Annotated in this window: 112 protein-coding genes, 7 tRNA genes and 1 pseudogene; 42 read left to right on the forward strand and 78 right to left on the reverse strand. The window is 38.8% G+C overall.

Annotation, left to right across the window (positions count from 1 at the left end):
- Positions 1 to 122: 122 nt before the first annotated feature.
- The 18 genes and pseudogenes from F3G70_RS05610 to F3G70_RS05690 form a co-directional block, all read right to left on the reverse strand.
- On the reverse strand, positions 123 to 605 hold the full coding sequence (locus tag F3G70_RS05610; protein ID WP_149730882.1) for a helix-turn-helix domain-containing protein: 483 nt from the start codon (positions 603 to 605) through the stop codon (positions 123 to 125).
- Positions 606 to 715: 110 nt separating this feature from the next.
- On the reverse strand, positions 716 to 1,147 hold the full coding sequence (pfdA, locus tag F3G70_RS05615; protein WP_149731726.1) for a prefoldin subunit alpha: 432 nt from the start codon (positions 1,145 to 1,147) through the stop codon (positions 716 to 718).
- Positions 1,148 to 1,169: 22 nt separating this feature from the next.
- Positions 1,170 to 1,394: a 50S ribosomal protein L18Ae gene (gene rpl18a, locus F3G70_RS05620; RefSeq protein ID WP_149731727.1), complete on the reverse strand. Its 225-nt coding sequence runs from the start codon at positions 1,392 to 1,394 to the stop codon at positions 1,170 to 1,172.
- A 19-nt stretch (positions 1,395 to 1,413) separates the two neighbouring features.
- Positions 1,414 to 2,085 carry a translation initiation factor IF-6 gene (locus tag F3G70_RS05625; protein ID WP_149731728.1) on the reverse strand — a complete coding sequence of 224 codons (672 nt, stop codon included), beginning with the start codon at positions 2,083 to 2,085 and terminating at the stop codon, positions 1,414 to 1,416.
- Between the two features lie 43 nt (positions 2,086 to 2,128).
- Entirely contained in the window at positions 2,129 to 2,374 is a 246-nt protein-coding gene (locus F3G70_RS05630; protein WP_149731729.1) for a 50S ribosomal protein L31e, read from the reverse strand.
- Between the two features lie 12 nt (positions 2,375 to 2,386).
- Complete coding sequence (locus tag F3G70_RS05635; RefSeq protein ID WP_149731730.1) at positions 2,387 to 2,542, reverse strand: 50S ribosomal protein L39e; 156 nt, start codon at positions 2,540 to 2,542, stop codon at positions 2,387 to 2,389.
- A 28-nt stretch (positions 2,543 to 2,570) separates the two neighbouring features.
- A complete protein-coding gene (locus F3G70_RS05640; protein WP_149731731.1) occupies positions 2,571 to 3,155 on the reverse strand; it encodes a DUF7411 family protein in 585 nt (194 codons plus the stop codon).
- 4 nt (positions 3,156 to 3,159) lie between these two features.
- Positions 3,160 to 3,516 carry a DNA-binding protein gene (locus tag F3G70_RS05645; protein ID WP_149731732.1) on the reverse strand — a complete coding sequence of 119 codons (357 nt, stop codon included), beginning with the start codon at positions 3,514 to 3,516 and terminating at the stop codon, positions 3,160 to 3,162.
- 322 nt (positions 3,517 to 3,838) lie between these two features.
- A pseudogene (locus tag F3G70_RS05650) lies at positions 3,839 to 4,273 on the reverse strand (30S ribosomal protein S19e); the annotation flags it as partial.
- Between the two features lie 99 nt (positions 4,274 to 4,372).
- Entirely contained in the window at positions 4,373 to 4,630 is a 258-nt protein-coding gene (locus tag F3G70_RS05655) for a YhbY family RNA-binding protein (RefSeq protein WP_149731733.1), read from the reverse strand.
- Entirely contained in the window at positions 4,599 to 4,964 is a 366-nt protein-coding gene (locus F3G70_RS05660) for a ribonuclease P protein component 4 (protein WP_149731734.1), read from the reverse strand. The genes F3G70_RS05655 and F3G70_RS05660 overlap by 32 nt, the downstream gene beginning before the upstream one ends.
- Before the next feature lie 179 nt (positions 4,965 to 5,143).
- Entirely contained in the window at positions 5,144 to 5,674 is a 531-nt protein-coding gene (locus F3G70_RS05665) for an adenylate kinase family protein (RefSeq protein WP_149731735.1), read from the reverse strand.
- 5 nt (positions 5,675 to 5,679) lie between these two features.
- Positions 5,680 to 6,774, reverse strand: coding sequence for an OBG GTPase family GTP-binding protein (locus F3G70_RS05670; protein WP_149731736.1), 1,095 nt, complete (start codon positions 6,772 to 6,774; stop codon positions 5,680 to 5,682).
- A gap of 49 nt (positions 6,775 to 6,823) precedes the next feature.
- Positions 6,824 to 9,562 carry an STT3 domain-containing protein gene (locus F3G70_RS05675; protein ID WP_149731737.1) on the reverse strand — a complete coding sequence of 913 codons (2,739 nt, stop codon included), beginning with the start codon at positions 9,560 to 9,562 and terminating at the stop codon, positions 6,824 to 6,826.
- Positions 9,563 to 9,863: 301 nt separating this feature from the next.
- Positions 9,864 to 12,023: a DNA topoisomerase I gene (gene topA, locus F3G70_RS05680; RefSeq protein WP_149731738.1), complete on the reverse strand. Its 2,160-nt coding sequence runs from the start codon at positions 12,021 to 12,023 to the stop codon at positions 9,864 to 9,866.
- An 85-nt stretch (positions 12,024 to 12,108) separates the two neighbouring features.
- Complete coding sequence (locus tag F3G70_RS12040; protein ID WP_188118093.1) at positions 12,109 to 12,255, reverse strand: hypothetical protein; 147 nt, start codon at positions 12,253 to 12,255, stop codon at positions 12,109 to 12,111.
- Between the two features lie 47 nt (positions 12,256 to 12,302).
- Positions 12,303 to 14,096: a phosphoserine phosphatase SerB gene (gene serB, locus F3G70_RS05685; RefSeq protein WP_149731739.1), complete on the reverse strand. Its 1,794-nt coding sequence runs from the start codon at positions 14,094 to 14,096 to the stop codon at positions 12,303 to 12,305.
- Positions 14,097 to 14,109: 13 nt separating this feature from the next.
- On the reverse strand, positions 14,110 to 14,655 hold the full coding sequence (locus tag F3G70_RS05690; RefSeq protein WP_149731740.1) for a TATA-box-binding protein: 546 nt from the start codon (positions 14,653 to 14,655) through the stop codon (positions 14,110 to 14,112).
- 180 nt (positions 14,656 to 14,835) lie between these two features.
- Here F3G70_RS05690 and cyaB point away from each other — a divergent pair, with 180 nt between their 5' ends.
- Genes cyaB through fen form a run of 5 tightly spaced genes read left to right on the forward strand, consistent with a single transcriptional unit; the run spans position 14,836 to position 19,415 of the window.
- Entirely contained in the window at positions 14,836 to 15,378 is a 543-nt protein-coding gene (gene cyaB / locus F3G70_RS05695) for a class IV adenylate cyclase (protein WP_149731741.1), read from the forward strand.
- A gap of 48 nt (positions 15,379 to 15,426) precedes the next feature.
- A complete protein-coding gene (locus F3G70_RS05700) occupies positions 15,427 to 16,590 on the forward strand; it encodes a homocitrate synthase family protein (protein WP_149731742.1) in 1,164 nt (387 codons plus the stop codon).
- A gap of 5 nt (positions 16,591 to 16,595) precedes the next feature.
- Positions 16,596 to 17,852, forward strand: a complete 1,257-nt coding sequence (hacA, locus tag F3G70_RS05705; protein WP_149731743.1) for a homoaconitase large subunit — start codon at positions 16,596 to 16,598, stop codon at positions 17,850 to 17,852.
- 6 nt (positions 17,853 to 17,858) lie between these two features.
- Complete coding sequence (locus tag F3G70_RS05710; protein ID WP_149731744.1) at positions 17,859 to 18,422, forward strand: chorismate--pyruvate lyase family protein; 564 nt, start codon at positions 17,859 to 17,861, stop codon at positions 18,420 to 18,422.
- A 9-nt stretch (positions 18,423 to 18,431) separates the two neighbouring features.
- Positions 18,432 to 19,415: a flap endonuclease-1 gene (fen, locus tag F3G70_RS05715; protein ID WP_149731745.1), complete on the forward strand. Its 984-nt coding sequence runs from the start codon at positions 18,432 to 18,434 to the stop codon at positions 19,413 to 19,415.
- Positions 19,416 to 19,755: 340 nt separating this feature from the next.
- On the opposite strand, the gene F3G70_RS05720 is transcribed toward fen, so the two are convergent.
- Positions 19,756 to 20,406: a DUF2119 domain-containing protein gene (locus tag F3G70_RS05720; protein ID WP_149731746.1), complete on the reverse strand. Its 651-nt coding sequence runs from the start codon at positions 20,404 to 20,406 to the stop codon at positions 19,756 to 19,758.
- Positions 20,407 to 20,427: 21 nt separating this feature from the next.
- Positions 20,428 to 21,678 carry an adenosylhomocysteinase gene (locus F3G70_RS05725; protein ID WP_149731747.1) on the reverse strand — a complete coding sequence of 417 codons (1,251 nt, stop codon included), beginning with the start codon at positions 21,676 to 21,678 and terminating at the stop codon, positions 20,428 to 20,430.
- Between the two features lie 159 nt (positions 21,679 to 21,837).
- On the opposite strand from F3G70_RS05725, the gene F3G70_RS05730 reads away from it, so the two are divergent.
- From F3G70_RS05730 to F3G70_RS05750, 5 genes are all read left to right on the forward strand, one after another.
- Positions 21,838 to 21,947 (forward strand) — tRNA-Met (locus F3G70_RS05730).
- A 106-nt stretch (positions 21,948 to 22,053) separates the two neighbouring features.
- Positions 22,054 to 23,220, forward strand: coding sequence for an aldo/keto reductase (locus tag F3G70_RS05735; RefSeq protein ID WP_149731748.1), 1,167 nt, complete (start codon positions 22,054 to 22,056; stop codon positions 23,218 to 23,220).
- Positions 23,221 to 23,229: 9 nt separating this feature from the next.
- Positions 23,230 to 23,985, forward strand: a complete 756-nt coding sequence (locus F3G70_RS05740) for a HesA/MoeB/ThiF family protein (protein WP_149731749.1) — start codon at positions 23,230 to 23,232, stop codon at positions 23,983 to 23,985.
- Between the two features lie 227 nt (positions 23,986 to 24,212).
- Positions 24,213 to 25,568, forward strand: a complete 1,356-nt coding sequence (gene glnA / locus F3G70_RS05745; RefSeq protein ID WP_149731750.1) for a type I glutamate--ammonia ligase — start codon at positions 24,213 to 24,215, stop codon at positions 25,566 to 25,568.
- Positions 25,569 to 25,603: 35 nt separating this feature from the next.
- On the forward strand, positions 25,604 to 27,286 hold the full coding sequence (locus tag F3G70_RS05750) for a DUF128 domain-containing protein (RefSeq protein WP_149731751.1): 1,683 nt from the start codon (positions 25,604 to 25,606) through the stop codon (positions 27,284 to 27,286).
- A 1-nt stretch (position 27,287) separates the two neighbouring features.
- On the opposite strand, the gene F3G70_RS05755 is transcribed toward F3G70_RS05750, so the two are convergent.
- From F3G70_RS05755 to F3G70_RS05795, 9 genes are all read right to left on the reverse strand, one after another.
- The gene (locus F3G70_RS05755; RefSeq protein ID WP_149731752.1) at positions 27,288 to 27,581 is read right to left on the reverse strand and encodes a DUF2097 family protein; all 294 of its coding nucleotides are present in this window, start codon (positions 27,579 to 27,581) and stop codon (positions 27,288 to 27,290) included.
- 97 nt (positions 27,582 to 27,678) lie between these two features.
- Positions 27,679 to 27,972 (reverse strand): DUF2097 domain-containing protein, encoded by a 294-nt coding sequence (locus F3G70_RS05760; RefSeq protein WP_149731753.1) that lies wholly within the window; start codon positions 27,970 to 27,972, stop codon positions 27,679 to 27,681.
- A gap of 37 nt (positions 27,973 to 28,009) precedes the next feature.
- Entirely contained in the window at positions 28,010 to 28,885 is an 876-nt protein-coding gene (locus F3G70_RS05765; RefSeq protein ID WP_149731754.1) for a formylmethanofuran dehydrogenase subunit C, read from the reverse strand.
- Positions 28,886 to 28,890: 5 nt separating this feature from the next.
- Positions 28,891 to 30,600 carry a formylmethanofuran dehydrogenase subunit A gene (locus F3G70_RS05770; RefSeq protein WP_149731755.1) on the reverse strand — a complete coding sequence of 570 codons (1,710 nt, stop codon included), beginning with the start codon at positions 30,598 to 30,600 and terminating at the stop codon, positions 28,891 to 28,893.
- A 7-nt stretch (positions 30,601 to 30,607) separates the two neighbouring features.
- Complete coding sequence (locus tag F3G70_RS05775) at positions 30,608 to 31,993, reverse strand: formylmethanofuran dehydrogenase subunit B (RefSeq protein ID WP_149731756.1); 1,386 nt, start codon at positions 31,991 to 31,993, stop codon at positions 30,608 to 30,610.
- Positions 31,983 to 32,552 (reverse strand): molybdopterin dinucleotide binding domain-containing protein, encoded by a 570-nt coding sequence (locus F3G70_RS05780; RefSeq protein ID WP_149731757.1) that lies wholly within the window; start codon positions 32,550 to 32,552, stop codon positions 31,983 to 31,985. The genes F3G70_RS05775 and F3G70_RS05780 overlap by 11 nt, the downstream gene beginning before the upstream one ends.
- Before the next feature lie 12 nt (positions 32,553 to 32,564).
- Entirely contained in the window at positions 32,565 to 32,795 is a 231-nt protein-coding gene (locus F3G70_RS05785) for an ATP-binding protein (RefSeq protein ID WP_149731758.1), read from the reverse strand.
- An 8-nt stretch (positions 32,796 to 32,803) separates the two neighbouring features.
- Positions 32,804 to 33,901, reverse strand: a complete 1,098-nt coding sequence (fwdF, locus tag F3G70_RS05790) for a tungsten-dependent formylmethanofuran dehydrogenase subunit FwdF (RefSeq protein ID WP_149731759.1) — start codon at positions 33,899 to 33,901, stop codon at positions 32,804 to 32,806.
- A gap of 2 nt (positions 33,902 to 33,903) precedes the next feature.
- The gene (locus F3G70_RS05795) at positions 33,904 to 34,365 is read right to left on the reverse strand and encodes a 4Fe-4S binding protein (RefSeq protein ID WP_149731760.1); all 462 of its coding nucleotides are present in this window, start codon (positions 34,363 to 34,365) and stop codon (positions 33,904 to 33,906) included.
- Positions 34,366 to 34,765: 400 nt separating this feature from the next.
- Here F3G70_RS05795 and mobB point away from each other — a divergent pair, with 400 nt between their 5' ends.
- On the forward strand, positions 34,766 to 35,800 hold the full coding sequence (gene mobB, locus F3G70_RS05800) for a molybdopterin-guanine dinucleotide biosynthesis protein B (protein ID WP_149731761.1): 1,035 nt from the start codon (positions 34,766 to 34,768) through the stop codon (positions 35,798 to 35,800).
- Positions 35,801 to 35,802: 2 nt separating this feature from the next.
- Positions 35,803 to 36,735 (forward strand): GTP 3',8-cyclase MoaA, encoded by a 933-nt coding sequence (gene moaA, locus F3G70_RS05805; protein ID WP_149731762.1) that lies wholly within the window; start codon positions 35,803 to 35,805, stop codon positions 36,733 to 36,735.
- A gap of 134 nt (positions 36,736 to 36,869) precedes the next feature.
- On the opposite strand, the gene F3G70_RS05810 is transcribed toward moaA, so the two are convergent.
- The 4 genes from F3G70_RS05810 to F3G70_RS05825 form a co-directional block, all read right to left on the reverse strand.
- Positions 36,870 to 38,069, reverse strand: coding sequence for a Coenzyme F420 hydrogenase/dehydrogenase, beta subunit C-terminal domain (locus F3G70_RS05810; RefSeq protein ID WP_149731763.1), 1,200 nt, complete (start codon positions 38,067 to 38,069; stop codon positions 36,870 to 36,872).
- Between the two features lie 17 nt (positions 38,070 to 38,086).
- Positions 38,087 to 40,252 (reverse strand): formate dehydrogenase subunit alpha, encoded by a 2,166-nt coding sequence (fdhF, locus tag F3G70_RS05815; RefSeq protein WP_149731764.1) that lies wholly within the window; start codon positions 40,250 to 40,252, stop codon positions 38,087 to 38,089.
- An 86-nt stretch (positions 40,253 to 40,338) separates the two neighbouring features.
- Positions 40,339 to 41,130, reverse strand: a complete 792-nt coding sequence (locus F3G70_RS05820; RefSeq protein ID WP_149731765.1) for a formate/nitrite transporter family protein — start codon at positions 41,128 to 41,130, stop codon at positions 40,339 to 40,341.
- Between the two features lie 457 nt (positions 41,131 to 41,587).
- On the reverse strand, positions 41,588 to 42,160 hold the full coding sequence (locus F3G70_RS05825) for an FmdE family protein (RefSeq protein ID WP_149731766.1): 573 nt from the start codon (positions 42,158 to 42,160) through the stop codon (positions 41,588 to 41,590).
- Positions 42,161 to 42,284: 124 nt separating this feature from the next.
- On the opposite strand from F3G70_RS05825, the gene fdhD reads away from it, so the two are divergent.
- The gene (gene fdhD, locus F3G70_RS05830; RefSeq protein WP_149731767.1) at positions 42,285 to 43,034 is read left to right on the forward strand and encodes a formate dehydrogenase accessory sulfurtransferase FdhD; all 750 of its coding nucleotides are present in this window, start codon (positions 42,285 to 42,287) and stop codon (positions 43,032 to 43,034) included.
- A 1-nt stretch (position 43,035) separates the two neighbouring features.
- On the opposite strand, the gene hxlB is transcribed toward fdhD, so the two are convergent.
- Positions 43,036 to 43,626 (reverse strand): 6-phospho-3-hexuloisomerase, encoded by a 591-nt coding sequence (gene hxlB, locus F3G70_RS05835; protein ID WP_149731768.1) that lies wholly within the window; start codon positions 43,624 to 43,626, stop codon positions 43,036 to 43,038.
- A 59-nt stretch (positions 43,627 to 43,685) separates the two neighbouring features.
- Between hxlB and F3G70_RS05840 the strand changes: the two genes are divergently transcribed.
- The 4 genes from F3G70_RS05840 to thiC all read left to right on the forward strand — a co-directional run bounded on the left by F3G70_RS05840 (position 43,686) and on the right by thiC (position 47,953).
- Entirely contained in the window at positions 43,686 to 44,555 is an 870-nt protein-coding gene (locus F3G70_RS05840; protein ID WP_149731769.1) for a LysR family transcriptional regulator, read from the forward strand.
- Between the two features lie 145 nt (positions 44,556 to 44,700).
- The gene (locus F3G70_RS05845; RefSeq protein ID WP_149731770.1) at positions 44,701 to 45,615 is read left to right on the forward strand and encodes a carbohydrate kinase family protein; all 915 of its coding nucleotides are present in this window, start codon (positions 44,701 to 44,703) and stop codon (positions 45,613 to 45,615) included.
- 28 nt (positions 45,616 to 45,643) lie between these two features.
- Positions 45,644 to 46,513 (forward strand): SPL family radical SAM protein, encoded by an 870-nt coding sequence (locus F3G70_RS05850; RefSeq protein WP_149731771.1) that lies wholly within the window; start codon positions 45,644 to 45,646, stop codon positions 46,511 to 46,513.
- A 141-nt stretch (positions 46,514 to 46,654) separates the two neighbouring features.
- Complete coding sequence (thiC, locus tag F3G70_RS05855) at positions 46,655 to 47,953, forward strand: phosphomethylpyrimidine synthase (RefSeq protein WP_149731772.1); 1,299 nt, start codon at positions 46,655 to 46,657, stop codon at positions 47,951 to 47,953.
- Between the two features lie 306 nt (positions 47,954 to 48,259).
- Here thiC and F3G70_RS05860 read toward each other — a convergent pair whose 3' ends face one another.
- The 6 genes from F3G70_RS05860 to F3G70_RS05885 all read right to left on the reverse strand — a co-directional run bounded on the left by F3G70_RS05860 (position 48,260) and on the right by F3G70_RS05885 (position 50,840).
- Positions 48,260 to 49,462 (reverse strand): RNA ligase family protein, encoded by a 1,203-nt coding sequence (locus F3G70_RS05860; RefSeq protein WP_188118094.1) that lies wholly within the window; start codon positions 49,460 to 49,462, stop codon positions 48,260 to 48,262.
- Positions 49,463 to 49,567: 105 nt separating this feature from the next.
- Positions 49,568 to 49,640 (reverse strand) — tRNA-Ala (locus tag F3G70_RS05865).
- 95 nt (positions 49,641 to 49,735) lie between these two features.
- Positions 49,736 to 49,820 (reverse strand) — tRNA-Ser (locus tag F3G70_RS05870).
- 485 nt (positions 49,821 to 50,305) lie between these two features.
- Positions 50,306 to 50,377: transfer RNA gene (locus F3G70_RS05875), tRNA-Ser, on the reverse strand.
- A 226-nt stretch (positions 50,378 to 50,603) separates the two neighbouring features.
- Positions 50,604 to 50,677: transfer RNA gene (locus F3G70_RS05880), tRNA-Val, on the reverse strand.
- An 89-nt stretch (positions 50,678 to 50,766) separates the two neighbouring features.
- A tRNA-Lys gene (locus tag F3G70_RS05885) sits at positions 50,767 to 50,840 on the reverse strand.
- 908 nt (positions 50,841 to 51,748) lie between these two features.
- Here F3G70_RS05885 and F3G70_RS05890 point away from each other — a divergent pair.
- The gene (locus F3G70_RS05890) at positions 51,749 to 52,939 is read left to right on the forward strand and encodes a proteasome-activating nucleotidase (RefSeq protein ID WP_149731774.1); all 1,191 of its coding nucleotides are present in this window, start codon (positions 51,749 to 51,751) and stop codon (positions 52,937 to 52,939) included.
- A gap of 79 nt (positions 52,940 to 53,018) precedes the next feature.
- On the forward strand, positions 53,019 to 54,602 hold the full coding sequence (lysS, locus tag F3G70_RS05895; RefSeq protein WP_149731775.1) for a lysine--tRNA ligase: 1,584 nt from the start codon (positions 53,019 to 53,021) through the stop codon (positions 54,600 to 54,602).
- Here lysS and F3G70_RS05900 read toward each other — a convergent pair.
- The 3 genes from F3G70_RS05900 to F3G70_RS05910 are packed head-to-tail and all read right to left on the reverse strand — an operon-like array spanning position 54,599 to position 56,576.
- The gene (locus F3G70_RS05900) at positions 54,599 to 54,982 is read right to left on the reverse strand and encodes a GNAT family N-acetyltransferase (RefSeq protein WP_149731776.1); all 384 of its coding nucleotides are present in this window, start codon (positions 54,980 to 54,982) and stop codon (positions 54,599 to 54,601) included. The two genes, lysS and F3G70_RS05900, sit on opposite strands and share 4 nt — an antisense overlap.
- Positions 54,983 to 55,453, reverse strand: a complete 471-nt coding sequence (locus F3G70_RS05905) for a nucleoside deaminase (protein ID WP_149731777.1) — start codon at positions 55,451 to 55,453, stop codon at positions 54,983 to 54,985.
- Positions 55,454 to 55,484: 31 nt separating this feature from the next.
- The gene (locus F3G70_RS05910) at positions 55,485 to 56,576 is read right to left on the reverse strand and encodes a hypothetical protein (RefSeq protein WP_223166020.1); all 1,092 of its coding nucleotides are present in this window, start codon (positions 56,574 to 56,576) and stop codon (positions 55,485 to 55,487) included.
- Positions 56,577 to 56,774: 198 nt separating this feature from the next.
- On the opposite strand from F3G70_RS05910, the gene polC reads away from it, so the two are divergent.
- The 8 genes from polC to F3G70_RS12045 all read left to right on the forward strand — a co-directional run bounded on the left by polC (position 56,775) and on the right by F3G70_RS12045 (position 65,911).
- Positions 56,775 to 60,071, forward strand: coding sequence for a DNA polymerase II large subunit (gene polC, locus F3G70_RS05915; RefSeq protein WP_149731778.1), 3,297 nt, complete (start codon positions 56,775 to 56,777; stop codon positions 60,069 to 60,071).
- 251 nt (positions 60,072 to 60,322) lie between these two features.
- The gene (nrdD, locus tag F3G70_RS05920; RefSeq protein ID WP_149731779.1) at positions 60,323 to 62,638 is read left to right on the forward strand and encodes an anaerobic ribonucleoside-triphosphate reductase; all 2,316 of its coding nucleotides are present in this window, start codon (positions 60,323 to 60,325) and stop codon (positions 62,636 to 62,638) included.
- Between the two features lie 247 nt (positions 62,639 to 62,885).
- Entirely contained in the window at positions 62,886 to 63,176 is a 291-nt protein-coding gene (locus F3G70_RS05925; RefSeq protein WP_149731780.1) for a 50S ribosomal protein L21e, read from the forward strand.
- Positions 63,177 to 63,181: 5 nt separating this feature from the next.
- Positions 63,182 to 63,526 (forward strand): RNA polymerase Rpb4 family protein, encoded by a 345-nt coding sequence (locus F3G70_RS05930; RefSeq protein WP_149731781.1) that lies wholly within the window; start codon positions 63,182 to 63,184, stop codon positions 63,524 to 63,526.
- A 110-nt stretch (positions 63,527 to 63,636) separates the two neighbouring features.
- On the forward strand, positions 63,637 to 64,275 hold the full coding sequence (locus F3G70_RS05935; RefSeq protein WP_149731782.1) for a DUF655 domain-containing protein: 639 nt from the start codon (positions 63,637 to 63,639) through the stop codon (positions 64,273 to 64,275).
- Positions 64,276 to 64,283: 8 nt separating this feature from the next.
- Positions 64,284 to 65,156 carry a 16S rRNA (adenine(1518)-N(6)/adenine(1519)-N(6))-dimethyltransferase RsmA gene (gene rsmA / locus F3G70_RS05940; RefSeq protein ID WP_149731783.1) on the forward strand — a complete coding sequence of 291 codons (873 nt, stop codon included), beginning with the start codon at positions 64,284 to 64,286 and terminating at the stop codon, positions 65,154 to 65,156.
- Between the two features lies 1 nt (position 65,157).
- Positions 65,158 to 65,739: a HemK2/MTQ2 family protein methyltransferase gene (locus F3G70_RS05945; protein ID WP_149731784.1), complete on the forward strand. Its 582-nt coding sequence runs from the start codon at positions 65,158 to 65,160 to the stop codon at positions 65,737 to 65,739.
- A 13-nt stretch (positions 65,740 to 65,752) separates the two neighbouring features.
- Positions 65,753 to 65,911, forward strand: coding sequence for a hypothetical protein (locus F3G70_RS12045; protein WP_188118095.1), 159 nt, complete (start codon positions 65,753 to 65,755; stop codon positions 65,909 to 65,911).
- A gap of 12 nt (positions 65,912 to 65,923) precedes the next feature.
- Here the strand turns inward: F3G70_RS12045 and dapF are convergent, their stop codons facing one another.
- Positions 65,924 to 66,784 (reverse strand): diaminopimelate epimerase, encoded by an 861-nt coding sequence (gene dapF / locus F3G70_RS05950; RefSeq protein WP_149731785.1) that lies wholly within the window; start codon positions 66,782 to 66,784, stop codon positions 65,924 to 65,926.
- A gap of 10 nt (positions 66,785 to 66,794) precedes the next feature.
- Positions 66,795 to 68,078, reverse strand: coding sequence for a diaminopimelate decarboxylase (lysA, locus tag F3G70_RS05955; RefSeq protein ID WP_149731786.1), 1,284 nt, complete (start codon positions 68,076 to 68,078; stop codon positions 66,795 to 66,797).
- A 132-nt stretch (positions 68,079 to 68,210) separates the two neighbouring features.
- Here lysA and F3G70_RS05960 point away from each other — a divergent pair, with 132 nt between their 5' ends.
- Positions 68,211 to 68,615, forward strand: a complete 405-nt coding sequence (locus F3G70_RS05960) for an NUDIX hydrolase (protein WP_149731787.1) — start codon at positions 68,211 to 68,213, stop codon at positions 68,613 to 68,615.
- 42 nt (positions 68,616 to 68,657) lie between these two features.
- On the opposite strand, the gene F3G70_RS05965 is transcribed toward F3G70_RS05960, so the two are convergent.
- The 3 genes from F3G70_RS05965 to F3G70_RS05975 all read right to left on the reverse strand — a co-directional run bounded on the left by F3G70_RS05965 (position 68,658) and on the right by F3G70_RS05975 (position 71,230).
- Positions 68,658 to 69,560 (reverse strand): SPFH domain-containing protein, encoded by a 903-nt coding sequence (locus tag F3G70_RS05965; RefSeq protein ID WP_149731788.1) that lies wholly within the window; start codon positions 69,558 to 69,560, stop codon positions 68,658 to 68,660.
- A 4-nt stretch (positions 69,561 to 69,564) separates the two neighbouring features.
- Positions 69,565 to 69,981: an NfeD family protein gene (locus tag F3G70_RS05970; protein WP_149731789.1), complete on the reverse strand. Its 417-nt coding sequence runs from the start codon at positions 69,979 to 69,981 to the stop codon at positions 69,565 to 69,567.
- A gap of 88 nt (positions 69,982 to 70,069) precedes the next feature.
- Positions 70,070 to 71,230: an acetylornithine transaminase gene (locus F3G70_RS05975; RefSeq protein ID WP_149731790.1), complete on the reverse strand. Its 1,161-nt coding sequence runs from the start codon at positions 71,228 to 71,230 to the stop codon at positions 70,070 to 70,072.
- A gap of 61 nt (positions 71,231 to 71,291) precedes the next feature.
- On the opposite strand from F3G70_RS05975, the gene F3G70_RS05980 reads away from it, so the two are divergent.
- Entirely contained in the window at positions 71,292 to 71,723 is a 432-nt protein-coding gene (locus F3G70_RS05980) for a peptidylprolyl isomerase (RefSeq protein WP_149731791.1), read from the forward strand.
- Positions 71,724 to 71,798: 75 nt separating this feature from the next.
- On the opposite strand, the gene F3G70_RS05985 is transcribed toward F3G70_RS05980, so the two are convergent.
- From F3G70_RS05985 to F3G70_RS06000, 4 genes are read right to left on the reverse strand one after another with little or no spacing between them, the layout of a single operon-like run.
- On the reverse strand, positions 71,799 to 73,157 hold the full coding sequence (locus tag F3G70_RS05985; protein ID WP_149731792.1) for an MFS transporter: 1,359 nt from the start codon (positions 73,155 to 73,157) through the stop codon (positions 71,799 to 71,801).
- A gap of 23 nt (positions 73,158 to 73,180) precedes the next feature.
- Complete coding sequence (locus tag F3G70_RS05990; RefSeq protein WP_149731793.1) at positions 73,181 to 74,083, reverse strand: DNA glycosylase; 903 nt, start codon at positions 74,081 to 74,083, stop codon at positions 73,181 to 73,183.
- Entirely contained in the window at positions 74,080 to 74,904 is an 825-nt protein-coding gene (hisF, locus tag F3G70_RS05995; protein ID WP_149731794.1) for an imidazole glycerol phosphate synthase subunit HisF, read from the reverse strand. Before hisF ends, F3G70_RS05990 begins: the two co-directional genes overlap by 4 nt.
- A gap of 48 nt (positions 74,905 to 74,952) precedes the next feature.
- Positions 74,953 to 75,114 (reverse strand): preprotein translocase subunit Sec61beta, encoded by a 162-nt coding sequence (locus F3G70_RS06000; RefSeq protein ID WP_149731795.1) that lies wholly within the window; start codon positions 75,112 to 75,114, stop codon positions 74,953 to 74,955.
- A 274-nt stretch (positions 75,115 to 75,388) separates the two neighbouring features.
- On the opposite strand from F3G70_RS06000, the gene F3G70_RS06005 reads away from it, so the two are divergent.
- Positions 75,389 to 75,886, forward strand: coding sequence for a hypothetical protein (locus F3G70_RS06005; protein ID WP_149731796.1), 498 nt, complete (start codon positions 75,389 to 75,391; stop codon positions 75,884 to 75,886).
- Entirely contained in the window at positions 75,883 to 76,956 is a 1,074-nt protein-coding gene (gene cobT / locus F3G70_RS06010) for a nicotinate mononucleotide-dependent phosphoribosyltransferase CobT (protein ID WP_149731797.1), read from the forward strand. The genes F3G70_RS06005 and cobT overlap by 4 nt, the downstream gene beginning before the upstream one ends.
- A 24-nt stretch (positions 76,957 to 76,980) precedes the next feature.
- On the opposite strand, the gene uppP is transcribed toward cobT, so the two are convergent.
- Positions 76,981 to 77,814: an undecaprenyl-diphosphatase UppP gene (gene uppP, locus F3G70_RS06015; RefSeq protein ID WP_149731798.1), complete on the reverse strand. Its 834-nt coding sequence runs from the start codon at positions 77,812 to 77,814 to the stop codon at positions 76,981 to 76,983.
- Positions 77,815 to 77,823: 9 nt separating this feature from the next.
- Positions 77,824 to 78,747, reverse strand: coding sequence for a branched-chain-amino-acid transaminase (ilvE, locus tag F3G70_RS06020; protein ID WP_149731799.1), 924 nt, complete (start codon positions 78,745 to 78,747; stop codon positions 77,824 to 77,826).
- Between the two features lie 109 nt (positions 78,748 to 78,856).
- On the opposite strand from ilvE, the gene F3G70_RS06025 reads away from it, so the two are divergent.
- Together F3G70_RS06025 and F3G70_RS06030 are read left to right on the forward strand one after the other, a co-directional pair.
- Positions 78,857 to 78,928 (forward strand) — tRNA-Val (locus tag F3G70_RS06025).
- A gap of 223 nt (positions 78,929 to 79,151) precedes the next feature.
- Complete coding sequence (locus tag F3G70_RS06030) at positions 79,152 to 79,982, forward strand: F420-dependent methylenetetrahydromethanopterin dehydrogenase (protein WP_149731800.1); 831 nt, start codon at positions 79,152 to 79,154, stop codon at positions 79,980 to 79,982.
- 77 nt (positions 79,983 to 80,059) lie between these two features.
- On the opposite strand, the gene hisB is transcribed toward F3G70_RS06030, so the two are convergent.
- The 6 genes from hisB to F3G70_RS06060 form a co-directional block, all read right to left on the reverse strand.
- On the reverse strand, positions 80,060 to 80,638 hold the full coding sequence (gene hisB / locus F3G70_RS06035) for an imidazoleglycerol-phosphate dehydratase HisB (protein WP_149731801.1): 579 nt from the start codon (positions 80,636 to 80,638) through the stop codon (positions 80,060 to 80,062).
- Between the two features lie 38 nt (positions 80,639 to 80,676).
- Positions 80,677 to 80,877: a 4Fe-4S dicluster domain-containing protein gene (locus F3G70_RS06040; RefSeq protein ID WP_149731802.1), complete on the reverse strand. Its 201-nt coding sequence runs from the start codon at positions 80,875 to 80,877 to the stop codon at positions 80,677 to 80,679.
- Between the two features lie 19 nt (positions 80,878 to 80,896).
- Positions 80,897 to 81,589: a TOBE domain-containing protein gene (locus tag F3G70_RS06045; protein WP_149731803.1), complete on the reverse strand. Its 693-nt coding sequence runs from the start codon at positions 81,587 to 81,589 to the stop codon at positions 80,897 to 80,899.
- Between the two features lie 66 nt (positions 81,590 to 81,655).
- Complete coding sequence (locus F3G70_RS06050; protein ID WP_149731804.1) at positions 81,656 to 83,218, reverse strand: flippase; 1,563 nt, start codon at positions 83,216 to 83,218, stop codon at positions 81,656 to 81,658.
- Positions 83,219 to 83,305: 87 nt separating this feature from the next.
- Positions 83,306 to 83,812 (reverse strand): hypothetical protein, encoded by a 507-nt coding sequence (locus F3G70_RS06055; protein WP_149731805.1) that lies wholly within the window; start codon positions 83,810 to 83,812, stop codon positions 83,306 to 83,308.
- Positions 83,813 to 83,874: 62 nt separating this feature from the next.
- Positions 83,875 to 86,766, reverse strand: a complete 2,892-nt coding sequence (locus tag F3G70_RS06060) for an FmdE family protein (RefSeq protein WP_149731806.1) — start codon at positions 86,764 to 86,766, stop codon at positions 83,875 to 83,877.
- Between the two features lie 553 nt (positions 86,767 to 87,319).
- On the opposite strand from F3G70_RS06060, the gene F3G70_RS06065 reads away from it, so the two are divergent.
- Positions 87,320 to 87,943: an energy-coupling factor ABC transporter permease gene (locus tag F3G70_RS06065; protein ID WP_149731807.1), complete on the forward strand. Its 624-nt coding sequence runs from the start codon at positions 87,320 to 87,322 to the stop codon at positions 87,941 to 87,943.
- 9 nt (positions 87,944 to 87,952) lie between these two features.
- Positions 87,953 to 88,447 carry a hypothetical protein gene (locus tag F3G70_RS06070; RefSeq protein ID WP_149731808.1) on the forward strand — a complete coding sequence of 165 codons (495 nt, stop codon included), beginning with the start codon at positions 87,953 to 87,955 and terminating at the stop codon, positions 88,445 to 88,447.
- Positions 88,448 to 88,462: 15 nt separating this feature from the next.
- On the opposite strand, the gene F3G70_RS06075 is transcribed toward F3G70_RS06070, so the two are convergent.
- On the reverse strand, positions 88,463 to 89,047 hold the full coding sequence (locus F3G70_RS06075; protein WP_149731809.1) for a flavodoxin family protein: 585 nt from the start codon (positions 89,045 to 89,047) through the stop codon (positions 88,463 to 88,465).
- 157 nt (positions 89,048 to 89,204) lie between these two features.
- Here F3G70_RS06075 and F3G70_RS06080 point away from each other — a divergent pair, with 157 nt between their 5' ends.
- On the forward strand, positions 89,205 to 90,050 hold the full coding sequence (locus tag F3G70_RS06080) for a phosphoserine phosphatase (RefSeq protein WP_149731810.1): 846 nt from the start codon (positions 89,205 to 89,207) through the stop codon (positions 90,048 to 90,050).
- Here F3G70_RS06080 and F3G70_RS06085 read toward each other — a convergent pair.
- From F3G70_RS06085 to F3G70_RS06095, 3 genes are all read right to left on the reverse strand, one after another.
- Entirely contained in the window at positions 90,047 to 90,325 is a 279-nt protein-coding gene (locus F3G70_RS06085; protein WP_149731811.1) for a zinc ribbon domain-containing protein, read from the reverse strand. The two genes, F3G70_RS06080 and F3G70_RS06085, sit on opposite strands and share 4 nt — an antisense overlap.
- Before the next feature lie 50 nt (positions 90,326 to 90,375).
- Positions 90,376 to 91,602 carry a bifunctional 5,6,7,8-tetrahydromethanopterin hydro-lyase/3-hexulose-6-phosphate synthase gene (locus F3G70_RS06090; RefSeq protein WP_149731833.1) on the reverse strand — a complete coding sequence of 409 codons (1,227 nt, stop codon included), beginning with the start codon at positions 91,600 to 91,602 and terminating at the stop codon, positions 90,376 to 90,378.
- 66 nt (positions 91,603 to 91,668) lie between these two features.
- On the reverse strand, positions 91,669 to 93,492 hold the full coding sequence (locus F3G70_RS06095; protein WP_149731812.1) for a threonine--tRNA ligase: 1,824 nt from the start codon (positions 93,490 to 93,492) through the stop codon (positions 91,669 to 91,671).
- Between the two features lie 119 nt (positions 93,493 to 93,611).
- Between F3G70_RS06095 and cfbB the strand changes: the two genes are divergently transcribed.
- On the forward strand, positions 93,612 to 94,955 hold the full coding sequence (gene cfbB, locus F3G70_RS06100; protein WP_149731813.1) for a Ni-sirohydrochlorin a,c-diamide synthase: 1,344 nt from the start codon (positions 93,612 to 93,614) through the stop codon (positions 94,953 to 94,955).
- Positions 94,931 to 95,983: an oligosaccharide repeat unit polymerase family protein gene (locus F3G70_RS06105; RefSeq protein WP_149731814.1), complete on the forward strand. Its 1,053-nt coding sequence runs from the start codon at positions 94,931 to 94,933 to the stop codon at positions 95,981 to 95,983. Before cfbB ends, F3G70_RS06105 begins: the two co-directional genes overlap by 25 nt.
- 24 nt (positions 95,984 to 96,007) lie before the next feature.
- On the opposite strand, the gene F3G70_RS06110 is transcribed toward F3G70_RS06105, so the two are convergent.
- The 4 genes from F3G70_RS06110 to F3G70_RS06125 form a co-directional block, all read right to left on the reverse strand.
- Positions 96,008 to 96,919 carry a restriction endonuclease gene (locus tag F3G70_RS06110; RefSeq protein ID WP_149731815.1) on the reverse strand — a complete coding sequence of 304 codons (912 nt, stop codon included), beginning with the start codon at positions 96,917 to 96,919 and terminating at the stop codon, positions 96,008 to 96,010.
- 97 nt (positions 96,920 to 97,016) lie between these two features.
- Positions 97,017 to 97,484: a hypothetical protein gene (locus F3G70_RS12050; RefSeq protein WP_188118096.1), complete on the reverse strand. Its 468-nt coding sequence runs from the start codon at positions 97,482 to 97,484 to the stop codon at positions 97,017 to 97,019.
- Positions 97,485 to 97,526: 42 nt separating this feature from the next.
- The gene (locus F3G70_RS06120) at positions 97,527 to 103,499 is read right to left on the reverse strand and encodes a DUF3344 domain-containing protein (RefSeq protein ID WP_188118097.1); all 5,973 of its coding nucleotides are present in this window, start codon (positions 103,497 to 103,499) and stop codon (positions 97,527 to 97,529) included.
- 284 nt (positions 103,500 to 103,783) lie between these two features.
- Positions 103,784 to 105,253 (reverse strand): Ig-like domain-containing protein, encoded by a 1,470-nt coding sequence (locus tag F3G70_RS06125; RefSeq protein ID WP_149731818.1) that lies wholly within the window; start codon positions 105,251 to 105,253, stop codon positions 103,784 to 103,786.
- Between the two features lie 216 nt (positions 105,254 to 105,469).
- On the opposite strand from F3G70_RS06125, the gene surE reads away from it, so the two are divergent.
- Complete coding sequence (surE, locus tag F3G70_RS06130) at positions 105,470 to 106,249, forward strand: 5'/3'-nucleotidase SurE (RefSeq protein WP_149731819.1); 780 nt, start codon at positions 105,470 to 105,472, stop codon at positions 106,247 to 106,249.
- Here surE and F3G70_RS12055 read toward each other — a convergent pair.
- A complete protein-coding gene (locus F3G70_RS12055; RefSeq protein ID WP_188118098.1) occupies positions 106,238 to 106,381 on the reverse strand; it encodes a hypothetical protein in 144 nt (47 codons plus the stop codon). The two genes, surE and F3G70_RS12055, sit on opposite strands and share 12 nt — an antisense overlap.
- 74 nt (positions 106,382 to 106,455) lie before the next feature.
- Here F3G70_RS12055 and F3G70_RS06135 point away from each other — a divergent pair, with 74 nt between their 5' ends.
- Positions 106,456 to 106,653, forward strand: a complete 198-nt coding sequence (locus tag F3G70_RS06135) for an LSM domain-containing protein (RefSeq protein ID WP_149731820.1) — start codon at positions 106,456 to 106,458, stop codon at positions 106,651 to 106,653.
- Positions 106,654 to 106,671: 18 nt separating this feature from the next.
- Here the strand turns inward: F3G70_RS06135 and F3G70_RS06140 are convergent, their stop codons facing one another.
- The 6 genes from F3G70_RS06140 to F3G70_RS06165 all read right to left on the reverse strand — a co-directional run bounded on the left by F3G70_RS06140 (position 106,672) and on the right by F3G70_RS06165 (position 111,902).
- Positions 106,672 to 107,679: a methanogenesis marker 12 protein gene (locus F3G70_RS06140; RefSeq protein ID WP_149731821.1), complete on the reverse strand. Its 1,008-nt coding sequence runs from the start codon at positions 107,677 to 107,679 to the stop codon at positions 106,672 to 106,674.
- 64 nt (positions 107,680 to 107,743) lie between these two features.
- A complete protein-coding gene (ilvC, locus tag F3G70_RS06145) occupies positions 107,744 to 108,736 on the reverse strand; it encodes a ketol-acid reductoisomerase (RefSeq protein WP_149731822.1) in 993 nt (330 codons plus the stop codon).
- A 101-nt stretch (positions 108,737 to 108,837) separates the two neighbouring features.
- Entirely contained in the window at positions 108,838 to 109,365 is a 528-nt protein-coding gene (locus F3G70_RS06150) for a beta-class carbonic anhydrase (RefSeq protein WP_149731823.1), read from the reverse strand.
- A gap of 2 nt (positions 109,366 to 109,367) precedes the next feature.
- On the reverse strand, positions 109,368 to 109,853 hold the full coding sequence (ilvN, locus tag F3G70_RS06155; RefSeq protein ID WP_149731824.1) for an acetolactate synthase small subunit: 486 nt from the start codon (positions 109,851 to 109,853) through the stop codon (positions 109,368 to 109,370).
- Entirely contained in the window at positions 109,854 to 111,548 is a 1,695-nt protein-coding gene (locus F3G70_RS06160; RefSeq protein ID WP_149731825.1) for an acetolactate synthase large subunit, read from the reverse strand.
- A 159-nt stretch (positions 111,549 to 111,707) separates the two neighbouring features.
- Positions 111,708 to 111,902: an isoprenylcysteine carboxylmethyltransferase family protein gene (locus F3G70_RS06165; protein WP_316502677.1), complete on the reverse strand. Its 195-nt coding sequence runs from the start codon at positions 111,900 to 111,902 to the stop codon at positions 111,708 to 111,710.
- Positions 111,903 to 112,184: 282 nt separating this feature from the next.
- On the opposite strand from F3G70_RS06165, the gene F3G70_RS06170 reads away from it, so the two are divergent.
- Positions 112,185 to 112,529, forward strand: a complete 345-nt coding sequence (locus F3G70_RS06170) for a DUF2085 domain-containing protein (protein ID WP_149731827.1) — start codon at positions 112,185 to 112,187, stop codon at positions 112,527 to 112,529.
- Positions 112,526 to 112,810, forward strand: coding sequence for a zinc-ribbon domain-containing protein (locus F3G70_RS06175; RefSeq protein WP_149731828.1), 285 nt, complete (start codon positions 112,526 to 112,528; stop codon positions 112,808 to 112,810). The genes F3G70_RS06170 and F3G70_RS06175 overlap by 4 nt, the downstream gene beginning before the upstream one ends.
- Here the strand turns inward: F3G70_RS06175 and argF are convergent.
- The 3 genes from argF to F3G70_RS06190 all read right to left on the reverse strand — a co-directional run.
- Positions 112,807 to 113,715, reverse strand: a complete 909-nt coding sequence (gene argF, locus F3G70_RS06180) for an ornithine carbamoyltransferase (protein WP_149731829.1) — start codon at positions 113,713 to 113,715, stop codon at positions 112,807 to 112,809. The genes F3G70_RS06175 and argF overlap by 4 nt on opposite strands.
- A gap of 51 nt (positions 113,716 to 113,766) precedes the next feature.
- Complete coding sequence (locus tag F3G70_RS06185; protein ID WP_149731830.1) at positions 113,767 to 114,375, reverse strand: TMEM175 family protein; 609 nt, start codon at positions 114,373 to 114,375, stop codon at positions 113,767 to 113,769.
- A gap of 61 nt (positions 114,376 to 114,436) precedes the next feature.
- The coding region (locus F3G70_RS06190; RefSeq protein ID WP_149731831.1) for a zinc ribbon domain-containing protein at positions 114,437 to 114,675 on the reverse strand (239 nt) is incomplete at its 5' end.

A 114,675-nucleotide genomic window follows, 5' to 3' on the forward strand; every position in this document is an offset into this window, starting at 1 on the left:
ATTTACAGTTTGTGTGTGTTTTGTTCCTTTTTTATATAATGATTTTTGAGTGTAGGGTTCATTTTGGAAGGATGCTTCATCAAATAAGACAATAATATCTTTTGAAGATAAATTGTGTTCTTCTAAGTTTTTTTTAGCTGTTCTTCTGCATCTTCAGGAGATTTCGAAAATTTAGGATATGCTTTACTGTAATTGTATCCTAATTTCCTCACAATTTTTCCTATTTGCTTTAAACTATAATCTACATTAAATTTTTCATTAACAAGAAGATGTACATCTTTCATTGACATATTTGGTGTTTCTTCAATGATTTTATCTAATTCAATCAATTGATCATAATTTAATTTTGATGGCCTCCCTCCACCAAATGATGGTTTTAATCCTTCTAATCCTTCAGATTCGCAAATTTTTATCCATCTGTGGACTGTTTGATAGGATTTTCCCAATATATTTGCAGCATCTGCAATTGTATTTCCTTCACTAACTATTTTAACTGCAATTAACCTCTGATAGTACCTATGATAAGCCACATAAGCACTTATTTCTTCATCTAAAGCAGTTTTTGTCATTTTGTTAAAAACATTAATTTTAGATTTGCCTGACATAATTTATTATTTGTCAGTCATCTATAATAAAAGTTTGGTTAGTAACTATAATGAAAATAAAAATAGCTTCAATTTAGTTTAATAAAAAAAGAAAAAAAGGTTATAAGTAATTAATAACCGGTTACGCCGCCCTGAGCTGCTGACTGGATTTGCTGGGCCTGACCCTGGAGATTAGCCAAGATATCGGAAATTTGCTGTAAACTTGCAAGCATCTTATCCAAGCTGTCTTCCAAATCCTTTTTCTGCCCGGAGATAATCTCCTTGGCGCCTTCAGCATCCTTTTTGATGGCGTATCCTGCACCAATACTTATAATGATTTCGTCTGTGTCCTTGAGCTCACCCTTAATGAAAGAACCTGCACCTACAGGAACGAAAGCTTCAACGGCCTTTTCACCGTTCAAGTCGTCCAGGGTGGTTGTCAATGCATCGACTTCAGCAATGGAAGACTGAATCAGTTCGATTTGCTGGCGAACCAAATCTGCCTGCTGGTTGTATGCATTGATTTCATTGATGATCTCATTTAGTTTTTGCTGATCTTGCATAATAACACCCCGTCAAGTGTTTTTATAAGATCTCTTTTACAATTGGGTCTAAGACTTCTTCAGGAGCAATTTCGGAGATTTCAGAAATCTTAATCTGGTTTCTGGTAATGCCGTGTTTGCTTCCGAAACGTTCATAAATCTTTTGCTCTACATCAGCTTCGCAAGTAGCTTTGTACTCTTTTACAAATTTATGAAATTCATCGCCCATTACAAAAGTACCTTTTACTCTGTAAATTTTAGTTATCATATTGATCCCTCGATAATAATTATAAATCATCTAAAAAGCCTAACGCTTCTTCAACTCTAGCCATTTCAGGACCAGTACTGTTTTTTGCTACGATTGCTCCATTTGAATTTGCAATGGAACATGCGCCGACCAAAGGAATTCCCTTGCCCACAGTACCGACGTTGCCCTCAACACCAAATACCTCTTGAGAGAAGTTAACTTCACTTTCAACAGCGTTTCCGCTAATCAGAAAGCCCTTATTGGTAACGGATATCAGTGATCCTATGATGTCGCTTCCGACCATTGAACTGGACTCGACATTGACGTCCAATGTGCTTTCGATAGTGTTAATGGCATCTTCGGATAGGAATGGACTTGCAATAGCCCCGTTATCGTTTGCGGCCACGATGTTTCCAACAGCAGTATACCTGTCGGGAAGGGCGGCCACTTCAAGACCCATTTCTTCAAACTGCTTAACTTCTCTGTCTAGAACATGTGGGGAAACAACAATACCGCGTGAATTGGCCACAGATAAAGATCCAATAAGGCTACTTCCGGAGATAGATGATTTGATTGCAGGGACTTCCATTATTTCCTCAACAACCTTGACCTTCTCATCAATCAGATTGTACGGAACGATGACGAAATCGTCGGTTGCCTGAATGAAAACACCTATGTTAGGGTTTCCTACAATATCAATTCTTCTCAACATATTGTTACCTCACTTGTTTAAGTATTTGAAAAAAGTACAATAGCTATTCTGCTAAAGTAGCTTCTACAACACCATCTTCATCTTTAACTGCTTTTACAGTAATTTTAGAAGGTATTTTTTGAATACCCCTTGCCCAAATTACATGATTGATAGATTCATCAAGTTTGACTTCTTCAGCTTTCATGTGTTTGGTTAAGAAATTTCTAACTTCCCTTATTGCTCTAGGAGCTCTGATAGTCCTTTTGACATTTTTTACATTTCTGAGTGGAATTGTGTAAACTCTTTCCATGATAAATCCCCCTTATAATTTAAGGCTGTTTCTTCTCCAATGTCTAGGTTTAGGTCTGTATCTAAGTTTACGGTTAGTCTTAGCATAAGCCCAGATTGGAATTCTCCTGTTTTGTTTGTTTGCTTTAGCCATTCTTAATTTTCTTGCTAATGGTTTATTTCTACTCATTTTCTCACCTGTGAATAAAGTATAATAATCATTTCTTATATCCTATAACCCGAGTCTGATAGTGTTCCGGAAATATATCCAGGGAATTTCCCCCTTTCTCGTCAATCAGCGTCCTTATTTCAACCTCATAGTCGGAGCTGTTGTCCTTATTACTCTTTTCATGTGATATTTCAAAGAGATTTGAGGTAATCAGCCTTATTGACTTGTGACCGAAGCTGTCCAGATTGATGTATTGCACATCCTTTCTGTCCTCAAGGCTTCTTATCTGGTTGACGTTAAGTTTTGGAGTCCTGTCGTCCCTTCTTGTACCGTCGGCTATAATGTCGTATCTTTCAGCGACTTCATCGATGACAGCCTCATGAATGAACTTTATTCCGTCGTTGGGAAAGCCGTCCCTCATGATCATGTCGCAGGTTTTATCCAGAATCCCGAAATCCAATTCCAAGACCTTGTGATTAAAACCCAATGCCTCCGCTGATTTTCCGGCAGGAACGTATGAATCGTAAACGCCGAAGTTTGCAGTGCACAATTCAACGTCAAGACCCAGCCTTTTAAGCATAACAGCCATAAAAGATGAATCCTTGCCGCCACTATATAATACAGCCGCTTTCATGGAACTATTTCCTTGTAATTTTAATCTCCCTTTTCTGACCGGCAATCTGCCTTAAAAGGACTTTCAATTGCTCGTCAGTGACTTTTCCCCTTAAGCTTCCTGCCTGTGCAGACTGAATCAACTGAAGTTCAATCTGATTGACAAGTTCGGGTTTGGTCAGTTTGAGATTGGCCAGCCTGTTTCTTGCTTCAGAAGTCAGTATTTGACCTAAAATCTGTTTTTTCTGAGCTTCGAATTTTGCCTGTGCCTCTTGCTGTTGCAGTTGCGCTGCCTGCTGCTGTTGCATCTGCTGTTGCGCAGCAGCCTGTTGAGCCTGCAGTTCAGCCATTCTTTTTTGACGGATTTCATCAAGATCGCTCATATCAAACTCTCCGGTAATTTAGTTCAGAATATAATATCTATTTTCTCCTTAAAGATGAAAGTAATGACTCTACAGCATTGCCCAGGTCTTCTTTGTTTATTGAAGAGACTGATTCAAATACAGGTTTGGAATGTCTTTCCTTTATGTCATCACTGAATTCTTTGATTGCTTTTGCAATGTGTTCATGTCTTTCGTCGATTTTTGAAATCTTTTCAATGAACTCATCCTTGTCTGCATCTTCAATTTCAGGATTTTCTTTAATAGCTGAACTTAAGTTTCTAAGAAAATCAGAATGAACATTTCCAAATTCGGACTGGTTGTTGTATTTGGCGAGTTCCGGAATGTCTCTGATGATTTCACCGGAGGTTTTGTCCAAAAAGGATCTTCCTTTAGGTGAAACGACTCTTCCGCCTTCAACCTTTTCAACGAAACCTGCGTCTTCCAATTGGTGAAGAGCGTTTCTAATGATAGCTCCGCTACCTTTTCTAAATACTTCAGGAGTTACACCACGGTCTTTTTTACCACCGTAGAAAGTTCTTAAACTCATTACTCCAACAGGTCCGTCAATGTAAACTCTTCTGATGATAGATGCGCATCTTACATACCACCAATCAGCGTTTTCCGGTTTTCTTTCTTTGTGAACACCGGTTTTGACGTAATTGGACCATGCAGGGGAATTGATTTTATCATTATCTTTAAATTCTTCTGCGACTTTTTCAATTAATAAATCTGCAGGTACATCAAATACAGTAGTCATATTAATTCTCCAATATTTTATTAAATAATTGTCCTCTTAATCCACTGTAAATTTAAGACCTAAAAAAATAGGGCCTGTAACTCTAAATTTAAGTAATTCTTAAGGCTTCTTTTTGTAAATTACAGCAACATGTCCTCGAACGTCGATGAGCTTGCATCTGGTTCTTTCGACAATTTCTGCAATATAAGTATCTTTATCTCTAGCGATATTTTTTGCAAATTTAAGTTTGACAATCTCATTGGCCTTTAACTGGCGCTTGATTTCTTCGATAACATTATCGTTGACGCCGCTTTTGCCGATGTTAATTGTCATCGCGGAAAGAGCTCTATTCATCATTTCTTTTTTTGATTGACTCATATTTAGCTCTCCTCTTATTTTTCTTTTCCTTATTGTAAGGAATTCTCATGACATGGCCACATTCTCCACAAAAAATGCTGACTTTCTCGTCAACGAGCCGGACGGATGAATTATGACCATAGTAAAGGAACTTACCGCATTTCCTACAATATCTTCGAGACCATTTTTCAGGAATCTTGGTATTGTATTTGGTAGATAATTTTCTAGCCAGTTCAACATACCTGTGTGATCGTTCTGGATGGGTGATGAATTCCATCTCTGCACGCTCAAAAAGAATGTTCATTCTTTCAACAGCTATATCAATCATCCACTTTGGTCTTTTTCCTCTACTCAAAAATATCCTCCTTAATTGTCGGATATAATATTCAAAATTGAATTAAAATGATTTGCGCAAATTAAAACAAAAACCATAGTTAATGATAACCTTAGGTTAAAATGAATATTAAGAATAATTATGAATTTCAATACATATAAATGTTTGCAAAAATCGAGATTTTGAATGAAAAAAATAAGTCAGTGATTTGTAATTAACCAGTCCATAAAGTCTATTTCACCAAATGACAATTCCTTATCGCCATTGATGACATCAGTGATTGCTGAAACTGCTTCGCCAACGCTTAAATCGCTGACATCCAATTCATAAACTTTATCTTCATAAATATCAAGGCTTTCAGCAGAACAGACTCCCAGAGCTTCGGCTTCCAGGTTTTCACGTATTTTAGCTTCGGAATACTCCCTTAAAGCCAGCCTTTTTTCAAGAATTTCGGGCCTGCACCTTAAAATAATCATCTTATCCGCACCATGGCAGAGATGGCTTAAATGGCCTTCAACGATTAAATCATCGGAAATAACTTCTAAAAGCAAATCGTCTAAAGCATCAATATCAATTATCTTATAGCCTTTTTCATCATCTATTCCCAAAACAAGATCGTTTTCAATGGCCAAATCATTGATTTTAATCAAATCATAATTTAATGTGGAAGATAATGCTTCGCTGATAGTGGTCTTTCCGCTGCATGGAGTGCCGCTTATAAAAATAATCATGATATCTATTTCTTTAAAATAATCCTTAAAACGTCCTCGTCATCAAGAACGTGGTCAGGTCCGACCTTTTGACCAGGGAATTTGACTGATGTTCCCCAAATCTTTGCGTGACGGAAGTTCTTAACAAATTCTCTGTGAAGCTTTCCGCAGACATCAATTACCGTAGAGCCCTTTTTGATAACCAGAGGATCTTCCATGTCCGCCTTTCTTCCCTGCGGCTTGAGATAAACCCTTATTAAATCAAGATTATCAAAGATTAAATCTTTCAGTTCATCGATATTTGTTTTCTTATCGGCTGAAATAGGAATGAATTCCGGAATGTACTTTTTAAGCTCTTCAATGTAATCATCGTCAACAAGGTCCACTTTATTCAATAATATTAACATTGGAACGTAGGATTTGTTTCCATCAAGCACGTCAATGAACTGATCGATTGTAACGTCGTCCCTAAATAAAACGTCTGCATTGTGCATTCCGTACTCGTTGATGATTGACCTGATTGTCTTTTCATCCAGATGTGTTAAAGGACACGTTGATGAAACCTTGACACCGCCTATTCTTTTACGGTTGACTGTAACGTCAGGAGGGTGTTCATTAGGCCTGATACCGATATTTCTTAATTCAGTTAAAATAACGTTTAAATGCTGTGGATTGAAAGTGTCCAATACAATTAAAATCAAATCTGCAGTTCTTGCAACTGAGAGAATCTCTTTTCCTCTTCCCTTACCACTGCTTGCTCCGGTAATGATTCCCGGAATATCGAATACCTGTATTTTAGCGTTTTTATATTCCATGACGCCGGGAACGATATCCAATGTGGTGAACTGATAAGCTCCGACCTTACTTTCGGCATTGGTGATTTCATTTAATAAAGTAGATTTACCGACAGAAGGAAATCCTACAAGAACAACTGTAGCGTCCCCGGTCTTTTTCATATGGAAACCCTGTCCCTTATGACCGGAACTGCTTCTCTGCAAGGACTCTTCCTTTAATCTTGAAAGCTTGGCTTTCAGTTTACCGATATGGTGTGAAGTAGCCTTATTATAAGGAGTTCTTTGAATTTCTTCTTCAATATCTTTAATCTTATCTTCAATGCCCATTAAAATCACTAAAATAATAAAAAAAAGAGATTAGGAGTTAAATCCCAATCTATTTGCTTGTCTGGTTTGTACTGTTAGAACCAGTGCCTCCACCGGCAACAGTATTTTCAAAGTGTATTTTCCACAATGATACACCGTTTTCCATATGAACCATTTCATATACGTTCTGGTTTGCACCACCAAGGAGGTACAGTTGAGTGAACATGGAATTGGCTAGCTTGTTGTGAATCAGAATTGGAGTGTAAGTGTTGTTCTCACCCATCAGGAAGAGGGTGTAGTTAGCGTCCTTTACGTCGCCGACTGATTCGTTTTTAACCAGATATCCATTCTCAATTACCATAATGTTGGAAATGTTCAATGGGTTGTATGCTGAACCATTAAGGATAATTTCACTGTTGTTGTATGCTGATAACGCTTCAGTGTATCCGGTAGTTGAATTGTTACCTGTTCCTCTTTGGACAACCGTATTTACAATCAATCCTGATTGGTTGAGGACATTCAATCTGCCGGTTTCACCAGGTGCAACTTCCAGTTGAGATCTAGGAACGTAGTAGTTGTAGTTTTCAGAACTCTGGTCTGTAAAGTTCCATGCACCGAAGTAACTCCACCAGCCTGCTTTTTGAAGCATATCTGAACTTGCAACGAATATTACAGGACGTGGATTGTCAGGGTGAGTGTAATTTACAACGTGAGCTGCCTGTTCAGCGTTCAGATGATACTTGTTGACCAGAGTGTTTGTAGCGTTACTTTCACTCATAGGTAAAATGTCGATTAATATGTCGGTTGATTTACCATAATCCTGGGTGTAGTTATACAATGCCTCCTGGGCTCTTGTACCCGTTGAATCCAGCATTCTGAAAATGCCCGCAGACAGTTCCAGATCGCTGGTCGTCATCGCCTGACCCAGCCAGAATGCGCGGTCTCCTGACTGAGAACCTCCGTCGAATGTTACTTGTCTGTCAGCAGCAATCTCAAAGAGGTAACCGAAGTCCCACCAAGATGTGATTACGGTATTGTTTTCACTGTTTTCGTTAATCCAGGTCATTGCGTTCCACATAGGGTCACTTGTACCCGGAACAACCTGATTTGCAGTAATGTAAGCACCGCAAACTGTAGGGGATACAAGCGCAAGAACAATGAGAAGAACGGCCACATATTTCTTGACAGGGACGCTTTTATTGTCAGCGGATTTGCTTTGCTTGATAAGATAAACTGAAGCGAGTCCGACAGCCAATAATAGGACTAATAAAAGTAAACCCCATACAAGGCTAATCTGAGTTAGCGGATAAGCTGCAAGAGCTGCACATAAAATGATTATGGCGACCAGCCAGTTGTCGTTGTTCAGCTTGTGTTTAATGTAATCGCTTGCATATCCGATGAATACACCTGTCATTAAACCGAAAGGTAAAACAATGGTTGTAATAAACCTTGAACCTCTGGTTACAGCTAAAATAGTAAGCAAAGTCCATACCAGGAATAAAGAAGCGTATAAAACAGTTAAACGTTTAGTTTTTGAAATTTCATCTTGAGTATCACCAAAGCTGCCTAATTCACCCAGCGATAACTTGAATCTGCGTTGATCATCAATCTTTTTAGAAGCGGAAACCCTATCGGCTTTGCTTGGTTTGCCTTTAAGCTGAGTTTTAGGAGCAGTGATTTTTCTGAGCCTGAATACTCTTCTTACCAATATGTACAATACGATTAAACCGGCAAACATTACGAAAATACCACCGATACCGTTTACAACACCATTGGAGTTAGCCAAGAATGCTGAACCCATTCCCGCACCAAGCATGTTAGGCATTTGCATCTCTGCAACGGAAATAAGTACGTTAGGGAAACCACCTACAACCCTAGCAGTGGATTGCAGTGAAAGCAGTGAAAGCAAGCTGTTGAACATACCAAATACGGTGTCAACACCTCTGAAAACAGCGATACATACTGCACCCAATACAACAAGGATAAGTATTGAAAGAATCTCTTTCTGGTGCAGGAACCACACAATCTTATTTGAATATTCGTTCTGATTGTCTTCACCGACATTGAATATATAACATGCGATTAAATATACAACTGCGAATATTCCCATCAAACCTACGTAAAAGATATAACCAGTCCATGAAATTGAAAACAGACCGATTGAAACCATTGATAAAAATGCGTAGACAATCTTTAAAATTATATTGTCCGTCCGTATCGATTCGACAAAGAAGAATATAAAGAAGAGCGAGAATATGTAATAAAACATATCCGTATCGAAAAATCCAGGGAATGTGTGCGCAAAGTAGTTCGGAGCCAATACAATAATCAGGGTAGCTGCAATCGCCCCATAATCATTTGTCAGTCTTCTGGCAAATATGAATGCCGGAATTACAGCAAGGGACGCAACAACTGCACCTGTCCAGAATGCGACTTCCCTTACGGTATGACCGCCAATGAACTGATTCACCATATCATTGAAGAACGACGTCACATACACAATACCCAGTTCGTAATTAATTATATTACCGTCAGGGGCATACCTATGCAAATCCTTCTGTGTACCATCATCTAAATTCTCATCTCCTACAAAACCATGATCTACATAATCCTCGGTCAGCCTCAAGTTATAATATGAATCCATTTCACTGAAATAAGGAAGACCGGAAGAATCTACATAATCCCCTTTGATTTCATTCGGGAGAATGTTGAGATCAGCTGCAGGAGCTCTTAATGCAAAAACAACTGCTAATAAAATTAATATAATGATTAATGATTTAGCAACTGTTAATATTGTATCTCTATTCATCTAAATCCTCTGTTTAGTTTGTTCATTATTAAAGTTTAAAATTGATTTGTAATTCTTATAATGCACCGTTAAGTGCATATCATTAAGTCAACGCTCTAATGAGAATTAACTTAATCAATTAAATTTATTTATGAAAATGCGAATGTTACACATCGCAAAAATTTTTATAAAAATATTGCATAATCAAGCAAAATATTTTTATTAATTTATATATATTATTTTTAACACTATTAAATATTTTGCATTTAAGGTAATATTATTAAAAATAAGAGTAATTTGAAAAAAATTAAATTTTTCAAAATCACTTTTTAAGTTTATATTTCAGCTCGTCAAGTGCGCATGTGAAGCGGCATTTCGGAAAGCCCTTGCATCCTACAAAGTCACCGTAGCGTCCATGACGCTTAATTAAGTCCTTTCCACAGTCAGGACACTTGCCTAAAACCTCGATTTGTTCAGGTTCAAGATGTTCCTTTCCGCAGTTGGAATCGAGACATGCGTGCTTAGGAGGCTTGCTTCCAAATGAAATCATAGGAAGACCGCACTTTTCACATTTTTTCTTAAGGAAACGTGCGCCTTTAGGGATTGAATAGGTATTGCTGCAGTCAGGATAATTAGAACATCCGACGAAATAGCTTTTGTTTCTAGGAGAATACCTTTTAATCAGGTTTCCTCCGCATTTGCATGTTCCGACAATGTTGCTTTCCTGATATGCATCATAAAGCTTGGAGCCTATCTCATCAGTGTTTTTAGCAATATCGACTAAAATCTCCTTGACGTCATTTTCACCTTCATCAATTACACTTTTACGGGTAGTAACCTCTTTATTAATGCCCTCAAGCTTTTCTTCAAGATCCCTGGTCAGCTCTTCACTGGTCAGGTTGTTACAGTAAGTGCTCAGGGTATCGATCAGGTTCTTTCCAAGCTGATTGACAGAAATCTTGTTTCCGTCTATATATTTTCTATCATACAGTTTATCGATGATATCGGCACGTGTAGCCTTGGTTCCCAATTCCCTTTTTTCAAGCTCCTTAATTAATGAAGCCTGATTGTAACGGGCAGGAGGCTTGGTTTCCTTTTCATCAGAAATGAGCTCCTTAACGCTCATTTTGTCGCCTTCCTTAATGTCAGGGAAGGTTTCATCATCGATTTTCCTGAACGGATAATGCTCCATCCAGCCCTTGTGGGTAACCCTTCTGCGCCTGAAGCGGAACTCTTCGCCTTCAATGTCCAAAGAAGTAGCCATTGTTTCGAATTTGGCCGCTTCAAAGAAAACGGCAATGAATCTGTAAACAATCAAGTCATAAATCTTCTGTTCGTCTTTGGATAAACCGGACGGTAATATTCCGGTAGGGTGAATGGCAGGGTGAGCCTCATCATCCTTTCTACCGTTATTAGGTTTTAGCTTGGCCGGAAGCTGGGAAATGTGCTTTCTGTATTCCTCGTTTTTGGCCAGCTGCTTGAATATGGATGAAAAGCCTAAACTTTCAGGTAATTTTTGAGAAGATGTACGTGGATAAGAAGTATAACCTGAACTGTAAAGGTTCTGGGCAATGACCTGAGTCCTTTTTGGAGTAAAACCAAATACGTTATAGGCCTCGGACTGCAATCCTCCCAGATTGAACGGTACTGGAGGCCTGGTTTTTGAATGGCCGATTTCTATTGAATCTACGGTTGCGTCCTTTCCCTTGCACTTGTTGAAGATTTCCTCTGCCCTTTCACGGTCAAAGATGCTTCCTTCAACGTGCTTGATTTCAATGTCTTCAAAGTCAAGAATTGCCCTGATGACCCAGTAAGGTTCCGGAACGAATTCTTCGATTTCCTTTTCACGGTCAACCAGAATTGATAGCGTAGGGGTCTGAACACGACCTACAGACAGTTTCAAGAATCTCTTTTTGGATTTACGAACTGCATTTGAAAGCGCAATTGAAATGTTCATTCCGAAATAATAATCAATGATGTGGCGGGCAATACCGTTGTCCACCTGATGCATGTCTATCTTGATTTTGTTTTCATAAGCTTCAACGATGTCCTTTTTGGTCAATGTGGAGAACTTCATACGGGAAGCCTTGGATAGAGAATCCTCGCCGCAGCCGTATTTAAGGGCGTTGTATCCTATTAACGTTCCTTCAACGTCGTAATCGCATGCGTGAACATAAGAATCCGCACCTTTTCCGAACTTCTGAATGGCCCTTACATAATCACGGGTGTATCCGCTTGTTTTCTTGTTGACTTCATAAGCGGGAGCCCAATGCAGATTGAATGAAATGCTGCTTTTTGAGGTATCAGGTATTAATGAGTATAAATGACCAACGCCGGATAAAACTGTTATGTCCTTTGAATCCCTGTTCAATGTCCAGTATTTAATCTTTTTGTTGTATAAATTTTTTTTAGCCTTTGGAGATAAAGCTTTTGCAATTTTTTCAGCAGAACTAGGCTTTTCACAAATAATTACTTCTTGCATTCTAACAACTACTCTCCTCAAATTTTTTAATTAGATAAAATATAAAATAAATTATCATATATAAAAATTTCTATTGAGAAAAAAATTACAGATCTTCCCTGTAGAAAGAATAAAATTCAGCGCAATAATCGCATATAGGATATTTACCATTACGATAATAAGCCAATTCGGATTTATTCATGTCGAATTTCTTGCCGCATAAAAAGCAGGTTTCTATTTTTTCATCAGACATGTAAAACCTCATTAAAAAAAGTAAAAAAATATAAATTAAAAATGTATTTAATTTATATTGTATTTTTGTAAAAGCAAGAGCTCTTCAGTAGATAGTTTTCCACCTTGTTTGAATTTTTCAAAGATTTCTTCAGCTCTTTCTTTTTCTTCACGGTTTTTATTAGCACCGGATGAAGATTTTTTATCGGATCTTCTTTTTCTAGGTTTACCGGAACCTAATTTTTTGTTAATTACGTGAATATCGCTTAATACTGCTTTGAACTCTTCATGTTTTGCTGAAGCGTTGTTACGTGCTTCGATGAATTTCTTGTGAGCGTCGTCAGCAGCGGTTCTGATGTCATCAGTTTTTCTGAAGTAAGTCAGCATTTCCTCGTGGGCAGCCTGTGCCTGTTCGGAAAGGGTGATAACTTTTTCGTGCTCTTCTTCGGATAATTTCCTTAATTCCTGAGCTTCTTCTTTAACTGATTCATCTTCCTGGATGTCCATCAGTTGTTTTCTGAGATCGTTTGCGTTTTTAACAAGCTGGTTTTCTTTCTTGATATCTAAAACGCGAGTTTCGATAATTTTATCAATCTTTTTGATTTCATTTTCGATTTTAACTTTATCACGTTTACCAGAAGACCATTCTAAGCTTTTAATCTTGTTATTTGCATCGTTACGAGCTTTTTTAGCTTCTTCAACGGATTTGTTGATCTCGTTACGTTCGTTCCTGTATTCAATAGCTTTGTTTAAGTTTTCTTTCAGTGATGCGTTTAATTCATCACGGATTTTACGTTGTTCTTTAGCTATTCTGTTATACTCTTCTCTTTCTTCAGCAATTTGAGCGATTTCAGCTTCTTTTTCATCTTTTTGTTTTCTTACGCCTTCCATAGTGTCAGCGAGAACAAATTCAGATTTTGGAAGATCTTTTTTAGACTTTTTAGCTTCAGCTTCATCTTCTTGAGGTTCTTCAGCTTCTACTTCTTTAACTTCTTCGGTAGCTTCGGTTTCTGCTTCTTCTGCTTCTTCTTCAGCAGCTTCTTCAGGAGTTTCTTCTACTTCTTCTTCGGTAGCTTCAGCTTCAACTTCTTCTTCAGGAGCTTCTTCGTCAGCATCTTCGGTAGCTTCAACTTCTTCTACTGCTTCTTCTTCAGCAGCAGCTTCTTCAGGAGCTTCTTCTACTTCTTCAGCTTCTTCGTTTTCAACAGCGTCGTTTTCAGTATCTTCAGTGGTTAATTGATTAAGAATTTCGTCTAAGACTTTTGTTAAGTCTTTTTCTTCTACTACAATATCAGCTATTTCCTTTACGGAATCTTTTGCATTGAATGCAATACCGCAGCCAGCTGATTCAATCATGGAAATGTCGTTTGCGCCATCTCCAACAGCAACTACTTCTTCTAAAGAAATACCTGCCTTTTCGACGTGGTCATTTAAGACATCAAGTTTGGAACAGGATACTAAAGGACCAGTCACTTCACCAGTTAATTTACCATCTTCGACTGTGAAACTATTGGTATATACTGTGTCTACACCAAGCTTATCTTTAACCTTCTCAGCCACTACATCAAAACTACCGCTAATGATAGCTACATCAACATCTTTATTCTTCAAACATGTGATAGTGTCACAAGCTCCAGGCATTAATGGAAGTTCGTCAGCGACTTTTTCGATTTCTTCGATAGAGGTTCCTTCTAGAAGTTGGACTCTGTCTTTAATAGAAGTTTCAAAGTCTATTTCACCTTGCATAGCTTTTTCAGTAATTTCAGCTATCTCATCTTCAACATTTGCTAATTTTCCTATCTCATCTATTGCTTCACCATCAATAATAACGTTATCTAAGTCAAATACTACAAGTTTAATCAATAATACCACCAAATTATATTAAATCTAGCTCACTTAATCTGTCGTAAGCTCTTTCGACACCTAATTTAGCGTCGCTTTTTGTTTTTGCTCCAGTACAAACAACTTTACCGGATCCAAACAATAACAGCACAACTTTAGGGTCAGATAATCTGTATACTAAACCAGGGAATTGTTCCGGTTCGTATTCAGTGTCTTCAAGTTCTAAAGCTACTGCTTCTAAGTTTAATGTGGATTGCAAGTTTGCAGATGCCACAATGTTTTGAATTTTAATTTCGAATTCATGAGGAATTTCTGTATCGACTTCCCTCATCAAGTCGACAGTTTTTTTGATTGCCAATTTTGAATCGTCTATGGATTTTGCGCCCGTACAAACAAGTTTACCTGAGCTGAAAATCAAGGCCGCCGTTTTGGGATCCTTGAGTTTAAAAACTAATCCTGGAAACTGTTCACGATTAAAATTAACACCTTCCAAAGCCTCGGAAACTTCAATAAGGTCTATATCTTTTCCAATGCTCGCAGAAGCTACAATGTTTTCTATTTTAATGTCAACATCGGTCAAATTAAAACCTCCAATTAAGTTTTTAAAAGAAGTAAGTAAAAATTAAGAAAACAAGAATTAAATTTTTACTAATAAAATATTTTATTTAAATAGTATATAAACTTATGTTTATTTATATATGAAAAATGAAAAAATTAAAATTTCAAAAATTTTAAATATTAATCGTAAGGGGAAAATACCATGATAGAAGTTGAAGTTAAAGCAAAAATTGAAAATTTTCAGGATATGGAAAAAAAGTTAGAAAAACTTGGGGCTATAAAAAGTAAAAAAGAATTCCAAGAAGATATTTATTTCAACAGTCCGATTGTCGATTTCGCAAAAACAGATGAAGCCTTAAGAATCAGAACAACGAAAGAGGACGAAAACACCAAGATATTCATTACCTACAAGGGTCCCAAAATCGATTCAAAAAGCAAAACACGTGAAGAAATTGAAATCAGTATTGAAGACAGCGTGAAATGCTCAAAGATTTTCGAAAACCTCGGATTTAAAAAAGTAAGGGCGGTCAAGAAAAACAGGCAGTACTACAAATACGAAAACTTCGAGATTAGCCTTGATGACGTTGAAGGCCTAAGCCCATATATGGAAATAGAAATCGCTTTGGATGACGGTGCAGACTACAGTGAAGCCCAGGACAAGATATTTGAACTCTTTTCACAATTGGGAATAAATGACGGATTTGAGAGAACTTCATATCTGGAACTATTAGAAAAATTATATTAACGTTGAAGAAAAATACTTAATCTATATAATTATAAAGATGTGAGATAATTGCAGTATTATGTTAGTCATTACAACAAAGAATGTGAAATAACCTTCCCGGAAGATTTCCTGATATATGACACCACCTTAAGGGACGGTGAGCAGACTCCGGGCGTCTGTTTCAGTTTAGACGAAAAACTGGAAATTGCACGAAAGCTTGACCAGCTGAAAATCAACCAGATTGAAGCGGGCTTTCCTATAGTATCCGAAAAGGAAAGGGAAAGCGTGAAAACAATTGCAAATGAAGGCCTCAACGCTGAAATCCTTGCATTAACCAGGACGAAGCCTGAAGACATTGACGCAGCGCTTGACTGCGATGTCGATGGGATAATCACCTTTGTGGGAACCTCAGACATCCACCTGGACCACAAGATGCACATCACCCGCCAGGACGCAATCAACCTGTGTGAAACAGCGGTTGACTACGCAAAGGATCATGGTTTATATGTGGCATTTTCAGCCGAAGACGCAACCAGAACAGACATTGACTTTTTAAAGAGAATCTATTCAAAAGCAGAGGAATGCGGTGCTGACAGGGTTCACATTGCAGACACCACAGGCGCAATAACTCCTCAGGGCATCGACTATCTCGTAAGGGAGCTTGTAAAGGACTTGAACATTAATCTTGCACTTCACTGCCACAACGACTTCGGCCTTGCAGTAATCAATTCAATTACCGGAGTTCTTGCAGGTGCAAAGGGAATCTCAACAACAGTTAACGGTCTTGGTGAAAGGGCAGGAAACGCTTCCTTAGAAGAACTTATCATGGCTTTAAAAATATTATACGGAAAGGATTTGGGATTCAAGACCAAATACCTTAAGGAACTGTCCGATCTTGTTGCAGAAGCAAGCCAATTGCCGGTTCCATACAACAAACCTATTGTGGGAAACAACGTATTCAGGCACGAATCCGGAATTCACGTTGATGCAGTTATCGAAGAGCCTTTATGTTATGAACCCTATGTTCCTGAACTTGTAGGCCAAAAAAGACAATTAGTTTTGGGAAAGCATTCAGGATGCAGAGCCGTAAGGGCAAAACTGAACGAATGCGAACTGGACGTCAGCGACGACGAGCTCATCGAAATCGTAAGAAAAGTAAAGAAGTCCAGAGAGGAAGGCAAATACATCAACGATAAGGTGTTTAAGGAAATCGTCAAAAGCACGAAAAGGTAGATAGCGTGAACATTACTGAAAAAATCTTATCTTCAAAGGCAGGCCATGAAGTGAGTCCCGGTGAAATTATAGAGATTCCGGTAGACCTTGCAATGTCTCACGACGGAACTTCACCACCTGCAATAAAGACCTTTGAAAAGGTAACGGATAAAGTCTGGGACCCGGAAAAGATTGTTATAGTATTCGACCATAACGTTCCGGCAAATACAATCGGATCTGCTGAGTTTCAGAAAGTTTGCCGTGAATTCATAACCAAACAGGGCATCAAAAACAATTACATTCATGGAGAAGGAATCTGCCACCAGGTGCTTCCCGAAATGGGACTGGTGGAGCCAGGAAAGGTAATTGTAGGTGCCGATTCACATACCTGTACATACGGAGCTTTCGGAGCCTTTTCAACAGGAATGGGAGCAACCGATTTGGCGATGGTTTACGCAACCGGAAAGACATGGTTCATGGTTCCCCATACGATTAAAATGGAAGTTACAGGCGAGCTAAATCCCTACATCGCCCCCAAAGACGTTATTTTAAATATCATCGGGGAAGTAGGCATTGCCGGTGCAACCTACAAGACCGCTGAATTCTGCGGCGAAACCATAGAAAATATGGGCGTTGAAGGAAGAGCCACCATGTGCAACATGGCAATCGAAATGGGTGCAAAAAACGGAATAATGGAACCCAATAAAGAAGTAATCGACTACATCTGCAAAAGGACTTCCAAAAAGGAAAATGAATTAAAGATATACAAATCGGATGAAGACGCAGTCTATGAAAGGGAGATGCACTTTGACATAACGGACATGGAGCCTCAAATAGCTTGCCCGAACGACGTAGACAACGTAAAGGACATCTCAAAGGTTGAAGGAACCGCAATTGACCAGTGTTTAATCGGTTCATGCACAAACGGAAGACTGTCCGATTTAAAAGATGCCTATGAAATCCTCAAAGGCAAGGAAATTAACGATAATATAAGATTATTAATATTGCCTGCATCCCGTGAAATATACAAGCAGGCAATGAATTTAGGATACATTGAAGCTTTCATTGATGCGGGAGCCATAATATGCAATCCGGGATGCGGACCGTGTCTCGGAGGACATATGGGAGTGCTGTCCGAAGGCGAAGTTTGTATTTCAACAACTAACAGGAATTTTAAAGGCAGAATGGGAGATCCGAAATCCTCAGTCTATCTTTCAAATTCAAAGGTTGTAGCCGCCTCAGCAATTGAAGGCGTTATAACAAATCCAAAAGACTTGAAGTGAATAAAAATGCCAATGAATAAAAATGAAGCCAACAAAAGGCTTATTGAGAAAATTAATGCTGTAGAAGATTCATATCCCAAAAACTTTTCAAATACACAAAAGATACTGTTGACAACCGACGGTTCAATTACAGCAATTTTAGACGTACTATACGGAAAAATTACATTATCAACACTTGAACAGCATTTTGAAGATGCAACGGAAGAAAGCGCAAAGCTTGTGAACTGCGAAGTGGGCGATCAGGTCAATTTCAGGGAAATCGTAATGCACAAGGGTGACGAAAACCTCATCTATGCCATTTCATACATCCCGATTAAAAGGCTGACCGATGAGATATGCTGCGATTTGGTAAGGGCAGACATTCCTATCGGAAGAATTTTAAAGAATTACCAAATCGAATCCAGAAGGGAAGTCAACAACATTTTCATTGAAAAACCGAATGAAACGCTTCAGAAGCTATTCAATACTGACGAGGACATGCTTGCAAGGGATTATGCCATCATACACAAGGGCGAAATACTCATGTGGATTAAGGAAGTATTCCCGGTAAGCAAATTTACAGACATTTAGGTGGTATTAATGGGAGTTAAGCTAAAGGACATTGTCGAGCCCGAAAAGATAAGCTTTAAGGACCTGGAAGGAAGAGCCGTTTCCATTGATGCATTCAATACGCTTTATCAGTTCCTCTCAACCATAAGGCAGAGGGACGGCCAGCCGTTATGTGATGAAAACGGAAATATCACATCACATTTAAGCGGAATACTTTACAGGAATTCATCAATGGTTGAAAAGGGAATAAAGCCAATCTATGTCTTTGACGGTAAAGCTCCGGAGCTTAAAAGCGACACTCAGGCAAAAAGAAGGGAAGTTCGCGATGAAGCCGAAAAGATATATAAGGAAGCATTGAAAAGCGGAGACACCGAAAAGGCCCGCAAATATGCAATGAGATCATCAAAGCTGTCTCCCGAAATAATAGAATCATCAAAAAAGCTCCTTACATTAATGGGAATACCTTACGTTGAAGCCAAAGGCGAGGGAGAAGCCCAGGCAGCCTATCTGGTTGAAAAGGGTGACGCATACGCCGTTGCTTCACAGGATTATGACTGTTTGCTCTTCGGAGCCAAAAGGGTTGTAAGAAACCTTGCAGTCAATTCCAATTTAGGAAACCTTGAATACTATGAATTAAGGCACGTCCTGCATGAACTGGGCATTACACGTGAAGAGCTCATTGATATGGGCATATTAATCGGAACTGATTTCTGCGACGGCCTGAAAGGAATTGGTGCTAAAACCGCTTTAAAGCTTGCTAAAAAAGGACAGCTTGAAGAAAAAATGGCTGAACTTCAAAAGGAAAGTGACCATGACCTCAATGAAGTCAGAGACATTTTCCTAAACCACAACGTTAATGAAGATTACGAAATTAAATGGAAAAAACCGGACAAGGAAGGGCTTGTTGAGTTTTTATGCTACGAACATGGATTTTCAGAAAGCCGTGTCTCAAAAGCCTCAGATAAGCTCAAGAACCTAAGCTCATCACAGGGAAGCCTTGACGCCTGGTTTTAATATGGCGGGAAATCCTCGCCGAATACTTTTTTTTGCATAATCCATTGCCATGTAGACCTGAAGTTCGTATTTTTTAATGATGATTTTTTCAATGAATTCATGAAAATCGTTGAAAATAAGTCGGTGAAAATAATCTGTGAAGATTAAAGAACCCATAAAGCACCTAATTCGCCGCTCATCACGACGAGACTAAATGGGAGTACTTTTATCTTTAAATCTTACAGTTAATACTTGAGTTGACATACTATTTAAAGAGTATGTTTTTCATTTTTAACTGAAATCTGTTTGTGGTGTGATTTTATGAAAAAAAATTCAAACTGATAATTAGAAGCCATATACATTAATATGGAGGGAAATCCTCGCCGAATACTTTTTTTGCATAATCCATGGCCATGTAGACCTGAGACGGATATTTTTTCAGTATGGCCTTTTCAAAATCAGGTCTGCTTTCGGATTTGGTGATTAGACGAAGCAAATCCTTATATCTATCAATTGACTTGTTTTTATCAAAATTAAATTCATTACATATCTCAGGAGTCAGTTTCTCGATGCATGGGAATTCAAGGGTTTTGCATACCGTTTCGGTTGAAAAATAGGTCATTCTTATTAATGGTGAAACGGATGAAACCAGAATGTGGTCTCCTGCCGGAATCAGCGGAGGAACTCCAGTTTTTCTGTAACGCTCCATTGAGGTTAACTTTTCATAATTCTTTAAATCATAGCAGTGCAGCTCGGTGTAGAAATCCGGCTCAAAGTAATTAATCAGCCCTAAAATCTTCTGGCCCAGTTCGGACTCATAATATTGCTGATTAAGCGTTGAAATATAGTCTGTTCTGTCAAAATTGTAAAAATAGAATTGGCCGTCAGATAAATCTTCATTTTTAATGGATTTAATAAAGCGGATGGAAGTTTTACCTTCATTTCCGTGAACTCCACCTAAAAAGAGTTTAACCGGGCCTTTGCCGTTGTCAATATATTGAAAATAGGACATAAAAAATAAAAGTTGAAGGAATTATGTTCCTTCCTGCCAGTTAGCCATATAAGCTTTTTGCTTATCGGTTAATGAGTCGATTTCAATGCCCATTGCTTTCAGTTTCATGGTTGCAACATTGTAGTCGATTTCATCAGGAGCCTTGGTTACTCCAACAGGCAAATCGTTTTCCAAGATGTGCTTTGCGGACAATGCCTGTACGGCAAAACTCATGTCCATGATTTCAGCAGGGTGCCCCTGTCCACGTGCAGCTGACAAGTTAACTAAACGTCCGTCAGCGAGTAAATAGAGTTTGCGTCCGTCTTTGGTGGTGAACTCTTCGATACTTTCCCTTACCTCTTTAACTTCGGTTGAAATAGCCTCTAAGTCTGGACGATTAATCTCAACGTTGAAGTGTCCGGAGTTTGCAAGCATACAGCCGTCTTTCATGTACTTGAAGTCATCACCGCAGATAATGTCTGCGTTTCCGGTTACAGTAATGATTAAATCAGCCTGTTTAACGGCTTCTCTGATAGTCATTACCCTGTATCCGTCCATTCTTGCTTCCAAAGCACGGATTGGATCGACTTCGGTAACGATGACATCGGCACCCAGACCTGCTGCCCTTAACGCAAGTCCACGTCCGCACCAGCCGTATCCGCAGACAACAACTGTTTTTCCTGCGATTACCATGTTGGTTGTACCCATAATGGCGTCGAAACTGGACTGTCCGGTACCGTATCTGTTATCGAATAAGTATTTTGTGTAAGCGTCATTAACGGCAATAACCGGGAACTTTAATGCTCCGTCAGCGTGCATTGCCTGAAGACGGTGAACACCGGTTGTGGTTTCCTCACATGCGCCTTTGATGTGGCTTAATAATTCTGTCCTTTCGTTGTGGAGAACCATAATCATGTCGGCTCCGTCATCGATGATAATGTCAGGCTTGTGGTCAAGCACCATGTTAATGGTCTGGTAGTATTCCTCATCGTCCTGTTCTCTCCATCCGTAAACGTTCAATCCCAAATCGGCAGCTCCTGCTACCGCATCATCATGAGTTGACAATGGGTTGCATCCGGTCATTGCGACTTCTGCTCCACCGGCCATTAATGTAAGACCTAAGTTGATTGTTTTAGGTTCCAAGTGTAAGCATGATCCGATTGTAATTCCCTTAAAAGGCTGGGTTTCCAAATATTCTTCCTTAATGTGTTCCAAAACAGGCATGTGTTTTTGAACCCATTCGATTTTTCTGACACCTTCAGGTGCAAGAGACATATCCTTAACTTTACTCATAAAAATATCTCCTTATAATTACTAACATTAAATTATTTATAAATCATTTTTAATAAAACTTACCTAAAAAAATATGATTTTATCAAAAAAATTATCAAAAAGCCCGAAAAAAGCAAACCTTTAAATGTAATAATGAATTAATATATGTATGTTATATATGCCGGGGTGGCTCAGCTGGTTAGAGCGCACGGCTCATAGGGTATAAAAGCAGTGCTCTGACTAATACCTGGGATACCGTGAGGCCACGGGTTCGAATCCCGTTCCCGGCATACTTAAATCCCAGGTATTCACTTTTTAAACTATTTTTCTATTATTTCAGCAAATCATAACAATTTTATACTTTTTTTAACAAAAATACCTGTAAGAGGGTATTAAATGTTATATAACAAACTGGGAAAAAGCGGTCTGGAAGTTTCAAGACTCGGTTTTGGAGCCATGAGATTACCTACAATCGGTTCCAACGATAATATCGATGAAACAGAAGCTTCCAAAATGTTTACATACGGAATAGAGCATGGAATTAATCTGATTGATACCGCCTATCCATATCACAGCAAGGAGCTTGACGGAAACGGAAACAGCGAAAGGTTCATCGGCAAATTTCTTAAAGAAAATAGCTATCGCGATGAAATAATACTTTCCACCAAATCCCCGTCATGGCTGATGGAAGAAAAGGGCGATTTTGAGCGTTATCTCGACATACAGCTCGATAAACTGCAGACCGACTACATTGACGTTTACATGCTTCACGCACTGACCGTTCCCGACTGGAACAGGGTCAATAATCTGGATGTATTGGACTTTTTAGATGATTGTTTGGCCAGCGGAAAGGTTAAACACGTCGGATTCTCGTCACATATCGAAGTGGATTACTTTATCGAAATTCTGGATGAATATCCAAAGTGGGAAGTCGTCCTCACCCAGATGAACTATCTTGACGAGTATTACCAGTCCGGAATCATGGGACTCAATTACCTTAAGGAAATTAACGTCGGAAGCATGATAATGGAGCCATTGAGAGGAGGAAGACTGGTCAACAACATTCCCGAAGAAGTTCAAAGGCTATGGAACACGTCAGAAGTCAAAAGAACTCCGGTCGAGTGGGCGCTGCAGTATCTATGGAACAGGGATGACGTCGACTGCGTACTGAGCGGAATGACCTCATTGGAGCAGGTCAAGGAAAACGTTAAAATAGCTTCAACGGAAGACATAATAAGCGAAAGCGACCAGGAACTAATCAGAGAGGTTGCAAGAACGTACAGGAGCTTTCTTGGAAACAGATGCACCAGATGCGGCTACTGCATGCCATGTCCGGAGGGCGTTGACATCATCAACTGCTTTACCGAATACAACATTGCCCACATGATGGGCGATCCCAAGGCAAGCGCAATGCAGTACTTTACGCTGATTGATGACGATTCAAGGGCAGACAGCTGCATCGACTGCGGAGAGTGCATACCATACTGTACCCAGATGATAAACATTCCAGAAGAACTTCAGAAGGTTTATGAATATTTCGGTAGTGAATTCGATCATTTTTAAGGTGAAATAATGCCAACAAGATATATAGGAGACGGATATTGGGAAATAGTATCCCGGCAAATGAGTATTGTAACCAGAAGTGAACAGCAAAGGTTCAAGGATGCCAAAATTGCCGTTATAGGCTGCGGCGGCATCGGAGGCGAAACGATAGAGATGCTTGCAAGAATGGGCGTCGGAAGTCTCGCCGTCGTTGACGAGGACGCATTTGACATGTCCAACCTCAACAGACAGACATTGGCGTCAATGGCTGATTTAGGAATTGAAAAAAGCATAGTTGCAAAAGATAAAGTCAGACTGATCAATCCTTACGTTAACATAACCAGCTACAGCGAACACGTTGACGAAACAAACATTGATAAAATCATCGGCGATGCCGATATCGTCATAGACGCTTTGGATAACGTGCTGACGAGAGTGATTCTTTCAAGAAAAGCAAAGGAAAAAGGAATTCCATTCATACACGGCGCAATCCACGGAACCTTAGGCCAGGTTACAGTATTTTTACCTGACGGTGAAAGAAGCTACGAAGAGATGTTTAACCTTCCGTCAAAGGGCAAGGAACTGAACAATGACACCATCGAAGCTTTAAGAAATGTCACTTCAGGAGTTCCGCCAGTAATAGGGCCTACCCCGAATCTGGTGGCGTGCCTTCAGGCCATGGAAGCCTTCAAGATAATCACCGGCACGGGAAAAATTACCGCTGCGCCTGAAATATTGACTTTCGATTTGTTGGATTTCTCCTCATTTTCTATAGAGGAAATCTAAACATCAATTATTTTATATTAATTTGAACAAATAAATATTAATTTAAATAATATAGCTATTTTGTTTACTTAAAAGAAATAATATTATACATTAATATTAGATAACAGGCATTTATAATAATTTTTTTTCAAAATCTTTATATACTAATAAAATGATAGTATTAACTATTAAAGGAAGCATATTTCCGACTATTTAATAAATTTTAAAAGAACTGGAGCTTGATTTTAATGAGCGATATTCCTGAAGAAAAAATAGAAAGAATTAAAGAGATAATGAAAGAGGATAATATCAAATTTATCCGTTTACAATTTGTTGACATTAACGGTACCGTAAAAAACATCGTAATTCCATTCAACGGCGAAGACATGTCTGAACTGTTCAATGAAGGAATGCTCTTTGACGGATCATCCATCGCAGGATTCGTTGGAGTAAACGACAGTGATTTGGTCCTTAAACCGGACATTGACACATATTCAAGGCTTTCATGGAGACCTGAAGAATCCGCAACCTGCAGATTCATATGTGACATATGGACACCTGAAAAGAAGCCTTTCGCCGGAGACCCTAGGGGAGTGCTCAAGAAATCCCTTTCACACATCGCCGAAATGGGACTGCAGTACAACATCGGTCCGGAACCGGAATTCTTTATTGTGGACATCGATGAAAACGGATATCCGATGCCTTACGACCAGGCAGGATACTTTGACGTTGAGCCTCTTGACAAGGGACCTGATTTCAGAAGGGAACTTACCTTGAACCTTGAAGATCTGGACTTTGAGGTTGAAGCCTCTCACCACGAAGTGGCACCGGGCCAGAACGAAATCGCATTCAAATTCAAGGACGCATTAAAGACAGCGGATGCGGTAATCACCTTCAAACAGGCCATCAAGGCCATTGTAGACAATATGGCTACCTTCGACCAGATGGACTACAGGGTAACCTTCATGCCTAAGCCGTTCTTCGGAGTGAGCGGAAGCGGAATGCACTGTCACCAGTCAGTATTCAAGGGGGACAGGAACCTCTTTTCAGACCCTGATTCAGAAACCGGCCTTTCACAGGATGCGCTTTACTTCATGGGAGGACTGCTCAAGCACGCTCCGGCGGTTACTGCAATCACCAACCCTATCGTTAACTCATACAAGCGTCTTGTTCCAGGCTTTGAAGCTCCTGTATACAGGGCATACGGCCTTAAAAACAGGTCAGCATTAATCAGGGTTCCTGCAGCCAGAGGAAAAGCAACTCGTATCGAATACAGGTCACCTGACCCAGCATGTAACCCTTACCTCGCATTTACCGTAATGCTTGAAGCCGGTATTGACGGTATCGTAAACAAGATTGACCCAGGCGAACCAATCGAGCTGGACATTTACAAGATGACCGAAGAGGAAAGGGAAGCAATGGGCATCAAGGTACTTCCTACAAGTTTATGGGAAGCCTATCACGCACTTGAAGAGGATCCTCTCATACTGGACGCATTAGGAAGCCACATTAGCCAGAAATTCCTCGAACTCAAATATCAGGAATGGGATGAGTATAGGGTTCAGGTATTCGGATACGAGCAAAGAAAATATTTGGATATCTAAATCCGAATATTATTTTTTAAAATCAGGAGTATTCCATGTCTGAATCAGAACGCAGAATGATTGAAATATTAAGAATCCTGAACAAGCAGGAACAGCCAACCGGTTCCAAGCTGATAGCTGACGAACTGAGGGAAAAGGGCTTTAATTTAGGTGAGCGTGCCGTAAGATACCATATGCAGATACTGGATGAGAAGGGATATACCGAGAAGATGGGCTATTCCGGAAGGCGGATTACAGAACTGGGACGTGAAAAGCTGGAAAAGGGACTCATCTATGATCAGGTCGATTTCATATATTCAAAATTTGAAGAATTGATATATCTGACTGACTTCAACTATATGGACAAAACAGGAAATGTTGTTGTAAATACCTCGACCATTTATAATGAAGATAGCTATAATATAATTAAAGATGTTTTTCAAAATGGCCTTTCTGTGAGCCCTTACGTTAATTTAAATAGGGTCGGAAGTGGCAGCAATCTGGAGATAAAAACCATATGCGGCACGACCATCGACGGGATTCTTCTCAAGGAAGGCATAGCATCACAGCCTACATACGGAGGACTGCTTAAAATCGAGGATTACCATCCGGTATCCTTCAAGGAAATAATATCCTACAAAAAGACCTCCATTACGCCACTTGACGCATTTATAGCTCCTGGAATGACTTCAGTGCTTGACGTCATCGATGAGGGTACGGGATACATTCCGGCAAACTTCAGGATGATACCGAGCCTTGCGTATGACAGGACCATGAAAATCATCGATGACCTTAAAAAGATTGGCGTCAACGGAACGATAGCCGTGTCAAACGACGGGGAAGATATTTTGGGACTGCCGATAAGCAAGGGAATGATCGGTGTTGCAATAATCGGCGGAATAACTCCGTTCTGCGCAGCCCAGGAACTTGGATACGACATTGACATCAAGATAGGTGAGGAACTGGAAAACTTCGAAAGATTAACCCCTATCGTCAAGGACATAAAGTATAACCTGAAGGAAAGCAAGGGAAAAAGCGATACAAGAATACCGTTCATTCTTTCCAAATCATGGAATCTGATTCATCAGGTCGATTTTGACGTTGAAAGGGAATGCGGAAACATCATAGCAAACATCTCATACGTCAAAAGGGACGACCTCGATGAAACCGTTAAAATAATGAAGGAAAGCTACGATGCAAACAGCAAATACATCAATCCACACTATCAAATCGTAAAGCTTCCGGCTGATGACGAAAAGGTGGGAATAGCTACAATCTGCAGCCTGAGCGTGGACGGAATGTTAATCAAAAACGGAATAAAGTCCACTCCAATCTACGGAGGATTGCTGGAATTGACCGAGCCGCCGCTTTTCATTGATTTGATTTCATATACAGGCTCATCAATCGATCCCCACAAGATATTCATCGCCAAAAACATGACTGCAATAACAAAGGACTCAGGACCTAAACGATTGCTTGCAAGTATCAAGGAAGCGCCACTAATTTCAAGGGATTACGGCGTTTACCTGCTGGATAAACTCTCAAAAATAGGATTTTCAGTTTATAAGGTAGGAAAGGCACGTGAACTGACCTACAATGCAAAAGCCGAAAACTACAACTTCGGAATCGTAACCGGAAGCGGGCTTAACAGCATTGCAGCCATTAAAGAAAAAGGAATAGATATTGAAGTAAAGGCTGACACCCAGCTCTTGCCTTACGAAAATATGGATACACTGTAGATTACACTACAGTAACATCCACCACTTCACCATCATCCTGAGGATAATGTGTAAATTCAATCAGATCCTCCTGGATTTCATAAATGTCGATTTCTATGGTCGGATTCAAATGCGTTTCATCCAGAGACATCAGCATCTTAAAACCAGGTTTTCCGAAATATTTGGAAAAATCAACGTTTAAAACTTCACCTTCGGCAAAAATCCTATTGTAAGCTATTTCTAAGTTATCATGGATTTTTACGTTTTCTTTCAAGTAATTAACAGCTTCATCTACAGACAATTCTAATTTTTTCATAGACGTCACCTCTACTAATTACTTATATGATGTCATATATAAATGTTTGTTCGTATGTATACAAACAAAATTAAAAATCAATAAAAAAAAGAATTGTTTAGAAATCAATTTCTATAACGGTTTCCTTGTCTTCTGTAATGTGAACCATTTCAAGCAAATCGTCGTAAATTTCCTTAAAGTCAATTTCTACAGCCTGATTTAGGATTTCACCATTTAACTGCATGTTAACCCTAAGGCCTTCTCCAGTTTCTTCATCCTCTTCGGTAATTCCTAAAACTTCACCCGGAGCGAAAATACGATTGTAGGAAATTTCCAAAGTGTCACCGACTTTTACGTTGTTTCTTACATATTCAATAGCTTCGTCAGTGGTTAACAAGATTTCTTCTGCCATAAAATCACCTTAAAAAAAATAAAAAAAGAGAGAGGAATTATAAATTCCTGTATTCTCTGATTGAAGTATAGTCGTCGTCTAATTCTCCGTAAGTGGATAGTTTTTCTTTGTTTGCTTCAGCATCTAAGTATAAACTACCTTTACCGTTAAGACCGATATCTCCAGTATATTTAATGTATTTACCAGGGAAAACAACACCACTGTCTTCAGGGTCTTCTACGATACCTTCAAGGACAAATCCTTCAAGTAATCTTCCTAAGAATCCGTGAATAACGATAGTACCGTTTTTCATTTGTCCGCCAGGCCAACGGTTAACGTCACCGTCGATTTCAATGATACCTTTGGTCATGTGAATACCGGCTAAAATATCACAGTTTCCTTTTACGTGGATTTTACCACCAGTTAAACATTCACCACATTGTTTACCTGCGTTACCGCCGACAACAATTTCTCCTCCAGTCATACCTCTCCAGTCACCGATGTAGGAAGCACCAGTGAATTCTTTGGTATTTCCGGTAATTTCAAGGTATCCTCCGGACATTTCCCTTCCTGCGTGAGCTGCTGCATCACCGTTAACGAGAATGGATCCACCGCTCATTTCAGCACCGACGTGGAGGTCGACACTGCTGTTACAGATGATTTCACCAGCGCTCATTTTGCAGCCGATGTATTTGACTCTGTTTAAATCCCCGTTGAAAATCATTTTAACGTCAGCAGGGCCTTCAGCTTCACCTTCAACAGTAATATCAAAGAAGTCAGTAATTGGGAATCTGGAGTTTCCAATAGGCACTTCATATTTAGCGAAGTCAGCTTCGGTCCAGGAATAAATTTCATCAGGAATTACTTCATCCATTTCTAATGCGATTGAAGAAGTTTTTATTTGATCAAATGTAATTGTTTTCAAACTAAACACCCCATTTATTTTTCAACATCTACTCTGATTGGGTTAGATACGTAGTGGTCGTGTACTGGGTAATTTTCCCATTTAACTGAGTAGTACTGATTGAAGAATGGCATAAGGTTGTCGAGAACTTTCTGTTCTTGTTTTTCCCATCCTTTTACGTTAACCCAAATGTTTTGACTTTCTTTAACTTGTACGATTTCTTTATCTTTAACTAAGATTTGACCATCTTTGATTGTGTAGTCAGCTACAGTGAAACCTTTTTCGATTTCTAAAGCTTGTCTGGATGGGTCAATATCATTAGGATTTATGTCATAAACTGCAATGTCAGCTCTGCATCCAGGGGTAAGAGAACCTCTGTCTTCAAATCCGTAGATTTTAGCAGCAGCAGCCCTTGTAATGGTTGCAATTTCGTAGAAATCGTATTCCCTTTCGATACTTGGGAGAGTAGTTCTTTTGTAAATCCATTTGTGGACTTCGTTTTCGCACATGTCTTGTCTTTTCTCGTTACTCATTAACCAGGAAATGATTCTAGGATATCTCATGAAAGGACCAGCGTTAGGGTGGTCAGTTGTTAAACAGAGTTTCCATGGGTCGTTTATGAGTAAGAACAATTCAAGACCGATACCCCATTGTAATGTGCTGACAGGACTTTTCTTGGAGTAAATACAAGGAATGATACCTGCAGCGGTTTCACATTCAATGTCTTTGTTGGTCCATTTTAAACCTGATAATTTGAATAAGTCGTATTCCATAGGAGCATCTGCAGTCATGGTTGTGGTTTCATCAAAGGTAACCTGACCGATATCACAAGTAATGTGGTCATGTTTGTTGATGTAGTCTGCAACTTCTACAGCACCGGATCCTGCGTCTTTCCAGCTGTTTCCGGTGTAGGAGTGGAACTGCAAGTGAGTTACGTGCATAACCTGGTTCCTGATGTCAGCTTTGGAACTTTTCTTGATGTCTTTGACTGAGTCTAAGGTTGCAAGAGTGGTTGGGACGTTACCAGGATGTCCTAAATCGTTAGGGTGAATGTGAATAGAGTGAGGAAGTCCTAACATTTCGTTTGCTTTAGCTAAAGCTCTTACAACTTCCCTTGAGGTTACGTCGAAATATGGTGCTTTGTCATCATATCCGTGTACGTTCATACCCCAACCCCATGCTTCACTTCCACATGGGTTTACGATTTTTACACCGTATCCTTTTGAGATTTTTAACCATGAAGCGATAAATGCTGCTAAGTCTTCAATGTTGTTGTCTCTTGCGTATTCCATTACAAACCAGTTGTTACCGAATAATGGTAAAGCTGGAATATCGATGTTAGGAATAGTTGCAATTTCTTCGTGAGTGTGTTTTGCTTCAAGAGGAGGCATAGCTGCTTCTACAACAGTACCGTAACCCATTCTTGAGTATCTGTAACCGGTTGCTGGACAACTTGGAATTGAGAAACCTGATTCAGATCTTAACACTTTAGTTTTTTGGGAAACACCCATTCTTGAATCTTCTGGTCTGTATAATCTTCCTACAACTAATTTTGGACCTGCTACGTGAGCGTGTGGGTCGACACCTGCTGGCATGACGATTTTATCAGTTACGTCAATAACTTTAGCGTCAGCAGAAACTTCATCGACAATAATGCCGTCTTTGAACATTACGTCTTTTTTCTCCCCATTAATTTCGTTAATAGGATCATAAACAATACCGTTTTTAAGTATATATTCCATCATATCACCATTACATTGCTAAATCTAAGTTTGAATTTGGTACATACTTAGGAGCTACATTTGGCTCTTCTCTGAGTTTCATTACTCTTTCTTTCAATTCACGGACAATCCATTCGTCGTCACGACAGGTTTCTGGTTTGTCGATTGCTTTTTTCATGTAAATAGGAACTCCATCCATACGATAACTGGTACCGGCACATTCTACACCGATGAATGATCCTGGCAATACAACGTCAGCAAGTTCGGTGGAAGGTCCCCAGTGAATATCGATTTGAATAACTGGAATATTAGCTAAGTGCTGGTTTGCTCCGTTAGGGAAGTGTGCACCAGGGTCAGCTGCAATAACCATGAAACAGTCAGGTTCTTTTCTGACCAGTAAATCGATAGTGTTGGTTTCTCCCATCATATATCTGGTTGTACCTCTACAGAAGTCAACACCGAATGCGAATCCGGTTTCGAATGCCATGAAAATGTTGAATCCGTTTACGTTAAAGTGTCCCCTCATTGGAGTGAGACCCCATTTACTGTATTTGTTCAGGTCCTGAACCATTTTAATAGCAATATCGATGTTTCTTTGTTTGGATAAAGTGTGAGTTAAACCGAGACCGAAGAAGAGAACACCGAATTCAGCGTTTTTCATTTCTTCAGCTAATTCATAAATGTCTTCTTTAGGAATTCCGGAAATTACATCTTGATATAATTCTTTTCCTCTTAATACAGCCCTAATTGCGTTGTAGAAACCGTAATCACCGTTTTGTTCGAATCCAATCCATTTGTCAGAACATTTTGCAGTGTCTGAGAATTTTGGGTCCATGGTAATAACGGTTCTGTCAAATCTTCCTCTTTGTCTGAAGTATCCACGGCAGAATACAGCGTATCTTGCCATGTGTCTAGGGTGAGAGTTCATTGCGTTACTTCCGGAGTAAGCAATAACATCTGCTCTGTTTTGTACTTCACCTAAAGTCTGGATAGGGTAACCTGCATTCTGTACAGCTTGCAGGGAAGGACCGTGACAGATAGTAGCTTGGTTATCCAGTACAGCACCGATATATTCACCTAATGCTAAACCTTCTTTCATACATTCGGTAGAGGTTTCAGACCATCCGTAAAATACAGGTCTGATGGAATTAGCAATATATTCAGCAGCTTTGTCTAAAGCAGTATCCCAATCTACTTCCATAAGTTCTCCGTTTTCATCCCTAATCATTGGAACAAGTAATCTTTGGTCCATATCTTCCATGATTTTACTTGCACCAAGTCTGCATGCGTGTCTTACAGCAACTACGTGACCGTTTTTAACTAAGTAGTCTAAATCGTCACAGTTACAACCACAAAATGCACAAGTACAATTTTCAACAATGTAATCGTAATCAGTTATAGGTGGCTCATAAGTCATGATCAATCAACTCCTCCCATTTACGTCCTTTGTAAACTGGTAATTCTCCTAATGATTCCATGTTTTCAACAGTGTCATCATCGGTTTCGTCTACGTATTTTTTGTATACCCATCTCATTAAGTCAGCCATGAGTAAAACTTTTCTGTCTGTTTTTTCGACGGTACATCTGATACCTTTGTAGGTTGGGTCAGAACAGCAGTAAGTGTCGTGACTTACGATAGTGTTAGCCCAAGGTCCTTTACAAATGAATACAGTACCTTCGTGAGGTGCGTCCCTTGATACTGCGCAGTTAACTACGACTTCACCGAAATCGGTTTTTACCAATACAGTATCCCAGTTGTTTACACCTAATTTTGCCATGTCTCTTGGATCCATGTAACAAGTTCCTGAAGCGTTTTTGTATTCTTCTTTTAAAGTGGAACCTCTTTTCTTACATGCACCTTGATAGATGTCAGATCCAGTGTTTAACATACATTTGAGGACATCTGTAGTTCCTTCACCAGTGATTTTTACGTCTGGTACTACAGGTTTTTCTAAATAAGTATTAGCATAATGCACTATAATTCCCCCTTATTCTAACCATATAGCATTTACTGGGCAAAACATTTGACAGGTACCACATAATTCACATTTATCTGGACTGAAAAGTTTAATAAACCCATTTTCTACCATGATAACTACTTCGTCAGTTTTTGCACCGCTACCACCGGCGTTTTCCGGACTGATAGCTGCGTTAACAGGACAAGCAATTACGCAAATTCCACATCCTAAACAATTATCTTGATTTACTTTAAGTTCCATCGAATCACCTAGTCTTTAATAGCGTTTAAAGCGTCTGTCCAAGTTGCTGAATTTGTTGGAGTGTGATCAATTTCAGTTCTTTTTACAGTTATTGCACCGTTAGGACATGCTTTAGCACATGCTTTACATTTTACACAGTACTCGGATAGTGCGACAATATGGTCTAATCTTGAACCCGGACCAGTTGAAACTGGGAATGCTAATGCATTACATTTACAGATGTCTACACAAGCACCGCATGCTTGACATTTTTCTTGGTCAACTTCAATTGTACCTTCAAATGGTTTTTTGACTTTTGCTGCATCGGTTGGGCAGACTCCTTCACACCATCCGCAGTAAACACAGAGTTCACTGTCGATGACGGAGTTACCGGTAACAACAGCTTTTGCAGGGTCAATGTCGTATTCACCGTAAGAACAGATTCTACATAAAGCCTTGATTGCGTTGGTAGGACATGCTTTTTTACATACTAAACAGTAAACACATTTGCTGGTATCGATTTCAATGGATTCCTTACCAGTTTCCTTGTCAACAACGATAGCTTCTGCAGGACATAATTCTTCACAGACACCACAGTAGATACAGTCATCATCGTTTACTTCGATTTCACCGGTTACTAAATCAGCACGGTCTGGTAATTTTCTGTCAATTGCGATTGCACCACGTGGACATGCAACTTCACATCTTTTACAATAGACACATTCGTCATCGTCGATTTCGGAAAATGCATTGTAGTGAGGATATGCTTCGATTTCACGAATTGGTATGCCGTCAATGGTTAATACCAGTGCGTCAACAGGACATAATCCGCTACACATACCACATAATACACATTTGTCTTCATTAATACTAATTCTTTGAACATCAAATTCGTCATGAATGTTTTGTGCGATTTTTTCATGACCACTGAAGTAGACGTTGTTGGCTACCTGAACACGAGAGTCAACAGCAATCTCATTCAATGTTATAGCACCAACAGGACAGGTGGACTCACAAATTCCACATCCAATACAGATGTGATCCTTGAAAGACAAATTCCTTACTTCCTCCGCTGGCCTTGTAATGTCAAAGTTATTGTCATTAACTTCTTTCAAATTTCTTATCATTATTAAATCTCCAAAATTTTAATCGAATCAGTTGGGCACTCATCTTTACATAGCTGACAACCACAACATAGTACGGAGTTTGTATGTGCTGTTAATGATTCTAATTTAATAGCCTTCATAGAACACACATTTACACATAAGCCGCAACCAATACAGGAATCTTCAATAATTGCTTCATAGTTTTTATCTCGGCAAATATTCACAATTTTTCGACTCTGTTCTGGTTCATCAAATACCGCATTGGTCATCATTAAAAAATCTCTGGGAGTTAATTGAGTGATAGTCCTTGCAACATTAATAGAATGCCAGGATAAGTTACTGCCATTCAGATAATGTGATACAGTAGATCTATCAATGCCTAACTCGTCAGCTATTGCCTGGTGACTTTCACCGGCTTCTTTTAACTTAACCGCAGCCAGATATTTTAAACCAGATGCAATATGCTTCGGCATTTGAACCACCATGTGTAATGATTACACATATGTTTTCTTATATAAATATACTTGCCTAATAAAATTAAATGAAAAGCCTTATATACTACTGTGTAGATACTACACAAAAAATTTTTTCAAAATTGATTAAAAACAATATTTTTATACAAATAGAGTATATCATTAATATTTCAATTAATTAACATCAAATAGCTTGAATTAATTAATTTAATTCCTTTAAAATCTTTTAACATTAAAAAAATGGTGATTTTCGCTAAAAATACGTAATACTTAACTCATGAAAAAGTATTACAAAAAGGCTGAAAATTCCAAATAAATTTTTGGTTGACCTAAAACGTGTAGTAACTACACATATTAAATTATTAATATTTTAAAAAATATAATTATAATTAATATATAGGGGATTATTAATATGAAAATTGTATCGATTGTAGGGAAGAAAAATACAGGAAAGACCTCATTAACTGTAAAAGTTATTGAAGAGCTTACAAATAGAGGGTATAAAGTCGCTTCAATAAAACATTCCCATCACACAATGGAGATGGACAGAGAAAATACGGACACCTGGAAGCATAAGGAAGCCGGATCACAAGTGGTTGTCGGCGTCGGGTCAACAACGTTTTTTAACATGAGACAGGACATGGATTTAAACAGACTGCTTTATTTAATCAAGCATATGGACAACGTTGATTTTGTTGTCATTGAAGGCTTTAAGACATACAACTACCCGAAAATTGCCACTTCAGACAATGTAGTTGACGAATACACCATAAAGCAGGTTGATTCATTCACGATTACTCCCGAAGGCGTAAGCGAACTGGTTGATTTGATAGAGGAAAGGGGTCACGATATCGTTGACACCCTCTTTGCAAACAACTGCGGATACAACGACGGAGAAATCATTGCAAAAGAAATCCGTGAAGGCAACCTTAAAACCGATGACTTGGATGACGTTTCAAGCTATTTATCCATTGACAATAATATTATAGGTCTGAACAGATTCGTAAGCGATTACTTCAGGCAGGTCGTCCTTGGAATAATCAGCACCCTTAACATTAAAGATTACGGCGTTGAGGATATCTCAAAAATCGAGCTTCTGATTAACAATGAAGATAATCCCTCTGAAAATGACTTGAATGGTGAAATATTCATCAACAAAAAGCCTTTAGACATTAACCGCTTCGTTAAAGACATAATCTCAAGTTCAGTTCTGGGAATCGTTAAATCACTCAAGACTGAAGGTGAAGTAAAAAAGATATCCGTAGAGATTACGGGTATTGAAAACTGTTCATTATACGATGCAGCTATCAGCCTTAAGGTAAACGATAAGGATTTGGCAATAAACAAATTCACATCAGGCATTCTAAAGGAAACGATCTTTTCAATGGTAAACACCCTAAAAATTGATGGAAAGATTAATGAAATCAAAATAGACGTGGAAGTATAATCATGACGCAAAAAGTAGTAAAGGACAAGTTCGACAGGCCGATACTTTCACTCAGGATTACCCTGACCAACAGGTGCAACGTTAACTGCATCTACTGCCATCATGACGGAATGAGATCCTCTAAAAATGAAATGACCCCTGACGAGATATACAGAATCTGTAAAGTGGCCAAAGAGATTGGCGTTAGAAAAATAAGGCTTTCCGGTGGAGAACCCCTAATCAGAAAAGACATTGTCGAAATCGTATCCAAAATAGCTAGCCTTGACTTCAAGGACATTTCAATGACATCAAACGGTATTTTACTTGAAAAATACGCCAAGGATTTAAAAGAAGCCGGCCTTGACAGAGTTAATGTCAGCCTGGATACGCTTAACCCTAAAACTTATGAATTCATAACCAAAAAGGATTACCTTAAAAAGGCCAAGGAAGGAATCCTTAAAAGCGTTGAAGTCGGGCTTTACCCCGTTAAAATCAACATGGTCATCATGAAGGACATCAACGAACATGAGATAAAGGAAATGTTCGAGTTCTGCAAAGACAACAACATGGTTCTGCAGCTGATTGAGCTTATCGAAAGCGAAAACTGTGATGACGATAAATTCTCAGCGGAATACCACTACAAGCTTGACATGGTCGAAGATAGGCTGGCTGATATAGCTGATGACGTAAGAGAACGTGAATTTATGCAGGGCCGTAAGAAATATTACATTAACGGTGGAGAAATCGAGGTAGTCAAGCCTGTTGATAACTCTAAATTCTGCGCAAATTGTACCAGATTGAGGGTAACTCCTGACGGTAAAATCAAGCCATGTCTTTTAAGAAACGATAATCTTGTAGACATAATCACCGAAATCAGAAATGATGCAAGTGATGAAAAATTAGAAGAGATCTTTTTAAAAGGTATTAATAAACGCGAACCGTTTAATATCGATTAAAAACTCTTTTTTTTCTCTTTTTTTTGATAAAATATTATAAAACTAGTTTTGAAAAAAAAATAAAAAAAAATAAAAAATGAAAGAAAGGTGCATTTTTTACAAAAAAATAAAATAAATAAAGCGAAACGCTTTATCTATAATTTTTCAGCTTTTGAGATGTGTTCAGTGAATGGGATTCTGTCGTCAGTGTCGAATCCAGGGATGTATCCGTAAACTTCTCTTACTTTGTTGTTTACAGTACTCCATACTTTGGATACAGGGATTTCACAAGGACATACATCACTACATTGACCACAGTTGGTACAAGCATCAACCATGTGTACCATACGAGTTAAGTGGAAGAATGGTGCTGCAGGAGTGTATCCACCAGGTACCCATTCAGGACCTTCAGCTTCAAGACAGCAGTCTTCACAGAAACATAATGGACATGCTTCACGACAGCCGTAACATTTCATACATTTGGAGAATTCTTCGTCGTACATGTGGAATACATCAATGATGTCTCCAGTAGTTCCAGCATAGTCAACTTCTTTCTTAGCGTTGGAAGCTTTGAGCATGAAGTTGTTAATGTTTTCTCTGATTTTGATACCTTTTTCGATAGGTTCGGTAACTTCGATTAAACCGTCGTTGATAACGTCAGCTAAGATTTCAGCACCTTTGTCGGTAAATACTTCTACGAAAGTAGCTTTACCAGCTAAGTCGCCGATAACTCCCCAGTTACCTAATGCAATATCAGCATTGGATGGGATTTTTAAGCTGCATCTTTGACAGTTTTCTCTTCTACCCATGCCGTCTTCTTCTAAGTCTTCGATACCGAAGCCTTTTTCTTCACCGTCAGCAGTTTCCATGATAAGTTTACCTTTAGAGATTTCTTCTTTGACAACTTCTTTAGGGTCTAATTCGTAGACATCTCTGATCATGTTCATGGTTGGTACAGGTGGTAATGTTCCACCACAGTTTACACCAATCATAATGATGTTGTCTCCGATGATTTTTCCTCTTTTGATTAATTCTCTAATGGTCATTGCGTCACATGGTTTACATGAGACAGCAACTTTCATGTCTCTGCATCCATCTAAGTATTTGTATACAAATTTAGCTAAGTTTAAAGTACCACAGTGAATTGAACCAGCGGTTTTAATAATGTCTTCAGGTTCGGTTACTAAACATGGTACACCATCGTATAAGTCGTGACCTTCTTCTACACCAACAACTGCATCAACTTTACCACTTTCTAATAAGTATTTCATGATAGTGGTTACAACTCCACCATATTCACCTTTAGCTTTGATGTCGTCATTAGCTGAGTAAGCATAATACATATTTTCGCTCATTTAAATCGACTCCTTGTTTATTTACCTACTTGAACAGTGGTAGTTGCTATATTTTCTGCTTTGATTTCAGTGTCAGTACCTTCTTTGTAGACTTCGCCTTTCATTTCTAATTTTTCAGGGAATTTTTCTACTTGGATAGCACATGCTTTCAATTCAACCATTTTGGATTTAGGGTCGAATGAGTCAGAGTTAGTTAATACGTTAGCAGCACATTCTACGAAGTGCATTGGGATGTTAACGATACCTTCTCTGATGTCGTCAGTTACACGAGCAGGAATAGCGATTTCTCCTCTTCTGGAGAATGCTCTTACAACTTCACCGTTAATAATTCCTCTTTCAGCAGCATCTTTACTGTTGATTTCGATGAATCCAGTTTTAACTTCGTTGTTTAATGTTTCACATCTTCTGGTCATAGCAGCGTGATAGTGGAACAAAATCCTAGTAGTAGTTAATAATAATGGATATTCATCATCTACAGTTTCAACTGGTCCTTTGTGTTCTAATGCCTGGAAGACTCCTAAACCATCAGGGTGTGCAAATTTCTCTTTGTGCATTAATGGTTGACATGGGTCGTCTTCAGATGGGCAAGGCCAGTGAAGTGCTTCAGGAGTGTCTAATCTTTCACGGTTCATACCAGCCATGATAGGAGCACATTCTCTGATTTCTTCGAAGATGTCTTGAGCAGATTCGTAGTGGAATAATTCTCTTGGAACTCCCATTCTAACTGCGATTTCTTCCATGATCTTCCAATCTAACCATGCGCCTTCAGGTGGTTCTTGAGCTTTGTGTAAGCATTGTACTCTTCTTTCACCACTGGTGAATGTACCTTCTTGTTCACCCCAACCTGCTGCAGGTAAAACAACGTCAGCACATTGTGCGGTGTCAGTTAAGAAACATTCTTGTACAACTAACATTTCTAAGTTTTCGAGTGCTTCTTTGGTGTGTTGTACATCAGCATCTGATAATACAGGGTCTTCACCGTGGATGTATAATACTTTTAAGTCTCCAGCGTGAGCTGCATTCATCATTTCAACTAAGGTTAAACCAGGAGTGGTTGGTAAGTTGACTTCGTAGCCGTATCCACTGTAGTAGTCATTGAACCATGCAGTAGTTTCTGGGTCTTTAACTTTTCTGTAACCTACGTAATCGGAAGGTAATGCACCCATATCACAAGCACCTTGTACGTTGTTTTGTCCTCTTAATGGGTTTACACCAGTACCTTGTTTACCGATGTTACCGGTTAACATTGCTAAGTTAGCAGTGGACATAACGTTGTCTGCACCGTGTGAGTGTTCTGTAATACCTAATGAGTATACGATAGCTGCTTTGTCAGCAGATGCGTAATCAATAGCTAATTTTTTAATTACTTCAGGTTTGATTCCGGTAATTTCAGAAGCCATTTCTAAAGTGTATTTTTGAACGGTTTCTTTCATTTCTTCGTAACCTTTGGTTCTGTTAGCAATGAATTCGTCATCTTGTAATCCTTCATCGATGATAACTTTAATCATTGCGTTCATTAAAGCTACGTCAGTACCGGTTTCAAATTGTACATATTCATCAGCGATTTTAGCAGTAGGAGTGAATCTTGGGTCTAAAACAACTAATTTAGCACCGTTTTGTTTAGCTTGAATCATTTTACGACCGAATAATGGGTGTGCTTCCATGTTGTTTGATCCAATACAGAAAATGTAGTCTGCTTCTTTGATACTGTCGAATCCGTTGGTCATAGCACCGGAACCGAAAGTGGTTGCGAGACCTGCTACAGTAGGACCGTGACAGATACGTGCACAGTGGTCTACGTTTTGGGTACCACAAGCTACTCTTGCTAATTTTTGAGTAATGTAAATGTTTTCGTTTGGTGAACGAGCACATGCGTAGAATCCAACTTTGTTTGGGTCTTCATCTGAAACTTCTTTGAGTTTGTTAGCAACTAAATCTAATGCTTCATCCCAGGAAGCTTCTCTGAATTCGCCATTTTCTTTTATTAATGGAGTAGTTAATCTATCTTCTCTGTTAATAAACTGATATCCAAAGTTACCTTTTGGACATACTTTACCCTCATTTACAGGGTGTCTTTTGTAAGGTTCAACCCCAATGATTTTACCGTCTTTGACTACAAAGTTGATTCCACAACCAGTACCACAGTACGGACAAATAGATGGGACATATTTAATCTCAACCATTTTATAATCTCCAAAATTTTTTTATTTATTTTTTTGATAAAAAATTTTATTAAGAAGCAATGAATGCTTCTTAAAAAGTTTTAACACTAGTCTTTAAGAAAAGTGTACCAATATATACAAGCTACAAATACAGCTCCACCAATAATGTTTCCTAAGGTTACAGGAATTAAGTTATTGATGATCATGGATCCCCAGTTTACACCTTCAGCTCCTAAGAACATACCTAAAGGTATAAAGAACATGTTAGCAACACTGTGCTCAAATCCGATACATACGAACGCCATGATTGGGAACCAAATACCGACGATTTTACCAATGATATCATCTGATGCATTAGCTAACCATACAGCCAGACAGACCAACCAGTTACAACCGATTCCTCTGATTAATGCTTTATCAAATGGTAAAGCTACTTTAGCAGCTGCTACAGAAGTAGCTTTTGTTGCAAATGCTGAATCTGCTGGGAAGAGACCTCCCATGTAAGCAAGTACGAATGCAACAAATAATGCACCGACAAAGTTGAAAATCCAACTTAATACCCAGTTTTTAGCGAGACCGCCAACAGATGCGGTACCGTCTAATACACCGAGGGTCATGAACATTACATTACCTGTGAATAATTCTGATCCTGCGATTACAACAATAATCAAACCTACAGGGAACACTGCACCGAATACGAATTTTTCTAATCCGACAGGTGCGCCTGCGGCTAACATTCCTGCGCTAGCAATTTCTGCTAGCAATCCACCGAATGCGATATAAGCTCCTGCTAAAAAGGAGAGTAAAATCACATTTACTATATTTGCTGAGTTTTTAGCTCCAGCTGTATTAGATATTGCTTTTGCAGTATCTACTGGACTTTTAAAAGATGAACTCATAATCTCAACCTCTTTTTTTATCCCCTTTATAAATTAATTTATAGAACATAATACAGATGAATCTGCCAAATTGTATAATCCATTGTATTATGATTATTATATTTAGTATTCATATAATAAAAAGGCTTTGTTATTAGAATCAAAAAGAAAATTTTAAATACTTTAAAGTGAATAAATAAAAAGTTAATGATAAATCATGATAGAAATTTATTCACATCGTTACTTTTTTGTACATTTTAGGCATACATAAAATAAAATTGTTCGAATACTATCAAACAAATTTTAAACAAATAAAAAAAGAAAATAAAAGATTAATATTAATTAAATTAAATAAATAAAGCATAATATCCAAAATTTTTTTAAGCATTTCTTCGACATGTGACAAAACGTAATATTGACCCATAACCGCCAAGATACATTATGAATTTTGAAGACAATTTTTGAATAATCAGTTCAATTATTCATCAATCACTTCGTAATATGCACCTTCAGCGCAAGGTCTGCAAACGGGTTTGCCATCAACAATAAGATGACGGCCATCAGTTACCCTATCACCACAGACAGAACATGTTTCACTGACATGTGGCTTGCCCGGCATCTGTACTTCATTCAAGTCAACTTTCACCTTTTGAACAGTGAATAATTCTTCGGGAGGAGTGGTCTTAAACCTTTCAATCATTTCATCACGGGTTTCCTTAACCTTATCCTTCCTGTTTGCATCAGCATCAACAATCCTTAAGGCTTCACCAGTATCCATATTATAGAAAGTGGCTGCAAATTTACCGTAATATGCCTGTTTCAGTGAACGCTTACCCATTGAGCATTTGGTTACGGCCTGAACAGCATCAGCCATACACCGGTCAATTTCCAAAATAACAATCAGGTTTTTATGGCGAGTATTCAATTCCATGCCCATCAATTCCAGTCCGTACATTGCCAATTTAGTTCCAATGGCTATTCCGCCACAGATTTCACCATGGAATTCACCGGCCATTTCCAATTGCTCTTCATAATCCTTTTGATCCATAATATCCCATCCAATTATTATTATATCTTAACGGAATTCGAACTTCCTATTAATATATATTATATTATTGAAACTTAAATACAACATTAAACAAAAATAACAATTGACATAATAGGAGATAATTCAAATGAGAATTGAAGAGATTGACGCAATATCATACAAAAACAATGAAGCAAAAGAAGTTAGGGAAAATGTCGTACAGGATGAAACGATTACATTAACAATTAACGGAGACATTTCCCGTAGTCTGTCAGCCATTGAGGACTCTCTTAAAGAGTTTGCGGTCGGATACATGTTCAATGAAAACATGGTCGATTCACTGGATTCAATAAAAGAAATCAAAATAGAAGGAAATCAGATTTTTGCCGAAATTGACGACAGACTGCTTAAGACTAACGAAACCGTTTTGTGTTCCGATTCCGCCGGAGGCTGGAGAAGCAAAATCAAGGACGTTAAGGAAGTCAAATCCGATTTTCAGGTTTCAGTCCATGAACTGATTGACAGAATTGAAGAGCTTAAGGACAATGCCGAAATTTGGCAGGCAACTGGAGGAACTCACGTGGCCGGAATTGTTTATGATGGTCAGTTTGTAGTAAAAGAAGATGTCAGCCGTCACGTTGCAGTCGACAAGGTAATCGGATACGGAATACTGAATGGCTTTGATTTGTCAAACTCTTATGTTATCTACAGCGGAAGGATGCCTGCGGACATGGTCATCAAAATGACTCGTGCCGGCGTTCCAATATTGGCCTCAAACGCCGCTCCGGCCAATTCAGGATACAACATTGCAAAAAAAGGAAATGTTACGCTGGTCGGTTTCCTGCGCGGTGAAAGGTGTAATATATATAATAATCAAAATAGAGTAATTTTTGACTAAATTACTCTAAAACAGTGTGTCTTGCTTTTAAATCACTTTCGGTCTGATGCATCTTCTCCATTAATTCAGATACGATTGCATCCAGAAATACCAAAGTGGTCAGTTCAAATGCAGTACCCAAAGGCGTCAATGAGGTATAGTTACCGTGAATTTGACGCTTCATATAATTTTCATCATCAACCTCTTTTTTTGTTCTACCCTTGACGAGAATGCATGCATCGGCCAGTTGACCCAAGGTTGAATCAGGATAGGAAGTAACTGTCAGGACCTTTGAACCCCTGCTTTTAGCAATTTTTGCTGCAGAAACTATGGTGTTCGTTTCACCGGATCCTGAAATGGCTATTATACAATCATCCGCATTGATGGCCGGGGAAATTGTTTCTCCGACAACATATGCGCTTACGCCCAAGTGCATCAGCCTCATGGCAAAAGCCTTTGCGGCAAGCCCTGATCTTCCGGCACCGGTTACAAAAACGTTGCTGGATTCAATAATAATGTCTTCAAATTCATCAATGGATTCCTCATCCAAAAATTCTTCGGCACTTACAATATTTCCTATAATCGCTTTAATAGAGCTTTTCATTAATTCCATTTTATCATCCTAATACCAGTAATTTAATTATATAGAAAAACTTTAATATATAATTAATTATGAAACTCCAAAGCAAAGGGTTGATTAGTTTAGAGATAAATGGTGAAATCTATGGTTACAAGTTATATCAAAGTCTGGAATCTCTAAACAGGACAAATTCCCAAAGAAAGTCCGCCAGAGAACTGAACATTTCACATACTGTTTTAAACCGAAGAATCCTTAAGGCCGAAAATACATTGGGATTCAAGCTGACAGAAAAAAGAGGTAACGGAAGCGTTCTTACGGAAAATGGCCTAAAACTTTTAGAGGAGTACAGAAAATACCTGATTCAGATTGCCGAGCCGGACAACATCAACATCGCCGGAGGCCATATCAGCTCCAGCCTTATAGAAAGCCTTGACCTGCCATTCAACATTAACGTTTACAGCAGCAATGACGAGGATGCATTTAAACTGGCCAAAAGAGGAGTTGTTGACCTATTGACGCTGGATGACCCATTAATAGCTTATGAAAGGGACATCAACTTCATCCCCATAGCATACGATTATCTCGTTCTGATTTCAAGCCCCGACTCCAAGGAAATCAAAAGCATAAAGGATTTGGACAATCTTGAATTTGTAAAAGTCAACGGCTCAGCCCAGAGGCTTGCATGGAATACGCTCGAACACTATGACCTGAATTACAGCATCAGGCATGAAGTCAATTCACAGTTTGATGCATTTAAACTCGTTAAAAATTCCGAAAACCTATACAGTTTCCTTAATGCGAGCTATTTTACCGGGAATGAGATATTGAAGTTTGATACAAGACATGTAATCAGCCTGATTAAAGTTAACGATGAAGACCCTAAAACTGATGAATTCATCAATTATTTGTTGACCAATGCACAAAAAGACATCGTTAAGCAAGGTTTCATTGCCATGGACTGAATAGTTCTCACACGCTCTCACCAACATTATTTATACTGTGAAAACATATTGTATATTACACCTCATTGCAATGTTGTGAAATCTTATTCATATAGGTTTTTGCAGCATATTAATTTATACTAAAAACGAAAATAAAGTGATAATTATGGTTAAAGACATAGATTTACTAGCAATTGGTCATTCAGCTCACGATTATATTATTAGAGTGCCTTCATTTCCAAAAGCAAACTTTTCTGCTCCAATAACAGATATGAAAACCTTCAATGGCGGAGCAGCTGCAAACGTTGCTTGCGTTGGAGCAAATCTCGGACTGAAAACCGCTTTGGTATCTGCAGTTGGTGGAGACTTCAAAAAAACCGAGTATTTCGAACACATGGAAACTCTGGGCGTTGACACCGAATCATTAATTGTTGTTCCTGGAGAAAAAACTCCAACAGCATTCGTTTTAACTGACGATAACGAAGACCAAATCAGTTACTTCTACTGGGGTGCCGCCAAGGAATTTGCAGAAAGCAAAGTGCCTGCAAATGTAATTAAAAACGCACAGGCAATTCATCTGGCAACAGGCGACCCTGACTTCAACTGGAAATGCTCAGAAGAGGCCAAAAATGAAGACATACTCGTTTCATTCGATCCGGGTCAGGATCTTGGAATGTACGACACCAAAAAGTTAAGGGATGTCATCGAAAACGCAACAATCCTTTTCGGAAATCATCATGAAATCGAAAGGATTTTGGAATCTCTTGAGACCGATTTGACCGGATTAAGGGAAATGGGTCCTAAAATAATCGTTAAAACCTGCGGAGCAAACGGAAGCGAAATCTACTCCAGTGAAGAAAAAATCACGATTGACGCAATTAAAGTTAATGTCGTCGATCCTACCGGAGCCGGAGATTCCTACAGGGCAGGATTCCTGTCAAGGTTCCTTAACGGAGAATCACTGGAAGAATCTGCAAAATTCGCATCTGCAGTTTCATCATTTATTATTGAGCACCAAGGCTGTCAAACCAACATGCCTAGCTTTGACGACGCCTTTGAACGTATGAATGAGTTTTATTAAACTCATTTTATTTATTTTTTTGATTTTTATGCACTATCGCCAGGTTAAAAGTATCCTATCACCAAATAACGGTATGAATCTTTATAGGGGATGTTCCCACGGCTGCATCTACTGCGACTCAAGAAGCGACATTTACCAGATAAATCATGATTTTGAGGATATTGAGGTAAAGGAGAACGCTTTGGAATTATTGAAAAAATCCCTAAAAAACAAGCGCCAGAAAGTCATGATAGGAACCGGTTCAATGTCAGACCCATACATGCCGATTGAAAAGAGACTTGAATACACAAGAAATGCCTTAAAATTAATATACAAGTATGGCCACGGCTTTACATGCATTACAAAGTCCGACTTGATTTTAAGGGATCTTGAATTAATCAAAAAGATTAATGAAAATACAAAGGCCGTTGTCCAGATGACACTGACCACCGCCGATGAGGATTTGTGCAAAATTTTAGAACCAAACGTCTGTACAACAAAAAGGCGCGTTGAAGTATTGGAAATTTTAAACGAAAATGACATACCGACCGTTGTCTGGCTGTGCCCGATTTTGCCCTTCATTAATGACAATGAGGACAATATTAACCAGATTCTTGACTACTGCATTGACACCAATGTCAAGGCAATACTGTGCTTTGAAATGGGCCTGACCCTAAGAGACGGAAACCGACAGTATTTCTACAAGAAGCTTGATGAAAGCTTTCCGGGCCTGAAGCAGAAATACATCAGGCACTTTAAAAGCAATTATCACATTCCAAGTCCGAATAACGCGAAATTAATGAAGATATTTAACCGGAAAACAACGGAAGCAGGAATCATGACCAATACAGACGAGATTTTTGCTTACCTGCACGAATTTCCAAAAAGGGAAACTACAAAACAATCAAAATTGTTTTAAAATAAACTTTAGTTAATTCAAGTTATATAGAGTTGCAATCAATTAATTTATATATTATAAAGTCAAAATAATTAATATCAAATAAAAATGATTTTGTTATCAAATCATGTTGATTTAATTAAATGTTAATTGAGTGATAATATGACACAGATTAGTGATGCGAAAAAAGGTATTTTAACCGATGAAATGAAACATGTGGCAGAAATAGAGAATGTTTCAGAAGACTTTATTCTTAAATCCGTTGCAAACGGAACCATTGTAATCCCAAGTAACGTTAACAGAGACATTGAAGCTGCAGGTATCGGTGCAGGACTCAGGACAAAAGTAAACGCAACAGTCGGAACATCCACAGATATCGTTAACTTTGATGAGGAAGTTCAAAAGGCACAGATAGCAATTGACCACGGTGCAGACTGTCTGATGGAGCTGAGTATCGGCGGAGACCTGGACGTTATCAGAAACAGGGTTTTGGACATGTCCCCATTACCTGTAGGATCCGTACCGGTTTATCAGGCAGCAATTGAAAGCATAAGAAGGGACGGTTCCGTCATTTACATGACTGAAGATGACTTGTTCAACACCATCGAAAAGCAGGCAAAAGACGGTATCGACTTTATGGCAGTCCACAGCAGTATCAACATTGAAACCTTAACCAGACTCAAAAGGCAAGGCCGTGTAACAGGACTTGTTTCAAGAGGAGGTTCATTCATGTCCGGATGGATTGTAGAAAACGAAAAGGAAAACCCTTTATACGAAAACTTCGATTATGTCTTGGAAATCGCCAAAGAGCATGACGTAGTGCTTTCACTTGCAAACGGTATGAGGGCAGGATCCATTGCTGACTCAACAGACAGGGCCCAGATACAAGAACTGATCATTTTAGGCGAATTGATTGACAGGTCACGTGAAGCAGGCGTTCAATGTATGATTGAAGGACCTGGACACATCCCAATCAATGAAATCCCAACAAACGTCATGATTCAAAAGAAAATGTGTTCAAACGCACCGTTTTATATGCTCGGACCTATTGTATGTGACGTGGCACCTGGTTACGACCACATCGTATCCGCAATCGGAGCCGCATCATCCGCAAAAGCTGGAGCAGACTTCATCTGTTACGTAACTCCTGCAGAGCATCTGGCTCTTCCTTCACCTGAAGACGTTAAAGAAGGAGTCATTGCAACTAAAATCGGAGCCTACGCAGGTGACCTTGCAAGCGGCCAAATTGACGGTTCACAAGACTTGGCAATGGCTGAAGCAAGAAAAAGATTGGACTGGGAAGCACAATACGAATGCGCAATGTTTCCGGAAGCTGCACGTGCAAAAAGAGATGAAAGACCTCCTGAAGAGGAAGACACATGTACCATGTGCGGTAACTACTGCGCAGTAAAAATCGTTAACGAATGGCTGGACCAATCCGATTCAGACTTAATTAAATAGATTCTTTAATCTATTTATTTTAATTTTTTATATTAACTATAGTATATAGAATTTTAATTAGTGTTCATTTAGATTCAACTCTAATTCTAGCACCATTTTAAAATTAGACAACAATAAAATCACCACATAACTTAATAAGATTATAATCCCATTAAAGAAAAAAAATTAGCTTACTAATTATAATAAAGATTTTATCATTAAATTAAATCCCAAACTGGGAAAGAAAAAAAATCTTTAATAACATGATATCTGCAAACACATTATATTTTAAAAAAAAATGTTTGAGGAAAAAATCCCCAAACACGACTATTCCCCTCTTTTAATTAGGTACTTGCAGGAAATATTTTTAAAACTGAACTTAGGATCAGTTGTTTTGTAGTATACCCAACCTTCCATAGCACATTTTTCATGACCTTCACATACATCGGAATCGTAGTATCCGTCAGCGCTTAGCTTGAACTCTTCGAAATCATCCGGAAGAACGTATTCCTCATCATCAATCGGAACACTTTCAATTCCGTATTCATCCCAGATCTTTTTAGCTTCGCGAATGTCGAACATTCCATTACTGTCGATCATGTGGAAACAGAAAAGATGATTTTGCGTTAACTTATGCGGATTTCCTTGAATTTTCGGACCGCAAATCTCGCCTTGCCAGCAGACATACTTGCAGCCTTTGTGCTTTTCCAGATAATCTCTGAGTTTTCTTTCAATGTCAAGCTTATCCGCCAGTTCCCAGTATGGATTGTCATTATCAACTAAAGGGTCATCTTCCCTGAATACGCGCAGATTGCGGGAGCAGACGTAGAATTCATAGTCCTTTTTTAATGGATGTGTATTGGTCACTTCCAGAATGTATGTGGCGGAAGATCCGTCACATTTCTGCGTACGGACAAACGGGGTCTTGTCCTGCAATACGTCCGGCATGTTTTCGCAGCGTTCCTGGTCAGTCTTGGAAATATGATCAAATTTATTTGGAAAACGCTTACTTTTATCTTTCCTGTCATCACCTAAAAGGAAAAATAACAGTTTTTTACCCCAATCTCTATTCATTAACCATTTCACCCAGGATTTTTCAAACAGTTCCTTGTTGCGCAGCGCCATGGCTTCGTACTTGTTTAGACCTTCGCCTTTGCGTTTAGCGTCCTTAGGGTTTGAGTATTTAATCTCAAGCAATTCGGTTACATCCGTGCCTTCCTTTTTTGGAATTTCGACATCGAAAATATCCAGAGGAAGTGCTATGCCCTGAGAGATAACATTGAACCTGGAAAGTCTCATGGTCTTGATTTTGAAGTGTTTGCGTCTTAAAAACTCAGACCACTCCTTTTCGGGAACCTTTGAATCTATTTCAATGTATACGCAAAAATCCCCTTTTTCAAATTCGCCGATTTTTGAGATACAATTCCATCCCAGAACCCCAATAAGTTCTATGTTATCCGCCCCTTCAATTTCTTTAACCCAGGATATTTTTTCAACGTGGGCAAGGGAACGCTTTCCATCAATTATCAAACATTTCACCTCCGTCATTTATTATTTAATAATTATGGCAAAACATGCTATTAACTAATACAATTTTAATGAAAACAAGCTGTTATTACAGAATGTCTTCAAGAATGGACCTGCCGGGATTTGAACCCGAAGCATCCTCCTTGCAAGAGAGGCATTCTACCAATTGAATTACAGGGCCATAAATGCTATAGCTGGGATTCGAACCCAGATTCCAACCTTGGAAGGGTCGTGTGTTACCGATTATCACTACTAAAGCATGGAAAAATTTTTAAACGGTGAAGGAGAGATTCGAACTCTCGTGTCCTAACGGACTCTGGATTAGCAGTCCAGTAGAATAGGCCATCTATCTGACTTCACCAATAGTTCTGGATTATAAACCTCATCTGCAGGGCCTAATTGACTCATGCAAGACAATCAGCCCATGATTTTTAGAGTATGGGGGTAGAAGGAATTGAACCTCCAGCCACTGATCTGGAGTCAGTGATGTTGCCATTACACCATACCCCCCCCAAAACGGGCAGGAAAATCCTGCCCATTTTAATTGCCGGGCCTAAGTGCTCTAGCAGGGACTTGAACCCTAATCTCAGCCTTGGCAAGACCGTATGTTACCAATTACACCACTAAAGCAAAAGCCGGAAAAACCGGCTAATTAGAGGAATAGGGATTTATGGAATATGTAATCCCAAAGGGGGAGACTCGACTTGAACGAGTATCACTTGAAAAACCAAGGGTTTTACCAGTTAAACCACTCCCTCAATTGATTATTAAGCGGTAATGGGGGGATAAACCCCCAATAAAAATACCCTGATGGAGAAATTAGCTTCCACCAAGATATTTTGCTTTTGGTGCGCCGTAGCGGACTCGAACCGCATCATCTTCCAAAAGGAGATGCTCTTCCATTTGAGCTAACGACGCATAATCATCTGACCTGGGCCTAATTGAAATATTTAATCAATTAGGCCCTTTAGAATTAATGGGAATAATGAAAATCAGATTAAATGGGCGGAATGATTCCCATATTCCCAATCACCATTGAATTACCAATTACATGCATTAAAAGGTTTCATAAGGGAGTTGAACCCTTGCCTCATGCGTCACAGACATGTATGTTGCCGTTACACCAATGAAACCATAGCCCAAATTGGCTTGGAGGGATTCGAACCCTCGGCATCCGCCTTGTAAGGGCGGCACTCTACCAGGCTGAGTCACAAGCCAGTATATTATTTGGAGTTTAAAATTAAACCCCAAATTTTGGAGATCAAAATATGAAAGCATATCTTTGAATGGCCAGATAATAAGGCCAATGAGTGCGAAGGGAATTGAACCCCCGATTTTCGGATTAAAAGTCCGACGTATTACCCTACTATACTACGCACCCGCTATGAATAATTATTCTGAAATTTGAATGGGAAAGCCAAGACTCGAACTTGATTCCCATGCTTCCAAAGCACAGATGCTAACCCGTACACCACTCTCCCAACATGAAATTCAAATTTTTCTTCAACTCATAATGCTAAGATTAGAATATTTTCTAAATCTGCTATACAAGTTAATCCATCGATCTAATTATTTAAAAGCCGTAAAAAATCAGTTTCATTAGATAACTCTAATGGAAGATAAACAAAATATAACGGGTAATGAAAAAAAGGTAATTGGCGGATAATTAATCATTAAGCCCAAAGTTGGACTTAACCAAATACCTACTGCATTGCCACGCAGAAATATTCTGTCTATTCATTGACTTTGTACAACTCGGGCATTTAATATTCATAACAATCTCTCATTAATTTATTGAAATCTAAATAATAATCTATTTCATTTTATATATAAATCAAATAAAGGAAACACTTTATATTAACCTACACATCCAATTGAAATCTAAATAATAATCTATTTCATCCCATATATAAATCAAATAAAGGAAACACTTTATATTAACCTAAAACACATATTATGATACTGCTAACATCAGGTTTTGTACTCTTTTTAATCCGGTTATTTGAATATTGTCATAGTTAAAACAACTAAACTTTTATCCGCATTAGAAATTAGAAAATATATACAGAGAGTCCATAGATTATCCGTTGACTATGAATCGAAGCTGAAGGATTAATTAATTTAAGTGATTCCACCTTACATTAACATTACATTGGATTCCAGAACCTATTTTTTGATGAATATTTTACCAAATGACAATCCTTTTTGCAGATAAGAATCATATATTATATTAATAATATAATTTTTATATAACCCACAGGATTATCTTAAAAAACAGGGGAAAATAAAATGGAATCTGTAGACGATTTTACAAAGGAAGAATTGCTTGAAACGATTGAACTTTTAAAAGATGAAAACGAAAAGACCGTTGACGAGCTGATGGAGAAATTAAGAAGCATTGAAGGCGAACAGTTCAAGACCAGCATCTCCAATCGCCAGATGGAAGGCAAAATCAGAGAGCTTAAAGGCGAAATCAACTCATTTAAAAAGACCCCTTTAATCCTTGCAACGGTAACCGAAGTCTTTGATGACAAGCAGGTGGGAATCCAGGGCGCAGTGGGACATGAATTCCTGGTTACCTATCCAGGTTCAATTAAAAAGGAATCATTGGTACCCGGTGCAAGAGTAGCATTAAACCAGAAGAATTTAGGCGTAGTCCGCGTATTTCCACCTAAAAAAGACAGGAACGTAGCAGCAATGGAAATTGATGAAAAGCCTGAAACGACCTATGATGACATTGGAGGCCTTGACCCCCAAATCACAGAAGTAAAGGAGACTGTAGAGCTTCCGATTAAAAATCCTGAAATATTTAAAGAAATCGGAATCGATCCGCCAAAGGGAATACTTCTTTACGGACCTCCGGGAACAGGAAAAACCCTGCTTGCAAAAGCCGTGGCAAATGAAACCAATGCAACCTTCATAAAGATTGTAGCTTCCGAATTCGTGAACAAATACCTTGGTGAAGGTTCAAGAATCGTGAGGGACGTATTTGAGCTTGCGAAGGAAAAATCCCCTGCAATAATATTCATTGATGAAATCGACGCAATCGGAACAAAAAGGGTTGGAAGCAGTGAAGGAGCAGACAGGGAAGTTCAAAGAACCCTAATGCAATTACTAGCAGAACTTGACGGATTCGAATCAAGGGGAGACGTCGGAATCGTTGCGGCCACCAACAGACCAGACATTCTGGATGAGGCTCTTTTAAGGCCGGGAAGATTCGACAGGGCAATTGCAGTGCCGAATCCGGTAAAGGAAAGCAGGCAGAAAATCCTTGAAATACACACCGCCAAAATGAAAATAGACGAAGACATTGATTTCGATGAAATAAGCGAAGTAACGGAAGGATTGTCCGGAGCAGACCTTAAGGCCGTTTGTACGGAAGCTGGAATGTTTGCAATCAGAGCCGAGAGAAAACAGGTAATCGCAAAGGATTTCCTTGACGCCATCGACAAAATCATGTCGGATATCAAAATAAGTTAATCTTTTTATATTAATACATACAAAGAATAAGAATATACTTATTTTTAAGATAATTTTTTTATTATTAACGGTGAATTAGATGACACATTGGATTGAAAACATAGCTGATGAATTAAGTAAAAAAGACGTAGAAGAACATATCATAGCAAGCGGAACCTCAATATCAGGTTCAATACACATTGGAAACTCTTGCGACATATTCATAGCTAACGCAGTTGGAAAGAAATTAAGAGAAAAAGGAAAGGAAGCCAAAACCATATGGATTGCAGACGACAACGATCCGCTCAGGAAAGTTCCATATCCGCTTCCTGAAGACTACGACCAGTATTTGGGAATGCCGTACTCAACAATTCCATGTCCTGACGGATGCTGCAGCAACTTCGTGGAGCACTTCGAAAAGCCATTGCTGAATGTCATTGAAGATTATGGCATTGAAATGGAAGCCAAATCAGGATACGAAATGTATAAAAGCGGAGTTTATGACGACTACATTAGGATTTCATTTGAAAATGTTAATGAGATAAGGGAAATCTTCAACGAATACAGAAGGGAGCCTTTAGCTGAAGACTGGCTGCCTTACAATCCTGTCTGTGAAGAGTGCGGACGTATCAATACCACTTACGCTTATGACTATGACGGAGACATCGTGAAATACAGATGTGAATGCGGCCATGAAGGCGAAATGGATATCAAATCCGGAAACGGAAAACTCACATGGAGAGTCGAATGGGCAGCAAGATGGAAAATATTCGGCATTACCTGCGAACCTTTCGGAAAAGACCACGCAGCAAGCGGAGGATCATACGACGTGAGCAGCGTCATTTCAGAAAAAATCTTTGATTATCCTGCACCTTATCCAGTTCCATACGAATGGATTACCTTGGACGGTGAAGCTATGAGTAAATCCCACGGCGTATTCTTCGCTCCGGACGAATGGCTTAAAATCGGTCCGGCCGAAAGCCTTAACTATTACTTATTCAGGTCAAAACCAATGAAAGCAAAGGATTTCTCACCTAAAATGCCTTACCTTGACTTTATAGACCAGTTTGACAAGGTTGAAAAAGTGTTCTATAACGAAGAGGAAGCTCCTTCCGAAAAAGAGGACAGGAAATTCAGGGAAATCTATGAAATAGCCCAAATCAATGCCGGCGAGCCTCTGCCTTTCAGGCCACCATTCAGATTTTTGGTTAACGCATACCAGATTGCAGGTGACGATTTGGAGAAAATCTTTGAAATACTTAAGAAAAACTCACAGCTGACCAAAAGCTTTGAGGATAAGGAATTTGATGACTTGACCGAACTGGAAATGTCCCAATACCGTGAAAGGGTCGATAACGTAATTTACTGGTTAGATACCTATGCACCAAAATTCGTTAAGTTCCAGGTACAAACCAAGAAAGTCCCTAACCTGCCGTTAACTGACGAACAAACCCAATTCCTTGATGCTTTGGCAGATTTAATTGAAGCGACAGAGTTCAGCGATGCCAAGGAATTGCACGATGCCATGTACGGAATTTTAGAAAACCTGGGCTTAAAGCCACAAAAAGGTTTCCAGGCAATCTATAAAATGATTCTTGGTCAAAAACAAGGCCCTAGAGCAGCATCATTCCTGTTAAGTTTAGACAAGGACTTTGTAGTTAAAAGATTAAGAAAAGAAGCTTAAATCAAGCTTCTAAACTCTTTTTTTATTAAAATTTCATCATCATTTTTGACAATTTCATAATCGAGTTTTTTAAAAATTTCAAGGGCAAGATCATCCTCGTCCAGATAGGCATAAGAGGCCTTAAAGCCCAAATCAATAGCTATCTTTTCAAGCTGCTTAATCAACTTATATGAAATCTTTTCACGGTTTTTAGATGATTTAATGAACAGGCTTACAATTTCAACGGATTGTGAATCAAATACCTTAAAGCTGGCGCATCCCAGGGTTGAATCGGGTCCGACCAAAAGCAGCACGACCTGTGGATCGTCCAATACGCATCCATATGATTTGCACAATTCAATGAACCTACCATCGCGCTCGTCGGTTACGATGACCTGCATCTATTTAACCTCCGTAGTGTTTCCGACCTTAGCCAGTTCCTCATCCCAGATTTCAGAACAGTTGCAGGTGAATTTCAAAAACAAGTCCCTGCATCGGATATCGTCAAGAACCACCACTTCGACATCGTTGCATTCAAGGAGATTTTCCGCACCCATCAATGTGGTGTTTTCGCCTATTACGACTCTTGGAATGTTGTAAAGTATTACGGCACCGGAACACATCGGACAGGGTGACAGGGTTGTATATAATGTGCATTTCCTGTAATCCCCATAATTCAAGCGGCCGGCTTTTTCTATTGCATCCATTTCGGCATGCAGAATTACAGAACTGTTTTGGATTAATCTGTTATGGCCTTTGGATATCACTTCACCGTCTTTAACCAGGACGGCTCCAATCGGAATCCCGCCTTCATTTAAAGACTTTTCAGCTTCCTTAATGGCCAGTTCCATAAAATAAGAATCGTTTTTCATGAAAAAAAGAATAGAGATGATTAATTGATAATCATCCTTTTAATCTGTTAAACAAACCGCCTTTGCTGGATTGTTTTTGATTGTCTTCTTTAAGTTTATCAACTTGTCCTCTCAAATCGGAAATGGTTCTTTGAGATTCGTTGGATAATTTGTCATAATTACTCTGTTTGATTTTTAATTCGGATTTGAGAGTAACTATTTCCTCTTTCAATTTGTCAATGGATTTTTGGGCTTGTTCATCAACTTCATCCTTGTAATCGCCCATTTCGATGAGTTTTTTCCTTAAATCATCAACTTCGCCTTGAAGTGTGGAAACTTCTTTTTTGGATTCTTCCAACTCATCATTGGAGGTTTTTAAATTATCCCTTAACTTTTGATTGGTTTTTTCCAATTCTTCAACATTTGAAGATTGCAAATCAGAAATTTTGGCTTTTAATGAGGCAATTTTTTCTTCATATCCATCTTTAATGCTGTCCAATTCAGATTGGAGTCTGTCAGTTCTTGCCTTATTGACTGCACTGTCTGCACCCAATTCGCCAATACGATTGCTTAAATCTTCATTGATGTCAAGCTGATTATAATATTTCCTGGAAGTTTTTTCTAGAGCGTCAGACAATTCTTTTTTAAGACGTTTGAGCTCACCGTTTTCCTTCTTTAAATCAGGAATGATTGTATTAGTCAGATAATTCAATTCATTTGATTGATTTTTTAATTTTGATTCTTTTTCCTTTAGCTCTTTTTTCAACTTAGCAACAGAAGAATCATCTTTTTTAGGCTGCTTTTTAGGTTCTTCTTTAGGTTTTTCAACAATCTTTTCAGGAACTTCCTCAACTACAGGTTCCTCAACAACCTCTTCAGGAGCTTCCTCTTCAACAGCTTCTTCAAGAGGAGCTTCCTCAACAACCTCTTCAGCTACTTCTTCAACAGCTTCTTCCTCAGTTACAACCTCTTCAGCTACTTCTTCTTTGATTTCTTCAACTTGAGGTTCAACTGGTTTTTCTTCAGTTTTTACAAGTTTATCTTCAGTTTCACTTGAAACTTCTTTTTTAGAGTTTTTACCTAATTTAGTAAAGTCTAATCTTACTTTATTTCCATACATTTTATTTGCTGGTTCATCAGCCATCTTTATCACCACTAAAAGCAATGAAAAATTTTTAAAAGTTCAACAGTCTATGTAAAGTAAACATTTCTTTTTTAAAATATTTAAATCTTTATAAATTTAATATATAAAGGGTTGCAAATTTCACACTTCCCTAAATTTAATATAGTTCGAAATATACATATAATAACTAACTGATTTTAAAAAAACCACGGCGATATTATGGATTATTTTGAAAGATTGGAAGCTGAAACACATGTATTATACGACATAGCTAATGAAGCACGTTCAAAAGGTTTGGATGTTGAAACGAAAACCGAAGTGCCATTGGCAAAGGATTTAGCTGAAAGGGTTGAAGGGCTTGTCGGTCCTGAAAACGTAGCTAAGCGTATAAAGAAATTAGAGGAAGATATGAGTAGGGAAGAAGTGGCCTTTGAAATAGCCGCCGAGATTGCCTCAGGCAAGTTCGAACTGATTGGCGAAAAGGCGGAATATGACGAGGAGCAAAGATGCGACCAAGGCCTAAGAACAGCTCTGGCCATCTTGACAGAAGGGGTTGTAGCCGCTCCTCTGGAAGGTATCTCCCAGGTTAAAATCAAGGACAATTTCGATTCAACAAAATATATCGCCGTTTACTTCGCAGGTCCTATCAGAAGCGCTGGAGGTACTGCTGCAGCACTTGCCGTTCTGTTGGGAGACAAGATTAGGCAAGCAATTAACATTGATGCATTCAAGCCGATTGAAGATGAGATTGAGCGTTACGTGGAGGAAGTTGAGCTTTACGAATCTGAAGTTACAAACCTCCAGTATTCACCGACACCGGAAGAGGTGAGGTTTGCGGCCAATCACATCCCCGTTGAGGTAACTGGCGAACAGACAGACCAGGTCGAGGTTTCACACAGGGATCTGGAACGTGTCGAGACGAACAACATCCGTGGAGGGGCGCTGCTCGCTATGGTTGAGGGAGTTATTCAGAAATCCAAAAAGATTCACAAGATTTCAAACAAGCTCGGTCTCAACTGGGAATGGCTTACGGAATATTCAAAGCCTAAAAAGGAGGAATCTTCAGAATCATCCGATGATTCAGACGTTGTAAGCGAACCAAAATACATTCAGGATATCATTGGCGGAAGACCCATTCTCGGATATCCTTCAGAAAAGGGTGGATTCAGGCTAAGATACGGCAGGTCAAGGAACACCGGGCTTGCCACAATGGGAGTCCATCCGGCAACAATGGCTCTTCTTGACTTCCTGGCCGTTGGAACGCAGCTTAAAATCGAATATCCTGGAAAAGGAAACTGCGTTGTTCCAGTCGATTCCATTGAAGGACCGACAGTCAAGCTTAAAAACGGCGATGTCGTAATCCTCAACAGCGTAAAGCAGGCCAGGGAACTTAAAAAGGACGTTGTGGAAATATTGTTCCTTGGAGACATGCTTGTCGCATTCGGGGAATTCTTAAGAAACAACCAGCCGCTTTATCCTTCAGGATGGTGTGAAGAATGGTGGATTGGGCTTTTAAAGGAAAGCGAGAACTACAGCGAAGATGACGATTTGGATTTGGGAAGGCTTGAATACGATTATCTATCAGCCAAGGAGGCCTTTGAGCTATCCAAGAAATACAACATTCCACTTCATCCCAAATACACTTACTGCTATGATGACGTGACGATTGAAGATTTGAATGCATTATATGACTTATTAATGGAATGCAAGGATACCTACAGCCTCAATGAAGGTATCAAATTGAAGATGTCCTACCCGAAAAGGACACTTGAAATCATAGGCGTTCCCCATATCGTGCGTGACAATCAAATAATAATTGATGCGGACAATTCATATGCGCTTCTTGCAACGCTGGTAGACAGGCTGCCTCAAAAAGAAACGACGATTGAAGCCTTAAACGAAATTTCCAATATCGAAATCAAGAACAAGGCTCCGGCATATATCGGCACCCGTGTAGGAAGACCTGAAAAATCAAAGGAAAGGCTGATGAAGCCTGCGCCACATGGACTATTTCCTATCGGACAGTACGGAGGAGCCCAAAGGCTTGTTGCAAACGCAGCCAAAAAGGGCACCATCAAAGTCGAGCTTTCAAGAAGGAAATGTACCAATCCGGACTGCAAGCTAATGTCTTTCAGCTCAATATGTCCAAACTGCGGTTCACCTACCGAAATGGGCAGGCCGGAACTTAAAAAGATCAATTTATCCTCAATGCTTAAGAAGGCATCAGATAACGTCGGCGTAAGAAAAGTCGACAAGGTAAAGTGCGTTGTAGGTATGATTTCAGAGTCAAAGCTTCCTGAACCACTTGAAAAGGGAATATTAAGGGCTAAAAATGAAGTATTTACATTTAAGGACGGAACAGTTCGCCATGACTCCACAGACTTGCCGCTGACCCATTTCATTCCTAAGGAAATCGGAGTAAGCGTTGAAAAGCTCCTGGAAATGGGCTATGAAAAGGACTGCTATGGAAATCCTATCGAAAATGAAAATCAAATTATAGAGCTTAGGGTACAGGACGTCGTCATTTCAGACAACTGTGCCGAATACCTCGTGAACACTTCACATTTCATTGACGATGAGCTGAGCAAATTCTACGGAATGGACACATTCTATAACGTAAAGACAAAAGAGGATTTGATTGGACATCTGATTGCGGGACTGGCTCCCCACACGTCTGCAGGAGTTCTGGGCCGCATAGTCGGATTCACAAAGGCGTTAGGATGTTACGCTCACCCGTACTTCCACTCCGCAAAGCGTAGAAACTGTGACAGTGACGAAGATGCCGTAATGCTGCTTCTGGACGCATTAATTAACTTCTCAAAAACTTACCTTCCGAATACGAGAGGGGGAAGTATGGATGCTCCGCTGGTTCTGTCCACAAGAATCGATCCAGAAGAGATAGATGACGAATCCCACAACCTTGATATCTATGACAGGTTCCCTGTTGAATTTTATGACAGGACAAAGGATCCTTTAAAGCCTGCAGAGGTTCTGGATTTGATTGACAACGTTGAAATGCATCTTGGAACGCCGCAGCAGTATGAGGGACTGATGTTTTCACACCACACCTCAAGCATTCACGCAGGGCCTACAGTATGCCTTTATAAAAGATTGCCGTCAATGAAGGAAAAGGTTGAGGCACAGATTGAGCTTGCAGAAAAGATTCGTGCCGTAGACCAAAGGGGAGTCGTTGAAAAGGTATTGTCTTCCCACTTTTTACCTGACATCATGGGAAATTCAAGGGCATTTTCCAAGCAGAAGGTAAGATGCACAAAATGCAATTCCAAGTACAGGAGAATACCGCTGACCGGAAAATGTACAAAATGCGGAGGAAACCTGATTCTTTCAGTTTCCAAGGGATCCGTTCAAAAGTATCTTGGAATATCTCAGGACCTTGTTAACAGGTATCCTGTGTCACCATATTTAAAACAGCGTTTGGAAATTCAGGAATTTGGTATAAATTCACTGTTTGAAAGTGATAAATCAAAACAAAGCTCTTTAGATTTATTCTTCTAAAGAGTTTTAACCGATTAGTTATCACGCGCTCTAGGAAAAATCTGATATTTATTAATAAGAATAATTAAGAGCAGATGACATTATAGTTCATGTTCACAGCCCAAGTATTTATATATAAAAATTTGTTCGTATGTATACGAACAAAATATATACAAGTACTGACTAATAGTATAATCAAGTGATTAGTAGTAGATAGCTTGCTCTATCAACTTTTTTTACTAATCTAAACTAAATGGAAAATGGTGTGTTAAATGGAAAAAAGTTCAGAAATTGCAAATAATTTAAATAAATCCGTTAAAATTAATGTAGAGAAGAATAACGGAATTAAAGAAAGATTTAGTTATGAAAAATTAATGAAGTCATTGGTAATGGTAGAAACCCCATTCTTTGAATCTGATAAAATCGTGGCAACTGTCGTATCCCAATTATACGATGGAATCACTACAAAGGAAATCAAAAAAATCGTTTACGAATGTTTAGAAGACATCGATAGTGAAATCGCAAACAAATACCTTGCAAGTACCCAATTGAAGGTACGTACTTCAAGAGACACTATTGAAGCATTCGACTTATCCAAAATTGCCAATACGTTAATTGAGGAAACCGGCGCAAGTCAGGAAACCGCATTCGAAATAGCTACAGAAACCTGGAAAGAGCTCAAGAAGTTAAACGTCGAATACCTGACCGCTCCAATGATCAGGGAAATAGTCAACACAAAACTGGTTGAATACGGACTTGAAGACTTAAGAAGCCGTTACACCCGTTTAGGTATCCCTGTTTACAACATTACCTCATTAATCGAAAACGGTAACAGGGACAACGCAAACATGATTCACAACCCGGAAAGTATCCACAAACATGTGGCAGATGAAGCATTAAAACAATACGCATTACTTAAAATGCTTCCGGCAAGCCTTGCTGACGCGCACATGTCCGGGGACATTCACATTCACGATTTGGAATTCTTCGCAGGAAGGCCTTTAAACTGTATGCAGCATGATATAAGGACATTCATCAAATACGGCCTTAAAGTGGACGGTACAGGTGACCACACCTCAATTGCAGGTGCTCCAAACCACATGGAAACATTAATGAACCATACCGGCGAAATCATGCTTGCAGCTCAACAGAACATGTCCGGAGGACAGGGAATGTCACTCTGGAACGTATTTGTAGCTCCGTTTGCAAGAGGAAGAAGCTACGATGAAATCAAGCAGTCCGTACAAATGCTCGTTTACAACCTCAACATGGCTTACGCAGCACGTGGATCACAGGTACCGTTTACAAGCATGGCACTTGAATTCGGAGTTCCAAACTTCCTTAAAGACGAAACCGCTTACGGACCAAAAGGAAAAGTAGTCGGAACCTACGGAGATTACGAAGAGGAAACCAGATTGATTCAAAGAGCATTCACCGAAACCCTGCTTGAAGGAGACAACGAAGGAAAACCTCACTTATTCCCTAATACCATTTACACATTACGTGAAGAAACAATGACCAGCGAATATGAAGAAGATATCCGCTTAGTCCACGAATTGTCTGCAAAATACGGTTCATCATACTTCGTAAACATGCTTGCAGGATACAGGGGAGAAATGGCCAACTACATGGGCTGCAGAACCTGTTTACAAGATAACTGGACCGGCGACTGGGACCAGGACTGTTTAAGAACCGGTAACCTCGCTTACGTAACCTTAAACCTTCCAAGAATCGGATACCAGTCCAAAGACGAAACCCAGGTATTCGAATACTTAGACGAATACATGGACCTTGCTACCGAAACATTAATGCTTAGAAGGGAACAGGGTTTAAAATGTCTAAACGACTTCCACATATTACCGTTCTTAAAGCAGAAAGTGGCTGAAGACTCCTACTACAGAATCCAAAACTCAACCTTATCATTCGGTTTTGTCGGACTTAACGAAATGTTACTGTCATTATTCGGCGAAGGAATCGAAAACCCAGACGCCAACAAGTTCGGTATCAAATGTCTTGAATACATAAATGAAAGGGCAAATCAATTGAAAGATGAAACCGGACTCAGGTGGTCAGTACTGCAAACACCTGCAGAATCCACAGCTTACAGATTTGCAACTCTCGATAAAAAACAGTTCGGAGACGAAGCTATCGTACAGGGAGACGGAAACGCAAACTACTACACAAACTCCTCCCACGTGCCTGTAGACACTTCCGCATCATTAATCGAAAAAATCAAGATAGAAGAGCAATACCATCCATTAACCCCTGGTGGACACATCTTCCACGCATTCATGGGTGAATCATACTCAGATCCTGATTCATTAATGAGCTTAACCAATAAAATCGCAAGAAAATCCGATATCGGTTTCTGGGCTTACAGTTCAGCATTAAGCTTCTGTTTAAAATGCAAAACCTTAATGAAAGGACTCAACCACGTTTGCCCAACCTGCGGTGAAAGCGAAGATGTGGAATGGTATGACAGAATTACCGGCTACGTACAGCAAGTCGGACGTGCAAAATCCGCATCCGGAGGCTGGAACCCTGGTAAACGTCAGGAACTTATTGACAGAAGAAGATTTGAACAATAGCTAACATTCGTTAGTTATTTTTCACACCATTTTTTTAACACACACGTTAATTATCACCACAAAAAACATCAAAAAACAAAAGTATATTAATATCTTTGAATATAAATTATACTATTATCATATCACTGATGATAAAATTATTTTCACACTCTATGTTACTAGTATCATATGGGCTTTTTCGATACTAGGTAGCTGATAACATAGATTTAATTAATACCCAGTGCATTAAATAAATCGAGGTAATAAAATGCAAAGATCAAGAGGATTTAAAAGCAGATCAAGAAAAAAATTAACTAAAGTTGAAAGAAAAGGAAGAACCAACCCTATTACAAACAGATTCCAAAGATTTGAAGAAGGGGATTTAGTTCACATTATCATTAATCCAAGTATTCAAAAAGGTCAACCACACTCAAGATTCCACGGTAAAACCGGTAAAATCGTTGGAACCAAAGGTAAAGCATACTTAGTAGCTTTAAAAGAAGGAAACAAAGCTAAAGAATTAATTATCAGACCTGACCACTTAAAATTACAAGCATGATTTAAATGATTGGTAAAAACGTCATTAAAAAAGAGGAAATTCCTGGAGTCACAGTCAAAGAGACTCTTGAAGAATTTTCCCAGGAATATGAACTAAACTACGAGCAAAACGTGACTCTAAACCATCTTGCAAGGTTTCCAAGATATTCTGCCGAAGATACAGAAAAAATCATTGCGGAACTTCAAAGCGAGCTTGGCTTAAGGCACAAGGTTGCTGTTCATATTGTTGATTTAATTCCAAAAGACATTGATGATTTAAGATTGATTTTCGCAAAGGAACCTATTCAAATCAATAAAGAGGAAATGGAGAAGATTCTGGATATCTTAAATCAGTATTTCGTTGATGAATAGTTTTTTTACTATTCACTTTTTAACTTTTTTTTAACGCTATTTTTAGATATATTTATTACTTATTAAACATTAAAAATAATTATAGATTTTTAAATTAGTGAAGTGATATTATGGATAAGAGAAATAAAAACAAAAAAAATCCACCTCAAAAAACTGAGGACTATGCAGTCGTACTAGATTACCTTAGTTTAGGATATGTACAATCTGATATGTCAAAGTTTAAAGGAAAAGCTATTGCTCAAGCTATTGGTACCGATTACTTCACTTTACTTGAATTAGCTCCAAAAAACGGAGTTGATTTGGAAATTCAAGACACCGTATATATTGGAAAAGGAAAAAGAGACAAGATCTACAGGGTTTTAGGAAAATTGGACTTTGAAAACCTGACCGCTACCAGTAGAATAGAACTCGAATACGCCATTAAGGACATTATCATCTCAAGAGAAGATGAATTCGTTGACTTTTTCAATACTGCAGGTCCTGTTAATACAAGATTACATAAATTAGAATTAATTCCTGGAATTGGTAAGAAATACATGTGGGAAATTATCGAGGAACGAAAGAAAAAAGAATTTGAAAGTTTTGAAGATATAAGCGAAAGAGTCCCATCCTTATCTGATCCTGTCGGAATGCTCGTAAACCGTGTAAAGCAAGAGCTGGATACGACAACGGTCAAAAAAGGCAAACAAAAATACTATTTATTCACTCCAATTCCTAGAAGCTCACAAAAGAGGAATAATAGGCGATAAGTGATAACTTGAATAGTAAAGGTAGCGAATCCCTATCTAAAACAACAAAGTCTATTCTGGATAAGCATGGAATACGTTTGAACAAGAATTTAGGACAGAACTATCTGATTGATGAAAACAAGCGCAACCAAATAATCAGCTTCGCCAATGTCAATGAAGACGATGTTGTTTTGGAAATCGGTTCCGGAATCGGTACACTTACAATAGAACTGGCCAAAAGGGCTAAAAAGGTAATAGCTATCGAACAGGATTCAAATATTTGCGAAATATTGAATCAGCGTTTGAAAAAACAAAAAATTGATAATGTAGAGTTGATTAATGACGATGCATTGAAGATTGAATTTCCAAAATTCAACAAGATTGTCTCCAATCTACCTTATCAAATATCATCACCTATCACATTCAAATTTTTAGATTATGATTTCGATTTAGCCGTATTAATGTATCAGAAGGAGTTCGCATTAAGGATGAACGGCGAAGTCGGAAGTAAAAATTACTCAAGGCTTTCTGCAATGCTTTACTTTAAATGTGACGTGAAGCATTTAACCGACGTGAGCTGCGAGAGCTTTATTCCAAAGCCCAAAGTGGATTCTACAGTAATAGGCCTTACCCCGAAAGAGATTACTTTAACCGACGAGGAATTTGAGACTTATTCGAAATTCACCAAAGCGTTATTCCAGCATAAAAATAAAAAGATTAAAAACGCTTTAATCGATTCAAGGCATATCATTTGCAATCTAGATAAAAAAGAGATAAAATCCAGATTCAATGATATCGAAAATGAGAAATTAGAAAAATATTTGACAAAAAGGGTTATCGTGCTGAGCCCTGAAGAGATTTTATATATTTCAAAGGAACTTAACCCTATTTTTAACGATTAACATGACTTTTAAAATCAATACACACGAAAACGTTTACATTCCGGCTGAAGACAGCTACCTGCTTGCTGAAAACTTAGAAATTAAGCAAGGCCAAAGCTTTCTGGAAATCGGAACGGGCTCCGGAATAGTTGCAATGTACGCTTCAAAACTGACAGATAAGGTAACGGCCACCGACATTAATTTTGATGCCGTCACACTGGCTGAGGAAAATTTCAAGGCCAACGGAATCGACAACATTGAACTGCTCTTTGGAAATCTCTTTGAGCCCGTGAAAAATAGAAAGTTTGATGTAATTGTATTCAATACTCCATATCTACCTACCGAAGAAGGTGATGTTATTGAAGACAATTTAAATTATGCATTTGACGGTGGATTAAATGGTAGGAAAGTTATCGATCTTTTTTTAAATGAAGTGAAAAATCATTTAAATGAGGGTGGAATTGTGCAGCTGATTCAGTCTTCATTATCTGACAATGATGAAACATTAAACAGGCTGGATGAACTGGGGTTCATAGCTGAAATTGCAAAAAAAGAACATTATTTCTTTGAAGATATAGTATTGATAAACGGATATTTGATATAAGCGGTGAATAAAAATGGAACAATGGAAAATGTCAATTTTAACGGGAATCGCACTGGTAATTCTGGGAGTAGTATTCATTATACTCAAAGGACACATTAGTATTTGGCTGGCGATAGTAATCCTATTGGGAGTAATCGATGTTGGATTTGGAGTTTATATAAAAAATAGATAGTGAGGAGAATGCTTAGAATTCTCCATCAAAAACAAGCTCTGCGGGTCCTTCCATGAAGGCTCCCAATTCGTCACCCTCTTCATAGACGGTGAAGTTCAAGTCACCTCCAGGCAAATGAAGAAGAATATTATCAGCGAAAAGTCCCTGTTTATATCCGGAAATTGCTGTGGACGTTGCGCCCGTACCGCATGCAAGGGTAACACCTGCTCCGCGCTCCCAAGTAATCATTTTTCCTTCGTTTTCGCTTATGACTTCAACAAAGTGAACGTTGATCTTTTCTGGAAATACTTCATGCGCTTCGATGGCCGGACCGTATTTGTTAATGTCAACGGCATCCACATCATCTACGAAAATGATTGCGTGAGGATTTCCGACGCTTATGGCCGTTAAATTGAATGTTGTATCCAATACTTCAAGTTCGCCGTCGATGAATTCCTCTTTATCAGAGGTCATAGGTATTTCAGGAGTCTTGAATGTTGATGTGCCCATGTCCACTTTGAATAATACAGGTTCATCGCCGTCTAAAGTAATTTCAATGGTTTTGATTCCTGCTCTGGTTTCAACGGTCATCTTTTCCTGTTTTAAGATGCCTTTTCTGTAGACAAAGTCACCGAAGCATCTGATACCATTACCGCACATTTCAGCTTCGCTTCCGTCAGGGTTGAACATCCTGTAACCGATATCTGCAACGTCAGAGGGTTCTACAAAAAGAACACCGTCACCGCCGACACCGAAGTTTCTGTGGCATAATATTCTGCATGCTTCCGGTTTGTCAGATTCGGGAATGACTTCCCCTTTTGATTCGTCGATTATAGGGAAATCGTTTCCGATACCGTGCATTTTAGAAAATTTTAATCCTTTTAAATCTACCATAATATCAACTTTATTTTAAATGATCAGGAATTATTTGTTTATCCAATAAATCTTCAAAGTTTTGTCTTTCACGTACTAAACTGCATTTTCCGTCAGTTACCAATACTTCTGAAGTTAACGGTCTTGAATTGTAGTTTGAAGACATTGTAAAACCGTATGCTCCGGCATTCAATATACCTAAGACATCGCCTTCTTCAACGTCCGGCATTGGCCTGTCACGTGCAAAGAGGTCTCCGGATTCGCATACGTTACCTGCAATGTCAACATCTTGGGTATTAGGAGCGTCCATTTTGCTTGCATCAACGATATGGTGGTATGAATCATACATTGCCGGCCTTAAAAGGGTGTGGAAACCTGCATCTACGCCGATGAATTTTCTGTAGCTTTGTTTCAGGCTGTTTACGGTTACTAAAAGAACGCTTGCATCTCCGACCAGGTATCTTCCAGGTTCAAGATACATTGTAGGTGAAGCCATGTCATACTCTTCTATTTTTTCTTTGAATAATCCTACGTTGACTTCAGCAAATTTATCGAGATCAACGATGTTTTCTTCCGGAGTGTATGGGATTCCGACACCGCCTCCGAAATCAACGAATTCAAAGTCAATTCCGGTTTCCTGGTGCACTTTTCCTGCAATGTCCATTGTTGACTCGATTGCCAATTTGAACGGTTCCGGATCTAGAATTCCTGAACCTATGTGGGAATGCATACCGATTGGGTTGAATCCAAGTTCTTTAGCTAAGGTATAAACTTCAACGGCCTCATTGTCCATAATACCGAATTTACTCATTACTCCCCCGGTAATACAGTGGTCGTGGTGTCCCGCACCGACCATTGGGTTTACTCTGAATGAGATTTTCAATCCTTCAGGGTCTACGATTTTGGCAAGTCTTTTGAGCGCTGAGACTGAATCGATGTTTAAGACTACACCTTCATCATGGACAAATTTCAATTCGTCGTTTGTGATGTTGTTACCGGTAAAGAGGATTCTGCTTCCGTCGAAGCCCACTTTTTTGGCAATGTAGACTTCACCCGGTGAAACCGCATCAATTGAACAACCTTCGCTTTCCAAAATTTTCATTACAGCGAGGTTGGTATTGGCTTTACATGCATAAAACACTTTGAAATCAGGATAGTATTTGGTAAATGCATTGTAAAATCTGTTGTAATTGTCCCTTATCCTATTTTCATCAATAACATAGGTTGGAGTTCCAAATTCTTCTGCAATATCTACTGCATCTGCTCCACCGATATCAAGGTGGTTTTTATCATTGACTTTTATATTTAAATCCATAATTTAAACTCCTAAAAAAGTTGCATTATGTATTTAGTTATATGGTGAATACTATTTAATAGTATTGAAGGAAATGGCTTTGCCAACGATTTTATTAATTGATTCAGATAAATAGATTAACAGGTGAATTAAATGGAAAAACCATATGGACTTACAATGCGAGGCGTGGTTAAAAACAGTAAAGGTGAGATTCTGGTTTTGAGAAGGCATCCCAAATCAAAAACGAATCCCCACAAGTGGGAGCTTCCCGGCGGGAAAATAGAAAAGGGCGAGTTCTTTGATGAGGCATTTATTCGTGAAATTAAGGAAGAAACTGCGCTGGACGTGAAGGTTGGAGATTTCTGTGAAGCCGTACAGGACGATTATCCCCACAAAAGGACAGTTCAGCTGATAATGTATGCTGAAAATATTGAAGGTGAGGTGAAAATCAGCGATGAGCATGACAACTGGATGTGGGCAGCTATTGATGAGATTAAAAGCCTTGATATAACGTCATCTCTTGAAAAGATAATAGAAAAAAAGAATTTTGAAATTTAAACGATTTTTGGGAAAAAAAGAATAATGGGATTAAACCCAAAATTATTCCTTATTATCCTTGAACAATTCAGATATTCCGGCAACTGAACCTAAAACACCGCTTGATTCAAGAGGCAGGAATATTTTGGAAGCCTTACCATCTGCAATCTTTTCTAAAGACTCCAGATACTTGATAGCTATCAGACCGTCATCGGGATTTCCTTCATGAATGGCATTGTAAACCTTTTCAATAGCTATCGCTTCCCCTTCAGCACGTAAAATTGATGCCTGCTTGTCCGCTTCGGCTTTCTTTTTAATGGCTTCCGCTGTAGCTTCAGCTTCAAGAATGGTTGCCTGCTTATCCCCTTCGGACTTTTTGATTTCGGATTGCTTGTAACCTTCAGCCTCAAGTATGGATGCCCTTTTCATCCTTTCAGCCTTCATCTGCTTACTCATGGCTTCAACGATATCCTGAGGAGGTTCGATTTTTTGAATTTCAACACGGACAACCTTGCTTCCCCATTTGTCGGTTGCAACGTCGAGAACTTCACGCAATTCGGTGTTGATCATTTCACGGGAAGTCAATGTCTCATCGAGCTCCAAATCCCCTATGATGTTTCTCAGATTTGTCTGGGCGAGCTTGGTTATCGCCTGATAGAAATTGACAACATTATACGTTGCGTTAAATGCATCCACTACCTCGTAAAAGATTACGCAGTCAACGACAACTACGGTGTTGTCCTTTGTAATAACTTCCTGAGGCGGCACATCAACTACCTGCTCCCTCAAATCGACCTTGACGATTTTTTCTATAAACGGAATCAGAAGAACAATCCCGCTATCAGCAGTACGGTTGTATTTACCCAGCCTTTCGATTACTCCCTTCTCATAAGGCCTCAGTATCTTTACTGACTTAAGACCGAAAATCACTAAAACAATAATTATCAGTAACAATTCAAATAACATTTAATCAATCCTCCTTTTCAATAATTAAAATAATGCTATTGATGCCTACGACTTTTACTATATCTCCAACTTCAATTGAATCGTTGGAATGTGCTGACCATTCTTCACCCTCTACACGGACTATGAAAGTATTCTTGTCTGTTTTTTTGAATACTTCAGCCTTTTTACCTATAAGGCGGTCTGCCATGACCTTCCTGTCATTAACGGGATGCAGAGAGTCTGAAAATTTCCTCGTCGCTAAAATCAGCACGGCTGCAACTGCAATGAAGCCAATAATCTGCACATTCAAATCAAACCCGAAATAGTTTAAAATGGCTGATGCAAGCGAAGCTGCACTGAAACATATTAAAACGAATGTATTAGTCATCAATTCAAAAATGACAAACATTATAGCTATGAAAATCCAAATCATGACATCCATTTAAATCACACTTTAAATTTAATACATTATTAATTGAATTTATGCATATTTAAAGCTTTTGCATTTGAAAAAAAATTAGAAAAAAACTTTAGAGTGTTTCATCTAAAGCTTTAACGAACTGGTCGATTTCTTCTTTGGTAATGATTAAAGGCGGTACGAATCTTAAGACCTTATCTGCGGTACAGTTGATTAAAAATCCTTTTTCACGGAGTTTGTCAACGTATTTGGCGCCAGGTTCGGTTAATTCCAGACCTACCATAAGTCCTTTGCCCCTTACATCAGCAATTACTTCCTTATCAAGCTTTTTAAGTTCACTGATAAAGTAATCCCCGACTTCATTTACATTATCCAAAATATTTTCCTCTTCAAATGCATCTAAAATCGCATTTGCAGCTGCACAGACCAATGGTCCTCCACCGAAGGTTGTTCCATGATCACCAGGAACGAAAGCGCCGGCTACCTTTTCAGTTGCAAGGATTGCTCCCATAGGCACTCCTCCGCCGATTCCCTTAGCCATTGTCATTATGTCAGGCTTAACGTCAAAGAGCTCATGAGCGAATAATTTTCCACATCTTCCAAAGCCCGTTTGAACCTCATCGACAATGAATACGATGTCCTTTTCATGACAGATTTTCTCGATTTCCTTCAGGTATTCGATATCCGGAACGTTAACGCCGCCTTCACCCTGAATAGGTTCGACGATGATTGCAGCGGTGTTTTCGGTAATCGCTTCCTTAATGGCTTCAATGTCATTGTAAGGGACATTAATGAATCCCTGTGGCATGACTGCCTTGAAAGGTTCGTGATATTCCTCATGGCCTGTTGCGGCAAGAGTCATTATCGTTCTTCCATGGAATGAATCGACTGTTGATATTACTTCGCTTTTGCCTGTGTATTTGACAGCTAATTTTATGGCTCCTTCATTTGCTTCAGCGCCGCTGTTTGCATAAAATATTCTGTCAAAGCTGGTTAAGTCCACCAGTCTTTTGGCATAAATCAATGCAGGCTCATTGTAATAGATGCTTGAAACGTGAATGAGCTTTTTAGCCTGGTCTTGAATTGCCTTAACTAATTTAGGGTGATTGTGGCCCAATGCGTTAACTGCAATTCCTGCAAACATGTCAATGTATTCATTTCCGTCAATATCAGTGACTTTAACCCCTTCACCATGATCCAAAATGACAGGTTGTCTTGTGAAAGTGTTAATGAAATAATCGTCTTCAATCTTAATTAATTCTTGAGTATTCATAATAATCATTAATAATTTTTATAAATAATGATATTTAAAATATACAATAAAAGGTGATTAAATGAAAGTCGCAATAATTGAAACTGATAAAGGCAATATTGAATTGGAATTATTCCCGAATGAAGCACCGGGCACTGTAGCCAACTTTGAAAAGCTTGCAAATGAAGGATTCTACGACGGATTGACATTCCACAGAGTAATACCTGACTTTGTAATTCAGGGCGGATGTCCAGTCGGAAACGGTACCGGCGGACCGGGATACACCATCAAATGTGAAACTGAAGGAAACCCTCACAAGCACGGAACCGGCGCATTGTCCATGGCACATGCCGGAAAAGACACCGGAGGAAGCCAATTCTTCATTACACACTCCCCGCAACCTCACTTAGATGGAGTGCACACCGTTTTCGGCCAGGTAATTAAAGGCCAGGACGTGGTTAATGCAATCCAGCAAGGGGACAAAATGAATAAAGTTTACATTGAAGAAAGGTAATTTTTTACTTTTTTACCTTTCACCTTTTATTAACTGTCACGAGGAATTTAAATGCTCAGCGAGCTATATAAATCACTAGTCAGACTTAATTCCCACAAGTGAAGCGAAAACGGATGCCAAGCATAACCCTACACAGATTAAGCAGGTTATCTGACAGGAATAAATCAGCAGAGGATAATACTCTTCAACAATCGGAACGTTTCCCATTACAAAGGCAAACACCAGAGTCAATATTCCGATACTCATCGCCTGGCCGACCGTACGCATTGTTGAAACGGCTGCTGAGGCTACGGAAGTGTCTTTCGGCGGAACTGAACTCATTATAACGTTCGTATTCGGAGGTGAAAAGAGTCCGAATCCAACGCCGTAAAGCACCATTGACACTACAAGATATTCAAGGGATGTTTCATAGCCCAAAAAGGAGAACAGTATAAGTGAAACCGTACCCAGTGACATTCCAATGGCTGCCAGAATCTGTGGGACGTACCTGTCAGACAGTCTTCCTGCAATCGGTGCAAGCACTACCTGACATAAGGGCGCAACAAGAAGAATTATCCCGGCATACTGTGAATCAAAGCCTTTGATATACTGCAGATGATAGTTTAAAATCGTTGTTACTGCAAAAGTGGCCAGATAGGCACACAGTGAAGCGAAATTAGAAGATAGGAACTTGCGGTTTTTAAAAAACCTTATGTCGAATACCGGATGGCTTTGTTTCAGCTCTATCATTCCAAAAATTACAAGGATTATAATACCCAAAACGGTTAATATGACTCCCAACAAGGTATTAAGTATCGTAAAGCCATACATGAACAGTACCATTCCGATTCCATATGATAAAGACCCTTTTATGTCTAAAGGAATGTTTTCAAAGGTGATCCATTCATCATCGATTTTTGTTAAAAGCAGAGCCAGAATCACAAAGAGGAACGGAACTCCGAATAAAACCACGAATCTCCAGCCTAACTGATAATTAATGATTCCTCCAAGAACCGGAGATAGAGATAAACCGATGTAGACTCCGGTGATGTTGATTCCCAGTGCCTTTCCGCGCTCTTCAGGCCTGAAGGCAGATACAACCATAGCCATAGAAGTGACGTTAATGAATGACAATGATATTCCCAAAATGAAACGGCACGCCAAAAACTCTTCAGAAGAAGTAACCAGGACATTTACAATAGAAATTATGATAAAAAGAATGATGCTTAGAATTGTTACCTTTTTAAGTCCGTATTTTGCCGAAATCTGTCCTGCAGGAACGGACATTACAGCAACAACTAAAAGAAAGATAATTGTAATCCAGTTCTGGACGATGTTGCTCATGTGAAATTCACTGGCTATTGACGGAATTACAACCATGACTGCATTAACCGCAAAAACCGTAAAAAAGGACAATACCGTACAAATCAATAGGATTAAATTTTTCTTTTCCATTGAGTTAATTTATATGAAAAAAATTATTTTAACTTTTCCATCAGGCCTGATTTGCGTGCATAATGGAACATGTACAGCTGGACATATCCTGCATAATCGCCAAATTCTTCCATTCCGAATTCCCTTACCTTTTCGACCTTTATGTCCTTTCCACCGAAGTATAAATGGGACACTATGCGTTTTATCCACACATCACTTGGAAAAGCCTCTTTAAAACCGAATCCGTAAAGGAGTATGCAGTCTGCCACCTTAGGTCCGACGCCGGGCACTTTTAAAACAGTTTCAAATGCCTCGTCATAAGACATTTTAGGAATTTCCGAAAGGTCTATTTCAAGTGAAAAAATTTCACTTGCCTTTCTCATGTATTCTGCCCTGTATCCTACTCCGCAGCACTTAAGGTTGTTGTCATTGACACATCCGCACTTTGAAAGCTCATCTTCGTCATCCAAGTAAATTTTTTGCAAAGTTTCGATATCAGGAAAAGTATAGTAATCGTTGAAATTTCGACCCCATTTCATTTTCATATCGCTTATGGACCTTGTCCAGCGCTTTATTGAATTGTTGGCTGAGCATATTGAAGATATTATGCATTCGAATGGGTCTTTTGCCTGAAAAAGCCTTAATCCGTTGCAGAACTTTGACATTTCCCTTAACTCATCATGACCGTCAAGGTAATCATAAAACCTAGGCAAATCAAAGTCCAGATCATAGATTTTTTTGACATTCTCTAAAGCTGCCTTTTCAGTTGCATTTCCAGTGTAAGTGAAATCCAGAAAATCATCGCTTTGCCTGACACTGAAAATAGAATATTCGCCGTCTACACAAACCACATCGGTGAAAACATTATCCTTACAAATCCATGGAGGCTGTGAAGTCTGACCGGAAATCTGGGTTAATTCTAAGTCAATTGGAGCTTTGATTATCATAATCTGACTGCCACGTTATTGTCTTTCAAGTATTTTTTAACTTCGCCGATTGAATACTGGTTGAAATGGAAAATACTGGCTGCTAGAGCCGCTGAAACGTCTGTCTTTTCAAATACGTCAAGAATGTCTTTAGGCTCGCCGACGCCTCCGCTTGCAATAACCGGAATGTCAACCGCATCATTAATCGCCTTGTTCAATTCAATGTCATATCCCGCCTGGGTTCCGTCGCCGTCCATACTGGTCAAAAGGATTTCTCCGGCTCCACGGTCCTGACACTCGCATGCCCATGCAATCGCATCAATTCCCGTGAATTCACGTCCGCCGTAGATGCTTGAGTCAAACCAGCAGTATCCCTTTTCGGTTTCTATGACTATTTTGTCTTTAGCGTCATCGGGATGGTCAACATACCTTCTTTTGGCATCGATTCCTATGACTACGGCCTGTGAACCTACAACCTTAGAAGCCTCAGTTAATAACTCGGGGTTTTTGATGGCTGCGGTGTTCGTTGAGCATTTGTCCGCTCCGGCCTTAAGCATCTTGATGTAGTCATCGACTTTCCTGATTCCTCCGCCGACGCAAATAGGCATGAATACGTTTTCGGTGAGCCTGTCGATAACATCAGCCATTGTGGCACGCCTTTCATGGGATGCAGTAATGTCTAAAACGACAACCTCGTCTGCCCCTTCCTCATAGTAGCGGGTTGCAAGCTCTACAGGGTTTCCTGCATACTTGATTTCCTTAAATTCAACGCCCTTTACAACCCTTCCCTCGGGAACCTGCAAATCACAGTCCAGACATGGAATAATTCTTTTGGTCAACATAACAATCAAATAGAAAAAAAGTAGTTATTGTTTTTAAAAACAATATGATTAAGCTGAGAATCTTAAAACGAAACAGAATATAGCTAAAATAATAGTTAAAACTACAACGTGCTCTGGAGAAAGTTTTGGACCTACACTTTCTTCATCAAAATACCTTACCAAACCAGCACCAGTTTGAGGCATTGAAATCTTATTATCTTTTTTTGCCATAATATCTCCTTTCAATTAATTTATTAAAATAACTGTTATTAATTATTTTTTTCATAGTATATAATGTTTATTGATTTTATAGCTAAAATCGTTGAAAAAGCAAAAAAGTTAAAATTTCTCATTAATTATCTTTATTAATTCCTAAAATATGCCGTTTAATTTGCAATTTTGTGAATTGCAATATTTATCTTATTGCGGAAAAAAACAAGCCATGATAATAATGCGGCAACTTGTAAAAAAAAATATTTAATTAATGAAAACATATTCTATTAACATGGGATTTTATAATACAAATACTGTTGAAGAAAAAAGGGTTAACAAGTTAACTGGTGACATTCATATCAATGATGCCTTTAAGGAAGAAACGCAGAAAAGAGGCATCCCTATTTATGATGCGTACAATATTCAAAAAAGATTATATCACGAAGTGGAACAGGAAATGCTTGTAGGCGAAGATGCTGTCGACAGACGTCTTATGGAGCTTCTTGACGAAAAGGGAAAAAAGGAAGTTTCACACAGCTATGTCGATCAAATCGAATCCGACGCCAATAAAAGCAAGGGAATGATTCCGGCCAGGCCAAAGGAGCCACCAACGACTAACGAAATTTTAAACAGCGTCCCGCCAAGGGCAAGGGACGGCAGGAAACTGACCGGAAGGGAACCTAAAACCACTGAAGATCTTTTAAACAGAATATTTCTGCAAAATCAGAAGATGCTTAACCAGAACAAGGTCATCATTGAATTACTGACTAAGATAGAGGAAAAATTATGATTGATGGAATTACCACTTACGGATCCGAGGAACTGATGGAATACCTGGCAAAGGTAATCGACCCGGTTTTCGTCTGCACCATCGGAACTACCGAAACCTCACTGATTCCAGGTCTTTCCGGTGCGGGAGCATCCCCCGAACTGACGGAATACACTCCGGCTGCAGATGCTGAAATTATGGTTTTGGGCCACGTCGAGTGCATGGATGAAATTCCGCAGACCGTTGTCGGAAAGGCCGCAGCACCGACTCCGTCCATGCTTACAAAGGCTTCACTGGAAATTGCAGACATTCCATTTACGATTGTGGATGCGGGATGTAAAATCAAGCCCAGCATAGAATGCAACAGGCTTGGAAACGAATACGGAAGGGACATCAGAACCGGAAAAGGTGTTTTAAACCCATTGGAAATATATGAAAACGCCCGTGAATTGGGTGCTGAGCTTGCAAGGCGCCATCCGATGCTGATAATCGGTGAAAGCATTGCCGCCGGAACAACGACCGCACTGGGGGTCCTGAGAGCTTTAAACTATGACGCAAACGAGAAGGTAAGCGGAAGCATGCCCCACAATCCACATGATTTAAAAACGAAAGTAGTGGATGAGGGACTTAAAAACGCAGGATTAAATCCTGAAACCGACAATATCGACGGTCTTCAGGCAATAGGTGCCGTGGGTGATCCTATTCTTGCCGCCGTATCCGGACTGGTTTTGGGAGCTGACGGACAGATTCCTATAATTTTAGCAGGCGGAACTCAGATGGCTGCGGTATGCGCTGTCGTAAAATCAATCAAGCCTTCATTTGACTTTTCAAGAATCAACCTTGCAACGACCGTCTTTGTCGTGGGCGATGAGACAGCCGATTTGCTCGGCCTTTTAAAGCAGATTGACGAGGACATTACTCTTCACTCCGTTGACCCTAAATTTGATGAATCCGAGCATGAAGGACTCAGAAATTATCTTGACGGCTTTGTAAAGGAAGGTGCAGGTGCCGGAGGAGCGATGTTTACCGCTTTGGCTCGCGGAGTACCCGTTGAAAAATTAAGAAGAAAAATAGAAAAAACATGTAGTTAATTAAAAACTACATTATTACTTTTTTTAGAATATGTGGGCTATTGAACCCATAAATACAATAATTCCTACAATCCAGCAGTAGTAGGAGAATATATCCAGGCTTTTGTTTTGAATCAGATCAAGAAGCCATTTGATTGCAAGGTATCCTGAAACGAATGCCGCAACGAATCCTAAAATGATTGCTGCGCCGTCACCGCTCATTGAAAGTCCGATATCTTTAAGCTGGAGTACGAATGCACCGAAAATAGCTGGAATTGACAATATGAAACTGAATTTTGCGGCGAATTCCTTGTCAAGGCCTATTACAAGACCAGCGGCGATTGTCGTACCTGAACGGGATAACCCAGGCATTATAGCACAGGCCTGGCCCAACCCCATAAATAGAGACTGGAACCATCCCATATGGGACATGTCAATCTGACCGGAGGCCATCCTTTGAGACAAGTACAGTATAGTACCCGTAACAAATAAAAAGAATCCCGGAACGTACAATGCGCCGGCAAACAATGCATCGACCTGGCTTTCAAACAGTACGCCCACAAGGGCTACTGGAATGGTTGCCAAAATGACGTACCATGCAAGCCTTTTATATGGGTCTGAGTAAAAGCCTTCCTTAAATCTGTGCTGCAATATGTCCCCGACACTTGACACCCATGCCAAAATCATCTTGTAGATGTCCGCACGGAAATAAATCAAGACTGCAAGCAGGCTTCCCAAATGAAGAAAAGTATCGAAAGCCAAGGAGCTTTCAACACCTAAGATATTTTGAATAAATATTAAGTGTGCGGAACTACTTACTGGCAGGAATTCCGTCAATCCCTGGACGATACCAATAATAATTCCCTGAATGATGTTCATCTAACACACCTAAATGTAATCTAACCAGCCGTATTTGTCTTCGATTTTAGCTTCAACGATTTCAAAAAATGTTGATTGTATTTTTTCGGCAATAGGACCTCTTTTACCGATTCCTATGGTTTTACCGTCGATTGTTCTGATTGGAGTTACTTCAGCGGCGGTTCCGGTGAAGAATACTTCATCAGCGAGGTATAACCTTTCACGGGAGATTGTTTCTTCAATTACTTCATAACCTAAATCGCCTGCTACCTTAATGATTGAATCACGGGTGATTCCCCTTAAGTTTGAAGATCCAAGTGACGGAGTGTGAAGTACGCCGTCTTCAACGAGGAAAATGTTTTCTCCGCTTCCTTCTGAAACGTATCCGGTGTAGTCAAGCATGATTGCTTCATCGTAGCCGTGTTCGATAGCTTCGATTTTGGCCAGCTGGGAGTTCATGTAGTTGGCTCCGCATTTTGCCATTGCAGGGAAAGTGTCAGGAGCAGGTTTTCTCCATGAGGAAACACCGATATCAACACCGTTTGCCATTCCTTCTTCTCCGAGGTATGATCCCCAGTCCCAGGCTGCAATGACGACGTTTACAGGACAGTTCAATGGGTTTACTCCCAATTCGCCGTATCCTCTGAAAACAATTGGGCGTATGTAGCATGATTTTAAATCATTGACCCTTACGGTTTCCTTGATTGCTTCTGCAATTTCCTCTTCGGTGTATGGAATAGGTATCTTATAGATTTTTGCAGAATCGAATAACCTTCTTACATGCTCTTTTAAACGGAAAACAGCGGTACCGTTTTCGTTGCTATATGCACGTATTCCTTCAAAAACACTTGTTCCATAGTGGACTACATGAGAAAGTGAGTGGATTGTTGCGTCTTTCCAGTCAACGAATTCTCCGTCCATCCATACTTTACTTGCTGTATCATCCCAAGCCATATTTATCACATCTTTTTTTGTGATTAAATATATGGAATTGTTTTTATTTAAAATTAATTATTGTATTACGAAACACTTATATAAGATTAACATCATAATATAATTTGTTGGTTCCGTGGTCTAGTGGTATGATACCTCCCTTACAAGGAGGGGATCACGAGTTCGAATCTCGTCGGAACCACTATTTTTTATTACCTTTTCACCGAATTAAAGACTTTTTTTAATTGTATATATTTTATCATTTATTCAGGCATTATGAACATACTAACAAAAAATAATATATTTTTTATAATATTGAACATTATTTAATGAAATCTGTTGTTAAACGCCTGCAACAATTAAATAATAAGATTTAAATAATTTTCTTTTCATATTTAATATTACAAATATAGGAGATATTTAATATGGTAGTTAAAATTTGTATTTTAAGAAGTGGAAATATTGGAACTTCTCCAATTTTAGACTTGTTATTAGATGAAAGAGCAGACAGACCAAATATTGACGTAAGAGTATTTGGATCCGGTGCAAAAATGAACCCGGAACAAGTAGAAGAAGTCGTACCTAAATTAGAACAATTCGACCCTGATTTCTGCATTTTCGTCAGCCCAAACCCAGGAGCTCCAGGTCCTGCTAAAGCAAGAGAACTCTTATCTGAAGTAGACATTCCTGCTATCATCATCGGTGACGCACCAGGTAAAGGTAAGAAAGATGAAATGGACGAACAAGGTCTCGGTTACATTATCGTAATGTCCGACCCAATGATTGGTGCAAAAAGAGAATGGTTAGACCCAACTGAAATGGCTATCTTCAACGCTGATATCATCAAAGTATTAGCAGAAACCGGTGCATTAAGATTAGTACAAAAAACTCTCGACGGCGTAATCGCTGCTGTTGAAGCTGGTGAAGAAGTCGAATTACCAAAACTCATTGTTACCGCTGAAAAAGCTGTTGAAGCAGGCGAATTTGCTAACCCATACGCAAAAGCTAAAGCTATTGCAGCATACGAAATGGCTGGATCCGTTGCAAACTTAGACATGAAAGGCTGTTTCATGACCAAAGGATACGAAAACTTCATTCCTTTAGTTGCTGCTGCTCACGAAATCGCTGCTGCTGCTGCAGCATTAGCTGGTGAAGCAAGAGAAATCGAAAAAGGCAACGACACTGTTTTAAGAACTCCTCACATGAAAGAAGGAGCTGTCGGCCGCAAAACCGATTTAATCTCAAAACCAGAATAAGTAGACAAACATCTACTTATTTTTTTAACTTTTTTTTAAAGAATAACCATCAAAAAAATAAAGAAAAATAGAAAGGATTATAGAACACCTTTCGTAGATGGAATCTGATTGTGTTCTATTTTAACAGCTTCTTTTAAAGATTTTGCAAAGGCCTTGAAGATAGCCTCTGCCTTGTGGTGATCATTTGCGCCCCTGACTTCGCCATAGATATTCAACTTGGCTGAGGATGCAAATGATTCGAAGAAATGGACAACAATGTCTGCAGTCATGTCACCGATTTTTTCGTTTTTAAAGTTCAAGTTCATGTTACAGTAGCTTCTTCCGCTGATATCGACCGCTACAGTTGCAACTGACTCGTCCATCGGAACGATTGCGTGAGCCATCCTTTTTATGCCCACCTTATCGCCGATAGCTTCGCTAAAGGCTTCACCAAGAAGAATTCCAACATCTTCGATAGTGTGGTGATCATCTATTTCGATGTCCCCCTCGGCCTTAACCTCCAAATCGATCATGCTGTGCTTTGAAAAGGATTCCAGCATGTGATTGAAAAAGTTCACACCGGTGGAAATATCGTATTTTCCCTCACCGTCAAGATTCATCTTAATTTCAATATCAGTCTCTGATGTTTTTCTCTCAACATTAGCTATTCGACTCATTACAACACACCTAAATAATTAATTTTACCCTCAAGGATTCATTCATCTGGCCCGTCACGTATTATTTTAATGCACTGTGTAGGGCATTCCATTGCACATAGCGTACAAACATGGCAATATCTTAAATCCAATATATGTGCAACGCTTGTAATTTTCCAGATTTTATGCGCTTTCGGGCAAATCTCATAGCACTTGCCGCAGCCTATACATTTAGATTCATCAACCTCAATTTGTAACATTACCTCACCTTAGAATTAATCACAATTTTAAAGTTGCTACAGACATCGCCTTAAATCCAATATAGATTTCCTTACCAATGGTGAGATTCAGTTCCTTCTCGGCGGACACAGTAATGTCTGAATAGATATTTACTCCCCCAACGTCCACGTTGACGCGAATGATCTCAGCATTGAGTCTCATTTCGACAATAGTACCCTTGATTATATTTCGGATACTGGATTTCTGCGGTTCAAGCATCAAAAAGATATTGTCATAGCTTATTAATGCCAAAACCTTATCTCCAACTTCATAGTTCTTGTTCAAAGGAATGTTAACTTCGAAGCTGTTCATCTTAACTGTCATGACGCCTTTTGCATCATCGATTGCTATGACTTCAGATTCGATTTCATTAACGTCCTTATGAAGTTCCATAATTGCATTTATTTTTTTGCATTCCTTTAAGATAGAATAACCTTCTTCGGTCAAGGTAGTGCCCCCACCACCGCCTTTTCCGCCTTTAGAAGTACTCACAATTTTAACTTGAAGAGTAGATTCTATCTTGTCAATATAGTTCAGTGCTGTCCTATAAGATATTTTGACGATTTTAGCGGATTCCGTTAAGGAACCGGTGTCTAAAATGGATTCAAGTAGCTGGTATTTCTTGTTGTCAAGCAGAAAAGAATTACCGTCAACGTTAATCTTATATTCAACACCTGCTTTTACATCAGTCATATTATAATCCTCCAAAGATATATAACATGAATATTTATATACGTTATATAATAATAAGATTTTCTATTATTTGTTTCTGAATTCAATCTTTTCCACAAAGTTAAGGAGTTTATTTGCAATGACTGAAAGGGGACCGAATTTTGATGATAATTCCCTTAAAGACTCAATGTCCTCTTTTGTGAAGAATTTAACCAGAATCAGTGCGAAGAAATAAACGATGATACATGCTACAATACCAGGGAATAACCATAATGTGGTCTTTGGAATGAAAAGTCCGAATAATCCCATTATTGCCGTAGCCGCAATTATCTTGAATACGGCCAGCTTCTGGGCCTTTGCCTTCGTTAACTTGAACACAAAATAGATTACCGGAACCATCATGACAAAACATCCGATTGTAGTACCCAATGCGCCTCCGGCAATTCCCATGACAGGAACCAGTATCCAGCATAAAATGCCCGTTACTACGGCTCCGAATATTAAGATGTACATTGGAATGCGGGGATTTCCGATACCCTGAACGATACTAGTGGAAATTGAAAAAATTGAATAGAATGTCATTCCTATAGCCAAAATCGCCAGTGCGGAAGCACCTGCAACGTATTCGGGCTTTGCAAAATAGAGTACCCTTAATGTAGGGGCAGCAAACAAGGCAAGTCCTATACACATCGGTACGACAAAGAGCAATGAGTATTTATATGATTCGTTTACGTATCTCTGCAATGCATTAATGTCTTTTAGCTTAAAGGCTTCGGAAGATGCCGGTAAAATCGTGGTTGCAACTGAAATTGAAATCATCAAAGGCAGACGCGCAATAGGATCGGCCGCTGCAAAAAATCCGACTGCATCTAAAGTCAGGAACTTGCCCATGACAATGGTACAGATATTGTAAATGAGCATTTCAGCAATGGCCGTGATAATTACCGGGATGGAAAACTTGACCAAAGTTCCGGCAAGTCTTAATTCCTGTCTTTTGGTAAATACAAAATCAGGATTGGCATCGGGAAGGTATTTAGGCATGTAAACCTTGAAGATATAAACCGCTGATACGGCAGATAAGGAGTAACCTAAAACTGTACCCCACAGCGCCCCGACGGTTGAAAGGCCAATCAGAACGAATGCTGTTGCAAAAAGAATCATACCGAGCTGTTCGATGGCACGTGTATAGAGAATGTATTCCATCTTGTAAACGCCCTGGAAGGCTCCCCTGAAAGCGCCTACGATTACGCTGAAAGGAGTGATGAGACCGACAATCTGCAGCGGAACCAGCGCAATAGGTTTTCCTAAATAATGGTATGCCAAAAACGGAGCGACGACAAAAATCATCAGCACGCCGAAGAAAAGGCCTAAAAATACCATTATCTTTAAGGCCGTGAAAATCGTCTGTCGGGCCATATCCGAGTCATTAACGGCATTGTACTCTGCAACGTATTTTGCAATGGCCGGCGGAAGTCCTCCTGCTGCTAAAGTCTGGAAAATTCCCTGAAACGGCAAAGTAAGTCCTAAAACACCATACATTGTTGGTCCAAGAAGCATAGCCATTAAAAAACGGTAGACATATCCGCCTATACGGAATATGATGTTACCTGCAAAGATTATTAAACTGCCTCTTATCAACTTATTTGCCATAATATAACCATTAAAAAATTAGTATAGATTAATATAAATAGATTTTAATATTTAAATGTAATTGTAAAAAATAAGTGTAGAAAAAATCTACTTGAAAAACTTTGATATTAATATTACAGCTGAAAATCCGATAACTAATGCAGCAAGCATAATTATGATGTTTGTCATACTGAACAACTGTGAATCTTCATTTGCCGGCTGAACATCAGCAGAAGTGTTGACTTCAGATGTGTTATTTGATATATTGGCGGAATTTGTTGTATCGGAACCTGCAGTGCCCGCATTGGCTGAAGACTGTCCTGAAGCGGAGCTTCCTGAACTACCAGAACTAGAACCGCCTGAACTTCCCCCTGATTCTGAAGAAGCTGAGCTTCCTGAACCGGAAGAAGATGGAGCCGCAGACTGTGAAGAGCCTGAAGACTGACTTGATGCACCGCCTGATGAAGAAGCCGGAGCTGACTGAGCAGGACTTGAATCTGAAGATGAGACCTCCTCAACATATTCCGTTCCATGGCCGGGGTGTGCAAAAACACCATTGAAGCATGAAAAAACGAATATCAATGTAATCAGAATCGTCAAATACTTGTATTTCATTAAAATCACCTTAAAAATAAAAAAAGATAAAGATTATTTTAAAAATAACCTTTACTTGAAATTTAGTCTTTTCTAGTTTTCATATATCCTACACCGAACAAAGCACCGATAATCAATGCTCCGATAACAGCATAGACAAGATTATTGTCTCCAGATTTAGAAACCGGTTTCTTTTCAATCTCGTAGGATTTTGAGCTGTCGGATGATTTTTCGTCAGACGGAGTTTCATCTGAACTTTCGGATGAAGTGTCTTCGGATGCCTGAGTTGAAGTTCTTACAGGACTGCTTGAAACGCCTACGCTAGAATAACTACTTTGGGTAGTTGTTCTGGAAGGAATAGCTTGCTGAGTGCTTGAAGGGTTTGCATTTGCATTGCTGTTTGATTGAGCGTTGCTGTTTGCATTTGAATCAGTATTGGTATTAGAATCAGTATTGGTGTTTGTGTTGGTACCGTTTGATTCTTCTTTGTTGTTTTGATTATTTTTCTCAGCAATCTGTTTTAAGAGATCTTCTTTACTGATATCATCCAAACTTCTTAGATATTTAAGGCTGCTGCCTTCTCCTCCGGAGAGAATGGTTTGTAACTGTTCTTCTGTAATCCATCTGCTGTCGTTGTGAGCTACCTTATGATAATTCTCAGTCAAGATTGGGTTTTCATTGCCGTTGTACAGGTCAATGAATGCTTGAATCTGTGCAGCTCTTTTGGATTCGGAAGTAACGTAACCACTTAAATCTGGGCTAGGCCATTGGTAAGAGATGGAAACTGCCTGACCAATATTGTTGGCTGAATCCCAAATGATTAAAATACCTTCTTCATCCAAATCGTCAGCGCCTTTATATTCATCGCTTGTCAATTTCTGAACGAGATAATTACCTAAACCAGGTGATACATCCAAAATGTACTCGAGACTGTCGTCCTTACAGTACTGTTCGTTTGCGATGTAAATGTAGGATTGGTTTTCATTCAATGGGAAATTTTCCTGAATGTAATCAACTATAAAGAATCCTGGCTGTACACCCGGACATGCGTGATTGTGGAACAGGAATGACATTATCTGTTCGAATGAAGGTTCTGCTGACCATGCATTGGAAATACTTTGGATACTGAAGTAATTGCCGTCAATATAAGCTTCTTTACTGATTCCGCCTGAAATGGCTGAATTGTTTAAGGTTGTCATATTGATATTGTAGACTTTAGATCCGTTGTATTGACCGACATAAAATGTACCGTCAGCATTGTATCTCATGTAAATGCTCATTAAGGATCCGTCATCCTGTTTTAATATGAAATTAAACCATAATGGAGTCCAGATAGCTTTGTGGTCCGGAAGTAATGTTTTTCTGGATAATCTTGATCCTAACTCTTCAAATAAACCGTCCCAGCATCCTTCAGTTGACTGTTCATTAATCATTACGTAACCTGCTGAGGTCATTACCATCAAATTAGGCATGTCCTTGCGGATTTTAACGCCCAGTTCGTTTTCGTAAATGTCAATAGCTGTTTTTGCAGCTTGCTGACCGATAGCTTTGAAGTCATCATAGGTTAATGAACCTTTATGAGCGATAACGTTGTCACGGGTAGCGTTAGGCAAGTCCAAGCTTTGAATGTAAGCATAGTCCAAACCGTGGGAATTGGTTGCGTTGATAACGTGACCTTCACCGTCATCATCGTCATCAGTAACACCGACGAGGTATAAGTATTGTTCTTTGGTCAGGTTTTCCTTTTCAATTAAAATGTTAACAAGACTTGCCGGATTATCATAGATTCTGTTAATCCACCAGGTGTTGTATTTTAATTGTTCTAAACTGCCGTCACCGGTGATTCCGGTTTCTTTTTCGAACAATGCTTTGTTTGCATCGGAGTCGTATTCCATTACGATAATGGTTCCCTTGTTAGTTTGACCGTTCCAGCGGATGAAACCAATCATGTTTTCAGTAGCGCCGGTAGATGTGGTATTAAAACCGACATAAGATGTTTTACCGGAAGTTGCATCTAAGAAAAAGATTACAGCATCGTTGGATGAATCACCAGGAATACCCAATACCTTATAAGAGGTAATGTCTCCAGGAGATTGTAATCCGTTTCCAGTTTCTTGAATTGGAGGATAATATTGTAGTAACGCTTTAGTTATTGTGTATCCGCCAAGAGTTCCTTCACAGATGTGTCCGTGGAAAGCTGCTTCCTGCAATACGTCAAAAGTAACACCATCATACCATCCATTTGCCAGACTGGCGAATGAAAATGCGTTTTCACCACCAACCGCTTTAAACAATGCATTCCATTGTGAAGTGGTCATGTATTCAGATATAGTACCGAGATATACCTCTTCAGTCTTTCCGTTTAAGAAAATTGCTGCTGTAAGTTCAGTTCCTTTTTTAACTACGAAACAGAAATCAATTGGATCTACAGCGGTTTGACGTAACATCAATATGTTACCTCTTCCATAAGAAATATAATCGGTAGCATAGTTAAGAATTCCATCAAATGCGGCTTCACTGGTTTTACCGTTTAATTTAGGTACGCCAGCAGTAGTAATAGCTAATACTGCATCCGCTTCCTTGAAATTAAGCAATGCATCTGCCCTTGCAGTTACATCATGACCTAATTTGTAAGCGTCACTGGCTATCATGTCGACTTTTACAGGAGATGCGCCGTTGGCATCAAACAGTTTGTATTGACTTAAATAACCAGGAGCGGAAATAGAAATATTAAGCTTGTCTGAAGCCTGTGTAGAATTAACTTTAACATTATAATATTTGTTTGCACTATCGTAATCCTGAGATTCGACAGTAGCGTTCACAGCATCAAATGTTGGTGTTATCTTTCCATTATCATTAGTAAATTCATAGTTTACGTCAATGTTAACTTGAGAAGGTGAATCGACTAATAGAATATCGGAAGCATCATCAACATCCTGTGCAGATACTCCACCTATTACAAATAATGCTAACATTGCAATAGATAAAAGTAAAAATAACTGTTTTCTAATAATTTAGCCTCCCATTTGTATATATAATTGTATCATGTCTATCAGGACATTAATACAAGGATAATTTATTTAGTAATAATAATATAAATATAGTTATTATCATAAGTATTAAAAAATTAAAAAAAGTATTACTTTTTCGAGAAAATCAAAACATTAAAACAAATTATAACAGTTTAATAATTAAATAAATAAATTTGAACACGAAATAGATATAAAAAGACATGTTGATTAAATTAATATAAAAATAAACAATGGAAATTAAAATTTTTTTAAAAAAATGCCTGACATTGGCCAAATAATTTTAGTAATACTATTAACAATGTTATATCTTAAAAATAAGCAATGTTTATTCACAATATAACAATAATTATATTATTTGTTAGATTTAATACGAATAAAATAAAATCGATTTAGATTTCCACAAATTAAGCATAATAAAATAAATAAAATTTAAATAATACTTTTCTTAAAAAAATTAATATACAAATAATAATAAAGTTAAGAATAAGGTGATTAAATGCATTTACCTGACGGAATAGTACCCTTGAATCAAGCAATCATTTACTGGGTTATTACATTAATAATAGTTTGCATATTCTTTTATAAATTCTCAAAGGATGAGCAAAAGGAAAAAAGGATAGTTTCAATCGCTATTTTCAGCGTGTTTACAATTACAATAACTTCCCTGTCAATTCCTTCACCGCTGGGCGTTCCGATACACTTCTTTTTGATACCGCTTGTGGCGATTCTGCTCGGGCCTCTGAGCTCAAGTATTGTTTCATTCATAAGCCTTTTGATGCAGGCGATTATGCTTAATATGGGCGGAATCACGATACTGGGAGCGAATTTCATTGTAATGGGACTGATATTGTCCTACGTATGCTATGCGTTCTTCATGCTGCTTGAGGATTTGAATAAGAAGTTTGCAATATTCGCATCAACGATAATAGGAATAATGGCCGCCACTTTTGGACAGGTGGCCGTTTTATTGATTTCCGGTGCAATGAACTTTGACGTGCTTCTTGCAACGTTAATACCTTTCTACCTGTTCATATCAATAATAGAAGGATTTGCAAATGTGATAATTATTACTGCAATTGAAAAAATAAAACCTGAAATAATGGAAATTAAAAAAATTTAGGTGATAGAAATGAAATATTTAAAGATATCAATTATGGCATTGGTCTTACTGCTTACAATGGCCGCAGTATCAGCTCACGGCGTTGACGTCACCGCAGATACAATGGTTATTGCAAATGAAACCAATGGACAATTCGTTAAAGATTTGGCTGATGCAAACGGAATAAACATCAGCGTCTACAAATTTACTTCCGCAGATGAAGTTGCCCACATTCTTGAGCACAGCGTGAACAATACAAACAAGAGAATACTGATGACCGCATATCAGGACATCGGTAACGACTTTGTGAAAAACCACAGCGAAATGGCAAAAAGAATAATCGTGGTCGATGACGTTACAAACGACACCGTACTTCATGGATTAAAGGATATTATTAACGCCCCAACGGGAAACGTTGAAAGCGATAATGGCATGGGCTTTGCTATGCCGTTGGCTATGGGAATCGTAATAGGTTTAATCATCGGCGTTGCAGGCGGCGTGCTAATATCAAAAAAGAAAAATTAATTTAGGTTTTTTAACCTAAATATATTTTTTCAAAAACTTTTCAAATTCCACCAAAGTCCTATCAAGGGACTCCATCCCATATTCATCTTTTTTTATATCTTCCATATTATCATTTGACCAGAAGGAAGCACCAAGGTTTGATCCGAAAGGCCCGCCGCTTACCGGAATGATTCCGTGAATCATGAAATAAGTAATATTTTTCAAATGGGCAAAATCCTGTCCGCCGGTACGGTCTCCTCCAACAGCGATGCTCATGCCGATTTTTCCCCTTAAAAGATTGTAATCAACAGCTTCCAAAGCCCTTGTTCGGTCCATGATGGCTGCCATATTGCTTGATATGCCTCCGCTTTGAATTGGAGTTGCAAGGATAATGCCGTCGGCTTCCTGCAGATTTTCATAAACCTCAAGCATGTCGTCTTCAATGATGCATTTCTTGTTCTTTAAGCAGTAGTCACAGTGCATGCAGGGTTTAATCGTTTTTCCAGCACATGTAAATAGACTTGTTTCAAAACCGTGACTTTTTAGCTTATCCAAGGCATTTTTAGTAACATATTCTGTCGTGGCGCTTCTGGGACTTGCGCAAATTCCAAAAACTTTCATGATAATATATTTTAGTTCAAACAATATTAATACTCTTATTTTTAGAAAATTGATATTTCGATGAACAAAATTTCAGAAAAAAGCATATAAGGCAACAAAATATTTATAATGTCTAAATAACATAAACTATATATAATAGTGATTATTGAGGAATTTTATGAAAATAGGGCATGGAGTAGTAAAGAAATATTCAAGGGAGTATCACAGAACTCTGAAAAATGGTGAAAAAAAGAAATACATTACGGAGCAGATACAAATTACCGTGCCTAAAAATGAAGATATCTACAATAATCAGGAAGAAGTCCTTATTATTCCAGAATCCGAAATGGAAGAATTTTACAATCTAGAAGAAGAATTGAACGCTAATAAGGTAGCTACTTATTTGTATATGTTGGAAGTGGAAAAATTGGAGCAATTATTAAATGATGCAAATCCTTCAGAATATGAAAAAATAATAGAAGAACTTAAAGAAGAGCTTCACGCTAAAGAAAACGAAATAAATAATTTGGAAAGCATTAATTCTGATACTAAAAATGATGCAGTTTCGTTTTTAAAGGAAGAAAACGCCAATATAAAAACCAAACATTCTAGATTGATTGAGGAAAATGAGAATCTCAAGACAAAATACGTCAACATGAAAATAGAAAACGAGAATCTCAAAACCAAATACACCAGCATTAAAGAAGAGAATAAAAACCTCAAAAGCAAATGCTCCACGCTGAAAGAGAAAAATGATGATATTAAAACCAGCTATGATAAGGTCAGCGACAAATACGACCAGCTCAAGCAGGAAAATCTCAACACCAAAACTTCATACGCCGAAATGTTTACCGCAAATGAAGATTTGGAAAAGGATTATGATGACTTGCGCCTTGAATATAACGATCTGGTCGACAAATACAATGACTTGGAAGAAGAGCTGTATATCCTTAAATCATCCAGAAGCCGTGACGAATATATAGCAAGCAAAGTCAAAGAATTTATTTTAAATAATGAACATTAAAATTCGTAATCGTCCTGAAATTCAGGATTCCACCTTTTAAGCGCAGGGATAAAATTAGTTGTAATTCCTGTAGCGACGGTTTCGGGCAATCTTGGATTTTTTTCCATCATCTCTTCGGATTTACGTACAATCATCTCCGTTAAGGTAATGTCAGGTTCGGTGTATTCGCCGTCCTGAAAGCAGTCCTTGCAGAATTCGGGGTTTAAACTGCCATCTTTGTTTGTTCCGTAATCCTCTTTAACGATAGGTCTGCCGCATGAATTGCAAAAACCCATAAAAATAACCTCTTTTTAAAAAAAAATAGAAAAATAAATTAGAAATTAATCTAATTTACCTGTTCGTCTTCATCCATTGCAAGTCTCATGTTATCCGGGTCAGGTGGGAAATGAGCCAGGAAGTCCTGTGCGGATCTTCTTACATCCCTTGAACCGATGATGTATCTTCCTGCAATGATAATGTCTGCACCTTTGTCAATGGCTTCTTCGACGTTTTCCGGAGTGATTCCGCCGGCAACTGCTATGAGGCCATCGCCAATGATTTCCTTAATCTTTTTGATGTTACCCCATTCAGTCATTTCACTGATGTCTTCACCTTTTTCAGCCTTATAGGTTTCAAGGTCGACGTTTCTGTGTAACAGTACGATATCAGGTTTTAAATCGTCAGGCAGTTGTGATAATTTTGCCTCGAAGTCTTTGACGTTCATCATGTCCAGGATAGCGTAGATTCCCTGTTTCTGGGTTTCGTGAATTGCTTTTTTAATTGATTCTATGGTTCCTAAACCGGAAATAGCTACTGCATCGGCTGTAGCGTCAGCTGCCATCTTGATTTCAACACGGCCGACATCCAAGGTTTTCAAATCGGCAATGATGAATGCTGATGGGCGAAGAGCCCTGATGTCTTCAACTACACCGACACCGAATTTCTTGACGAGAGGGGTACCGGCTTCGATAAGAACCCTTTCCTTGTCCGGAATGTCGTTGAGGATTCTTGCCATTGCCTCTTTGCTGTCAAGGTCAAGTGCAACTTGCAGGTAAGGTGGAGACCAGAGTTTTTGTACTCTGAATCCCATGATTGGGTGGGTTCCACGGTCTTTTTCTGCAAGAACCTTTTCAATTGATGGGTAACCTTCCATAGCTCTTCTGATAGCAAGTTTGGTTGCACCATAATTATACTGATAAATTTTTCTGAAATCTTCGGCAGACGGATCTATGAAAACACTTACGTTAATGACAATGTCTTCTACAATGTCTTTTGGTATGTAGCCGTCTTCTACCGCATCAGCCACTGCCCTTGCAACAGCTGTCTGTGCAGGTCCGAATATTTTACTAGCATCGCTTAAATCGCCAACAGTTACTTTAGGAATAATTAAAGTAGCTGGTTTAGTCATTAAGTTTGGTCTGATTACGCTTGTTAATGGAGTGTGTCCGATTGAAAGGTTGGATAATCCATTAGCGAAAGCCTGACCAACAGGTCCGAATTTATCACCAATCAGCAAATCGATGTGTGCTAATTCCGGGCCATCTCCAATAAGAGCTTCTCCTATTCTATACATTGGGTCCATTAAATTCCTCCGTTATATAATAACATTATTAAATTTTATTTTTATTTATAAATATAATTATTGGAAATTAATCCTTTTTGAAATATCTTTTGGTAAAGGCAGTTTTCTGAAAGGCATGCCTTCAGTTTTTGCAGAAATCTCAGCAATTAATTCATCTACATCCATATCAACTTTTTCACCGGTTTCACGAACGGTAACCTGGAATCTGCCGGATTCTGCTTCCTTGTCTCCGATGACAAAAATGTATGGAATCCATTCTTTTGCTGCGCTTCTGATTTTCTTGCCGACGCTTTCGTCACGGTCGTCTATATCGACACGGATATTGGAAGCGTTGATTTTTTCATAGATTTCGTTTGCAAACTCTTCGTGAGCTTCTCCAACGGTAATTATTCTGGCCTGAATAGGGCTAAGCCATGCAGGAAGCATTGGAGACTTTTCGTTCAGCTCAATGGCAGTCTTTTCAAGCATTGCACATAATACCCTTTCGATACTTCCTGTTGGAGAACAGTGAAGGATTGTAGGGTTGTGCTGATTGCCGTCTTCGCCCAGATATTCGATGTCGAACCTTTTACCGCTTTCAACGTCTATCTGAACAGTAGGGTTTTCAATTGGACGGCCTAAGTAGTCAATGTTTGCCAGATCGATTTTGCAGACCCAGTAATGATGCCTTTCAGGTAAAATCTCCAAAAGGATAGGCTTGTTGAATTTTGATGCGATTTCATACATCCATTGCTCGTTTTCGTCGAAGAAATCCTGGGTTGCCCTGAAAATGACTTCAAAGTCAAGATTCAAGTCTTTTCCGGTTCTCAAACACATGTCGGTTTGGGCTGCAAATTCCTCAAGTGATGCAGGAACGTCAGCACAGAAAGAGTGGAAATCAGGCATGGTAAATGCTCTTAGTCTTTTAAGACCAACGACTTCACCTTTTTTCTCGTAACGGAAACTGTAATGCGTCAATTCGAAAATCTTGGCAGGCAGGTTTTTCCAGGTCAGGAATGAATCGCTCATTAATCTGAATGCGCCGAAACATGCTGCGAACCTGAGCATCAGCTTTCTTTTGGTATCGGTTCTGTATTGCCTTTCACCGAACTTGTATGCGTGCTCGTAAATTGCCTGATTGTCTAAATCATAGAAAATCGGAGTTTCAACAGGCATTGCGCCACGTTCCACTACCAGATCATAAACGTAATCGTCAAGCAAATCCCGGATAAGTTTTCCTTTCGGATACCAGCGGAGATTTCCAACGTCTGATGCAGGCTCATAGTCACAGATTTCCTTTTCACGCATCAGCTTTACGTGAGGAGGTTCCCCTTCATCGGATGCACCTTGGCCCAATTCATAATCGACTAGCTGCTTGAATGCCTTGTTGTCGAACTTGAAGTCTTCAATCTGAGTGATTTTGTCGTTTTCAAGAATCTGCCATTTTGAAGGTTTTCTTTCAATTTTCTCTTCTTCCGTTTCCGCAGTAATCGTTCTTGAAAGTTCACTTAACGGGTGACCTTTACAGGAGATTTCAAATGCCTTATACCATCCGAACGGGACTCTTACAACATTTAAGTCTTCAGCCAAAAGTGCTTCTTCCGCATCTTTCAGGATTTGAACGGCCACTTTAGGTGAGCTTAATGAGGAAGATAAGTGAGCGTACGGGTATATGACAATGTTTTCTGCTGAAACTTGGTCATTGGTTTTTAAAACTTCCTTAACTAAGTTTTGAACAATTCCTTGTGGATTATCTTCGTCTTCTTTTTCAACAGCTGTAAATACTACTAAAGAATCATCAAAGGAACCGTCATGTTTGGCCTCTTCGATTTCTTCAGCTACAGGTGTCTTCTTTTTAACATTGTAATTTAAATAATCAGAATGAATCAATAGTATTCTCATTTGACCACCATATATTATGATTTAATTTTTGAATTTAATCTTATATAAAATGTATTTAAAAAAACGATTTTCGCAGAAATTTAAAAAAGATAATATATTATCAAAATAAATTATTATTTATGAGAATCATTTTAGCAGGAACCGGCAGTGCAGTCGGAAAGACGACGATTGCAACTGGAATCATGAAAGCATTATCCGAGAAATACAACGTTCAGCCATTCAAGGTCGGACCTGATTATATCGACCCGTCCTACCACACTCTGGCTACCGGAAACACCTCCAGAAACCTGGATTCCTTTTTCATGCATGACGGACAGGTCAGGGACTCCTTCATTAAAGGCATGGATGGCAAGGATATTGCAGTAATTGAAGGCGTGAGGGGACTTTACGAAGGAATTGACTCCGTTAATGATATCGGAAGTACCGCTTCAATCGCCAAATCACTTAAGGCTCCTGTCATATTAATCATCAATTCAAGAAGCCTTGTTAAAAGCGCCGCAGCCCTGGTTTTGGGATTCAAGACTTTAGATCCTGAAATAAACATTGCTGGTGTCATACTGAATAAAGTTAAAAATAAGGCTCATTACGAAAAAACCAAAAGATCAATTGAAGAGATTACCGGCACCGAAGTTATCGGAGGAATTGTGCGTGACGACAGTATTTCCATCGAACAGAGGCATCTAGGCCTTGTTCCTGCACGGGAAAGGGAAAATTCACTGAAGTTCATTGACATCTGGTGTGAAACCATAAAGAACTCCATAGATTTGGACCGTCTGGTTGAAATCGCCAGGACCGCTCCAAAGATTGATTCCAATCTGGAGCCTATCTGGAACAAGCTAAACTCCAAAAAGGTGAAAATAGGAGTTGCATATGATGAAGTCTTCAATTTCTATTATAAGGAAAACATAGAATCCCTTGAGGCAAACGGTGCCAAAGTGGAATATTTCTCACCTTTAAAGGATGAAAATCTGCCCGACATAGACGGATTATACATCGGAGGAGGATATCCCGAACTCTTTTCAAAAGAACTAAGTTTAAATGAAAGTATGCTTAAAGATATCAAGGACTTCCACCTTGACAACCGTCCCATATTTGCCGAATGTGGCGGTTTAATGTATCTTATGAATTCCATCCATGAAGATAAAGTTGTAGATGTATATCCTTACAAGTCAGTTTTGACAGATCGTGTGCAGGCACTGAAATATACCATAGCCGAAGTCCAGGAGGACAACATCATCTCCAAAAAGGGCGAGGTTTTCCACGGCCACGAATTCCACTACTCAAAGGTGATTGTCGACAAACCACAGCACCGCTTTGCCTTCAAAATTACGCGCGGTAAAGGTTCATATGACTTTATGGACGGATTTATGGAAAGAAATACTCTGGCAAGCTATGTCCACACCCATGTTGCGGCAATGCCTAACTTTGGAGGAAACCTATGTCTTTCAGCCTTAGAAAAATAGACTTTTTCCATCCATATATCGTGGCAATCATCATCCTGATAGTTCTGGCGATGGGATACGTGGGCTCCTTCAACTACAGGTTTGAAGACCCCCTGAATACGCAGACCATATTAACAGTATTATTTGCAACTTTTCTCTTTGTTATTGCAGTATTTATAACTTCCAAAAAGTTTAAAGCTCAAAACCCCAATGAGATAGATATCTTTTCTGAAAGGATACTGATTGCATTCATCATACTTGCGCTGATTCTTCAAAGCCTTAACATGGTTCTTCTTGGAGGAATACCGCTGTTCAACAGCGTTCTTAAATCAAACGCAACCACAAACCTCTGGAGAGTTGCATATCCACTATTTCTTATATTAATTAACATTCTAATCGCAAAATACTATGACAGAAAGTACCTGATTCTTGTTCTTCTCGGAGCATTAGTCTTTGGACTTAACGGATACAGGACATCAGTAATCGGAATTTTAGCAAGCGTCTTCATCACCATGTTTTATATCGGGAAAATCTCCCGGAAAATGGGAATTGCATTCGTTATACTGATTGCAATCGGAGCGATAGGCATCGGCTATATCGCATCACAGTCAATAGCTACGCAAAAATGGATGCTCAATCCAATCGAGCTGGTATTCTACAGGCTTGCATTTACCCTTGAAGTCCTTGAAAAAATCATTCCATTGGCAGGTACGACCCACGGACATATACTGTCAATGATATTTTCATCAGGAAGTCCTAGATCGTTTATAGGCAATTACGTACTTCACTATGACGTCTGCCTGACATCCACATTATTCGGACCTGTGATGCTTGATTTCGGATATGTGGGCCTTACGATTCAGATGCTTTTTATGGGAGCATTCCTTAAAATAATGCATACCCTGGCTAAAAACAAGATCGGAATCGGAATCTATTCAATAATATTAACCCACACGCTGATATGGATTGAAACGGGACCGACCGACATAATGATATGGTTTTTATACCTTCTGGGACTTATAGTGATAGTTCTGGCATTGAAAAAATAAGTTTGAAGCTGCAAATTAATGCAACTATACGAATATCAATATTATCAAGATTATAAGAGAAATGAAGAATATTATCGTTCCTCGGGTAATGAAGAATCTTGATCTGTCGACAAACATGAACGTTAAACCATAGGACAGCGCCAAAGCCACTATCATTTCAATTAATCCGCTGATACCGTAATCTATTTTTAAAATATTGCCGAAAAGGTAAGACAGCAGGTATGAAATTGCTACAACCAGGATAATCGTGACTATAGGGTTGCTTAAAATAGGCTGAAGGCGGTCAAACCATGAAGGGCCTGAATTGTAATTGTAATTGCGGTTATACAGGTCTGCAGGATATAATCTGCCATTTTGCTGTTTTTTTCTCCTGTTTAAAAAAGAGAACCTTGATTTTGAGGAGTTGTACTCTTCCACCTGAGGATATAAGGTATTTTTATAGACAATAGGGTTTTCGTCTCTTCTGCGCATTATATAATCCATATCGGATGCGTCATAAGTGTATTCCGGATATTCATCTTCAACGTATGAAACATCACCGGTAGAGTAGTCGCTGCTGTCCAGAGTAGTCTGCTGAGTATCGTTCTGATATTTTTTAGCCAGTTCGGTTAAATTATCCCTGTCAACCAATTTAATGTTTTTTCTAAGGGCATAATTTGTAGCCTGATTATTAAAGTAAGCTGATGTCACAACAGCCACCTTAGAAGCTTTAAGGCTTTCTGCGGCATCCTCCATTTCCTTCAATAAATCTATTCCGACTTCGAATTCCTTATCATAATTGTTACATGCCAAAACTACACCAAAATCGCCAATTGTTGTTGGCAATACAGCATATATATCTATAACCCTTTGTGATGTCTTAAAGTTCTTATATACTTTAAAACCAGAATCCTCCAAAACTTTCGCAATAAAATTAATCAACTGTGGTTTTTCCAAAGTTCCACCCTATGTGTTTCAATATTATAATTTATTAAAAAGATTATTATTAAACTTTATCATTAAAAAAAAAGAAAAGAAAAAAAATAATTTTCAATTATCTTTTTCTGTACATTACAAAGCCGACAATACAAACAACGAGTATTACTGCTATTATACCAATAGTAGTGAAATCAAAACCGCTGTTTTGTGTAGCGGCCGTTGTATTGTTTGCAGTATTGTTTGCAGTAACGTTATTTGTTGCATTGGTAGTATTGGTTGAATTTGATTGTGTTCCAGTTGTGGAAGAAGCAGAAGAGCTGCTTGAGTCACTGGAACTTGAAGAGCTTGCGGAGCTTGAAGAACTGCCTGAACTTCCTGAACTGGAAGAACCGCCAGAACCGGATGAACCGGATGAACTTGCAGCCGGAGCGCTTTCAACAGGCTGTGCACTTGATGCCTCTCCACCAGTACTTGTTACCTCTTCAGGATGAGGTCCTTCGTGACCGGGATGAGCGCTTACAAAAGACATGCACAAACAGATTCCAACTACAACAACAAATAAAAGCATTATTTTCCTTTTCATTCCAACACCTCAAAAAAATAAAAAAGAGAGGTTTGAAAACCTCTATGCAGTTACTGTAACTTTATTTGCAATGTTTGCTCCATTGTAGCTTGAAGTAATAATGTACTCTCCAGCCATCAAGTTAATGTTTAACTTGGCGTTACCAGCGTCGTCGGTGGTTCTTTGATAGAAGACACCGTTGATGTTGAAGGTTACGTTTTGACCGGCATATGGAGCGCCTGTACCATCAACTAAAGTTGCAACGAACGGATCAGGAGTACCGTATTTCTTGGTTAGGTCAGTTGCGTTTAACACAGGCAATACGGTAATGTTGTTTGATACTCTGCAACCATTGTATTCGGCAGTGATGATGTAGTTACCAGGTTCCAGGTTGATGTTCATTCTGGCAACACCTGAAGCGTTGGTTTTCCTTTCGTAGAATACTCCGTTAATGTTGAATTTAACGGTTACGTTTTCACCGACAGGGTTTCCGTCATCGCCGATAATGGTTACGTAGTATTGTGATTCGTTTTTGTAGTATTTTACCAGATTTTCATTGTTAGTGATTGAAGGCAATACTGTAATGTTGTTTGCTCCCATTTCACCGTTTACAGGGTTGATTGCAGTGATTACGTATTCTCCTTGTGGCAAGTTGATGTTTAATCTTGCTTTACCTTCAGTTCCGTTAATGTAACGTTTGTACATTACACCGTTGATGTTGAATGTTACTTCAGTTCCGTTAGCCAGGAAGTTACCTTCAGTGTCAAGGAAAGTAGCGTAGTATTGGGTTCCGTTTTTGAATACCTTAACGATATCATCGCCGTATACGGTTGGTAAAATTGTTACGGTGGATTCATAGCTTGAATTTCCAGCAGAAGCAATTACTTCATAGATACCACTGTTTAATCCTAAACCCATGCTTGCAGTACCGTTTTCATCAGTGGTTCTGGTGTAAGTTACACCGTTGATTGTGATGTTGACGGACTGGTTGGCAAGTACGTTTCCTCTGTTGTCTGTTACGTAAACAACTAATCTTTCAGGTCCTTTGTAGTATTTTTCTACATCAGGAGCGTCAATTACAATGTGGTCTTCACTTTCAACAACGATAATTTGATGTAAAGCCAAGATAGTTGAACCTGTAGCATCGAAGAACAATTCGTTGTTTGATTCTATGATATCGGTAATATCCCATTCAAACATGTCTAAGGTGTTGGATGTACCGTTCCATACATCTGATGAAATGTTATCATTGAATATGATGTTTCCTTCACCTTTTTGAGCGCTTGCTGCAAATACGTATAAGGTTGCATTTACAATAGCGTTTGGATCGATATCATCGAAGAAGGTTGAAGCACCGGCAATTAAGTTTTTGCTGTATGAATTTGCAAGTAAATCTGCATTTTCATAAATGTAAACTGTTTTAACGTTAGATGTTTCGTTTGCATCAGTCAATACTAATAATGAGCTTGGATAAACAGCGCTGTTTTTAGCGATTTTGCTGAGAGCGACAATGTTGTCACCGGATTTGACTAAATCAGTTACGTTGTAAACAACTAAACCGTAGCCATATGCACCGTATTTACCTAAATTACCTTGATCACGGTATGAAGCGATAGGAGCAATAGTTACATTGTTGAATGTAATATTCCATGTATTGAAGTCGCCGCCTGCAACTTTATCCCAGTTATATGAGACATAAAGTAAAGCGTCTACAACTTTGCCGTCGTATTCAGCAGGCAAGGTTTCGTTTCTTGTTGTTGCACCGGTTCCCATGTATGCGGAAACATCTGAGTTTGCAATAACGACATCGCCGGTAATTTCGTATACACGGATAATTCCTTCATCATCAGATAGATATTCAAAGTCCTTACCTAAGTAACCGTTGTATAGGACAGGGAATGAATAATCTGTAGTGTTGATTTTGGTTCCGTTGGTTTCAATGATTACTGTATATACCGCTTGAGTGTTGTTAGCGCCGTTAACTGTGGTTTCGTCGATTGGCCTGATGGTAGGATCAACGAATACAAATTCATATGTATCTTTTGTATAGTTAGCTATTTCTTCTTCAAAGATAGTTTCATTATCACAAATAACTTTAACGATGACATCGGCATTGTTTGCGAATTTGTCATTAGTAACTGTTAAGGTCAATGTGTTTTCAACGCCAGCCTGTATTGTAGGAACGCTGGTGTATTCAGGTACCAGATTGTTTATAGCGGTTGGACGTGCTGAGAACAGGTATACTCCAAAGTAGGTGTCCATGTCATAGATTGTTCTGTTTGCATAGTAATCTTCATAAATGGTTCCGATATAATCTAAACTTGGGTTGTAAGTATCGTTACCTTTTTCTTTTTGATATGCGTTTTCTGAAACCCACAAGTCATCAGAGTAAGTTCTGAACTGTAAAATGGCACCGCCGTCAATTAATGTCATACCCATAATGAACTCACCGTAGTCGCCTCCGATGTAGGTACTGTATACTAAATCGCTTCCTTCAGGATTTAAGATAGCTAATACAGCGTCTACAGTGTAGTAGTCAGCGTGCTGTTGTGGGTCATATTTGTAAGTTGGACCGTTTTTCTCTTTTTGGAAAGCATCATCGGTGACAGGATAGTCGCTGGATTGACTCATACCACCAATAACAAGGTTACCGTTTTCATCGAGTGCGATAGCTCTTCCACCTTCATCAGCGCTACCACCGATATAGGTTGAATAGACAATGCTCCAGTCATTGGTATCGAATTTCATTGCGAAGATATCTCCACCGGAAAGACTGTCACCAACACCACCATAGGTTCTTTGGAATGCATTAGGGGTGGTTGGGAAGTCATCGGACCAAGTATCACCAACGTAGTATAAGAAACCGTCGTCGCTGATAAGTAAAGCTTCACCGTCATCAGTCTTACTACCACCAATGTATGAACTGTATAATAAAGTGTTGTCTGTAATGTTAATGGCAGCTAAGAATGAATCGGCTTCACCAACGTTACGTACGGTTCTGTTTGCGTTAGGAGTGGTAGGGAAGTCAATGGAAGTAGTGGTTCCTGCGAAGTAAACAATGTCATCTTTAACGGCTAATGAACCGTAAGTACTGTCAGCACCTCTTCCACCGAAGTAAGTACTGTATACCAATTCACCAGTGTTAGTGTCGATTTCAGAAATGAAAATGTCGAAACTGTTTTGGAAGTCAATGTCGTCAGATGAAGTGTTTTCATTCCAGTCAATACCGTCTTTAGTTTTTTGATAAGCGTTATCGGTTACAGGGAAGTCAATTGAGTTGGTAATACCCTGAACGAATGCGTGACCTTCGTCATCAATTACTAAAGCCCAGCCTCTGTCCACTTTACTGCCGCCGAGGTAAGTACTGTATTTTAATTTTTTACCGTCAGCACTTAAAACAGCTAAATAAGCAGATTGTGAACCGCTTAAGTTTCTGATTAAAGCATTTTCAGTGGTAGGGAAATCTTTTGAAGCTGTAAGGCCGGTTATGTAAATGTTACCTTCTGCGTCTACTTTAAAGTCTTTTTCAAATTCAGTGCTTGAACCACCGATGAATGTAGCAAAGACCAATTCTCCGTTAGCATCAAATTTAGCGACGTAAATATCTTTACCACCGGATTTATTAGCCTGGAAAACACCATCAGTAGTGTTCAAGTCGTTGGAGCTGGTTTCCATTACAACATAAATGTTTCCTTCAGCATCTGTGAAAATACCTTTAGCCTTATCTTCACCATTACCACCGAGGTAGGTAGCATAGGTAGGAAGCAAGGAAGATTCTGTAACGTTGACTATAGCTTCAGCGTCGCTTCCACCATAAAATTCATCACCTTTAAAGCTAGCTGCAACGGAGTATACGCCATATTCGGAGCTTGAGAAAGTGGTTACTTTTGCAATACCTTCGTCATTTGTGACAACGGTGTAATCTTCTTTACCGATTGTAACTTTAATTTCTGCGTTAGCTAATGGAGCTCCTCTGTTTGAAGTCAAGTTTAAAATTATGTTAGCATTTTGATTAATGCCGACAGTTTCATTGCTTACGGTTAAGGTAGTGTTATCATAGAATAAGAAAACACCGAAGTAGGTGTCCATATTATAGATTGTTCTGTTTGCGTAGTAATCTTCATAAATGGTTCCGATATAATCTAAACTTGGGTTGTAAGTATCGTTACCTTTTTCTTTTTGATATGCGTTTTCTGAAACCCATAAGTCATCAGAGTAAGTTCTTAATTGTAAAATGATTCCTCCGTCAAATAAATACATGCCCATAATGAATTCACCGTAGTCACCGCCATAGAATGTACTGTATACCAAATCGCTTCCTTCAGGGTTTAATACAGCCAATACGGCATCTACAGTGTAGTAGTCAGCGTGTTGCTGTGGGTCTTTTTTATATTCAGGACCGTTTTTCTCTTTTTGATATGCATCATCGGTGACAGGATAGTCGCTGGATTGACTCATACCACCAATAATAAGGTTGCCGTTCTTATCGAGCGCAATTGCTCTTCCACCTTCATCAGCGTTACCGCCAATGTAGGTTGAATAGATAATGCTCCAGTCGCTGGTATCGAATTTCATGGCGAAGATATCTCCACCTGAAAGACTGTCACCAACACCACCATAGGTTTTTTGGTAAGCGGTTTCTGTTGTTGGGAAATCATCGGACCAGGTATCACCGACGTAGTATAGGAAACCATCATCACTAATAATTAAAGCTTCACCGTCATCAGTCTTACTACCACCAATGTAAGAGCTGTATAATAAATTATTATTTGTAATGTCGATAGCTGCTAAGAATGAGTCAGCTTCACCCACATTACGTACAGTCCTATTTGCATTTGGAGTAGTAGGGAAGTCAATGGAATCAGTTGTACCTGCAAAGTAAACGATATTATCTTTTACAGCCAAGGATCCGTAAGTGCTGTCAGCACCTCTGCCACCGAAGTAAGTACTGTATACTAATTCACCAGTGTTGGTGTCGATTTCAGAAATGAATAAATCAAAACTGTTTTGGAAGTCAATGTCGTCAGATGAAGTGTTTTCATTCCAGTCAATACCGTCTTTAGTTTTTTGATAAGCGTTATCGGTTACAGGGAAGTCAATTGAGTTGGTAATACCCTGAACGAATGCGTGACCTTCGTCATCAATTACTAAAGCCCAGCCTCTGTCCACTTTACTACCGCCGAGGTAAGTACTATATTTTAATTTTTTACCGTCAGCACTTAAAACAGCTAAATAAGCAGATTGTGAACCGCTTAAGTTTCTGATTAAAGCATTATCGGTAGTAGGGAAATCCTTTGAAGCTGTAAGACCGGTTATGTAAATGTTACCTTCTGAGTCTACTTTAAAGTCTTTTTCAAATTCTGTGCCTGAACCACCGATGAATGTAGCAAAGACTAATTCACCTGTAGAATCAAATTTAGCGACATAAATATCTTTACCGCCAGATTTATTAGCCTGGAAAACACCTTCAGTAGTGTTCAAGTCATTGGAATTGGTTTCCATTACAATATAAATATTTCCAAGGGCATCGGTGCAAACACCTTTTGCCTTATCTTCACCATCTCCACCAAGATAGGTACCGTAGATTTGAGTAAAGTTATATGAAAGATCTGAATCTGTAGAAGTACTGGAATTAGATCCAGATGGAGTTGTTTCTGGTACTGATGAATTTGATGAATTATCAACTATTTTTGCATTTGCAACATTTAAAAGAATATTATATCCGCCTTTTAAGCCATTGCTGCTTAATGCTTTTGCTTGAACATAATATCTTCCGTCAGTCACTTGGGTTGAATCCCATGTATATTTCCATCCGTCTTCAGAATTATTATCCTGATACGCAGTCTGATAATCCTTATTTGAATCATCGAGACCTTCTATTGTGAAATTGACATGTTCGGTTGTATAATGGTCTTCAACGGTTGCGACAATTTCTACTTCGCCTGATACCTCAGTATTATGTATCGGAGTTTCAATTGTTACTGCAGGCTGTTCAGACAAGTGAGCAGAAACGGCGCCCATCGATAAGACAATCATTAACAAAGCCAAACAAAGCAAAGTCTTTTTATGTTTTATCATATCTTTTTAATCTCCTTCTTATTTGTTTTTTAAAAAATTTATCAGCTTTTAACTAATATTTGTCAATGAACATCTAATTTTTAAAAAAAAAATCTTTTTACACCTCCGATGTTAATTAATTATAGTGTTTATAATATTTAAATAATAATAACTTAAATCTAAAAAGTATTACTGACATAATTAATTATTTATAAAAAAGTATTACTAAGTAAAAAATAAAATAAGAAAAGATAAGAAAAAGCTTATCTTTTAGTTTTATATCCCACAAGCATCACTAATAGAGAACATATTAGTAGCATTAATGGGTTTCCAGAAGCGTTACCCCCTAAAGGACTGGAATAGCTTGGATTATTATATCCACCGGAATATGATGAATTAGATGAAGTGTTATTTGTCACGTCCCCTTCAACAGTAAGATAACGTGTAGGAACGGCATTGCTTATTGATTCATCATAAGTATCAGTCGATAAACTTGCAGTCAGGTTATTTCTGGCAGGTAGCGTAGCCAACATCTTAATGTTAATGGAATATTTTCCCACAGGAATGGAACCTAAATTCCAAGTTATCTGACGATTTAATGGATTATAATTAAAATCACCAGTCGTTACATCGGCACTGATGAACTGTAAACTTTCTGGAATAGTATATCTGAATATTGTATTTTTTGCATTGTCAGGACCGTTATTGAAAACATTATATGTTATAACCACTTCATCGCCAACCTTAACGCCTGACCTGTCGGACGTTACGGTTACATAAAGCTCGGATTGCGGAACATGCAACAGATTTGTAACGGTTATAGAATCCTGAGAACCGGTTTCATTCAAACTTGCGGAGTATATGTAATTTCCGCCGGTTTTTGAAACGGTGTATTCCAAACGAGCAATTCCTTCATCATTACTAATAGCTGAACCGACAAAATCGCCGTCGACTTTAAAGTCAATCGTTTTGCCAGATAATGACGTATCGTCACTACTAGTTAATTTTGCAGTTAAATTTATTTTTTCCTTGTATTCTGCAGTAATCGGATCGATGTTTAAATTTATTGAGCTTTCAAAAGCCGTTATAGTCGAATTGGTATTTGCAAACTTGTAGATATTGTCTCCCCTGAAAGTCGTGGATACGTTGTATTTTCCAGGCTTTGAGGGAGTATAACTGACGCTTGCTATACCGCTTGAATCCGTAATCGCAGAAAACTTATTTCCATCAATTAAAAACTCAATATTCTTGTTTGAAATCCCTTTTGAATTATCATCCACAAGCTTTGCAATGACGTTTGCCTTTTGGTTGACTGGAACTGAGATATCTTCAACGTTCAGGCTCAAATCCCTTTGGGTATTTGCAAGGTTTACGAGGATGTTATATTCGCCCGTAAGGCCTAAACTGTTAATGGCCTTTGCCTGAATCATGTATTTTCCGTTTGAACAATTTGAGGTGTCCCATACAAAATTCCAACCGTCAGCGGGGTTTTTGTCCTGCATGTTCAAATTGTAGACGCTGTCAATTCCGTCTATCGTCACATTAACGTGCTGTGTCTCGTAATGGTCATCAATCGTTACATTAATGTCCACTTCACCCGATACATCTTCACCATCGCTCGGCGTCGTGATACTAACTCCGGGATTGTCAGAATCGTGAGCTGAAACTGCTGTGACAGAAAGTAAAAATAACATAAGGAATAATGCTAAAATCATATTTCTTGAAAATCTCATAACATACTCTCCTTAATTATTCACATTTTCCCACAAAAATACATTTGCAATTATATTAATATGAAAACTTAAAAAACACCTCCATTGAGTTATTCTATATCTTTTTTAGTATAAATTAATTATTATTTTAATATTTAAAAGTATTACTATAATAGTAAAATTAGACAATTTAGTAATACATAAAATTTAATTAATTATGAAAAAGTAAGTAATACTATGAAAGCTTTAATATGTAATGATGATGGAGTAACGGCTTCAGGGATTTATGCCTGCAAAAAGGCGGTAGAGGACTTATGCGAAACTGTAGTTGTTGCACCGGAAACCCAACAAAGCGGAATCGGACATGCATTGACATTATATGAACCGTTAAGAGTAAGTGAAAGAATTTTAAAGGATGGGAGCATAGCATACGGCGTTAACGGAACACCTACCGATGCAGTTACCCTCGGATTATTTGAAATAATGGATGAAAAGCCTGACCTGATGATTTCAGGAATAAATACTGGCTTCAACATAGGCCAGGCCGAACTGACCACATCCGGGACCGTAGGCGCTGCACTTGAAGCCGCAAGCTTCGGAATTCCGACAATAGCCATTTCCCTAGAGGTTACAAGAGATGATATAAAATTCGAAAACGGGGAAATTGACATAGACTTCGACTTTGCCTGCAAAATGCTCAACAAACTGGCAAAAATAGTATTGAAAAAGGGATTGCCTGAAGGAATCGATTTACTGAACGTTAACGTTCCGGCTAATCCCGTGAATGATGAATTTGAAGTTGTAAGGCTTGGAAAAAGAATGTATGTTCCTGTGATTGAAAAAAGACTAGATCCGAGAGGCCGTCCGTATTACTGGATAGGCGGCGAACCTTACACATCAGATGAAAAGGGAAGTGACGGTTACGAACTGAAAGTGGCTCAAAAAACAACAATAACTCCACTGAAAATAGATTTGACTGGAGATTTAGATATCTTTAAGAAATATCTAGATATTTAAATCTTTAAGTATCTTTTCTCTTTCTTCACGAAGTTCGTTTAATAGTTTCTCATCAGTGCAGCCGTCTTTTTTAAGCTGTGCTATTGTTCTGGTAATAGCTTCCAAATTGCTTTCTAATTGATTAATTGACATAGTATTATATTAAAACATTAAAGTATATAAATTTAAAAAATCAATAGTAATATACATTAAAAGGATTGAATTTTATGACTGACAAAGACCAAGTAAACAGGTTATTTAACCAATTTAAAAATAAAAATGTAACTGTAGAATTAAGAGACAACAATCAGGCTGAAGGTAAAATAATAGCCATTGACAATTACTTAAACATCGTTTTGGAAAACGATAATGGTATACAGACCTTAAAAGGTGGAAACATAGTTTTTGTTAGCTTAAAAGAATAACCCAAACACCACTTTTTTCTAACTTAAGTCCACTTCAATACCCAGAATCTCTTTTTCACCATTGAAAACATCTCGGGCAATTTGGGCTGCACCGATAGCTCCGGATTCCTTTGATATTGCTCTCAGTTCGTATTTTCCCTTGAAGTATTTGTTAATTTCATCTTCAAAGTTAAACGGTTCGGTTGCAGATCCGACAGAACCTGTGAGAACAATTCCTTCAATATCATTTTCACAGACCACATCCAGTCCGGCTATTTCCATTGCAACGGTCATTATCAATGTGTCAATAGCTAATTTGGCCTTTTCATCACCGTTGACATAGTTTTCCAGAAGCTGGTCTTTCATGTTGGCTACCTTTCCGTCGATTCCGGCTATTTTTATTGCACCGGCATGTGAAAAGCATTCGTTTGCAGTTTTTCTGCCTTCATCGATATCGCGTATCATCTCCAGGTCAATCGGTCCGTGGACAATGCCCATAGCGCCGAGACAGGCATCGATTGCCCCCTTAATTTTAGAATCCTCAATAAGTATGTCTACGCTGTTGGATGATATGTCCGCAACGATGAAATTTTTCCATCCGGTTTCCTTCAATGCATTATATGAGATGCTCACCTTCTCAGGACTGGCCTGATGTGAATAGGCAGCATTAAACAGCTCGTTCAGTGAAGTTGAATTCTTGTGAAGGCCAGGTATCATGATTGTTGGAATGTTTGAACTTTCAAGTTCGGAAAACACTGATGTTCCGCCTCCGGTAACCTTTCCTGCACCTGCAATAGATAAGATTCCCCTGTCTTCAACCTTGTCAATGGGCAAGATCCTGTTGAATCCGTCACCCATTGCGTAAGTGATTGCCATTAATTTAACAGAGCTAAAATCGCATCTTTTGGACAATTCCTCAATGGCTGACACCTTTCCGCTTTTGGAATCTTCCCTATCGATTTTAAAAACGTCCAGAATTTCCTCATCATCAGACATTATGCAAAAAGAGATGCCGGTAGTACCGTGATCCATTCCAATAAAAGTCATATACAACTCCCCAAACAATATAACTTTTAAAAATTAATAATAAAAAAAAAGTTTAAAGATGAATTTAATCATCTTTTTGTAATCCGCAAGCTTTTCTTAGTCTTTCACCGACAATTTCAATGTCTTTTTGACTTTCTGCAGCTCTCATTTCTTTCAAGTTAGCTCCGTCGGTAGCGTTTTCATCGCCCCATTCTTTTTTGAATGTTCCATCTTGGATTTCAGTTAAAACTTGTTTCATACCGTCTTTTGCTTCTTGAGTAATGATTCTGGAACCTCTGGTTAAACCACCGAATTCTGCAGTGTTACTTACGTCTGTCCACATTCCTGCGAAACCTTTTTCATAGATTAAGTCAACGATGAGTTTTACTTCGTGACAGGTTTCGAAGTATGCGATTTCAGGCTGGTATCCTGCTTCAACTAAAGTTGTGAATCCTGCATTGATCAGTTCGGTAATACCTCCGCATAAAACGGTCTGTTCACCGAAGAGGTCAGTTTCGGTTTCTTCCTTGAAAGTGGTTTCCAAAACACCTGCTTTAGTTAATCCACAGGCTTTTGCCATACCCAATGCGAGCTGTAAAGCGTCACCGGTTGCGTCATTTTCGACTGCTACTAAACCTGGAATACCGAATCCTTCTTCGTAGGTTCTTCTTACCATTGATCCAGGTCCTTTAGGTGCAAACATTACGACATTAACGTCTTCGTTTGGCTTGATTAATCCGAAGTGGATGTTGTAACCGTGAGAGAATGAAATGGTGTTGCCGCTTTCTACATATTGTGCAATCTGTTCATTGTATACTCTTTCCTGGATTTCATCAGGCAATAATATGTGGATGATGTCTGCTTCCTTGGCAGCGTCTTCAATTGTCTTTACGGTCATGCCGTCTTCCTGAATGAGATTCCAGGAACTTCCGTTTTCACGGGCCCCGACAATTACGTTAAGTCCACTGTCGGCCATGTTTCTTGATTGTGCTCTACCTTGTGAACCATAACCGATAACGGCGATGGTTTTTCCTTCAAGTGCATCTGTATCTACGTCTGCGTCATAATACATTTTCATTTTTTATCGTCTCCTATAAAAAATAATTATATAAAAATAATATTGATTTTGACATTTAAATAAATAACTAATAGAAATAAAAAAAATTATTAATAGATGATTTAATAACCATCTACTAAAACTTTCAATTCGCCGGTCACGATATCGATGATGAGGCCGTGTACCGGTACATCAGGGATTAAAGGGTGATTTTTGATTTTTTCAACAACGTTTTTAACGTTTTCTTCTTCGTCGTCGAATCCGCCAATCCATTCAGCCAAATCGTATTTGGCAATGTCTTCTTCCTTGATTCCTCTTGCAAGCATTTTTTCCTTTAGGGCTTCAGCGTCAGCGCCTGCCATACCGCATTCGGTGTGACCGACAACAAGTACCTCTTCAGCTCCAAGGTTGTATAAAGCTGCTCCGATGGATCTGATTGCATCTTCACCGACGATGGAGTTACCTGCATTTCTTACGATTTTTGCGTCTCCTCTTTTTAAACCTAACGCAGGTTCAAAAAAGTCAATCAGCCTGCAGTCCATACATGTTAAAATAGCTAATTTTTTAGCTGCGTGGTGAGACATCTCAGTTCCTTCAAAGTTTTCAACAAATTCCTTATTATCTTTTAATACGTTTTCCAAAATTGTCATTTTTAAACTCCCCTTGCCATTGCAGTGAGTCCGGTTCTTGAAATCCTTTTGATTCCATAACCTTTCAATAAAGATATAAATGCATTTATTTTTTCCATATCTCCAGTAATTTCAATTATTAACGTTTCTTCAGTAACGTCAACAATATTGGCTCTGAAGATATTTACATACTGCATTATTTCAGCTCTTGCCTTTTCATTGGGAATATTGACTTTTACAAGACATAATTCCCTTTTAACAGCATTTTTAGAAATATCTTTAATCTTGATAACATCAACCTGTTTATTCAGTTGCTTTGTGACCTGTTCCAATATCTTGTCATCGGCCTTTACGGCAATAACCATTCTTGCCAATCCATCCACTTCGGACTGGCCTACCGTAATGCTGTCAATATTGAAACCTCTTCTTGTAAAGAGTCCTGCGACCTTCTGTAAAACTCCAGGCTTGTTTTCAACCAATGTGCTTATAACATGATACCTTTCCTGCATTTAAATCACATCTTTTTCAAGTTTGTATTCACCAATCATCTCATTGATGCCTGCTCCTGGAGGCAGCATCGGAAGCGTCTCTTCTGAATCTATTATTACGTCAATCAATATTGCTTCATTATCCTTGATTGCGGTTTTTAATGCCTCTTTCGTTTCGCCAGGTTTTTCCACCCTTAAGGCATTGACACCGAAGCTTTCAGCCAGCTTGACAAAGTCAGGGCTTTGGCCGAATTTGGTCTCGGAATGTCTTCTGTCATACAATAGGCTTTGCCATTGATATACCATTCCCAAAGTCCTGTTTTCAAATACCATGGCGATTACAGGTATATCATAGTCATGGACAGTTGCCAGTTCCTGACATACCATAAGAAATCCGCCGTCTCCGTTGACTGAAACGACAACGTCTTCGGGACATGCGACCTTTGCGCCGATTGCTGAAGGGAATCCGAATCCCATCGTTCCAAGCCCGCCGGATGAAATGAACTTGCGAGGCTTCTGGGTATCGTAAAAGTGAGCCGCCCACATCTGATTCTGACCGACATCGGTTGTAAGGATTGAATCGGGAGTTAATACTTCGCTGATTTCCTTAATGACCCTCTGCGGCTTGAGCGGAACATCATCATAAGTCATTCTAGGCAGCAAATCCTCTTTTCTTTTTTGGATTTTACTGGTCCATGCATTTACTTTATCTGATACATTATAATCTTTAAATAATTTATTCAATGAACTTAAAACATTTTTAGCATCCCCTACAATAGGCAAATCCACTTCAACGTTCTTGCCGATTTCTGCAGGGTCTATATCAATATGGATAACTTTGCTGTTGGGAACAAAGCTGTCAAGCCTTCCGGTAGTCCTGTCTGAAAACCTGACTCCGATAGCTATCAGCAAATCGCATTCGTTTACTGAATCGTTGGAAACCTTTCTTCCATGCATTCCAAGCATTCCCAATGCCAAATCATCGGTTTCGTCAATGGCTCCCTTACCTAAAAGTGAAGTCATTACAGGAGCGTTAATCAAATGCGCAAACTCGTTGAGCTCACTGCAGGCGCCTGACAGAATAACACCGGCACCAACAAGTATCATCGGCCTTTCAGCTTCCTTGATTAGGTTATAGGCTTTTTTGATTTGTCTGGGATTACCCTTTAAGGTAGGATTATAGCCCGGCGTCTGGATTAAATCATCATTGAAATGCGTAAGTTCTCCTTCCTGAACTTCCTTTGGGACATCAATCAAAACCGGACCCGGCCTTCCACGAGTAGCCAAATCAAAGCTCGTTTTAATTATGGATGGCAATAAATTAGGATCTTTAGGCTGAAAGCTATGCTTGATAATAGGCATAGTGATTCCAATGATGTCAGCTTCCTGAAATGCGTCATTTCCTATTAAATGAGTCGGAACCTGACCGGTTATTGCTATAATAGGTGAAGAATCCATGAAAGAAGTAGCAATCCCTGTTACTAAGTTAGTTGCACCTGGTCCGGATGTAGCCAAACACACACCCACTTTACCTGAAGCCCTTGCAAATCCGTCAGCTGCATGGGCTGCAGCCTGTTCGTGCCTTACCAGAATATGATTTATGTCTGAATCGTAGAGCATATCATAGAAAGGTATGGTCTGTCCTCCAGGATAACCAAATATAGTTTCTACTCCCATTTTTTTAAGGGATTCAATTATCGCTTCTCCGCCTCTCATTTCTAAAACCTTTTAAATTTTTATTATAGGATAATTTTTGTATCGCTAGATATATATAATTAATCAATTTTCAAAACAAACTTTTGAAAGGAATGAATCTGTTACGTTTCGGCAATATTCCTCATATTCCTTGCCGAATTTTTCTTTAAGCCATTTATCCTAAGTATTTGCCATTGCCACTGATAGAACAATCCAGAATATGACAATCAATATCAGAAAGTACATATTATGGAAAATGAATACCAGAACTGCGCAAATATGTAGGAAAACGGCATATATGGGATGCCTTACAAGTGAGTATACGCCGTCGGTTAGCAGCTTGCTGTTCTGGATTTTATCCCGAATACTGGACATTTTAACTGCAGAAACACATAAAAATACTGCATTAATGATTAATAGAATACCGAAAGCGAAAATAGCCAGTATAAAGGTTTCAGTTAAAAAACAGGAATCATTTTGCAGAATGAGAGATAATCGCTATAACGGTAATGATTGTTATCGGAAATAGGAGCCTACACCATATAATGGTAAAGTATTTTTCTGCGTAATGTTAATCACCTAAAAGTTTATATATTCAAAAAAGTTAATATACTTTAGATAAAATTAATTAAACACAAGTAAGTAACAGAGGTTTTTATGAAATATTCAAAAATCCTATGCCATAGACTGCCTGAAAGGAGTTTTCATTACAGGAATCATCAGTTCCCGGTTTGTGCAAGGTGCACCGGATTCTACACGGGTTTAGCAGTGTTTTTAATCTATAATTACTTTTTCACCGTACATTATAGCTTAACTTTATTGATAATCTCAATAATATTAATGATACCTGCTGCCGCTGATGGCTTTACGCAGCTCTTCGGATGGAGAGAAAGCAATAATAATTTAAGATTTCTTACAGGTTTCATTGGCGGAATAGGCTTGATTATTTTCATGAAAATAGCTATTAGAATTACATATTATTTGATAGGGGTGTATTTATGATAATTTGTCCGGAATGTGGTGAAGAAAATCCTCAGGGAAGCAAATTCTGTAGAAAATGTGGTATTAATTTAGTGCATGAAGCTCCTCCAAAAGCGGAGCACATTAAGGCTGAAAAGGTAACGGTTGAAACGCAGCCTCCCAGAACCGAAGTAAAAAAGACAACCGTCCAAACAAACACGTCCACTACCACAACTAATAATAAAAAAGATAGTAACGATTGGATTCTGTGCTGTGTCTGTCTGTTCTTTATATTTATAATATTTGCAATTGTAGGACATTAATCCTTCATGTAATGGTAAAGAACAGCCTTTTGAGCGTGAAGTCTGTTTTCGGCCTGATCGTAAACCACGGATTGCGGACCGTCAATTACCTCGGCGGAAACTTCCTGGCCCCTCACTGCAGGCAGACAGTGCATGAAAACGGCTTCATCATTAGCCAAATCCATCAGTTCACGGTTGACCTGATAAGGCATTAAATCTATTTCTCTTTGAGCCTTTTCGGCTTCATCGCCCATGCTTACCCATACGTCAGTATAGACAACATCTACGTTTTCCAAAGCGACATTAATGTCATCTGTAATGGTTATTTCAGTATTTTTCTCATCGGCATACTTCAAGGCCTGATTAACGATTTCTTCTTTTGGCTCATAGCCTTCAGGGCATGTTACAGACATATCCATTCCTAAAAGAGGAGCTATTAATAAAAGGGAATTGCATACGTTGTTTCCGTCACCGACGAAACATATTTTCTTGTTTTCAAAGGATCCGAAATGTTCCTTAATGGTCAACATGTCGGCCAAAGCCTGACAGGGGTGTTCAAGATTGGTCAGTCCGCTGATTACCGGCACGTCTGAATACTTGGCAAGCTCAATGACATCATCATGTTCAATTGCCCTAATCATTATGCCGTCAACGAAACGGCTCAATACGCGTGCCGTATCTGAAATAGGCTCTCCTCTGCCCATCTGTAAGTCATTTGATGATAGAAATATTGCTCTTCCGCCCAGCTGATACATTCCAACATCAAAGGAAACTCTTGTTCTTGTTGATGACTTCTGAAAAATCATTGCCAGGGTTTTTCCTTCCAAAGGCCTTTGCTCTTTTTTGCCTTCCTTAATCTGACCGGCCAAGTCAATAATGTATTCTACTTCCTCTTTAATATCACAAACAGATAATAAGCTACCCATTAAAATCCCCTCTAAGAAAATTAGATATATATTATTTATTTATATTAAATGTTATGTTTTCATTTTAAACATTATATCACGGATTGTAGAAATTACAGGCACTAAAAAGAACAGATAGATGAAATTACAGGAAACATTGAAATCCAAGAGATTCACGATTATGGTCAATCCCATTATGATTAAAAATGTGTGGTAGGTATATTTTCTTTCTTTTTTGGATAATTCTGCTTCAAGAAATCCCCTTTTGTCGGCATACCAGAACATCAAAGTGAAAAATATCAACGTCAGAAATATGTTTAAGCCGAACAAAACGTTTGCAACGAAAAACTGTGAATACGTTCCGATAATGGACGTTGTAAATGGAATGAAAGATATACATGCCAGAAAGAATATATTGAACCACAGATACGGGATATCAAAGCCAGTAATTTTAATGAATTCATGATGGTAAATCCAGAATGATGCTATTAATATGAAACTGACCAAAGTAATGCCTATGCTTGGAATAAGAGAATGAATAAAAGCAATGAAGTCTCCTTCAGATAATATCTGTATTTCAGGAAGAGCCATTCCAAAAATGAGCAGGGTCATGACCATTCCAAAAATGCCGTCGGTAAGGCCCATCATTAACCACATATCTACAGAATAATATAAAATCATTGAACCTCCCCGACCTTTTAGAGGTCGGGGATTCCTAGATTTTTTTTTGCTTAATAGTCTATTAAGTCTGAACTAGGCTATCCCCGTCGCACCAACGGTTCAGTATATTAATTGCGGCATTTACATCCCTATCAAGTATTTTTCCACATTTCGGACACATCCATTCCCGTTCTTTTACATCCAAATCTTCATTGATGTGTTGGCAGTGGTGGCATGTTTTGCTTGTATTTTTTGCGTTTGTGAATTGTACACCGTCTGCTTCGGGTTTGTAGAGTTGGAATTTATCTTTAAGTCTTTGTA

Origin of the sequence: Methanobrevibacter millerae, assembly GCF_900103415.1 — an archaeon.
GTDB classification, from domain to species: Archaea; Methanobacteriota; Methanobacteria; order Methanobacteriales; family Methanobacteriaceae; genus Methanocatella; species Methanocatella millerae.

Excerpts from the sequence above, each read along its gene's own strand:
- F3G70_RS05610 (WP_149730882.1), bottom strand. The coding sequence starts at position 605 with ATGTCAGGCAAATCTAAAATTAATGTTTTTAACAAAATGACAAAAACT.
- pfdA (WP_149731726.1), bottom strand. The coding sequence starts at position 1,147 with ATGCAAGATCAGCAAAAACTAAATGAGATCATCAATGAAATCAATGCA.
- rpl18a (WP_149731727.1), bottom strand. The coding sequence starts at position 1,394 with ATGATAACTAAAATTTACAGAGTAAAAGGTACTTTTGTAATGGGCGAT.
- F3G70_RS05625 (WP_149731728.1), bottom strand. The coding sequence starts at position 2,085 with ATGTTGAGAAGAATTGATATTGTAGGAAACCCTAACATAGGTGTTTTC.
- F3G70_RS05630 (WP_149731729.1), bottom strand. The coding sequence starts at position 2,374 with ATGGAAAGAGTTTACACAATTCCACTCAGAAATGTAAAAAATGTCAAA.
- F3G70_RS05635 (WP_149731730.1), bottom strand. The coding sequence starts at position 2,542 with ATGAGTAGAAATAAACCATTAGCAAGAAAATTAAGAATGGCTAAAGCA.
- F3G70_RS05640 (WP_149731731.1), bottom strand. The coding sequence starts at position 3,155 with ATGAAAGCGGCTGTATTATATAGTGGCGGCAAGGATTCATCTTTTATG.
- F3G70_RS05645 (WP_149731732.1), bottom strand. The coding sequence starts at position 3,516 with ATGAGCGATCTTGATGAAATCCGTCAAAAAAGAATGGCTGAACTGCAG.
- F3G70_RS05655 (WP_149731733.1), bottom strand. The coding sequence starts at position 4,630 with ATGAGTCAATCAAAAAAAGAAATGATGAATAGAGCTCTTTCCGCGATG.
- F3G70_RS05665 (WP_149731735.1), bottom strand. The coding sequence starts at position 5,674 with ATGATTATTTTTATAAGCGGCACTCCATGCAGCGGAAAGACCACTATC.
- F3G70_RS05670 (WP_149731736.1), bottom strand. The coding sequence starts at position 6,774 with ATGGGCATTGAAGATAAGATTAAAGATATTGAAGAAGAAATTCAAAGA.
- F3G70_RS05675 (WP_149731737.1), bottom strand. The coding sequence starts at position 9,562 with ATGAATAGAGATACAATATTAACAGTTGCTAAATCATTAATCATTATA.
- topA (WP_149731738.1), bottom strand. The coding sequence starts at position 12,023 with ATGCAAGAAGTAATTATTTGTGAAAAGCCTAGTTCTGCTGAAAAAATT.
- F3G70_RS12040 (WP_188118093.1), bottom strand. The coding sequence starts at position 12,255 with ATGTCTGATGAAAAAATAGAAACCTGCTTTTTATGCGGCAAGAAATTC.
- cyaB (WP_149731741.1), top strand. The coding sequence starts at position 14,836 with ATGATAGAAGTTGAAGTTAAAGCAAAAATTGAAAATTTTCAGGATATG.
- F3G70_RS05710 (WP_149731744.1), top strand. The coding sequence starts at position 17,859 with ATGCCAATGAATAAAAATGAAGCCAACAAAAGGCTTATTGAGAAAATT.
- fen (WP_149731745.1), top strand. The coding sequence starts at position 18,432 with ATGGGAGTTAAGCTAAAGGACATTGTCGAGCCCGAAAAGATAAGCTTT.
- F3G70_RS05720 (WP_149731746.1), bottom strand. The coding sequence starts at position 20,406 with ATGTCCTATTTTCAATATATTGACAACGGCAAAGGCCCGGTTAAACTC.
- F3G70_RS05725 (WP_149731747.1), bottom strand. The coding sequence starts at position 21,678 with ATGAGTAAAGTTAAGGATATGTCTCTTGCACCTGAAGGTGTCAGAAAA.
- F3G70_RS05735 (WP_149731748.1), top strand. The coding sequence starts at position 22,054 with ATGTTATATAACAAACTGGGAAAAAGCGGTCTGGAAGTTTCAAGACTC.
- F3G70_RS05740 (WP_149731749.1), top strand. The coding sequence starts at position 23,230 with ATGCCAACAAGATATATAGGAGACGGATATTGGGAAATAGTATCCCGG.
- glnA (WP_149731750.1), top strand. The coding sequence starts at position 24,213 with ATGAGCGATATTCCTGAAGAAAAAATAGAAAGAATTAAAGAGATAATG.
- F3G70_RS05750 (WP_149731751.1), top strand. The coding sequence starts at position 25,604 with ATGTCTGAATCAGAACGCAGAATGATTGAAATATTAAGAATCCTGAAC.
- F3G70_RS05755 (WP_149731752.1), bottom strand. The coding sequence starts at position 27,581 with ATGAAAAAATTAGAATTGTCTGTAGATGAAGCTGTTAATTACTTGAAA.
- F3G70_RS05760 (WP_149731753.1), bottom strand. The coding sequence starts at position 27,972 with ATGGCAGAAGAAATCTTGTTAACCACTGACGAAGCTATTGAATATGTA.
- F3G70_RS05770 (WP_149731755.1), bottom strand. The coding sequence starts at position 30,600 with ATGATGGAATATATACTTAAAAACGGTATTGTTTATGATCCTATTAAC.
- F3G70_RS05775 (WP_149731756.1), bottom strand. The coding sequence starts at position 31,993 with ATGACTTATGAGCCACCTATAACTGATTACGATTACATTGTTGAAAAT.
- F3G70_RS05785 (WP_149731758.1), bottom strand. The coding sequence starts at position 32,795 with ATGGAACTTAAAGTAAATCAAGATAATTGTTTAGGATGTGGAATTTGC.
- fwdF (WP_149731759.1), bottom strand. The coding sequence starts at position 33,901 with ATGATAAGAAATTTGAAAGAAGTTAATGACAATAACTTTGACATTACA.
- F3G70_RS05795 (WP_149731760.1), bottom strand. The coding sequence starts at position 34,365 with ATGGTGGTTCAAATGCCGAAGCATATTGCATCTGGTTTAAAATATCTG.
- mobB (WP_149731761.1), top strand. The coding sequence starts at position 34,766 with ATGAAAATTGTATCGATTGTAGGGAAGAAAAATACAGGAAAGACCTCA.
- moaA (WP_149731762.1), top strand. The coding sequence starts at position 35,803 with ATGACGCAAAAAGTAGTAAAGGACAAGTTCGACAGGCCGATACTTTCA.
- F3G70_RS05810 (WP_149731763.1), bottom strand. The coding sequence starts at position 38,069 with ATGAGCGAAAATATGTATTATGCTTACTCAGCTAATGACGACATCAAA.
- fdhF (WP_149731764.1), bottom strand. The coding sequence starts at position 40,252 with ATGGTTGAGATTAAATATGTCCCATCTATTTGTCCGTACTGTGGTACT.
- F3G70_RS05820 (WP_149731765.1), bottom strand. The coding sequence starts at position 41,130 with ATGAGTTCATCTTTTAAAAGTCCAGTAGATACTGCAAAAGCAATATCT.
- fdhD (WP_149731767.1), top strand. The coding sequence starts at position 42,285 with ATGAGAATTGAAGAGATTGACGCAATATCATACAAAAACAATGAAGCA.
- hxlB (WP_149731768.1), bottom strand. The coding sequence starts at position 43,626 with ATGGAATTAATGAAAAGCTCTATTAAAGCGATTATAGGAAATATTGTA.
- F3G70_RS05840 (WP_149731769.1), top strand. The coding sequence starts at position 43,686 with ATGAAACTCCAAAGCAAAGGGTTGATTAGTTTAGAGATAAATGGTGAA.
- F3G70_RS05845 (WP_149731770.1), top strand. The coding sequence starts at position 44,701 with ATGGTTAAAGACATAGATTTACTAGCAATTGGTCATTCAGCTCACGAT.
- F3G70_RS05850 (WP_149731771.1), top strand. The coding sequence starts at position 45,644 with ATGCACTATCGCCAGGTTAAAAGTATCCTATCACCAAATAACGGTATG.
- thiC (WP_149731772.1), top strand. The coding sequence starts at position 46,655 with ATGACACAGATTAGTGATGCGAAAAAAGGTATTTTAACCGATGAAATG.
- F3G70_RS05890 (WP_149731774.1), top strand. The coding sequence starts at position 51,749 with ATGGAATCTGTAGACGATTTTACAAAGGAAGAATTGCTTGAAACGATT.
- lysS (WP_149731775.1), top strand. The coding sequence starts at position 53,019 with ATGACACATTGGATTGAAAACATAGCTGATGAATTAAGTAAAAAAGAC.
- F3G70_RS05900 (WP_149731776.1), bottom strand. The coding sequence starts at position 54,982 with ATGCAGGTCATCGTAACCGACGAGCGCGATGGTAGGTTCATTGAATTG.
- F3G70_RS05905 (WP_149731777.1), bottom strand. The coding sequence starts at position 55,453 with ATGAAAAACGATTCTTATTTTATGGAACTGGCCATTAAGGAAGCTGAA.
- F3G70_RS05910 (WP_223166020.1), bottom strand. The coding sequence starts at position 56,576 with ATGGCTGATGAACCAGCAAATAAAATGTATGGAAATAAAGTAAGATTA.
- polC (WP_149731778.1), top strand. The coding sequence starts at position 56,775 with ATGGATTATTTTGAAAGATTGGAAGCTGAAACACATGTATTATACGAC.
- nrdD (WP_149731779.1), top strand. The coding sequence starts at position 60,323 with ATGGAAAAAAGTTCAGAAATTGCAAATAATTTAAATAAATCCGTTAAA.
- F3G70_RS05925 (WP_149731780.1), top strand. The coding sequence starts at position 62,886 with ATGCAAAGATCAAGAGGATTTAAAAGCAGATCAAGAAAAAAATTAACT.
- F3G70_RS05930 (WP_149731781.1), top strand. The coding sequence starts at position 63,182 with ATGATTGGTAAAAACGTCATTAAAAAAGAGGAAATTCCTGGAGTCACA.
- F3G70_RS05935 (WP_149731782.1), top strand. The coding sequence starts at position 63,637 with ATGGATAAGAGAAATAAAAACAAAAAAAATCCACCTCAAAAAACTGAG.
- F3G70_RS05945 (WP_149731784.1), top strand. The coding sequence starts at position 65,158 with ATGACTTTTAAAATCAATACACACGAAAACGTTTACATTCCGGCTGAA.
- F3G70_RS12045 (WP_188118095.1), top strand. The coding sequence starts at position 65,753 with ATGGAACAATGGAAAATGTCAATTTTAACGGGAATCGCACTGGTAATT.
- dapF (WP_149731785.1), bottom strand. The coding sequence starts at position 66,784 with ATGGTAGATTTAAAAGGATTAAAATTTTCTAAAATGCACGGTATCGGA.
- lysA (WP_149731786.1), bottom strand. The coding sequence starts at position 68,078 with ATGGATTTAAATATAAAAGTCAATGATAAAAACCACCTTGATATCGGT.
- F3G70_RS05960 (WP_149731787.1), top strand. The coding sequence starts at position 68,211 with ATGGAAAAACCATATGGACTTACAATGCGAGGCGTGGTTAAAAACAGT.
- F3G70_RS05965 (WP_149731788.1), bottom strand. The coding sequence starts at position 69,560 with ATGTTATTTGAATTGTTACTGATAATTATTGTTTTAGTGATTTTCGGT.
- F3G70_RS05970 (WP_149731789.1), bottom strand. The coding sequence starts at position 69,981 with ATGGATGTCATGATTTGGATTTTCATAGCTATAATGTTTGTCATTTTT.
- F3G70_RS05975 (WP_149731790.1), bottom strand. The coding sequence starts at position 71,230 with ATGAATACTCAAGAATTAATTAAGATTGAAGACGATTATTTCATTAAC.
- F3G70_RS05980 (WP_149731791.1), top strand. The coding sequence starts at position 71,292 with ATGAAAGTCGCAATAATTGAAACTGATAAAGGCAATATTGAATTGGAA.
- F3G70_RS05985 (WP_149731792.1), bottom strand. The coding sequence starts at position 73,157 with ATGGAAAAGAAAAATTTAATCCTATTGATTTGTACGGTATTGTCCTTT.
- F3G70_RS05990 (WP_149731793.1), bottom strand. The coding sequence starts at position 74,083 with ATGATAATCAAAGCTCCAATTGACTTAGAATTAACCCAGATTTCCGGT.
- hisF (WP_149731794.1), bottom strand. The coding sequence starts at position 74,904 with ATGTTGACCAAAAGAATTATTCCATGTCTGGACTGTGATTTGCAGGTT.
- F3G70_RS06000 (WP_149731795.1), bottom strand. The coding sequence starts at position 75,114 with ATGGCAAAAAAAGATAATAAGATTTCAATGCCTCAAACTGGTGCTGGT.
- F3G70_RS06005 (WP_149731796.1), top strand. The coding sequence starts at position 75,389 with ATGGGATTTTATAATACAAATACTGTTGAAGAAAAAAGGGTTAACAAG.
- cobT (WP_149731797.1), top strand. The coding sequence starts at position 75,883 with ATGATTGATGGAATTACCACTTACGGATCCGAGGAACTGATGGAATAC.
- uppP (WP_149731798.1), bottom strand. The coding sequence starts at position 77,814 with ATGAACATCATTCAGGGAATTATTATTGGTATCGTCCAGGGATTGACG.
- ilvE (WP_149731799.1), bottom strand. The coding sequence starts at position 78,747 with ATGGCTTGGGATGATACAGCAAGTAAAGTATGGATGGACGGAGAATTC.
- F3G70_RS06030 (WP_149731800.1), top strand. The coding sequence starts at position 79,152 with ATGGTAGTTAAAATTTGTATTTTAAGAAGTGGAAATATTGGAACTTCT.
- hisB (WP_149731801.1), bottom strand. The coding sequence starts at position 80,638 with ATGAGTCGAATAGCTAATGTTGAGAGAAAAACATCAGAGACTGATATT.
- F3G70_RS06040 (WP_149731802.1), bottom strand. The coding sequence starts at position 80,877 with ATGTTACAAATTGAGGTTGATGAATCTAAATGTATAGGCTGCGGCAAG.
- F3G70_RS06045 (WP_149731803.1), bottom strand. The coding sequence starts at position 81,589 with ATGACTGATGTAAAAGCAGGTGTTGAATATAAGATTAACGTTGACGGT.
- F3G70_RS06050 (WP_149731804.1), bottom strand. The coding sequence starts at position 83,218 with ATGGCAAATAAGTTGATAAGAGGCAGTTTAATAATCTTTGCAGGTAAC.
- F3G70_RS06055 (WP_149731805.1), bottom strand. The coding sequence starts at position 83,812 with ATGAAATACAAGTATTTGACGATTCTGATTACATTGATATTCGTTTTT.
- F3G70_RS06060 (WP_149731806.1), bottom strand. The coding sequence starts at position 86,766 with ATGTTAGCATTATTTGTAATAGGTGGAGTATCTGCACAGGATGTTGAT.
- F3G70_RS06065 (WP_149731807.1), top strand. The coding sequence starts at position 87,320 with ATGCATTTACCTGACGGAATAGTACCCTTGAATCAAGCAATCATTTAC.
- F3G70_RS06070 (WP_149731808.1), top strand. The coding sequence starts at position 87,953 with ATGAAATATTTAAAGATATCAATTATGGCATTGGTCTTACTGCTTACA.
- F3G70_RS06075 (WP_149731809.1), bottom strand. The coding sequence starts at position 89,047 with ATGAAAGTTTTTGGAATTTGCGCAAGTCCCAGAAGCGCCACGACAGAA.
- F3G70_RS06080 (WP_149731810.1), top strand. The coding sequence starts at position 89,205 with ATGAAAATAGGGCATGGAGTAGTAAAGAAATATTCAAGGGAGTATCAC.
- F3G70_RS06085 (WP_149731811.1), bottom strand. The coding sequence starts at position 90,325 with ATGGGTTTTTGCAATTCATGCGGCAGACCTATCGTTAAAGAGGATTAC.
- F3G70_RS06090 (WP_149731833.1), bottom strand. The coding sequence starts at position 91,602 with ATGTATAGAATAGGAGAAGCTCTTATTGGAGATGGCCCGGAATTAGCA.
- F3G70_RS06095 (WP_149731812.1), bottom strand. The coding sequence starts at position 93,492 with ATGAGAATACTATTGATTCATTCTGATTATTTAAATTACAATGTTAAA.
- cfbB (WP_149731813.1), top strand. The coding sequence starts at position 93,612 with ATGAGAATCATTTTAGCAGGAACCGGCAGTGCAGTCGGAAAGACGACG.
- F3G70_RS06105 (WP_149731814.1), top strand. The coding sequence starts at position 94,931 with ATGTCTTTCAGCCTTAGAAAAATAGACTTTTTCCATCCATATATCGTG.
- F3G70_RS12050 (WP_188118096.1), bottom strand. The coding sequence starts at position 97,484 with ATGAAAAGGAAAATAATGCTTTTATTTGTTGTTGTAGTTGGAATCTGT.
- F3G70_RS06120 (WP_188118097.1), bottom strand. The coding sequence starts at position 103,499 with ATGATTGTCTTATCGATGGGCGCCGTTTCTGCTCACTTGTCTGAACAG.
- F3G70_RS06125 (WP_149731818.1), bottom strand. The coding sequence starts at position 105,253 with ATGAGATTTTCAAGAAATATGATTTTAGCATTATTCCTTATGTTATTT.
- surE (WP_149731819.1), top strand. The coding sequence starts at position 105,470 with ATGAAAGCTTTAATATGTAATGATGATGGAGTAACGGCTTCAGGGATT.
- F3G70_RS12055 (WP_188118098.1), bottom strand. The coding sequence starts at position 106,381 with ATGTCAATTAATCAATTAGAAAGCAATTTGGAAGCTATTACCAGAACA.
- F3G70_RS06135 (WP_149731820.1), top strand. The coding sequence starts at position 106,456 with ATGACTGACAAAGACCAAGTAAACAGGTTATTTAACCAATTTAAAAAT.
- F3G70_RS06140 (WP_149731821.1), bottom strand. The coding sequence starts at position 107,679 with ATGACTTTTATTGGAATGGATCACGGTACTACCGGCATCTCTTTTTGC.
- ilvC (WP_149731822.1), bottom strand. The coding sequence starts at position 108,736 with ATGAAAATGTATTATGACGCAGACGTAGATACAGATGCACTTGAAGGA.
- F3G70_RS06150 (WP_149731823.1), bottom strand. The coding sequence starts at position 109,365 with ATGACAATTTTGGAAAACGTATTAAAAGATAATAAGGAATTTGTTGAA.
- ilvN (WP_149731824.1), bottom strand. The coding sequence starts at position 109,853 with ATGCAGGAAAGGTATCATGTTATAAGCACATTGGTTGAAAACAAGCCT.
- F3G70_RS06160 (WP_149731825.1), bottom strand. The coding sequence starts at position 111,548 with ATGAGAGGCGGAGAAGCGATAATTGAATCCCTTAAAAAAATGGGAGTA.
- F3G70_RS06165 (WP_316502677.1), bottom strand. The coding sequence starts at position 111,902 with ATGTCCAGTATTCGGGATAAAATCCAGAACAGCAAGCTGCTAACCGAC.
- F3G70_RS06170 (WP_149731827.1), top strand. The coding sequence starts at position 112,185 with ATGAAATATTCAAAAATCCTATGCCATAGACTGCCTGAAAGGAGTTTT.
- F3G70_RS06175 (WP_149731828.1), top strand. The coding sequence starts at position 112,526 with ATGATAATTTGTCCGGAATGTGGTGAAGAAAATCCTCAGGGAAGCAAA.
- argF (WP_149731829.1), bottom strand. The coding sequence starts at position 113,715 with ATGGGTAGCTTATTATCTGTTTGTGATATTAAAGAGGAAGTAGAATAC.
- F3G70_RS06185 (WP_149731830.1), bottom strand. The coding sequence starts at position 114,375 with ATGATTTTATATTATTCTGTAGATATGTGGTTAATGATGGGCCTTACC.